This window comes from Edaphosphingomonas haloaromaticamans (assembly GCF_001853345.1).
Lineage (GTDB): Bacteria > Pseudomonadota > Alphaproteobacteria > Sphingomonadales > Sphingomonadaceae > Sphingomonas_E > Sphingomonas_E fennica.
This window is the reverse complement of sequence record NZ_MIPT01000001.1, coordinates 3530944-3644776: the sequence shown is the minus strand read 5'-3', so window position 1 is coordinate 3644776 and position 113833 is coordinate 3530944. Positions and strand designations below refer to the sequence as shown.

At 68.3% G+C, this 113833-nt stretch carries 108 protein-coding genes (2 of these 108 running past the window's edge); 70 read left to right on the top strand and 38 right to left on the bottom strand.

The window, feature by feature from the left end; all coding sequences use genetic code 11:
* Both BHE75_RS16890 and BHE75_RS16885 read left to right on the top strand, forming a co-directional pair.
* On the top strand, positions 1–1941 hold the 3' portion of the coding sequence (locus tag BHE75_RS16890) for a TonB-dependent receptor (RefSeq protein ID WP_070934554.1). The gene continues 921 nt to the left of window position 1, outside the view; the window shows 1941 of its 2862 coding nt (coding positions 922–2862); its start codon lies off the left edge, out of view; its stop codon occupies positions 1939–1941.
* Positions 1942–2057: 116 nt separating this feature from the next.
* Positions 2058–4094, top strand: coding sequence for an MGH1-like glycoside hydrolase domain-containing protein (locus BHE75_RS16885; RefSeq protein WP_070934553.1), 2037 nt, complete (start codon positions 2058–2060; stop codon positions 4092–4094).
* Positions 4095–4115: 21 nt separating this feature from the next.
* Here the strand turns inward: BHE75_RS16885 and BHE75_RS16880 are convergent, their stop codons facing one another.
* A complete protein-coding gene (locus BHE75_RS16880; RefSeq protein ID WP_254684477.1) occupies positions 4116–6860 on the bottom strand; it encodes a TonB-dependent receptor domain-containing protein in 2745 nt (914 codons plus the stop codon).
* 430 nt (positions 6861–7290) lie between these two features.
* Between BHE75_RS16880 and BHE75_RS16870 the strand changes: the two genes are divergently transcribed.
* Entirely contained in the window at positions 7291–9612 is a 2322-nt protein-coding gene (locus BHE75_RS16870) for a TonB-dependent receptor (protein WP_070934550.1), read from the top strand.
* Positions 9613–9690: 78 nt separating this feature from the next.
* Here BHE75_RS16870 and BHE75_RS16865 read toward each other — a convergent pair whose 3' ends face one another.
* Complete coding sequence (locus tag BHE75_RS16865; protein WP_438830628.1) at positions 9691–10638, bottom strand: sensor histidine kinase; 948 nt, start codon at positions 10636–10638, stop codon at positions 9691–9693.
* Positions 10639–11032: 394 nt separating this feature from the next.
* Complete coding sequence (locus BHE75_RS16860; RefSeq protein WP_015458022.1) at positions 11033–11707, bottom strand: response regulator transcription factor; 675 nt, start codon at positions 11705–11707, stop codon at positions 11033–11035.
* A gap of 152 nt (positions 11708–11859) precedes the next feature.
* Here BHE75_RS16860 and BHE75_RS16855 point away from each other — a divergent pair, with 152 nt between their 5' ends.
* On the top strand, positions 11860–12432 hold the full coding sequence (locus BHE75_RS16855; protein WP_070936021.1) for a DNA-3-methyladenine glycosylase I: 573 nt from the start codon (positions 11860–11862) through the stop codon (positions 12430–12432).
* Positions 12433–12460: 28 nt separating this feature from the next.
* Here BHE75_RS16855 and BHE75_RS25240 read toward each other — a convergent pair whose 3' ends face one another.
* From BHE75_RS25240 to otsB, 4 genes are all read right to left on the bottom strand, one after another.
* Entirely contained in the window at positions 12461–12586 is a 126-nt protein-coding gene (locus BHE75_RS25240; RefSeq protein ID WP_269078702.1) for a hypothetical protein, read from the bottom strand.
* Between the two features lie 128 nt (positions 12587–12714).
* Positions 12715–14121, bottom strand: coding sequence for an alpha,alpha-trehalose-phosphate synthase (UDP-forming) (locus BHE75_RS16845; protein ID WP_015458019.1), 1407 nt, complete (start codon positions 14119–14121; stop codon positions 12715–12717).
* On the bottom strand, positions 14118–15914 hold the full coding sequence (locus tag BHE75_RS16840) for a glycoside hydrolase family 15 protein (protein WP_070934548.1): 1797 nt from the start codon (positions 15912–15914) through the stop codon (positions 14118–14120). Before BHE75_RS16840 ends, BHE75_RS16845 begins: the two co-directional genes overlap by 4 nt.
* Positions 15911–16684: a trehalose-phosphatase gene (gene otsB / locus BHE75_RS16835; RefSeq protein WP_070934547.1), complete on the bottom strand. Its 774-nt coding sequence runs from the start codon at positions 16682–16684 to the stop codon at positions 15911–15913. Before otsB ends, BHE75_RS16840 begins: the two co-directional genes overlap by 4 nt.
* 321 nt (positions 16685–17005) lie before the next feature.
* Between otsB and BHE75_RS16830 the strand changes: the two genes are divergently transcribed.
* From BHE75_RS16830 to BHE75_RS16810, 5 genes are all read left to right on the top strand, one after another.
* Positions 17006–18868: a methyl-accepting chemotaxis protein gene (locus BHE75_RS16830; protein WP_070934546.1), complete on the top strand. Its 1863-nt coding sequence runs from the start codon at positions 17006–17008 to the stop codon at positions 18866–18868.
* Positions 18869–18909: 41 nt separating this feature from the next.
* Positions 18910–20301, top strand: a complete 1392-nt coding sequence (locus BHE75_RS16825) for a DcaP family trimeric outer membrane transporter (protein WP_084653269.1) — start codon at positions 18910–18912, stop codon at positions 20299–20301.
* Positions 20302–20330: 29 nt separating this feature from the next.
* Positions 20331–20948: a peptidylprolyl isomerase gene (locus tag BHE75_RS16820; RefSeq protein ID WP_070934545.1), complete on the top strand. Its 618-nt coding sequence runs from the start codon at positions 20331–20333 to the stop codon at positions 20946–20948.
* Between the two features lie 8 nt (positions 20949–20956).
* On the top strand, positions 20957–21235 hold the full coding sequence (locus tag BHE75_RS16815; RefSeq protein ID WP_070934544.1) for an acylphosphatase: 279 nt from the start codon (positions 20957–20959) through the stop codon (positions 21233–21235).
* Positions 21236–21337: 102 nt separating this feature from the next.
* Positions 21338–21529 carry a hypothetical protein gene (locus BHE75_RS16810; protein WP_015458012.1) on the top strand — a complete coding sequence of 64 codons (192 nt, stop codon included), beginning with the start codon at positions 21338–21340 and terminating at the stop codon, positions 21527–21529.
* Positions 21530–21569: 40 nt separating this feature from the next.
* Here the strand turns inward: BHE75_RS16810 and BHE75_RS16805 are convergent, their stop codons facing one another.
* Positions 21570–22187 (bottom strand): TetR/AcrR family transcriptional regulator, encoded by a 618-nt coding sequence (locus BHE75_RS16805; RefSeq protein ID WP_015458011.1) that lies wholly within the window; start codon positions 22185–22187, stop codon positions 21570–21572.
* Between the two features lie 104 nt (positions 22188–22291).
* On the opposite strand from BHE75_RS16805, the gene BHE75_RS16800 reads away from it, so the two are divergent.
* Both BHE75_RS16800 and BHE75_RS23465 read left to right on the top strand, forming a co-directional pair.
* Positions 22292–23104 carry an SDR family oxidoreductase gene (locus BHE75_RS16800; RefSeq protein WP_070934543.1) on the top strand — a complete coding sequence of 271 codons (813 nt, stop codon included), beginning with the start codon at positions 22292–22294 and terminating at the stop codon, positions 23102–23104.
* Between the two features lie 105 nt (positions 23105–23209).
* Entirely contained in the window at positions 23210–23884 is a 675-nt protein-coding gene (locus tag BHE75_RS23465; RefSeq protein WP_139181752.1) for a YidH family protein, read from the top strand.
* A 222-nt stretch (positions 23885–24106) separates the two neighbouring features.
* On the opposite strand, the gene BHE75_RS16790 is transcribed toward BHE75_RS23465, so the two are convergent.
* Positions 24107–26476: a TonB-dependent receptor gene (locus BHE75_RS16790; protein ID WP_015458008.1), complete on the bottom strand. Its 2370-nt coding sequence runs from the start codon at positions 26474–26476 to the stop codon at positions 24107–24109.
* 426 nt (positions 26477–26902) lie between these two features.
* Here BHE75_RS16790 and purU point away from each other — a divergent pair, with 426 nt between their 5' ends.
* The 9 genes from purU (at position 26903) to BHE75_RS16745 (ending at position 40402) form a co-directional block, all read left to right on the top strand.
* Positions 26903–27760: a formyltetrahydrofolate deformylase gene (gene purU / locus BHE75_RS16785; protein ID WP_070934542.1), complete on the top strand. Its 858-nt coding sequence runs from the start codon at positions 26903–26905 to the stop codon at positions 27758–27760.
* A 181-nt stretch (positions 27761–27941) separates the two neighbouring features.
* The gene (locus BHE75_RS16780; RefSeq protein WP_438830595.1) at positions 27942–29459 is read left to right on the top strand and encodes a methyl-accepting chemotaxis protein; all 1518 of its coding nucleotides are present in this window, start codon (positions 27942–27944) and stop codon (positions 29457–29459) included.
* Between the two features lie 21 nt (positions 29460–29480).
* Positions 29481–29930, top strand: coding sequence for a chemotaxis protein CheW (locus BHE75_RS16775; RefSeq protein WP_438830594.1), 450 nt, complete (start codon positions 29481–29483; stop codon positions 29928–29930).
* A gap of 168 nt (positions 29931–30098) precedes the next feature.
* Entirely contained in the window at positions 30099–31025 is a 927-nt protein-coding gene (locus BHE75_RS16770) for a 3-keto-5-aminohexanoate cleavage protein (RefSeq protein WP_015458004.1), read from the top strand.
* Positions 31012–31902, top strand: a complete 891-nt coding sequence (locus tag BHE75_RS16765; RefSeq protein ID WP_070934539.1) for an HpcH/HpaI aldolase/citrate lyase family protein — start codon at positions 31012–31014, stop codon at positions 31900–31902. Before BHE75_RS16770 ends, BHE75_RS16765 begins: the two co-directional genes overlap by 14 nt.
* Positions 31899–33173: an acetyl-CoA hydrolase/transferase family protein gene (locus BHE75_RS16760; RefSeq protein WP_070934538.1), complete on the top strand. Its 1275-nt coding sequence runs from the start codon at positions 31899–31901 to the stop codon at positions 33171–33173. The genes BHE75_RS16765 and BHE75_RS16760 overlap by 4 nt, the downstream gene beginning before the upstream one ends.
* On the top strand, positions 33173–33940 hold the full coding sequence (locus BHE75_RS16755) for an enoyl-CoA hydratase-related protein (RefSeq protein ID WP_070934537.1): 768 nt from the start codon (positions 33173–33175) through the stop codon (positions 33938–33940). The genes BHE75_RS16760 and BHE75_RS16755 overlap by 1 nt, the downstream gene beginning before the upstream one ends.
* Positions 33941–34100: 160 nt before the next feature.
* On the top strand, positions 34101–36197 hold the full coding sequence (locus BHE75_RS16750) for a BamA/TamA family outer membrane protein (protein WP_084653263.1): 2097 nt from the start codon (positions 34101–34103) through the stop codon (positions 36195–36197).
* Entirely contained in the window at positions 36197–40402 is a 4206-nt protein-coding gene (locus BHE75_RS16745; RefSeq protein ID WP_084653261.1) for a translocation/assembly module TamB domain-containing protein, read from the top strand. Before BHE75_RS16750 ends, BHE75_RS16745 begins: the two co-directional genes overlap by 1 nt.
* A 10-nt stretch (positions 40403–40412) precedes the next feature.
* On the opposite strand, the gene guaD is transcribed toward BHE75_RS16745, so the two are convergent.
* Positions 40413–41744 carry a guanine deaminase gene (guaD, locus tag BHE75_RS16740; protein WP_070934535.1) on the bottom strand — a complete coding sequence of 444 codons (1332 nt, stop codon included), beginning with the start codon at positions 41742–41744 and terminating at the stop codon, positions 40413–40415.
* Between the two features lie 76 nt (positions 41745–41820).
* Between guaD and BHE75_RS16735 the strand changes: the two genes are divergently transcribed.
* Positions 41821–43122 carry a glycosyltransferase family 4 protein gene (locus tag BHE75_RS16735; RefSeq protein WP_070934534.1) on the top strand — a complete coding sequence of 434 codons (1302 nt, stop codon included), beginning with the start codon at positions 41821–41823 and terminating at the stop codon, positions 43120–43122.
* Complete coding sequence (locus BHE75_RS16730) at positions 43115–43756, top strand: DedA family protein (protein WP_070934533.1); 642 nt, start codon at positions 43115–43117, stop codon at positions 43754–43756. Before BHE75_RS16735 ends, BHE75_RS16730 begins: the two co-directional genes overlap by 8 nt.
* 27 nt (positions 43757–43783) lie before the next feature.
* Here the strand turns inward: BHE75_RS16730 and BHE75_RS16725 are convergent, their stop codons facing one another.
* A complete protein-coding gene (locus BHE75_RS16725; RefSeq protein ID WP_015457995.1) occupies positions 43784–44647 on the bottom strand; it encodes a LysR family transcriptional regulator in 864 nt (287 codons plus the stop codon).
* 93 nt (positions 44648–44740) lie between these two features.
* On the opposite strand from BHE75_RS16725, the gene BHE75_RS16720 reads away from it, so the two are divergent.
* Positions 44741–45889, top strand: a complete 1149-nt coding sequence (locus tag BHE75_RS16720; protein WP_254684475.1) for an acyl-CoA dehydrogenase family protein — start codon at positions 44741–44743, stop codon at positions 45887–45889.
* A 133-nt stretch (positions 45890–46022) separates the two neighbouring features.
* Positions 46023–47624: a carboxyl transferase domain-containing protein gene (locus BHE75_RS16715; RefSeq protein ID WP_070934531.1), complete on the top strand. Its 1602-nt coding sequence runs from the start codon at positions 46023–46025 to the stop codon at positions 47622–47624.
* 44 nt (positions 47625–47668) lie between these two features.
* Here the strand turns inward: BHE75_RS16715 and BHE75_RS16710 are convergent, their stop codons facing one another.
* Positions 47669–47998: a GIY-YIG nuclease family protein gene (locus BHE75_RS16710; RefSeq protein WP_070934530.1), complete on the bottom strand. Its 330-nt coding sequence runs from the start codon at positions 47996–47998 to the stop codon at positions 47669–47671.
* Positions 47999–48069: 71 nt separating this feature from the next.
* Here BHE75_RS16710 and BHE75_RS16705 point away from each other — a divergent pair, with 71 nt between their 5' ends.
* Both BHE75_RS16705 and BHE75_RS16700 read left to right on the top strand, forming a co-directional pair.
* Entirely contained in the window at positions 48070–49977 is a 1908-nt protein-coding gene (locus BHE75_RS16705) for an acetyl/propionyl/methylcrotonyl-CoA carboxylase subunit alpha (RefSeq protein ID WP_070934529.1), read from the top strand.
* Positions 49978–50060: 83 nt separating this feature from the next.
* On the top strand, positions 50061–50519 hold the full coding sequence (locus tag BHE75_RS16700; RefSeq protein ID WP_015457990.1) for a MaoC family dehydratase: 459 nt from the start codon (positions 50061–50063) through the stop codon (positions 50517–50519).
* A gap of 30 nt (positions 50520–50549) precedes the next feature.
* Here BHE75_RS16700 and lldD read toward each other — a convergent pair whose 3' ends face one another.
* The 4 genes from lldD to BHE75_RS25375 form a co-directional block, all read right to left on the bottom strand.
* A complete protein-coding gene (gene lldD, locus BHE75_RS16695; RefSeq protein WP_070934528.1) occupies positions 50550–51689 on the bottom strand; it encodes an FMN-dependent L-lactate dehydrogenase LldD in 1140 nt (379 codons plus the stop codon).
* Between the two features lie 72 nt (positions 51690–51761).
* Positions 51762–52316 carry a protein-L-isoaspartate(D-aspartate) O-methyltransferase gene (locus BHE75_RS16690; RefSeq protein ID WP_254684474.1) on the bottom strand — a complete coding sequence of 185 codons (555 nt, stop codon included), beginning with the start codon at positions 52314–52316 and terminating at the stop codon, positions 51762–51764.
* Between the two features lie 133 nt (positions 52317–52449).
* Positions 52450–54003, bottom strand: coding sequence for a sensor histidine kinase (locus tag BHE75_RS16685; RefSeq protein ID WP_070934527.1), 1554 nt, complete (start codon positions 54001–54003; stop codon positions 52450–52452).
* A 68-nt stretch (positions 54004–54071) separates the two neighbouring features.
* Positions 54072–54251, bottom strand: coding sequence for a NepR family anti-sigma factor (locus BHE75_RS25375; RefSeq protein ID WP_041864825.1), 180 nt, complete (start codon positions 54249–54251; stop codon positions 54072–54074).
* 285 nt (positions 54252–54536) lie between these two features.
* Between BHE75_RS25375 and BHE75_RS16675 the strand changes: the two genes are divergently transcribed.
* The 3 genes from BHE75_RS16675 to BHE75_RS16670 all read left to right on the top strand — a co-directional run bounded on the left by BHE75_RS16675 (position 54537) and on the right by BHE75_RS16670 (position 56259).
* Complete coding sequence (locus BHE75_RS16675; protein ID WP_015457986.1) at positions 54537–55334, top strand: response regulator; 798 nt, start codon at positions 54537–54539, stop codon at positions 55332–55334.
* A 100-nt stretch (positions 55335–55434) separates the two neighbouring features.
* Positions 55435–55572 carry a hypothetical protein gene (locus BHE75_RS24565; RefSeq protein WP_015457985.1) on the top strand — a complete coding sequence of 46 codons (138 nt, stop codon included), beginning with the start codon at positions 55435–55437 and terminating at the stop codon, positions 55570–55572.
* 54 nt (positions 55573–55626) lie between these two features.
* Entirely contained in the window at positions 55627–56259 is a 633-nt protein-coding gene (locus BHE75_RS16670; RefSeq protein ID WP_015457984.1) for a sigma-70 family RNA polymerase sigma factor, read from the top strand.
* A gap of 45 nt (positions 56260–56304) precedes the next feature.
* On the opposite strand, the gene BHE75_RS24560 is transcribed toward BHE75_RS16670, so the two are convergent.
* Entirely contained in the window at positions 56305–56442 is a 138-nt protein-coding gene (locus tag BHE75_RS24560) for a hypothetical protein (protein WP_191225214.1), read from the bottom strand.
* Positions 56443–56579: 137 nt separating this feature from the next.
* Here BHE75_RS24560 and BHE75_RS16665 point away from each other — a divergent pair, with 137 nt between their 5' ends.
* The 6 genes from BHE75_RS16665 to xth all read left to right on the top strand — a co-directional run bounded on the left by BHE75_RS16665 (position 56580) and on the right by xth (position 63053).
* A complete protein-coding gene (locus BHE75_RS16665; protein WP_139181751.1) occupies positions 56580–59255 on the top strand; it encodes a bifunctional [glutamine synthetase] adenylyltransferase/[glutamine synthetase]-adenylyl-L-tyrosine phosphorylase in 2676 nt (891 codons plus the stop codon).
* A gap of 33 nt (positions 59256–59288) precedes the next feature.
* A complete protein-coding gene (locus tag BHE75_RS16660) occupies positions 59289–59753 on the top strand; it encodes a peroxiredoxin (RefSeq protein WP_070934526.1) in 465 nt (154 codons plus the stop codon).
* Positions 59750–60628, top strand: coding sequence for a ferritin-like domain-containing protein (locus tag BHE75_RS16655; RefSeq protein WP_070934525.1), 879 nt, complete (start codon positions 59750–59752; stop codon positions 60626–60628). Before BHE75_RS16660 ends, BHE75_RS16655 begins: the two co-directional genes overlap by 4 nt.
* Positions 60629–60682: 54 nt before the next feature.
* On the top strand, positions 60683–61825 hold the full coding sequence (locus BHE75_RS16650) for a M23 family metallopeptidase (RefSeq protein WP_015457980.1): 1143 nt from the start codon (positions 60683–60685) through the stop codon (positions 61823–61825).
* Between the two features lie 75 nt (positions 61826–61900).
* Positions 61901–62236: an iron-sulfur cluster insertion protein ErpA gene (gene erpA / locus BHE75_RS16645; RefSeq protein ID WP_015457979.1), complete on the top strand. Its 336-nt coding sequence runs from the start codon at positions 61901–61903 to the stop codon at positions 62234–62236.
* 40 nt (positions 62237–62276) lie between these two features.
* On the top strand, positions 62277–63053 hold the full coding sequence (gene xth, locus BHE75_RS16640; RefSeq protein WP_070934524.1) for an exodeoxyribonuclease III: 777 nt from the start codon (positions 62277–62279) through the stop codon (positions 63051–63053).
* A 9-nt stretch (positions 63054–63062) separates the two neighbouring features.
* Here xth and BHE75_RS16635 read toward each other — a convergent pair whose 3' ends face one another.
* From BHE75_RS16635 to BHE75_RS16625, 3 genes are read right to left on the bottom strand one after another with little or no spacing between them, the layout of a single operon-like run.
* Positions 63063–63665, bottom strand: coding sequence for a peptidylprolyl isomerase (locus BHE75_RS16635; protein WP_015457977.1), 603 nt, complete (start codon positions 63663–63665; stop codon positions 63063–63065).
* Positions 63666–63676: 11 nt separating this feature from the next.
* Complete coding sequence (locus BHE75_RS16630; protein WP_191225212.1) at positions 63677–64837, bottom strand: N-acetyltransferase; 1161 nt, start codon at positions 64835–64837, stop codon at positions 63677–63679.
* Positions 64834–65622 (bottom strand): sterol desaturase family protein, encoded by a 789-nt coding sequence (locus tag BHE75_RS16625; protein WP_070934523.1) that lies wholly within the window; start codon positions 65620–65622, stop codon positions 64834–64836. Before BHE75_RS16625 ends, BHE75_RS16630 begins: the two co-directional genes overlap by 4 nt.
* A 162-nt stretch (positions 65623–65784) precedes the next feature.
* Between BHE75_RS16625 and BHE75_RS16620 the strand changes: the two genes are divergently transcribed.
* A complete protein-coding gene (locus BHE75_RS16620) occupies positions 65785–66909 on the top strand; it encodes a glycosyltransferase family 2 protein (protein WP_070934522.1) in 1125 nt (374 codons plus the stop codon).
* Positions 66910–66947: 38 nt separating this feature from the next.
* Here BHE75_RS16620 and lptG read toward each other — a convergent pair whose 3' ends face one another.
* Complete coding sequence (gene lptG, locus BHE75_RS16615) at positions 66948–68051, bottom strand: LPS export ABC transporter permease LptG (protein ID WP_070934521.1); 1104 nt, start codon at positions 68049–68051, stop codon at positions 66948–66950.
* A complete protein-coding gene (lptF, locus tag BHE75_RS16610; protein ID WP_015457972.1) occupies positions 68048–69256 on the bottom strand; it encodes an LPS export ABC transporter permease LptF in 1209 nt (402 codons plus the stop codon). Before lptF ends, lptG begins: the two co-directional genes overlap by 4 nt.
* 123 nt (positions 69257–69379) lie before the next feature.
* Here lptF and BHE75_RS16605 point away from each other — a divergent pair, with 123 nt between their 5' ends.
* The 8 genes from BHE75_RS16605 (at position 69380) to hslU (ending at position 75887) form a co-directional block, all read left to right on the top strand.
* Positions 69380–69910: a DUF2141 domain-containing protein gene (locus tag BHE75_RS16605; RefSeq protein WP_015457971.1), complete on the top strand. Its 531-nt coding sequence runs from the start codon at positions 69380–69382 to the stop codon at positions 69908–69910.
* A 2-nt stretch (positions 69911–69912) separates the two neighbouring features.
* Positions 69913–70878 (top strand): diacylglycerol/lipid kinase family protein, encoded by a 966-nt coding sequence (locus BHE75_RS16600; RefSeq protein WP_015457970.1) that lies wholly within the window; start codon positions 69913–69915, stop codon positions 70876–70878.
* 23 nt (positions 70879–70901) lie between these two features.
* Positions 70902–71804 carry a hypothetical protein gene (locus BHE75_RS16595; RefSeq protein ID WP_070934520.1) on the top strand — a complete coding sequence of 301 codons (903 nt, stop codon included), beginning with the start codon at positions 70902–70904 and terminating at the stop codon, positions 71802–71804.
* Between the two features lie 57 nt (positions 71805–71861).
* Entirely contained in the window at positions 71862–72269 is a 408-nt protein-coding gene (locus tag BHE75_RS16590) for a holin family protein (RefSeq protein WP_070934519.1), read from the top strand.
* Positions 72270–72380: 111 nt separating this feature from the next.
* Positions 72381–72716 (top strand): DMT family protein, encoded by a 336-nt coding sequence (locus tag BHE75_RS16585; protein WP_015457967.1) that lies wholly within the window; start codon positions 72381–72383, stop codon positions 72714–72716.
* A gap of 116 nt (positions 72717–72832) precedes the next feature.
* On the top strand, positions 72833–73387 hold the full coding sequence (gene hslV, locus BHE75_RS16580; RefSeq protein WP_070934518.1) for an ATP-dependent protease subunit HslV: 555 nt from the start codon (positions 72833–72835) through the stop codon (positions 73385–73387).
* A complete protein-coding gene (locus tag BHE75_RS16575) occupies positions 73362–74519 on the top strand; it encodes an FAD-dependent oxidoreductase (RefSeq protein WP_254684473.1) in 1158 nt (385 codons plus the stop codon). The genes hslV and BHE75_RS16575 overlap by 26 nt, the downstream gene beginning before the upstream one ends.
* A 69-nt stretch (positions 74520–74588) precedes the next feature.
* Complete coding sequence (gene hslU / locus BHE75_RS16570; RefSeq protein WP_070934516.1) at positions 74589–75887, top strand: ATP-dependent protease ATPase subunit HslU; 1299 nt, start codon at positions 74589–74591, stop codon at positions 75885–75887.
* 34 nt (positions 75888–75921) lie between these two features.
* Here hslU and radC read toward each other — a convergent pair whose 3' ends face one another.
* Positions 75922–76626 (bottom strand): RadC family protein, encoded by a 705-nt coding sequence (radC, locus tag BHE75_RS16565; RefSeq protein ID WP_070934515.1) that lies wholly within the window; start codon positions 76624–76626, stop codon positions 75922–75924.
* Between the two features lie 110 nt (positions 76627–76736).
* On the opposite strand from radC, the gene BHE75_RS16560 reads away from it, so the two are divergent.
* The 9 genes from BHE75_RS16560 (at position 76737) to uvrC (ending at position 85149) form a co-directional block, all read left to right on the top strand.
* On the top strand, positions 76737–79730 hold the full coding sequence (locus BHE75_RS16560) for a YdbH domain-containing protein (protein WP_070934514.1): 2994 nt from the start codon (positions 76737–76739) through the stop codon (positions 79728–79730).
* Between the two features lie 47 nt (positions 79731–79777).
* On the top strand, positions 79778–79966 hold the full coding sequence (locus BHE75_RS16555; RefSeq protein ID WP_041865194.1) for a YnbE family lipoprotein: 189 nt from the start codon (positions 79778–79780) through the stop codon (positions 79964–79966).
* Positions 79963–80355 (top strand): YdbL family protein, encoded by a 393-nt coding sequence (locus BHE75_RS16550; RefSeq protein ID WP_015457960.1) that lies wholly within the window; start codon positions 79963–79965, stop codon positions 80353–80355. The genes BHE75_RS16555 and BHE75_RS16550 overlap by 4 nt, the downstream gene beginning before the upstream one ends.
* 129 nt (positions 80356–80484) lie before the next feature.
* On the top strand, positions 80485–80805 hold the full coding sequence (locus tag BHE75_RS16545; RefSeq protein WP_070936008.1) for an AtpZ/AtpI family protein: 321 nt from the start codon (positions 80485–80487) through the stop codon (positions 80803–80805).
* A 32-nt stretch (positions 80806–80837) separates the two neighbouring features.
* Positions 80838–81626, top strand: a complete 789-nt coding sequence (locus BHE75_RS16540; protein ID WP_015457958.1) for a F0F1 ATP synthase subunit A — start codon at positions 80838–80840, stop codon at positions 81624–81626.
* A 43-nt stretch (positions 81627–81669) separates the two neighbouring features.
* A complete protein-coding gene (locus BHE75_RS16535) occupies positions 81670–81897 on the top strand; it encodes a F0F1 ATP synthase subunit C (RefSeq protein ID WP_015457957.1) in 228 nt (75 codons plus the stop codon).
* A 60-nt stretch (positions 81898–81957) separates the two neighbouring features.
* Positions 81958–82452 (top strand): F0F1 ATP synthase subunit B family protein, encoded by a 495-nt coding sequence (locus BHE75_RS16530; RefSeq protein ID WP_015457956.1) that lies wholly within the window; start codon positions 81958–81960, stop codon positions 82450–82452.
* A complete protein-coding gene (locus BHE75_RS16525) occupies positions 82445–83077 on the top strand; it encodes a F0F1 ATP synthase subunit B family protein (protein WP_070934513.1) in 633 nt (210 codons plus the stop codon). Before BHE75_RS16530 ends, BHE75_RS16525 begins: the two co-directional genes overlap by 8 nt.
* A 146-nt stretch (positions 83078–83223) precedes the next feature.
* A complete protein-coding gene (gene uvrC / locus BHE75_RS16520) occupies positions 83224–85149 on the top strand; it encodes an excinuclease ABC subunit UvrC (protein ID WP_070934512.1) in 1926 nt (641 codons plus the stop codon).
* Between the two features lie 43 nt (positions 85150–85192).
* Here the strand turns inward: uvrC and BHE75_RS16515 are convergent, their stop codons facing one another.
* Positions 85193–86173, bottom strand: a complete 981-nt coding sequence (locus BHE75_RS16515; protein ID WP_070934511.1) for a flagellar motor protein MotB — start codon at positions 86171–86173, stop codon at positions 85193–85195.
* A gap of 3 nt (positions 86174–86176) precedes the next feature.
* Positions 86177–87040, bottom strand: coding sequence for a flagellar motor stator protein MotA (gene motA / locus BHE75_RS16510; protein WP_070934510.1), 864 nt, complete (start codon positions 87038–87040; stop codon positions 86177–86179).
* Between the two features lie 448 nt (positions 87041–87488).
* Between motA and BHE75_RS16505 the strand changes: the two genes are divergently transcribed.
* Positions 87489–87893 carry a DUF6766 family protein gene (locus tag BHE75_RS16505; protein WP_015457951.1) on the top strand — a complete coding sequence of 135 codons (405 nt, stop codon included), beginning with the start codon at positions 87489–87491 and terminating at the stop codon, positions 87891–87893.
* 104 nt (positions 87894–87997) lie between these two features.
* A complete protein-coding gene (locus BHE75_RS16500; protein WP_070934509.1) occupies positions 87998–90322 on the top strand; it encodes an arylsulfatase in 2325 nt (774 codons plus the stop codon).
* Positions 90323–90373: 51 nt separating this feature from the next.
* Here the strand turns inward: BHE75_RS16500 and BHE75_RS16495 are convergent, their stop codons facing one another.
* The 11 genes from BHE75_RS16495 to flgB all read right to left on the bottom strand — a co-directional run bounded on the left by BHE75_RS16495 (position 90374) and on the right by flgB (position 99104).
* Positions 90374–91222: a flagellin gene (locus BHE75_RS16495; protein WP_070934508.1), complete on the bottom strand. Its 849-nt coding sequence runs from the start codon at positions 91220–91222 to the stop codon at positions 90374–90376.
* A 13-nt stretch (positions 91223–91235) separates the two neighbouring features.
* Complete coding sequence (gene flgK, locus BHE75_RS16490) at positions 91236–92585, bottom strand: flagellar hook-associated protein FlgK (protein WP_070934507.1); 1350 nt, start codon at positions 92583–92585, stop codon at positions 91236–91238.
* On the bottom strand, positions 92582–92926 hold the full coding sequence (locus tag BHE75_RS16485; protein ID WP_015457947.1) for a rod-binding protein: 345 nt from the start codon (positions 92924–92926) through the stop codon (positions 92582–92584). Before BHE75_RS16485 ends, flgK begins: the two co-directional genes overlap by 4 nt.
* Entirely contained in the window at positions 92923–94020 is a 1098-nt protein-coding gene (locus BHE75_RS16480) for a flagellar basal body P-ring protein FlgI (RefSeq protein WP_070934506.1), read from the bottom strand. The genes BHE75_RS16485 and BHE75_RS16480 overlap by 4 nt, the downstream gene beginning before the upstream one ends.
* A gap of 10 nt (positions 94021–94030) precedes the next feature.
* Positions 94031–94702 (bottom strand): flagellar basal body L-ring protein FlgH, encoded by a 672-nt coding sequence (locus tag BHE75_RS16475; protein ID WP_191225211.1) that lies wholly within the window; start codon positions 94700–94702, stop codon positions 94031–94033.
* Between the two features lie 4 nt (positions 94703–94706).
* A complete protein-coding gene (gene flgG / locus BHE75_RS16470) occupies positions 94707–95495 on the bottom strand; it encodes a flagellar basal-body rod protein FlgG (protein WP_070934504.1) in 789 nt (262 codons plus the stop codon).
* A 27-nt stretch (positions 95496–95522) separates the two neighbouring features.
* A complete protein-coding gene (locus BHE75_RS16465) occupies positions 95523–96284 on the bottom strand; it encodes a flagellar basal body rod protein FlgF (protein ID WP_015457943.1) in 762 nt (253 codons plus the stop codon).
* 32 nt (positions 96285–96316) lie between these two features.
* Positions 96317–97624 carry a flagellar hook protein FlgE gene (locus BHE75_RS16460; protein WP_015457942.1) on the bottom strand — a complete coding sequence of 436 codons (1308 nt, stop codon included), beginning with the start codon at positions 97622–97624 and terminating at the stop codon, positions 96317–96319.
* A 36-nt stretch (positions 97625–97660) separates the two neighbouring features.
* Positions 97661–98332: a flagellar hook assembly protein FlgD gene (locus BHE75_RS16455; RefSeq protein WP_070934503.1), complete on the bottom strand. Its 672-nt coding sequence runs from the start codon at positions 98330–98332 to the stop codon at positions 97661–97663.
* Positions 98329–98733, bottom strand: coding sequence for a flagellar basal body rod protein FlgC (gene flgC / locus BHE75_RS16450; protein WP_413818428.1), 405 nt, complete (start codon positions 98731–98733; stop codon positions 98329–98331). The genes BHE75_RS16455 and flgC overlap by 4 nt, the downstream gene beginning before the upstream one ends.
* 2 nt (positions 98734–98735) lie before the next feature.
* Positions 98736–99104: a flagellar basal body rod protein FlgB gene (flgB, locus tag BHE75_RS16445; protein ID WP_070934502.1), complete on the bottom strand. Its 369-nt coding sequence runs from the start codon at positions 99102–99104 to the stop codon at positions 98736–98738.
* 254 nt (positions 99105–99358) lie between these two features.
* Between flgB and BHE75_RS16440 the strand changes: the two genes are divergently transcribed.
* The 7 genes from BHE75_RS16440 to BHE75_RS16410 all read left to right on the top strand — a co-directional run bounded on the left by BHE75_RS16440 (position 99359) and on the right by BHE75_RS16410 (position 104902).
* The gene (locus BHE75_RS16440) at positions 99359–100024 is read left to right on the top strand and encodes a MotA/TolQ/ExbB proton channel family protein (protein ID WP_084653530.1); all 666 of its coding nucleotides are present in this window, start codon (positions 99359–99361) and stop codon (positions 100022–100024) included.
* A complete protein-coding gene (locus BHE75_RS16435) occupies positions 100021–100506 on the top strand; it encodes a flagellar motor protein MotB (protein ID WP_070934500.1) in 486 nt (161 codons plus the stop codon). The genes BHE75_RS16440 and BHE75_RS16435 overlap by 4 nt, the downstream gene beginning before the upstream one ends.
* A 48-nt stretch (positions 100507–100554) precedes the next feature.
* On the top strand, positions 100555–101085 hold the full coding sequence (locus BHE75_RS16430) for a flagella basal body P-ring formation protein FlgA (protein ID WP_254684472.1): 531 nt from the start codon (positions 100555–100557) through the stop codon (positions 101083–101085).
* Between the two features lie 67 nt (positions 101086–101152).
* Positions 101153–101434 (top strand): flagellar biosynthesis anti-sigma factor FlgM, encoded by a 282-nt coding sequence (gene flgM / locus BHE75_RS16425; protein ID WP_015457935.1) that lies wholly within the window; start codon positions 101153–101155, stop codon positions 101432–101434.
* Positions 101435–101439: 5 nt separating this feature from the next.
* Complete coding sequence (locus tag BHE75_RS16420) at positions 101440–101757, top strand: hypothetical protein (RefSeq protein WP_070934499.1); 318 nt, start codon at positions 101440–101442, stop codon at positions 101755–101757.
* Positions 101758–102004: 247 nt separating this feature from the next.
* Positions 102005–104128 carry a flagellar biosynthesis protein FlhA gene (flhA, locus tag BHE75_RS16415; protein ID WP_070934498.1) on the top strand — a complete coding sequence of 708 codons (2124 nt, stop codon included), beginning with the start codon at positions 102005–102007 and terminating at the stop codon, positions 104126–104128.
* Positions 104129–104173: 45 nt separating this feature from the next.
* Positions 104174–104902 (top strand): FliA/WhiG family RNA polymerase sigma factor, encoded by a 729-nt coding sequence (locus BHE75_RS16410; RefSeq protein ID WP_015457932.1) that lies wholly within the window; start codon positions 104174–104176, stop codon positions 104900–104902.
* Here BHE75_RS16410 and BHE75_RS16405 read toward each other — a convergent pair.
* Positions 104850–105497, bottom strand: coding sequence for a hypothetical protein (locus BHE75_RS16405; RefSeq protein WP_139181750.1), 648 nt, complete (start codon positions 105495–105497; stop codon positions 104850–104852). The two genes, BHE75_RS16410 and BHE75_RS16405, sit on opposite strands and share 53 nt — an antisense overlap.
* Before the next feature lie 103 nt (positions 105498–105600).
* Positions 105601–106419 carry a flagellin gene (locus BHE75_RS16400; RefSeq protein ID WP_015457930.1) on the bottom strand — a complete coding sequence of 273 codons (819 nt, stop codon included), beginning with the start codon at positions 106417–106419 and terminating at the stop codon, positions 105601–105603.
* 313 nt (positions 106420–106732) lie between these two features.
* On the opposite strand from BHE75_RS16400, the gene BHE75_RS16395 reads away from it, so the two are divergent.
* The 8 genes in view from BHE75_RS16395 to BHE75_RS16360 are tightly spaced (at most 11 nt apart) and all read left to right on the top strand, a layout consistent with a single transcriptional unit that may run on beyond the window.
* On the top strand, positions 106733–107989 hold the full coding sequence (locus BHE75_RS16395; protein WP_041864820.1) for a sigma-54 interaction domain-containing protein: 1257 nt from the start codon (positions 106733–106735) through the stop codon (positions 107987–107989).
* A gap of 11 nt (positions 107990–108000) precedes the next feature.
* On the top strand, positions 108001–108360 hold the full coding sequence (locus tag BHE75_RS16390) for a flagellar hook-basal body complex protein FliE (RefSeq protein WP_070934496.1): 360 nt from the start codon (positions 108001–108003) through the stop codon (positions 108358–108360).
* 3 nt (positions 108361–108363) lie between these two features.
* A complete protein-coding gene (gene fliF / locus BHE75_RS16385) occupies positions 108364–110115 on the top strand; it encodes a flagellar basal-body MS-ring/collar protein FliF (protein ID WP_070934495.1) in 1752 nt (583 codons plus the stop codon).
* Complete coding sequence (gene fliG / locus BHE75_RS16380) at positions 110108–111142, top strand: flagellar motor switch protein FliG (protein WP_015457926.1); 1035 nt, start codon at positions 110108–110110, stop codon at positions 111140–111142. The genes fliF and fliG overlap by 8 nt, the downstream gene beginning before the upstream one ends.
* The gene (locus tag BHE75_RS16375; RefSeq protein ID WP_041864819.1) at positions 111135–111782 is read left to right on the top strand and encodes a hypothetical protein; all 648 of its coding nucleotides are present in this window, start codon (positions 111135–111137) and stop codon (positions 111780–111782) included. The genes fliG and BHE75_RS16375 overlap by 8 nt, the downstream gene beginning before the upstream one ends.
* Before the next feature lie 5 nt (positions 111783–111787).
* Positions 111788–113110 carry a FliI/YscN family ATPase gene (locus BHE75_RS16370; protein WP_236626894.1) on the top strand — a complete coding sequence of 441 codons (1323 nt, stop codon included), beginning with the start codon at positions 111788–111790 and terminating at the stop codon, positions 113108–113110.
* A complete protein-coding gene (locus BHE75_RS16365) occupies positions 113107–113535 on the top strand; it encodes a flagellar export protein FliJ (protein WP_070934494.1) in 429 nt (142 codons plus the stop codon). Before BHE75_RS16370 ends, BHE75_RS16365 begins: the two co-directional genes overlap by 4 nt.
* A protein-coding gene (locus BHE75_RS16360; protein ID WP_139181749.1) for a flagellar hook-length control protein FliK crosses the window boundary here: on the top strand, positions 113532–113833 show its 5' portion. Its footprint extends 1279 nt past the window's final position; the window shows 302 of its 1581 coding nt (coding positions 1–302); the start codon lies at positions 113532–113534; its stop codon lies off the right edge, out of view. Before BHE75_RS16365 ends, BHE75_RS16360 begins: the two co-directional genes overlap by 4 nt.

Below are 113833 nucleotides of genomic sequence, written 5' to 3'. Positions count from 1 at the left end.
ACGCCCTATGTCCTGTCGCGCGACGCGGTCTTCAGCTCGGATCTCTACGGCAAGCGCGAACGCCCGTCGGTCAACGCCGCCGTGCAGTGGGCGCCGAACAGCAGCTCCGTCTACACCGCCGAGGTCTTCTATTCCGGTTTCCGGGGCAACACCTTCAACTCGCTGCAGTTCAGCTTCGTCGACTGGTGGGGCAATCCGGGCGCGGTCGAGCTTTATGACGGCACCAACATCGTCAAGGCGCGCACCGTGGACGATGTCTACGGCTTCAACAGCGGCGATTATGCCACCAACAAGACCGACAGCTTCGTCTATGCCCTGAACGGCCAGTGGGATCTTGGCGATCGCGGCAAGATCATCGGTGACGTCGCCTACCAGACGAGCACCAACAAGACCTCGTTCATCGCGATGCGCACCGATCGCGTGGCGCAGCAGATCACGGCGGATTTCAACGCCGGCGGCGGCGTCCCCTCCTATCACTTCGACGACGATTCCCTGCTGACCGATCCCAGCGTGTGGAACGTCGCCCAGCTTTACGACAATGCCGACAAGAACAAGGGCAGCGCCGTCACGCTGACTCTCGACGGCTATTACACCTGGGACGAAGGCTTCCTGCGCCGGGTCAAGGCGGGCGTGCGCTATGACGACCGCAAGGCTTCCAGCTTCACCCGCACGCAGGACGCGAACAATCTGGGCGCGCCGCTTTCGTCGCTGGGCGAGGACGCGCAGTTCACCAATTCCGGCTTCTTCGACGGCCGCGCCGACGTGCCGACCAGCTGGACGCTGGCCAACGGCTACTGGCTGCACAGCAATGCGGATTATGTGCGCGGTCTCTACGGCCTGCCGACCAGCGGCCAGCTCTCGCTCGATCGCGTCTTCGACATCGATGAAACGACGATGTCGGCCTATGTGATGGCGGACGGCGAAGTCTCGATCCTCGGCCGCCCGCTCCAGCTGGAAGGCGGCGTCCGCTTCGTCGCGGTGAGCACCAAGTCCAACTTCTTCAACCGCCTGGCGGACGGCGAGCTGACCCGTGCCGGCAATTCGGCCGAGAAGTTCCTGCCGAGCTTCACCGCGCGCTACGAGATCACGCCCAGGCTGCGCCTGCGCTTCAACTATGGCGAAACGCTGCGGCGTCCGAACTTCACCGATATCAACCCGAACTATTCGCTCACCGGCGATCTCACCAATGTCGGCTATGGCAGCGGCACGGCCGGCACAGCGAACCTGAAGCCCACGCATTCGAAGAATTACGACCTCGCGCTCGAATGGTATTTCGAACGCAACAGCGCGATCTACGTCACCGGCTTCCGGCGCGAGATCAACGGCCTGGTCGTGCCGCTGACGGTGATGGAGCATATCCCGGACAACGATATCGTTGCCGGCGCGACCGACAATTTCGCGATCACCCGGCCGGTCAATGCTTCGGATGGCGTGCTGAAGGGCGTGGAAGTGGGGCTTACCTACTATCCGAACTATCTGCCCGGCATCCTCGACGGCCTCGGCTTCCAGGGCAGCCTGACGGTTCTCGATTCGAACCAGACGATCCCGGAAACGGATTCCGCCGGCAACATCACGGGCGAAACCCAGTCGCAATTCTTCAACGTGTCGAAGCTGTCGTACAACACGACGCTGGCTTACGATAAGGGGCCGTTCAACGCCCGCTTGTCCTACATCTGGCGCAAGGGCTTCCTGCACAACAACGAGGCGCGGCTCTTCGCCAACCCGATCGGCATCTGGTACAAGCCGGAATCGAGCCTCGACCTGCAGCTCACCTGGAACGTCACCGACAATATCGGCGTGACCTTCGATGCGGTGAACCTGCTCAAGTCGAAGCAGCAGAGTTACTACAAATACGGCAATGCCGGGGATTCCGAGAAGTATAATCTCGGCACCCTGCTGCTGGCGCGCACCTTCGCGCTGGGTGCCCGCTTCAGCTTCTGACCTCTGTTCCCCTGGGATGCGGCCTCTCCTTGCCGCATCCCGCATATGGCGGCCGTTCCGGGATCCCTCTCCTACGTCCCCGGGGCGGCCGCCGAATTTTCGAGCGAGGATGGCGGATGCGCGCATGGCTCCGGATGCTGCTGGCGGGCGCGGCGCTCGCTGCGACGGCGGCGGCCGCGCCCCCCGGCCCGGCGATGGATACGCACGCCATCGCGGTGCAGCGCTTCGGCAATGATGCGCCCTGGTATGAAGGCCGCATTCCCTTCTTCGAATCCGCCGATCCGCAGATCGATGCGGTCTATTATTATCGCTGGTCGCTGTTCCGCGCCCACCAGCGCGACCTCGGCGCCGAAGGCTATATCTCCACCGAATTCCTCGACGATGTCGATTGGCAGCGCCATCCCTTCGCCAGCCTCAACGACGCCACCGGCTTCCACCTGGCGGAAGGGCGCTGGCTGAACGATCGCCGCTATGCCGGCGATTATGTGGATTTCATGTATCGCGGCGGCAACGACCGCCACTTCACCGATCATATGGCGGATTCGGTCTATGGCCGCTTCCTGGTCGATGGCGATCGCGAGGCCGCGCTGCGCCATCTGGCGGTGATGCGCCACATCTATCGCCTGTGGGACGAGAAGTTCGATTTCGCGAAGGGCCTCTATTTCGTCGAGCCGCTGCTGGACGCGACCGAATATACCGTCTCCTCGATCGATGCGTCGGGCGGGGAGGACGGGTTTCGCGGCGGCGATTCCTTCCGGCCCTCGGTCAACGTCTATATGTTCGCCAATGCCCGTGCGCTGGCGAGGCTCTCCGAAATGGCCGGCGACGAGGCGATGGCCGGCGAGTTCCGGGAGCGGGCGGACGCGCTTCGGGCGCGGGTGCTCGATGCGCTGTGGAGCCCCGATCTCGCCCATTTCGTCGATCGCTACCAGGTCGATAACGATCATGTGAAATATTGGTCGCCGATCCGCAATCGCGAGCTGGTCGGCTATCTGCCCTGGATGTTCGATCTGCCGCCGGACGAGGCCCGCTATGCGGCGGCCTGGCGCCATCTGCTCGATCCCGCATCGCTGGCGGGCAAGGCGGGCATGCGCACCGTCGAGGCGTCCTACCCATATTATATGCGCCAGTATCGCTATCTGGGCAGCGCGCCGGAATGCCAGTGGAACGGCCCGGTCTGGCCTTATCAGACCACCCAGGTGCTGACGGGCATGGCCAACCTGCTGGATCATTATCGCGATCACGGCCCGGTCACGCGCGGCGACTATATGCGCCTGCTGCGCCAATATACCGCGCTTCACTATCAGGGCGCCGGGAAGGACCGCCGCCTCGATCTGGAGGAGGATTATCATCCCGAGACCGGCCGGCCGATCGTCGGGCTCGATCGCAGCCACCATTATTTCCATTCGGGCTATGTCGATCTGATCCTCACCGGCCTCGTCGGCATCCGCCCGCGCGCGGACGATATGCTGGAGCTGAACCCGCTGCTGCCGGACGCGGGCGATGCCCAGGCCCTCCCCTGGTTCCGCGTGCAGGACGTGCCCTATCACGGCCATCGCATCGCGGTGACCTGGGATCAGGACGGCAGCCATTATGGCCGTGGTCCGGGGCTGGCGCTGGAGGTCGATGGCCGGGAGGTCGCCCGGCGCGCCACGATCGGTCGCCTCGCCGTGCCGGTGCCCCGCGCGCCGGCCCCGTCCTATGCGCGTCCGGTCAACCGCGCCGTCCAGCTCGTCCGGGGCAATTTCCCCAGGGGCGAGGCATCGAGCAACACCGATCCCGAAAATGTCCATGACGCGATCGACGGGCGGCTGTGGTTCTTTCCGGAACTGCCCAACGGCTGGTCGTCCGCGCCTGCGGGGGGCGAGCAATGGTATGCCGTCGATCTCGGCAGGCCGATGCGCCTGTCGCGGGCCGAGCTCGCCTTCTTCGCCGATGGCAAGGGCTTCGACGTGCCCGAGCGTTATCGCATCCAGGCCTGGACCGGGCAGGGCTGGCGCGATCTCGCCGCGCCCGCCGGCCGGCCGGTCGCCAACGGCGTGACCCATGTCCGCTGGCCCGCCGCCGCCGTCAGCAAGGTCCGCCTCCTGATGCGCCAGCGGCCGGGCCGGGCCGTCAGGCTCGTGGAGCTGAAGCTCTACGAACCTGATTGAGGCGCCCGCGCGGCCGAGCGGTCAGGGGCGCGGCCCGGACGGCCGGGGCGGGAAGAACAGCTTGCGGAAGCTGATGCGGATCGAACGGCCCAGCGGATCGAGATAGTCCGGCTGGTAGCTGACCGGCGTGATGCCGACCGCGTCGCGCACGCGCATCCGTTCGTTGAACAGGTTCGTCACCGAAAGGGTGATCCGCGAGCCGCGCAAGAAGGGGACGGCGGACACCAGCTTCGCCTGCTGGCCCAGATCCGCGAAGAAGCGGAGGTTGATCGTCGTCAGGCTGGAAAAGTGCAGCGAATCCGATCCGTCGGGCCCGCCATTCACGTCCGTGCCGCTGCGCCACGCGGCGGAAAGGCGCGCGCCCAGCCCGTTATGGGTCAGACCGGCCTGCGCCTCCACTTCATGCCTGGGCTGGCCGCCGGTCGATCCGATCGCGTCGCCGTCCAGCAGGTCCAGCATCGGCCCGTCGGGGCGGACGAGGATTTCCTCGCGCAGGTGGACGGTGTGATAGACGGCGAACTGCATCCGCGTGCCGCGCCCGCCGGGGCCGCGGCCGAAACCGCCGCCGCCCGGTCCGAAGCCGGCACCGCGCGGCCGATCCGCGTCGCTCCCCGCCGGGCGCTCGGCGGGCGGCCCGTCACCCGCATCGCGCGCCAGCTCCCGCAGCATCGGCCGGTTGCCGGCGCCCGCCGGTGGGGAGGAAAGCTGCTTCGAGAAATTGATCCCCCAGCGCAGCTCCTCACTGTTCTGGCGGGTGAAGTTGATCGGCCGGCTGTCGACGCTGACGAGCTGGCCGCTGGCATCGCGCACGAAGCGATCGGGGAAGGCGGCCTCGATCGCGGCGGTGGGCGTCGGGAAGGCCGCCACCGCATCGCGCACGCGGCTGTTCACATAATCGGCGCTCAGCGTCAGGTCGTTGCCGGTAAAGGGGCGGATGGTCGCCCCCAGCTTGAACACGCGCCGGTCGTCGGCCTGGAGCGTGGGGTTGCCGCCGCTGATCCGGGTGACGTCCACCGTCTCGCCGCGCACATAATCGAATATCCGGACGCCGCTGGTCGCGATGGTGGGGTTGCCGAGCTGCTGCATGGTCGGCGCATTCTCGTCCTCCGTCACCGATGCGATCAGGCGGATGGCGGGGATCGGCGTCCAGTTGAGACCGTAGCCCAGCGTGGTCAGCCCGCCGAAGTCGGAAAGACGGTCATAGGCCAGGTTCACATTGGCCGAAAGCTCGCCCAGCGGGCCGATGAAGCCGCGCTTCCGGCTGGCCAGCGGCAGGTCCAGGCTGATCTGGCCGCTAGCGATGTCGCGCGAAAGATCGCTGTCCGTCATCATGCCGGCGCGGGTGGAATGGGCGTCGAGGTCGTTGAACTCGCCGCCCAGCTTCACCGTGGCGGAGACCGGCCCGGCCGGCAGCCGCGCCAGCGTGCCGTTGGCGACGAGCTGGATATTGCCCACGCCCTCCACCGAACGCGCGCGGTCGATCAGCGGGCCGCCCATCAGGGCCGCAGGGATCGGCGCGAAGGGGTTGAGCGTGGGATCGAGCGCGTCGATCCCAGCCTGGAAATCGGCGATGTCCACGCCGTTGCGGGTGCGGGTCCTGATCTCGGTGCGGTCGTAATTGCCGGTGGCATTCCATTGCCAGCCCTTGGCCGCGCCGCTCAGCGTGAAGCCGAGATGCCCGGTCACCGTCTTGCTCTGCTGGGTGCGCGGATCGATCTCGTCGAGATAGCGGTAGAGCCGCGTCTCGCCGGCGAAGGGGGAGAAGGGGCTTTCGCCGGGCAGCCGGATCGATGCGGTGGCGAGGCCCTGGGCGCTGTCGCTCTCATCGTAGGATAAGGTGCCGTTCACCGTCGCCGATACGTCGCCGAAGATGGTGCGGTTCAGCACGGCGTTCATCGATACGCTGTCGGTCTGCGGCAGCAGCGTGCGGTAGCGCCCCGTATCGGTCGTGTTGATCGGCCGGTTGAAGGCGGTAAGCGGCTGCGCGCCTTGCGCCGCGGCGGCAGGCACGCCGGCCGCCGTCACGGGCTGGCCGGCAAGCGCGCTCAGCGCGGGATCGATCTCGTCGCCATAGACGGGTGCGGTGATGTTGCCGGTCACGTCATAGGGGCGACGCGGCGTATCGGCGACGATATCGCGCTCATCCTCGTAGAGCGCGGAGCTGCGCTGATATTTGAGCGCAAGGTTGAAGCGGCCTTCCTTGTTGATCCGGAGCAGGCTGCTCTCGGCGCTGGCGCTGCTCTGCCCGCCTTCGGTCGGCGCGGCGCCGGTCAGTTCGGCGGTGGTCGTGCGGAAGCGCGGGCGCAGCACGATGTTCACCACCTTCTGGTCGGCGCGATAGCCATATTTGAGCGCCACTTCCTCCGGCAATATCTCCGCGCGCAGGATCGCCTCGGTCGGAATGTCGCGGATCTCGGCGAAGCTCGATATCCGCTTGCCGTTCAGCAGCACCACCGGCCGGCCGCCCCGGCCGCTCGTCGTCTGCGGGCCGAGCTCGGCGATGAGGTCGGTGATCGAGCTTACCCCATAGGTGCGGATGTCCGCCGGGCTCAGCACCAGCTCGGGCGCGATGTCGCCGATCACGCTACCCGGCGGGCGCTGGCCGGTGACGACGATATCCTCGTCCCCCGCCATCTCGGCATCGGGGGCGGGGCCATGCCTGTCCGGTTCGGCCGGCGCCCTTTCCTGGGCGGCGGCCAGTGCTGGCAGGAGGGCGATACCGGAAAGCAAAAGCGGCAGGCGGACCATGACAATCCCGTGTTTCATCTGTTTCGCCCGCCCTATTCGGGCCGATCGAACATTTTATGTCGGCGGTGAAATATGCGCGGATTTCCGCGCTCGGCGGGCGGCGGCGGCTCTGTCGCGCCCCGCGCCCCGCGGAAGGATACCGCCGGCAATGCGCGCGGGCGCGGACCGGCGCTGCCATGTTCTTTCTCCGTTAAGAGGCAGGCGATATCGGAAGAATCGAAATTGATCGGAAAATTATCTTTTCTATATGTCGGGAAATATACTTTCTATCTTTCCGATATGACGTGAGATAAGGTCGGAATGACGGATGGGTCCCAAGAATAAATCCAAAATGTAACGAAAATGTATATATAATTACAGTTAGGTTATTGCACCTGTAACATAACTGCCTTCATAAATATTCTATTGCCGCCCCCGGTCCTGATTTTGATTCTCTTCGGGGGAAAGCATGCAAAATGATATCTGTCTGACGCGCTCGGTTGCGCGCGCCCTGCTGGCCGGCACCGCCTTCATGGCGCTGGCCGTGCCCGCTCTCGCTGCGGAAGTCGCGCCGGCGGAAGCCGCCGCCCCGGAAAGCGCCAGCCCCGAAAGCGGCGGCCTTAGCGAGATCGTCGTGACCGCGACCAAGCGGGAAACCAATCTCCAGAAAACGCCGATCTCCATCTCGGTCATGGACAGCAAGGCGCTGACCGAGCGTCACGCCCAGAGCCTGCTCGATCTCGGTGACGGTGCCATTCCGGGCCTGCGCGTCGCCACCTTCGAGGCGCGCCAGTCCGCGCTCACCATCGGCATTCGCGGCATCGTTCCGCTCGACGCCAACCAGCCCGCGCGCGAGCAGGGCGTGGGCGTCTATATCGACGGCGTCTATCTCGGCCGCCAGCAGGGCCTGAACGCGGCGCTGATGGATATCGAGCGGATCGAGGTGCTGAAGGGCCCGCAGGGCACGCTGTTCGGCCGCAACACCGAAGGCGGCGCGCTCAGCATCGTCACCAAGGGGCCGTCCGGCGAGTTCGGTTTCCGCGGCACTGCCGGCATCGGCAATTACGGCGCCTATAATGCGGACGCCCATCTCGACCTGCCGGAATTCCACAATTTCAGCCTGAAGGTGGACGGCGTCGTCCAGTATCGCGACCCCACGGTCAAGAACCCGCTGCCCGGCCAGACCGGCTGGAACTATTATGACCGCCGCGGCGTGAAGGCCACGCTGCGCTGGCAGCCCTCCACCGATTTCACCGCCGATTACAGCTACGACAACGGCTATGACGCCAACTCGCCTTTCTACAGCCAGCTCGTCAACTACAACCCGTTGAACAAGCCGGCCGGGGCGATCGCGCCGCTGCCGCCGATCGTGGTGGTGGGCGACAAGCGCATGGACGTGGCCGATATCGGCGTGCCGCAGCAGCCGAGCGTGGACAAGACCTTCGGCCACACGCTGCACCTCAACTGGAAGGTCGCGCCCGAGGTGGAGCTGCGGTCGATCACCGCCTATCGCGAAGTTTCGGTGGAGCAGTGGGACAATAGCGGCGGCGCGCATCGCGTGCCCGTCTATGCGCCCAACGGCAATTTCAGCCGCTACAGCCTCGCCGGCCTCTGGCAGCACCAGTTCAGCCAGGAATTTCAGGCGGTCGGCAGCACCGGCAACCTCGATTATGTCGCCGGCCTCTATTATTTCAACGAGAAGGCGAGCGACGACGCCTCGACGCCCAGCTCCAACCAGTGGAATGCCGACGGCACCGGCTACACCATCCTCGATCCGACGCCGACGATCCGGGGCCATCGCTCGATCGACCGCGCCAGCACCGCCTGGTCGAAGAGCTATGCCGCCTACGGCCAGCTCACCTACACGCCGGACCTGATGGGCGGCATCACCCACCTCACGGTCGGCGGCCGCTACACCCATGACAACAAGCATGGCGAGCTGACGACGGTGAACAACGCGCCCACCGACTTCACCTTCCGGGAGAAGAACGACCGCTTCGATCCCATGGTGACGCTGGCGGTGGATGCGACGCAGGACATCAACCTCTATGCGAAGTTCGCCACCGGCTATCGCGCCGGCGGCGCCAGCTCGCGCTCGCTCACCTACCGGTCCTTCGGGCCGGAAAAGGTGAAGTCCTATGAAATCGGCGCCAAGACCGAGCTGTTCGATCACATGCTGCGCCTGAACCTTGCCGGCTACATCATGGATCGCACCGGCAGCCAGATCGATTTCAGCCTCGTGACGCCGCAGCCCAACGGATCGACGCGCAACACGCTGGAAACCATCAATGCGCCGGGCACCACCAAGATCCGCGGCGTCGAGGCGGAAGCGACGCTGAGCCCGATGCAGGGGCTGACGCTGAACGCGGCCTATGCCTACACCTATACCAAGATCCCGCCGACGCTGAATCCGTTCAGCGGCGTGGTGCAGCCGGTGTTCATCGTCTTCACCCCGCGCAACACGGCCAGCGGCGCGGTGGATTATTCGGTGCCGGTCGGCGGCGTGACGGCCAGGCTGCACCTGGACGCCAATTATGCGCAGGCGACCCAGACGTTCGATCAGTTTGCGATGAAGGCGGACTCCTCCTTCATCGTCAACGGCCGGCTGTCGCTCGCCGATATCAGCCTCGCCAACGACAGCAGCAAGCTCACCGTCTCGGTCTGGTCGCGCAACCTGTTCAACGAGGCGCACATCTACCGCCGCGATCCTTCCAACCAGGCGACGCTGGGCGATTACGCCAACTATAACGAGCCGCGCACCTACGGGCTGGAGGCCAGCATCCGCTTCTGATCGAAGCCGGGCCTGACCGGATATCAGGCCCCGCCGTCCCCCTCGCGGGACGGCGGGGCCTTTTTCCTTTCCATTGCCTCAGTCCGCCCGGACGGCCAGCACCGCCCGCAGGCCGGGGCCGGCATCCTCCAGCGCGAGGCGCCCGCGATGCAGCCGGGCGATCGCCTCCACCAGCGACAGGCCCAGGCCGTGGCCCGAACGGTTGCGCGCCTTGTCCAGCCGGCCGAAGCGGCGCAGCGCATCGGCGCGGCGCTCGGCCGGGATGCCGGGGCCGTCATCCTCGACGATCAGCGTCGCCTCGTCCCCCGATCGCGCGGCGCGGACGCGAATGGTCGATCCCGGGGGCGTGTGGCGCACCCCGTTCTCGATCAGGTTGATGATCGCCTGGCTCAGCAGCCGGCGGTCGCCATGGATGGGGATGGTGGGGCAGGGGCCGATCTCCAGCCGGTGCCCCTCGGCTTCGGCCACCGGCGCCATCATCTCGCCGATCTCCGTCGCCAGCGCGCCGAGGTCCAGCGCGACGAAGGCGGCGCGGCGGTCGCCGCCCTCGATCTCGGCGATGCGCAGGATGGCGGCGAACATTTCCAGCAGCGCGTCGCTCTGGGCGATCGCCTGGTCCAGCCCCTCCCGCATCGCCGNCGTATCGGCCTCGCGCCGCAACCGCGCGAGCTGGCCGCGCAGCCGGCCGAGCGGTGTTCGGAGATCGTGGGCGATATCGTTGGAAACATTGGCGATGCCGTCCATCAGGGCGGCGATGCGGTCGAGCATCCGGTTGAAGGCCCTGGCCTGCTGGTCGAACTCGCTGCGCGATCCGTCGACCGGCACCCGCTGGCGCATATTGCCGTCGATGATCGCATCCACCGTCTGGCGCATCNCGCGGATGCGCCGGCTTATCAGCGTCCCGAAAAGCACGATGCCGCCGAAGACGATGAGGATGATCGATCCGAAGCCGAGCACGTAAATGCGGACGCGCGCGGAATTATAGTTCTGGATCGGCTCGGTCTCGGCCAGCGTCGTCAGGATCATGCCGTTGCCGATGTCGCGGGTGAAGGCGCGGCCATGGGTCAGGCCGGGAATATGATCCGCCGCGCTCAGCGTCGAATAGCCGGGCGGCGGCACGCGGGCGAGCCGGACGTTGCCCGCGATGAAATGGCCCTTGGGGCCGGTCAGCAGGAAGCCCACGTCGCCCTTGTCCCGGCGCTGGGAAAAGAGCGTGATGAGCGCGCGCACCCGCGCCGGATCGGCCGGATGGTCGCTGCCGGAAACCTCCATATTCTCGCCGGCGATCCGCTGGTCCACCAGCCGGGTGATGGTCCGCTGGGTGACGAGCAGGGTGCCCACGCCCGTCAGGATCGTCGCGACGAGGAAGACGATCAGGAACAGCGCCGACAGGGATCGCAGCGAATGCGGGCGCATGCGCTCAGGCGCGCAGCATGTAGCCGATGCCCCGCACCGTCACGATCGGATCGTCGCAGCCGGCCTCCATCAGCTTCAGCCGGAGGCGGCGGATATACATGTCGGCGATGTTGGACTTGGGCTCGAAATCATAATCCCATACCCGTTCGTAGAGCATCGCCCGGGTCAGCACGCGATCGGCGTTGCGCACCAGTTCGGCCAGAAGCTGGAATTCCACCTTGGGCAGCACCACCGGCGCGCCCTTGTACCAGGCCCGGTGGCGCAGCGGGCTGACGGTGATGTCGCCGGCGCTGATCGTGTCGTTTTCCGGCATGTTCCATTGCCGGCCGCGGCTGACGGCCATCAGCCGGGCGTTGAGCTCCGCCGCGTCGACCGGCTTCACCACATAATCGTCCGCGCCCTGTTCCAGCCCCTCGACCTTGTCGGCGGACTTGCCGAGCGCCGTCAGCATGATGACGGGAAGCGTCATGCCCTCGGCCCGCATCCGGTTGAGCACGGAAAGGCCGTCCAGCTCGGGCAGCATGCGATCGAGGATGACGGCGTCGAACTTCCGGTCCACCAGCGCCTGCAGCGCGAGGCGGCCGTCGCCCACGATCTGCGCCTGATGCCCGCATTCCCGCAATTCGGCGGCCAGGTCCTTCGCCAGGATGGCATCGTCTTCAACCAGCAGAACGTCCAAAACCGCCTCCAATGGTCCGCCGGCGCCGCGCGCCGGAAGGGATGCGCATAGGCATAGCATATGAACGCATGATGGCCGATCATGCCGATGGACGGGTGCCGCGCGCTTCGCCATTCTCCCCGGCGCAGGCAGAAGGAAAGGCAGCCCCCTTCATGACATCGCATCCGCCGCACCGCTGTGGCTGGGCCGAAGGCGATCCGCTGATGCGGGCCTATCATGACGGCGAATGGGGCGTGCCCGAGCGCGACGGCCGCGCGCTCTGGGAAAAGCTGATGCTGGACGGCTTCCAGGCCGGCCTCGCCTGGATCACCGTGCTGCGCAAGCGCGACGCCTTCCGCCGGGCCTTCGCCGGCTTCGATCCCGCCACGGTCGCCCGTTTCGGCGAGGCGGACGTCCAGCGCCTGCTGGCCGATCCCGGCATCATCCGTTCCCGCGCGAAGATCGAGGCGACGATCGGCGCCGCCCGCCTCTATTGCGACATGGCCGATCGGGGCGAGGATTTCGCCGCTTATTGCTGGTCCTTCACCGAAGGCCGCGTGCTCATGGGCGACGGCGTGAACTTTCCCGCCACTACCCCGCTATCGGAACGGATATCGAAGGATCTGAAGCGCCGGGGCTTCAAGTTCGTCGGCCCCACGATCGTCTATGCCTGGATGCAGGCGGTGGGCATCGTCAACGATCACGCGGCCGCCTGCTTCCGCCGCGATCAGGTCGGGGCGCCGTAATCCGGCAGGGCGGGCAGGCGCCGGCCCCTCACCATTCCCGGCGGCGCAGGAAGATCGCGGCGATCGCCGTGCCCAGCGCCCAGGTCGCCAGCACCAGCGGGAAGGTCAGGATATATTTCAGCAGATAGAGCCGATCGATATCCCGTTCCGTCAACGCATCCTCCCTGTTCGGCGCGGCCGGCATGATAGCCGGTTCGGCGGCCGGGGTTAAGCCCGTGCGGCGATCGAGCCTTGCCGAGGCGCGAGGCGTCGGCATCTCGGCGCCCCGATATTATGCCGCTATCATGCCGCCGCGCGGTCGGCCGGGGCCTCGGGGTCGGGGGCGGCGAGGAGGGCGGTGAAGCGGCGCTGCCACCACAGCACGTCCTCCTGCTCCACGCCGTCCATCAGCGCGCGCCAGCGGCGGATGCGTTCGGCGCGCGGCATGGCGAGCGCGCGGGCGATGGCATCGGCGACGTCCTCGGCGCTGTGCGGGTTGACGAGCAGCGCCTCGCCCATCTGCTCGGCCGCGCCGGCGAAGCGGGAAAGGATCAGCACGCCGGGGTCCTCCGGGTCCTGCGCGGCCACATATTCCTTGGCGACCAGGTTCATCCCGTCGCGCAGCGGCGTCACCAGCCCGATGCGGGCGGCGCGATAGATGCCGGCCAGCTCGTCGCGGGGATAGCCCTTGTTGACGTAGCGGATCGGCACCCATTCCACGTCGGCATATTCGCCGTTGATCCGGCCCGAAAGCCCGTCCAGCGCCGCGCGTATCTCGCGATAGCTCTGCACGTCCTCGCGCGAGGGCGGGGCGATCTGGAGGAGGAACACCCGCCCCAGCGCCTCGGGATGCGATGCCAGGAAGCGTTCGTAGCCGAGGAAGCGTTCCTGCAGCCCCTTGGAATAATCCAGCCGGTCGACGCCGATGATCATCTCCCGCCCGTTGGCGCTGATCCGCATCCGCTGGAAGGCGTTGAGCGCGTTGGGCTGGTTGGCGCTGTCGCGGAAGGCCTGGGTGTCGATGCCGATCGGGCAGGCGACGGCGCGGATGCTGCGTCCGTTGAGCGTGATGATGTCGTCCGCGCCGATCACGGCGCCCGGCAGCTCGGCGCTGACATAATCGAGGAAGGAATCCAGCCAGTCGCGCGTGTGGAATCCGATCACGTCATAGGCGAACATCGCCTCCACCAGCTCGCGATGGTTGGGAAGCGCCAGCAGGAGCTGCATCGGCGGCCAGGGAATGTGGAGGAAGAAGCCGATCCGGTTGGTCACGCCGCGTGCGCGCAGCTCCGCGCCCAGCGGGATCAGGTGGTAATCATGCACCCACAATATGTCGTCCGGCTCGATCAGCGGCTGCACCGTCTCGGCGAAGCGCGCGTTCACCCGTTCATAGCCCTCGGCAAAGCCGCGCTCGAACTCCGCCACGTCGATGCGATAATGGAAGAGCGGCCACAGCGTGCGGTTGGCGAAGCCGTTATAATATTCCTCCACGTCCTGCGGCTCCAGATCGACGGTGGCGGTGGCGACGCCGTCGTGCCGCTGGAAGTTGATATGGCCGGTGAAATGATCGGTCTCCCCGCCCGACCAGCCGAACCAGATGCCGTTGCTTTCCCGCAGCGCGGCCGAAAGCGCGACCGCCAGCCCGCCCTGGTTGCCCGCGCCGTCGGCGGCCGGCTGCACCCGGTTGGAAATGACGATCAGGCGGCTCATCGCACGGAACTCCACGGCTTGCTCAGCAGGACCGCGCAGTTGATCAGGCCCACGAGCGAATAGGTCTGCGGGTAATTGCCCCAGAGTTCGCCCGTCACCGGATCGATATCCTCCGAAAGCAGCCCCGCCCCCGTGCGGCGGCCGAGCATTTCCTCGAACAGCGCACGGGCATCGGCGATCCGGCCCGTGGCGTTCAGCGCCTCGATCAGCCAGAATGTGCAGACGTTGAAGGCGGTTTCGGGCAGGCCGAAATCGTCTTCGGTGGCATAACGCAACATATGGCTGCCACGCCGCAGTCCTTCTTCCACCGAAACGAGTGTGCCGTGGAAGCGCGGATCGGCAGGCTGAAGGAATCGCAGGTCGAGCAGTTGGATCAGGCTGGCGTCCAGGTCGTCGCCGTCGAAGGTGGCGGATATCCGGCCCGTCCCCTCGCGCCAGGCGGATCGTTCGATCTTCTCGCGGATCGCATCCGCCCGCGCCTGCCAGAAGGCGCGCCGGTCCTCCAGCCCCAGCGCCTCGGCGGCATTGGCCAGCCGGTCGCACGCCGCCCAGCACATCGCGGCGGAATAGGTGTGGACATGCGCGCGCGTGCGCAATTCCCACAGGCCCGCATCGGGCTTGTCGTGCATCGCCCAGGCCCGCTCGCCGATCGGCTCCAGCGCGGTGAAATCCTCCAGCCCCGCCACGCGGTAGAGCCGCTGGTCGAAGAAGGCCTGCACGTTGGAAAGCACGATCTGGCCATAGGCGTCGTGCTGGATCTGCTCATATGCCTGGTTGCCCACGCGCACCGGCCCCATGCCGCGATATCCGTCCAGCGCGGGCGCCTCGCGCTCGGGCAGCAGCGCCTCGCCGCCGACGCCGTAGAGCGGCTGGACATGGCCGCCCCTCGCATTGTCGACGATGTTGCGCAGATATTCGAGATAGCCTTCCAGCACGTCGAGCGCGCCCAGCCGGTTGAGCGCCTGCACGGTATAATAAGCGTCGCGTATCCAGCAGTAGCGATAGTCCCAGTTGCGGCCGGAATCGGCATGTTCGGGGATGGAGGTGGTGAGCGCGGCGACGATCGCGCCGGTCTCCTCATGCTGGCAGAGCTTGAGCGCGATCGCCGCGCGGATCACCGCTTCCTGCCATTCCACCGGCGTCGCCAGCCCGCGCACCCAGCGCCGCCAGGATGCGATGGTCAGGTCCAGCATCTGCTCGGTGGCGTGGCGCACGTCGTCCGAAAAGCTTTCGTCCGGGCCGAAGAAGAAATGCAGCGGCCGTTCGACGCGGAACAGCCGCTCATCCTCGATCCAGCCGATCGGCGCGTCGGTGGTCAGCCGCTGCACGCTTTCCGCCAGGATGTAGCGGATATGGTTGGAACCGCGCGTGCGCGCCGCCGCATGGGCGCCCCAGTCGCGCGCCGGGCGCAGCCGCACGCGGATGCGCGGGCTGCCCGATATCGGCCGGACGATGCGGACGAACGCCACCGGCCGATACATGCGGCCGTTGCGGGTGAAGCGCGGGCAGAAGTCCGTCACCTCCACCACATTGCCGCGCCCGTCATCGTGCCGCGTCACCAGCACGGGCGTGTTGCGGATATAATGCTGGGTCGTCTCCGCGCAGTCCTCCAGGTCGATCTCCCAGAAGCCGGGCGCGCCCTCGGCCGCCGGCGGGTTCGCATCCAGCAGCGAACAGAATAGGGGATCGCCGTCCACGCGTGGCACGCACGCCCAGACGAAACGGCCGCGCCGGTCCACCAGCGAGGATACCTGGCAATTGCCGATCGGCCACAGGTCCAGCGTCGCGGTCATGCGTGCTCCCCCGCCAGCCAGGCGCGCACGGCGGCGCTGTCGGCCAGCCCATAGCGGGCCGCGCTCTCGCGGGGCGCGCCCACCAGCACGCCGCAGCCGCCAAGCTCGGTGGCGGCGATGAAGCCCGGCTCGTCGGTCAGGTCGTCGCCGATGAACACGGGCCGCGTGCCCGCCATCGGCGGCCGCCCCATCAGCCCGCGCACGGCCACGCCCTTGTCGCTGCCCGGCACGCGCAGCTCGATCATCATATGGCCCGGCTGCACGGCCAGCCCCGTCTCGGCGCCGATCCGCCGGGCGAGGCTGCGGGCCGCCGCCTCCGCCGCGGGCGCCAGCCGGTAATGCAGCGCCGCGCCGAAGCTCTTGCTTTCCACCATCACGCCGGGATGCGCCTCGGCAAAGGCGCGCAGCTCGGTCTCGGCCGCGTCCAGCGTCTCGGGCCGCACCGGATGGGCGCTGATCCCGTTCCAGCGATGCTCGGTGCCGTGGCTGCCGGAAAGCGCGATCAGCTGCGCCACCGGCCCCAGCATGGCATCGAGCTGGGCGATCGATCGCCCGCTCACCACCGCGATGCCGCCTTCCGGCCGGTCGTGCAGCCGCATCAGCAGCGCGCGCAGCCGCTCGTCGGCGATCACCTCGTCCGGCCGGTCGATCAGGTCGACCAGGGTGCCGTCGAAATCGATGAACAGGCTGGCGCCCTCCAGCAGGCCGGCGGGCGGCTCGGGCAGGCGCGGTGGCTGGGGCAGGGGGCCGCGGTCCACGGCTGGATTCATCGATAACCTCTTGTCTTGTCAGGCGTGCCGGGACGCGGCGGACGCGGGGCACCCTGCAGGGACGCGGGAAGGCCGCTTCGGGTTCCCGTGGGGGGATGGCGGCCGGCAAGGTTAGCCGCTTTGGGGCCGTGGCGTAACCCTTGTGCCTGCATATAGGTTCGGATCGGACTTTTATTTGATGTTTTGTAACGTTCTACTTCACCGTCAAAGTCACGGTGACGTAGCGTCAACCTCTGCGGCAAATACGTATAGAAGATCGCGTCGCCGCCGATCCCCCTTTGCCTCCTCCTATAATGCACCATGCGAATTTTGGAGGTTTCAATGCACCGCTTGAAGATCGGCGGGCGCCTCAACCTTGTCAGCCTGGCGGCGTTGACCGGCCTGGTCGTGGTTCTGGCGCTCTCCCTGTTACGGCTCGATACCGTGATGCGCGACGATATCGCGGATCGCACCCGGAAGACGGTGGAAACCGCCCACAGCGTGCTCGTCCACTATCAGAAGCTGGAAAGCGCCGGCGCGATGCCGCGCGCCGATGCGCAGGCCGCCGCCCTGGCCGCGATCCGGGCGATGCGTTACGGCAAGGACGAATATTTCTGGGTCAACGACATGCAGCCGCGCATGGTGATGCACCCGATGAATCCCGCCCTCGAAGGCAAGGATGTCGGCAACAACACCGATGCGGACGGCATCTACATGTTCCGCGAAATGGTGAAGGTGGTTCAGGCCGGGGGCGAAGGCTTCGTCAACTATAGCTGGGACAAGCCCGGCGCCAACGGCGCCCAGCCCAAGATATCCTATGTGAAGGGGTTCGCCCCCTGGGGCTGGATGATCGGATCGGGCGTCTATGTGGACGAGATCCGCGCCGCCGTGATGAAGGCGGCCTATGTGCTGGGCCTCGCCGTGCTCGCCGTGATCCTCGCGGTCGGCAGCCTCAACTGGTTCCTCAGCCGTTCGATCTCGCGCCCCGTGGTGGCGCTCACCCAGCGGATGCGCACGCTGGCGGAAGGCGATACCGGCTCCGCCATTCCCGGTCTCGATCGCCGGGATGAAGTGGGCGAGATGGCGGCCGCGCTCGGCGTGTTCCGCGACGCCGCCGTCGCCAAGGCCGCGGCGGAGGCCGAAAAGGCGCAGGCTGATGCGGAGCAGCAGTTCGTCGTCACCGTTGTCTCGGATCGGCTGGCCAGCCTGTCCGACGGCGATCTCACGGCCGCGATCAGCGAGGAATTCCCGCCGGCCTATGCCGCGCTCAAGGGCAATTACAACACGGCGGTTGGCAATCTGCGCGACATGATGACGGCGCTGGCCAACTCGGCCGATGCGATCCGCACCGGATCGGGCGAGATCGCCCAGGCCTCGGAAGATCTCGCGCGCCGCACCGAAGCGAACGCCGCCAGCCTGGAGGAAACCTCCGCCGCGCTCAGCCAGATGGAGGAAAGGCTGCGCTCCACCGCCGCCGCCGCCGTCCACACCGCCGGCCAGGCGAACGAGGCGATCGCCATCGTCGGCTCCGGCCGCGCGACGGCGGACGAGGCTGTCGGCGCCATGGGCCGCGTGTCGGAAAGCGCGCAGGGCATCGACAGCGTGATCGAGGGGCTGGACAAGATCGCCTTCCAGACCCGCGTTCTCGCCATGAACGCGGCGGTCGAGGCCGGCCGCGCGGGCGAGGCGGGGCGCGGCTTCGCGGTCGTCGCCGATCTCGTCAGCGCGCTCGCCATGCGTTCGGAGGAGGAGGCCAAGCGCGCTCGCGAGCAGCTTACCGCCACCCAGTCCGATATCGTCATGGCCGTGGATGCCGTGCAGAAGGTGGACGGCGCGCTCGCCAATATCAGCGGCAGCGTGGAGGAAGTGCACAAGCTGGTCGCGACGATGGCGTCGGACAACCAGGCCCAGTCCGCCACGATCAGCGAGATCACCACGGCCGTCGGCGCCATGGACCAGTCCACCCAGCAGAATGCCGCGATGGTGGAGGAGACCTCGGCCGCCGCGCGCAATCTCGCGGGCGAGGTCGAGGCGCTGTCCGAACGCTCCTCGCGCTTCCGCACGGGCGCGCCGGTCGCGGCCCGTCCGCGGCTTGCCGCCTCGGCATCGGTGGCCCCGCCCCGCGCCGCGCCGCGCCCGCTGCCGATGGCGCAGGGATCGGCCGCCGTGGACGTGTTCGCCGATCAGGACTGGTCCAGCTTCTGATCCGACGCCACGGGCGCCGCGACTTTTCCGGGAGAGGTTTGATGATGACGAAGTGGCTCCGGCGGGCGATGCTCGCCGGAACCGCCCTGGCGGGCTGCGCCTCCGCGCCCGCCATGGCCCAGCCCGCCGATCGCGAAGCGGCGCTGGAACGCCGGCTGGGCGAGCTGGAGGCCGCGCTGGCCGATCTGCGCGGGCAATTGTCCGCGCTGCGGGCCGGCAATGCGGCGCCGCAGGCTTCGGCGGCGGCGGCTCCCGTGGCGATCGCCACCGCCGGGGCCGCTCCTCCGGCCGCGCCGCCGGCCCCCGCTCCGGCCGCCCCGCGCGACGGGTTCAGCGTCGCCGGCACCACCGTGAAGATCGGCGGCTTCGTGAAGGCGGTCGCCGCCTTCAGCCGCTATGATGACGGGGCGATGCCGGCGGGCTCCACCGGGCGGGATTTCTACGTGCCCGGCACCACGCCGGTCGGCGGCCGCGCCGATCGCTCGTTCGAAGCGAATGCCAAGCAGACGAGGCTCGCGATCAGCACCGCCACGCCGCTGCGCGATCATGAGCTGAAGGGCCTGGTCGAGGTCGATTTCCAGGTTTCGCCCGGCACCGGCAACCAGCGGATCACCAACGCCTATAATCCGGGCCTGCGCCGCGCCTTCTTCACCTTCGACGATGCGCTGATCGGGCAGGAATGGAGCAACTTCCAATATGTCTCGGCCCTGCCGGAGACCACCGATTTCCTCGGCCCCAGCGAAGGCACCGTGTTCGTCCGGCAGGCCCAGTTCCGCTACGCCTTCCGGCTGGCCAGGGGGCTGACTCTGGCGATCGCGGCGGAAAATCCCGCCACCACCGTGCTCGCGGCCGGCGGCAGTTCCGCAATGGTGGAATATGATCAGGATCGCGTGCCCGATCTCACGGCGCGCCTGAACCTCGCTGCGGGGCCGGCGGAGCTGTCGCTCGCGGGGCTTGCCCGCCAGCTCACCGCCGATGGTGCCGGCGGCGTCGATCATGCCTTCGCCTGGGGCGTCTCCGCCGCCGGCAAGATCGGCTTCGGCCCCGCCCGCCGCCACGATATCCGCTTCATGCTCAGCCACGGGCAGGGCATCGGCCGCTATGTCGGCCTCAACCTCGCGCCCGATGCGATATTGGGGGCGGCGGGGCTCGACACTGTCGGCGTCACCGCCGGTTTCGCGGCGCTGCGCATCGGCTGGACGGAACGGCTCCGCTCGACCGTCTCGGGCAGCTTCCAGTCGGCGGATTATCCGCACCTCGCCATCGCTGCCGACGCCAATGACAGCGCGTGGAGCGCGGCGGCCAACCTGTTCTATTCGCCGGTGAAGCAGTTCGACATCGGTGTCGAATATCGGCGCGGGGAACGGCGCCTGGTCTCGGGCGCCACCGGCCAGCTCGATCGTATCGAGGTCGCCGGCAAGTACAGCTTCTGATGGAAGGCGAGGGCGATTAGGCTCGGGCCATGCACCGCCGATTCGTCCTCGCCGCCCTCGGCCTCGCCGCCGCCTTTCCCGCTCTCGCGCAGGAAGCCGCTGCCCCGCTGGAACCCGCGCCGGCGCTCGCCCATGTCCGCCTGCAGACCAGCGAGGGGGATATCCTGCTGGCGCTGGAAAAGGATCGCGCGCCCGTCACCACCGCCAATTTCCTCCGCTATGTCGACCAGAAAAGGCTGGACGGCACCAGCTTCTACCGCGCCACCAGGGTCGCGCCCGGCTTCGGCCTGATCCAGGGCGGCGCACGCAACGATCCCAGGCGCGCGCTGCCGCCGATCGCGCATGAGCCGACGAGCAAGACCGGCCTCACCCACGCGGACGGCACGATATCCATGGCGCGCGCCGCGCCGGGCAGCGCGACCGGCGATTTCTTCATCACCGTCGGCGCGATGCCGACGATGGATGCGGACCCGTCGCAACCCGGCGACAATCTGGGCTTCGCCGCCTTCGGCCGTGTCGAACAGGGGATGGACGTCGTCCACCGCATCCTCGACGCGCCGGTTTCGCCCACCGAGGGCGAAGGCGCGATGCGCGGGCAGATGCTGGCGTCCCCGGTGAAGATCATCACCGCGCGCCGGGTGGATTGAGCCGGGCGATGGCCGTCAGCCGCCACCTTGCCATCCACGGCCGGGTCCAGGGCGTATTCTATCGCGGCTGGGCGGTGGAAACGGCGCGGGCGCTGGGCCTTTCCGGCTGGGTGCGCAACCGCCGCGACGGCAGCGTCGAAGCGGTGGTGACGGGCGATGCGGCGGCCGTCGCGGATTTCGTGGCCCGCTGCCACGGCGGCCCGCCCGCCGCCCGAGTCGATCGGGTGGACGTTACGGAAACCGCCCCCGCCACCGTCGCCGGTTTCGAACAACGGCCTACGGAATAAGCCTTTTCCCGCACGCCTCATCACTTCGGCGCATCCGTCTTCCATTCGGGAGGATCATGGCTAGGATGAGGTATCGGGAGGGGGCCACGAAGGAGGCCTTCGATGTTCGGAATGACCGCCAGTTTCTGCGAAAGGCGCGCGCTGGAGGAATTGCGCGCGGCGGAAGAGGCCACCTGCCTCGAAGCCGCAGCCTCGCACCGCCAGCTCGCCCGGGAATTCGCCGCCAGGGCACGGGCCTTGCGCGCGGAGGCGGAAGCCGCGCGGCATATCCAGATCGACGCGGTTGCCGGCTGATCGACATCGCGGCCGGCGGTCGCGAACGCGCCCCGCCGGATCAATCGCGCGGCGCGATCCCGTTCAGAATGATGCCGGTGATGTCGTCGATCAGATTTTCGTCCGCCGAAACGGACGACATCAGCATCCGCGATAGCACCGCGCCGATCGTCACGTCGAAAAAGGCGTCCGGGTCCACGTCGGCGCGCACCATGCCCTTCGCCTTGCCCTCGTTCACGATGCGCCGCATGTCCGCGCGGGCGGCGGTTTCGATCGGAAGCTGCAACTCGCGGCGCAGCGCCGGGTCGCGCTGGATGGCGGCGAACAGCCCCAGGCTGGCGGCGCTGATATCGGGCAGGCAGTATCGGCGATAGGATTGCTCGATCAGCGCGCGCACCTCGCCGGCCATGCCCTCCTCTTCGGTCACGTCCACGAAATGCACCTCGTCGCCGCCATCCTCGTTGGCGATGCTGCTCAGCAGGTGCGCCTTGGTCGGCCAGCGGCGATAGATGGTGGCCCGCGTCACCCCCGTGACCTGGGCGATGGCGTCGAAGGTCAGCGCGTCGATGCCCCCTTCGCGCAGCAGCCGGCGGCCGGCGGCGATGATCGTCGCGTCGGTCTCCGGCTTGCGCGGGCGGCCGCGGCCCCGGCTGGGGGCGGGCGGTGGAGATGCGGTCATCGATGGTCCTTGGGCGTCATGGCCATAAATCTATGCATCCTGCATCCTAATTGGTCACGCCATGAATTGCCGGGCAGGGTGGCTTTCGCCTAACAATCCGGGTCATGGCAACCGCTTCTTCCATCTCATCTTCCCTTTCCCGATCCACCCCGCGCCGCGTGGCGCTCGTCACCGGCGCCGGCCGGCGCATCGGCCGGGCGATCGCGCTCAGGCTGGCGGCCGCCGGCTGGGATGTCGCGATCCATTGCGGCCATGGCGTGGAGGAGGCGGTGGCGGTCGCCGCCGAGGTCGCCGATCGCGGCGCGCGCGCGGCGGTGCTGCCGGCCGAGCTGGCGGACGAGGCCGCCGTTTCCGGGCTGGTCGATCGGTCGGTCGAAGCGCTCGGGCCGCTGGCGCTGCTCGTCAACAATGCCTCCACCTTCGAACAGGATAGCTTCGGCGCGCTCGATCCGGCCCTGTGGGATACGCATTTCGCGGTGAACCTGCGCGCGCCGGTGGTGCTGGCGCAGGCCTTTGCCGCGCAGGTGAAGGCCGCCGACGTGCGGGGCGCCGCCATCGTCAACCTGCTCGACCAGCGCGTGCTCCGCCCCAATCCGACCTTCTTTTCCTATGGGCTCACCAAATCGGCGCTGTGGACGGCGACGCAGATGATGGCGCAGGCGCTGGCGCCGGCGATCCGGGTGAACGCCGTGGCGCCCGGTCCGGTGCTCGCTTCCTGCCATCAGGATGCCGATCTCTTCGCGCGCGAGGCGGCGGGCACCCTGCTCGAACGGCCCAGCCCGCCGGACGATATCGCCGATGCCGTGCTCTACCTGGCCGGCGCGGCTTCGGTCACAGGGCAGGTGATCGCGGTCGATTCCGGCCAGCATCTCGGCTGGCGCACGCCCGATGTGGTGGCGGTGGAACGGCCGGGCTGAACCGTCCGCGACGGGGATAATCCGGTGGCAAATCAGGGTTGCGCCTGATTGGCCGCCGCCGCTGCGTGCCTTATCGCCGGGCGATCCGCCGGGCTGGAGGCGCCGATGATATCCCTTTCCGAACTGCTCGGCGGATGCCCCGAAAAGCGGCGCTACGATCCCCCGGCGGATAAGCCGCTGGATCAGACCCACGGCGCCGTCCCGCCTTATGATTTCCCGCCGGAGCTTGCCCGCGCGCTGGCCGGCAAGTCGGAGGAGGAGGTTTCCTCCCTCCTCTCCAAATTCCGCACCGGCCTTTCGGAACACCGCACCCGCCTGTCCGAGCATCGCACGGACCTTTCGGAGCATCGGACCGACCTTTCCGATTACCGGACCGAATTGTCCCACGCGCGGACGGAGATGTCCGAACATCGCACCAAATTGTCCAATGATCGCTCCCACCTCTCCAACGAGCGCACGCACCTCTCTTATGTGCGCACCGCCGTTTCGCTGATGAGCTTCGGCATCACCATCAATCGCTTCGCCGTGTTCCTGGCGGAAGGGAAGGGCTATGACGATCGCATCGCCACCCGGCGGATGTGGAGCACCGAGCAGTTCGGCCTCGGCATGGTCGTCGTCGGCATCATATTGCTGATCTGGTCGCTGTTCCGCTATCGCGCGATTCACGCCCAGCTCCTGTCGCAGGAATTTCGTCCCCCCGCCGTTTCGGTGTTGCTGCTCACCCTGGCGATCATCGCGCTCGGGGCGGTCTCCTCGGTGATCCTGATAACCGTGAAGTGAAGCCTCGGGCGCGGGGGGCGCCCGCCTGCCTCCCTCCGGCGTCCGCCGGATCGGCGGGGGAGGGTGGCAGGCGGGCACCGCGGAATACGCTCCCCCTTCAGGCGCGTCCCGCGGTCCGGGCATTTCCCGTCCGGGCGATGCCGCCGGCCGGGAAATTCCGAAGGTCGGGCGTCCGGGGCATGATCCGCTCGGGCGGAAAATGCCCCGGCGCCGTTCCGTCGATCAGAACTTCAGCGACAGATCGATGCCATAGGTGCGGCCGCGATCGGGGATCGTCACCTGGGTGATGGCTTCGGGGCCGAAGGGCGCGCGGTTGACGTTGAAGACATTCTTCACCCAGCCCGAAATGCCGATCTCGGTGCCCCTGATCGGCAGCGAGGCGATGCCGGCGCGGGCATCGGCCAGGATATATTTCTTCACGTAGGAAAGCCGGTCGAGCTCCGGGATCCCGGACGAGAATTCCGTTATCACCGCGCCCGAACGATAGCGGGAATCCAGCGCGACGTAGAAATTGCCGCCGTTCGCCATTTCCGGGAAGTCATATTGGCCGCCCAGCCGCGCGGTCCATTTCGGCGTGTAGGTCGGGCGGATCTCGTCGCTCCGGTCGATGCCGTTCTGGATATATTCCTTATATTTGAAATTGGTGTAGCCGAAATTGGCGTTCAGCGTCAGGCCGTCCAGCGGCACCGCCTCGAACTCGCCTTCCACGCCCCAGATCCGGGCCTTGCCGGCATTGCGGAACGCCTGCACGCCATTTTCGAAGGATTGGACCTGCATGTCCTTATAATCGGAATAGAAGGCGGCCAGGTTGGCGCGCAGGCGGTTGCCGAACAGCTGCGATTTCACGCCCGCTTCGTAGCTGATCAGCTTTTCCGGGTCGTAGGGGATGGCGCCCAGGATGCCGCCGGCGACATAGCCGGTCGCGACCTTGGCATAGGTGGTGACGTCGTCGGTCGGCCGATAGGTGGCGATCGCGGTATAGTTGAACCGCTTGTAGCTGGTCTTGTAGGTCTGGCCCGCCGCCAGCCCGCCGCCCTGCGCGGAGGAAACGCTGATCAGGTCGGTCGAACGATCGTCGATCGTGTAGCGGCCGCCGAAGGCGAGGTCGAACTGGTCGGTGGCGTGCCAGGTGAGCTGGGCATAGCCGGCCATGGAGTCGTTGACCGCGCGGGTCTCCGTCACGCCGTTGCCGAAGATCGCGTCGAACGGCGTCGCCGTCACCACGCCGTTCGCCACCGGCAGCATCACGCCCAGCACATCGGTGGACGGCGAATTTTCGTGGAAATAGAACAGGCCGGACGTCAGGTCGAACCGGTCCCAGTTGAACAGGAACTGGGTTTCCTGGGTGAACTGCTTCTGCTTCGTCTCGCGCGCGGTCAGCAGCGCGAAGAAGCTGTCGTTCGGGCCGGGCTGATTGGCGTCGTCGAATATGCCGGGGATATCGTTCTGCAGCAGCGCACCAAGCTGCGCGCCGCTGAAGCGCAGGCCGCCGCTCGACGACAGGTCGTAGGTATTCGGCTTCTGGTGGAACTTGCGATAGGCGGTGATGCTCTTCACCGTCAGCACGTCGCTCACGTCCCAGGTCGCGGTCAGGTTATGGCCCTGGGTGATCACATGCTCGCTGCTGGTGGCGTTGGCCACCGCGTCGAGCTGCTTCTTGCCCGCGTTGACGATGCCGCCGGTCAGGGGCTGGAAGCCCACCACCACGCCGGCCAGCACGCCCGCGCCGCCGGCCGGCGAGCCGAGATACTGCACCGCGCGCCCGCTCGTCCGGGAATCGGTGTAATCGAAATGATAATCGATCTTCAGGTCGTCCGAAGCATCCACGCGCGCCGCGAGCTGGAAGGCGTCGACATTCTTGCCGCCCAGCCGCTTGGCATATTTCAGCGTGCCGAAATCCGGGCGGATCTGGCTGAAGTCCAGCGTCTTGCCGGCGATCAGATTGTCGGTATCGCCCTCCATCTCGTCATGCAGATAGGCGAGCTTCACGCTCAGCGGGCCGAGCGCGGGCAGGTCGACCACGGTGCGCGATCGCATGGCGTTGTAATTGCCGTAGGAAAGCTGCTGGCGCACGCCGAACTCGCCGGTCGGGTTGGCGCTGATCAGGCTCACCGCGCCGCCGGTGGAGTTGCGGCCGAACAGCGTGCCCTGCGGGCCGCGCAGCACTTCCACGCGCTGCAGATCGGCGAGGTCGAAGATCGCGCCCACCGAACGGCCGATATAGACGCCGTCCAGATACACGCCCACCTTGGGATCGACCGCGTTGTTCGATGCGCCCGATGCGATGCCGCGGATCTGGAACAGCGGGATGGATTGCTGGCCCTGGCTCGTCACCTGCAGGTTGGGGGCATAGCCGCTCAGCGCCGCGACGTTGACGACACGGGCATTGTCCAGTGCTTCGGAACTGAGCGCGGTCACCGCCACCGGCACCTTCTGCAGATTTTCCTCGCGGCGCTGCGCGGTGACGACGATGTCCTCGAGCCCGCCGCCGCTGCCGTCGGCGGCGGCGTCCTGCGCCATGGCGGGGATGATGGCGGCCGCGTTCGCGGCCATGGCCAGCGCCGATGCGGCGGCCAGATAGGCAATCCTCATTCTCTTCCTCTCCTGAAGTCCCGAAAAGCGGTGTTGTCCGGTCGGGGCCGGCATTCTTGTTTCGCGATTGGGTCTGTTTCCGGCGGGGTGCCGGGCGGCCTAGCGCATAGGCGCTCCACCACGGGCGCCGGATTCGCGGCGAATGCGCAAAAGCACCACTAAAGTGGAAATGCGATTCATTTTGCGAATCCTCTCGCTACCCGAACCATGCAGATGGTCATTTTTATTTTCGGACCTCGTGTATCGTAATTCATCCGGCCAAGGCGAGAGGCTGATCCCGCATTTGCCATGCATGGTCCTTCATTCGTCAGAATGTCGCTAAATCATAAATCGGCCGGGGCCGCCATCGCGCCCGGATCGCCGGTCCGCCCGGATGCGCAACATCCGCTGGATAAGCGGCCGCGCCTTTGCCATTAGGGCGCGGCCATGACGGACAGCTTCCTGCTCACCCTTTCCTGCCGCAACCAGCCCGGCATCGTCGCCCGCGTCTCCACCGCGCTCCACGCCCATGGCGGCGACATCCGCGAGGCGAACCAGTTCGACGACGCCGCCACCGACCGCTTCTTCATGCGCGTGGTCTTCACCCTGCCGCCCACCCGCGACGTGGCGGCGCTGGAACGCGACTTCGCCGTGATCGCCGATGCGCTGGGCATGGAATGGCGGCTGCGCGCCCGCAACGATCGCCAGCGCGTGCTGCTGCTCGTCTCCAAATTCGATCACTGCCTGGTCGATCTGCTCTATCGCTGGCGGATCGGCGAGCTGCCGATGGACGTGGTCGGCATCGTCTCCAACCATCCGCGCGAAACCTTCCGCACCTCCGATCTCGAAGGCATCCCCTTCCACCATCTGCCCGTCACCGCCGCCACCAAGGCGGAGCAGGAGGCCCGGATCAAGGCGGTCGTGACCGAGACCCGCGCCGACCTGGTCGTGCTGGCGCGCTACATGCAGATATTGTCGGACGATCTCGCCGCCTGGCTTTCCGGCCGCTGCATCAACATCCACCACAGCTTCCTGCCGGGCTTCAAGGGCGCCAAGCCCTATCACCAGGCCCATGCCCGCGGCGTGAAGCTGATCGGCGCGACCGCGCACTACGTCACCGCCGATCTCGACGAAGGGCCGATCATCGAGCAGGACGTGGAGCGGGTGAGCCATGCCGACATGCCTGAGGACCTCGTCCGCAAGGGCCGCGATATCGAGCGCCGCGTGCTCGCCCGCGCGGTCGCTTTCCATATCGAGGGGCGGGCGATCCTGAACGGCGCCACCACCGTCGTCTTCCGGGACTGACCAGCGCAAAATTCCGCCGCCGCCGCCGGTTTGGCGGAAATTCCGTACTATAAGTCAAGCATGCGCCTTGCGCGATGTTAACCGGTTTGCGTGTCTTCTTGCTTGTGTAGCGTTTCGTGCGTTTCGCGATGGAGGAGAGCCGATGCAGCCGGATCAGACGAACCACGGAATTGAGAGTCGCGTGAACTTCTTCGATCTAGATCAGGCCAATTACGATGCCTTCCCCGCGATCGCCCGCGCCGTGGAGAAGGCGGCGCCGGCCGCGCTCGACCGCTTCTACAGGAAGGTGCAGGAAACGCCCGAGGCGGCGGCCTTCTTCTCGTCGACGGCGATGATGAACCACGCGAAGGCGAAGCAGCTCGATCACTGGCGCGGCATGTTCGCCCGCCGCCTCGATGGGGATTATTTCGCCAAGGCGGAGAAGATCGGCCACATCCACGCCCGCATCGGGCTGGAGCCGACCTGGTATATCGGCGGCTATGCGCTGGTGCTGGAACAGATGATCGGCAGCCTGCTCACCGGCTCGCCGCTCAGCCGGCTCGGCGGGCGGCAGATGTCGCGGGTGATCGGCACGCTGGTGAAATGCGCGATGATCGACATGGATATCGCGCTCTCCGCATATTTCCGCGCCGCCGATGCCGATCGGATGGCCGTGATCGGCCAGGTCGGCGAGGCGATGGACCGGCTGGCGCAGGGCGATTTCAGCGTTGAGCTCACCGGCCTGCCCGAAAGCTTCGCCAAGCTGGTGGAGGATTTCAACTCGATGCGGGAACGGATGCGCGACACGCTGCTCCAGGTTTCCGAAACCGCCGACGGCATCAACACCGGCGCCACCGAAATCAGCCAGGCCGCCAGCGATCTTTCCCGCCGGACCGAGCAGCAGGCCGCCTCGCTTGAGGAGACGGCCGCCGCGATGGACCGGATCACCGCATCGGTGCGCGAAACCGCCGAGGGCGCCGGCCATGTCTATACGTCGGTGGGCGAGGCGCAGACCGACGCGACCGAAGGCGGCCGCGTCGTCCGCGAGGCGATCGAGGCGATGGACGGGATCGAGCGGTCCGCGCAGGAAATCGCCCAGATCATCGGCGTGATCGACGGCATCGCCTTCCAGACCAACCTGCTCGCGCTCAATGCGGGCGTGGAGGCGGCGCGCGCGGGTGATGCCGGCAAGGGCTTCGCCGTCGTGGCGAACGAGGTCCGCGCGCTCGCCCAGCGATCGGCCGATGCCGCCAAGGACATCAAGGGCCTGATCGACAGCAGCTCCAAGCAGGTCGAATCCGGGGTCCATCTCGTCGGCCAGACTGGCCAGGCGCTGGAACGGATCGTCACCAAGGTGGCGGAGATCGCCGCGCTCGCCAGCGAAATCTCGGCCTCGGCCGAAACCCAGGCGGCCAACATGCTGCAGGTGAACAACGCCGTCGCGGACATGGACAAGATGACCCAGCAGAATGCCGCGATGGTGGAGCAGACCACCGCCGCCGCGCACAGCCTGGAAAGCGAGGCGGAGGAGCTGACCAAGCTCGTCCACCGCTTCCGCCTCGGCCAGGAAAAGCGGCAGCGGCAGCCCGCCCGGCCCGTGGCTTCGCCCGTTGCCGGAACGGAGGCGCAGGGGTCCCGCGCCCGGCCGCGCCGGCGCGTCGTCGGCAACCTTGCCGTCGCCGCCGATCCGGCGGCGCAGGGCGACTGGTCCGATTTCTGACGCGCGGGCAAGGAGGATATGATGCGCCAGCTCATCACCTTCCGCATCGGCGCGCAGAGCCTTGCCGTCGACATCATGGCCACGCGGGAAATCCGTGCCTGGTCGCCCACCACGCCGCTGCCGCATGCCGCCGGCTTCGTGCGCGGCGTGCTCGATCTGCGGGGCATCGTGCTGCCGGTGATCGATCTTTCGGCCCGGCTGGGCTGGGGGGATTGCGATCCCACGCCGCGCCATGTGGTGATGGTGATGCAGATCGGCGATCGGCCCTACGGCCTGATCGTCGATGCCGTCAGCGATATCGCCACCATCGACAGCGCCGACGTGCAGGCCCCGCCGGAACTTGGCCGCGATGGTGATCATGATCTGGTGAAGGGAATCGTCACCATCGAGGGCGAGATGGTGATGATCCTCGATCTCGATCGGCTGGCGGGCGATTGCCCGCTGCCGGAGGAAACCCCGCTCGCCGCCTGAGCCCGGCCCGCGCGGAGCCGGTCGGGAAACGCGCCCTCGGCGCCTGTCCGGGGCCATGATCCGGCAAAGCCGGATGCCCGGACAGGCGAGGGCTGGACTTCATGATGAATCGCGTTCATTTTCCGAGCCCGGAACCGGGGATCAACCCGGCCGGGCTTGGAGGATGCGATGGCCGCGAAGATTATCATCACCTGTGCGGTCACGGGATCGATCCACACGCCTTCCATGTCGCCGCATCTGCCGGTGACGCCCGCCGAGATCGCCGATGCGGCGCTGGCGGCGGCGGAGGCCGGGGCCGCGATCGTCCACCTCCACGCCCGCAATCCCGAAGATGGCCGCCCCGACCAGAGCCCCGAGGCGTTCGAGCCGTTCCTGCGCGTCATCAAGCAGCGTTCGGACGTGGTGGTGAACCTCACCACCGGCGGATCGCCCTTCATGCCGATCGACGAGCGCATCCGCCCGGCCACGGTGTGGCGGCCGGAAGTCGCCTCGCTCAACATGGGATCGATGAACTTCGGCCTGTTCCCGATGCTGAGGCGCTACAAGGAGTTCAAGCATGACTGGGAACCCCAGATGCTGGAAAACAGCCGCGATCTGGTGTTCCGCAACTCCTTCAAGGATATCGAATATGCGCTGCGCACCCTGAACGAGACGGGCGCGCGCTACGAATTCGAATGTTACGACACCAGCCACCTCTACAACCTCCATTATTTCTTCACCGAAGGGCTGGTTAAGGCGCCGCTCTTCATCCAGACCTGCTTCGGCCTGCTCGGCGGCATCGGATCGCATCCCGATGACGTGATGCACATGAAGCGCACGGCGGACCGGCTGTTCGGCGACAATTATCGCTGGTCGGTGCTGGGCGCCGGGCGCAGCCAGATGCCGATCGCGGCGATGGCGGCGGCGATGGGCGGCAATGTCCGCGTCGGGCTGGAGGATAATCTGTGGGGCGGCCCCGGCCGCCTGGCGCAATCCAATGCCGAACAGGTGCTTACCGTCAGAAAAATTCTCGAAGGGCTTGGCCTGGAGATCGCGACCCCCGATGAAGCACGGCAGATTCTGGCTTTGAAGGGTGGAGACAATGTCGGCTTTTGATCGGGCGGCCGCGGCGCGGTCCTGGCTTTTCGCGCCGGGGGACAGCGAAAGGAAGATGGCCAAGGCCCTCGACGGCGCGGCCGATATCGTGCTGATCGACCTTGAGGATGCCGTGGCCGAGCCGGCGAAGCCCGCCGCGCGGGAAAATGTCGCCGCCTTCCTCCGCGCCAATCAGGACCAGCGCGATCGGCTGTGGGTGCGGATCAATCCGCTGCAGACCCCGCATGCGCTGGCCGATCTCGCCGCGATCATGCCCGCGCGGCCGGGCGGGCTGATGCTGCCCAAGCCGCGCGGCCGCGCGGACGTGGAGAGGCTGGACCATTATCTGAGCGCGCTGGAGGTGGCGGCCGGCACCGCGCCCGGCAGCACCGCCGTCATCATCGTCGCCACCGAAACGCCGCAGGGCATGCTGGCGACCGGCAGCTATGAAGGCGTGCCCCGGCTGGCGGCGATGACCTGGGGGGCGGAGGACATCGCCACCGCGATCGGCGCGATCGCCAATCGCGAGCCGGACGGCGGCTATGCCTTCCCCTATCAGCTCGCCCGCACGCTCTGCCTGGTCGGCGCGGCGGCCGCCGGCGTGCCCGCGATCGAGACGATCCACGGCGATTTCCGCGACGAGGCCGGGCTGGAGGCGCTGGCCAACGATGTGCGCCGGGCGGGCTTTCGCGGCATGCTGGCGATCCATCCCGCGCAGGTGGACATCATCAACCGCGCCTTCNCCCCCAGCGAGGCGGAGGTGGCGGCCGCGCGCGAGATCGTCGATCTCTTCGCCGCCAATCCCGGCCTCGGCACCATCGGCCACAAGGGCGAGATGCTCGATCTGCCGCNCCTCAACCGGGCAAGGGCCGTGCTCGCGCGGATCGGGGCGGCATGACGGAGACGCTGCGGGCCGATGCCCTGGATCTGGCCCGCATCCTCCGGCCGGGGGATCATATCGTCTGGGGGCAGGCCTGCGGTGAGCCCACCACGCTGGTCGAGGCGCTGATCGCCCAGCGGGCGGGGCTGGGCGGCGTTTCGGCCTTCGCGGGCACCAGCTTTTCCGGCCTGCTGACGCCTGACATCGCCGATCATGTCGCGATATCCAGCATGGGCGCGATCGGGGCGCTGCGCACGCTGGCCAGGGCGGGCGTGCTGGGGATCGTGCCCTGCCATGTCGGCCAGATCGCCGCGCTGATCGAGGGCGGCGTCATCGGCTGCGACGTCGCCTTCGTGCAGGTGAGCCCCGCCGATGCCGACGGCAATCACAGCTATGGCCTCATCAACGATTATGTGCAGGCCGCCGTCGCCCGGGCGCGGGTGGTGGTGGCCGAGGTCAACGATCAGGTGCCCTTCACCGCCTGCGATGCGCTGCTGCCGCGCGACCGGATCGATTATCTGGTCGAGGTGTCGCGCCCGCCGGTCGAGGTGAAGCCCGCGCCGATCGGCGCGGAGGATCTCGCCATCGCCACCCATGCCGCCGCCTATATCGGCGACGGATCGGTGATCCAGATCGGCATCGGCGCGGTGCCCGACGCCATCACCCGCCTGATCGGCGACCGGCGGGACCTGGGCGTCCATTCCGGCATGATCGGCGACGGGCTGGTCGACCTGGTCGAGGCCGGCGTCGTCACCAACGCGCTGAAGCCGTTCGAAACCGGCATATCCGTCACCGGCGCGCTGATCGGCACGCGGCGCCTCTACGATTTCGCCGATCGCAATCCGGCGGTGGGCCTGCGCTCCTCCGCGCTCACCCATGCCGATGCGGTGCTGACGGCCATTCCCCGGCTCGTCACGATCAACTCGGCGGTCGAGGTGGACCTGACCGGCCAGGTCAATGCCGAGCAGACCGGCGCTTCCTATATCGGCGGCACGGGCGGGCAGGTGGATTATGTCCGCGCCGGCGCCCGATCGCCGGGCGGCCGATCGATCATCGCGCTGCCGGCCACGGCGGCGGGCGGCAAGGCGAGCCGGATCGTGCCGACGCTGTCCGGCCCCGTCACCACCGCGCGCAGCGAGGCGGACGTGATCGTCACCGAATATGGCGCGGCCGAATTGAAGGGCAGGACGCTCGCCGAACGCGCCCGCCGGCTCGTCGCCATCGCGCACCCCGATTTCCGGGAGGAACTGGACCGCGCCGCGTTCGAGATAGCGAGAAGGGGATATTGATGGGCGATGCGGTGCTGTTCGATGCGCGGGACGATGGCATCGCCGTCATCACCATCAACCGGCCCGATGCGCGCAACGCGCTGGGCCGCGAGGTGCGCGAAGGGCTGTTCGCCGCCTGGGACCGGTTCGAGGGCGATCCGGCGCTGCGCGTCGCGATCCTGACGGCGGCGGGCGACAAGGCCTTCTGCGCCGGCGGCGACCTCAAGGAGATGGCCGACCTCAGGCTCACCGTCCCGCCGCGCGGCATGTTCCCCGTGCCCGGCGACAATATCGAGGTGACGAAGCCGACGATCGCGGCGGTGAACGGCGTCGCCTTCGCCGGCGGCTGGCTGCTGGCGCAGGCGTGCGACCTCTGCGTCGCCAGCACCGCCGCCCGTTTCGCCATCACCGAGGCGAAGGTGGGCCGGGGATCGCCCTGGGCCGCGCCGCTGATCCACATGATCCCGCAGCGGATCATGATGGAGATCATCCTCACCGGCAGGCCGATCACCGCCGCCCGCGCCTATGAGATCGGGCTGGTCAACCGGCTGGCCGAGCCGGAGGATCTGATGGCCGAGGCGCTCGCGCTCGCCGCCGAGATCGTCGAGAACGCCCCCCTGTCCGTGCTGGCGGGCAAGGAAACCGTGGGCCTCGCCACCGAGATGGGCCGCACCGCCGCGCTGCGCGCCGCGCGCCACGCCTGGGAACGCGCCTATCGCAGCGCCGATGCGCAGGAAGGGCCGCGCGCCTTCGCCGAAAAGCGCAAGCCGCAATGGCGGGGGGAATGAGGCCGGATCTGCCCTGAGGCGGCTTGCCGGCGCTGCCCGGCGGCCGGGCGGGGGGGCTGGGCTGGCGGGGAACTCCTGCTATGTGGCGACGTTTTCGACCAAAAGGTCTAAAGGGGTCCGCGTGTCAGGGGGGAAGTCAGGCAAGCCGTCGAACCATGCCGTGCCGTCGCCGCGCATCCTCGCGCGGGGCAGCGTCGCCGCCTGCCTGTTCGCTCTAGCCCTGTTCGCTCTAGCCCTGTCCGCGCCGGCATGGGCCGCGCCGCCCGCGCCCCCGCAGGCGATCGATCCCGCCGCCGATCCCGATTTCGAAGCGGCGCTGCCCCCGCTCGACAGCATCCAGGCCCCGCAGGCGGAGGAAATTCCGGCCGGGACCCCGCCGGCCGCCACGGCGCCCGCGCCCGCGCCCGCGACACCCGCGCCCGCCGCCGCCGATGATGCCGATCTCGCCGCCCCGCTGCCGCCGCTGTCCGGTTTCGATCCCACCCCCGATGCCGGCAATGCCCGCGTCCCTTCCGAGGCCGCGCCCCGCATCCGTTACCGCCTCGCGGTGGAAGGGCTGAAGCCGATCGGGCTGGAGGATGATTTCCGCAGCCTTTCCGCACTCGCCAATGACAGCAAGGATGTCGCCAACAGCGCCCAGGTCGCCGCGCGCGCCAATGTCGATGTCGGGCTTGCCGAGCGGCTGCTGCGTTCGGAAGGTTATTATGACGGCGTCGCCTCCTCCTCGATCGTCCCGGCGGCGGACAAGGCGGGCGAGCTTCTGGTGACGATCAGCGCCACGCCCGGCCCGCGCTACAGCTTCGGCGCCATCGCCGTCACCGGCGCGGATGCCGAGCCCACCGCCATCGCGCGCGAGGCGCTGCGCCTGCGCACGGGCGATCCGATCCGATCGATCGTGGTGGAAGGCCGCGAGGCGCAGGTGGTGCTGGCGCTGCCCCAGCACGGCTATCCCTTCGCCAAGGTGGGCCAGCGGGACATATTGCTCGACGATGCCACCCATAGCGGCGATTACACCCTGCCGCTCGAAGCCGGGCCGCGCTCCGTGTTCGGCGGGTTCCGCACCAAGGGGCAGGATATCTTCGATATCGAGCATCTGTCCGTCTTCCCGCGCTTCAAGCCCGGCCAGCTCTACGATTCCCGGCTGGCGGACGACATGCGCCAGGCGCTCGTCGCCACCAGCATCTTCTCCACCGTCGCGGTCCAGCCGGTGGCGACGGGGGAGAAGGCGCCCGACGGCAGCGAGATCGTCGATCTGGAAGTCACCCAGCGCAAGGGGCCGTGGCGGGTGCTGGCGGGATCGGCCGGCTACGGCACCGGCCAGGGCATCAAGGCGGAGGCGAGCTGGACCCACCGCAACCTCTTCCCGCCCGAAGGATCGCTCACCGTCACCGCGATCGGCGGCACGCAGGAACAGGGCGCCAGCGTCGCCTTCCGCCGCGCCAATGCCGGCCAGCGCGATCGCACCTTCCAGATCGCCGGGGGCTTCCGCCGGTCCGATTTCGATGCCTACAACGCCAACACCGTGAACGTCGGCATCAACTGGTCCCGCCAGAGCACGCCGCTCTGGCAGAAGCGCTGGTCGTGGTCCTACGGCGCGGAGATCATCGGCACCAACGAAAAGGGGGCCGCGCTCACCCCCGATGGCGATCGGCCGCGCCGCAACTATCTGATCGGCGCGCTCCCCATGCAGGTGCAATATGATCGGTCGGATGATCTGCTGAACCCCAGCAAGGGATACAGGCTGCTGGTCCGCGCCAGCCCCGAATCCTCGCTCCAGGGCAAGCTGCGCGGCTATGCCCGGCTGTCCGGGCAGGCGACTGGCTATTGGCCGGCCACGGATTCGCTGGTCGTCGCCGGCCGGGCGATGGTGAGCTCGATCGTCGGCGCCTCGCTGGAAGGGATCGCGCCGTCGCGGCGCATCTATGTGGGCGGCGGCGGATCGGTGCGCGGCTTCGGCTATCAGCAGCTCGGGCCGAAGGATGCGCAGGACAATCCGACCGGCGGCCTCTCCTCCACCGAATTCGCGCTGGAGGCGCGCTATCGCTTCGGCAATTTCGGCATCGTGCCGTTCGTCGATGCCGGCCGGCTGGGCCAGGATTCCACGCCCGGCCTGTCGCACATGCGCTACGGCGCCGGCATAGGCGGCCGTTATTACACCAATTTCGGGCCGCTGCGCGTGGATCTCGCGACGCCGATCGACCGCCGGCCGGGTGAGTCCCGGTTCACGCTCTATATCTCGATCGGGCAGGCTTTCTGATGGATATGGACGATCAGCCCGCCCGCGCCCCCGCGCCCGTAACGCCGCCGCGCTGGCGCCGGATCGCGCGCTGGGCGGCGATCGGCCTCGGCGGGCTGCTGCTGCTCGGCGCCGCCATCCTACTCGGGCTCGATACCGGGCCGGGCCGGCGCTTCCTGGCGGACAGGATCGGCGGCTACACCACCGAATCCGGCCTCAGCGTCCGGGTGACGTCCATCGACGGATCGCTCTACGGCCGCATGGTGCTGCGCGGGCTCCAGGTGCGCGATACGCAGGGCACCTTCCTCTCCGCGCCCGCGCTCGCGGTGGACTGGCGGCCCTTCGCCTATCTCCATTCGCGGATCGATCTCCGGTCGGTGGCGGCGGAGGAGATCACGCTCCGCCGGCTGCCGGTGCTGAAGCCGGTGCCGTCCGATCCCAACGCCCCGATCATTCCCGATATCGATCTGGCGCTGGGCCGGCTGGCGGTCGATCGCTTCATCATCGAACCGCCCGTCACCGGCCGCCGCCACATCGTCCGCATCGCGGGCCGCGCCGCCATCGCCGATCGCCGCGCCCAGATATTCGCCGATGCCGCCGCCGTCGCCGCGCCCGGCGTCGCCGGGGGGGACAGGCTGCACCTCGCCCTGGATGCGGTGCCCGACGCGAACCGCCTCCAGATCGATGCGAAGCTGGATGCGCCCGCCGGCGGCCTCGTGGACAGCTTCGCCGGCCTCGGCAAGCCGCTGGCCTTCACGCTGGCCGGCAAGGGCGACTGGAAGGCGTGGGACGGCCGGGCCACCGGCATGCTGGCCGGCCAGCCGCTCGCCGATCTCGCGCTCACCGCGCGCGACGGCATCTTCCGCCTGCTCGGCGATGCGCGGCCGGCGCCGCTGCTTTCCGGGCAGATGGCGCAACTGGTGCAGCCGGCGGTGCAGGTGGATGTATCGGCCGCGCTGGACCAGCGCCGTGCCGATCTGCGGGCGCGCCTGGCCTCGCCGGCCTTCACCGCCGGCGCGCAGGGCCGCGTCGATCTCGGGAATAACCGCTTCGGCGATCTCCGCGTGGATGCGAAGCTGCTGCGCCCCGGCGCGATCGCGGAAAATCTTGCCGGCCGGGATGTCGCGCTCACCGCCACGCTCGACGGGCCGTTCGCCACGCCGGGCATCGCCTACCGGCTGTCGGCCGCCTCGCTCGCCTTCGGCACCACGGGGGTGGAGGCTCTGGTGGCCGAAGGCAAGGCGGTGGTCGATGCCAGGCGCATCCTCATCCCCGTCCACGCCACCGCGCGCCGCGTCACCGGCCTCAACGCGGCGGCGGGCGGGCTCGTCACCAATTTGCGGCTGGACGGCGATCTCGCCTACAGCGAAGGCCGGCTGCTTTCGGATAATCTGCGGCTGCGCTCCGATCGCATCGATGCCACCGCGCTGATCCTCGCCGATCCGGCGAAGGGCACCTATACCGGCGCGATCAAGGGCCGGGTGAACGATTATGACGTGACCGGGCTCGGCCGCATCAACCTCGCCACCGATGCGAAGCTGGTGACGGCGCCGGGCGGCGGCTTCGGCATCAAGGGGCATGTCACGCTCCTCACCCGCAAGATCACCAATGATGCGCTGGCCGGCCAACTCGGCGGCAATGCCGTGGTCACCGCCGATATCGGCTATGATCCGAAGCTGGGCGCGACGATCGCCAATCTCCGCATGACGGCGCCCGATTTCCGCATATTGGGCGGGGAGGGCGGCTATGATCCCGCCAATGGCGCGATCCGCTTCCGCGCCGATGCCTGGTCCCGCAGCTACGGCCCCGCCAGCGTCCGCGCGACGGGCACGGTGGAACGGCCGGTGGTGACGCTGAACGCGGCCCGGCCGGGCGTGGGCATCGGCCTGGCCGATCTGGAAGCGGTGCTGACCGGATCGGCGGCGGGCTATGCCGTCAAGGCGAAGGGCGGCTCCGATTACGGTCCCTTCACCGCCGATCTCCTGATCCGCAGCGGGCAGGGGCCGCTGGCGATCGATATCCGCCAGCTTCTGGTGGCGGGCATCGGCGTGCAGGGGGCGATCACGCAGACGGCCGCCGGTCCCTTCGCCGGCAGGCTCGCGATCGCCGGCTCGGGCCTCAACGGCCAGGCCGTGCTGGCGGCTGCCGGCGCCAACCAGAAGGCCGATCTCGATCTCACCGCCAATGGCGCGCGCCTGCCGGGCACGCCGCCGATCACCATCGGATCGGGCCTGATCCGGGGCACGCTGGTGATGCTGCCCAAGGGGCCGTCGATCAACGGGTCGGCCGCGTTGGTCGATGTCCGGCAGGGCAGCCTGCTGGTCCGTTCGGCGCGGGCGCGGATCAATTATCAGGATGGGCGCGGGCAGCTCGGCCTCACCGCCTCCGGCTCCAGCGGCGTGCCTTTCGACGTGGCGGCGCAGGCCGCCTTCACGCCGGATCGCATCCTCGCCAATGCGAAGGGATCGGCCAACGGCATCGCCTTCCGGCTGGCGAACCCCGCCGTGGTGACGAAGGAAGGCGCGGATTATGTGCTCCAGCCCGCCACGGTCGTCCTGCCGCAGGGGCAGGTGCGCGTGGATGGGCGTTACGGCGCCAGCACGCGCGGGCATATCGTGCTGGATGGCGTCGATCTCGCCATCGCGCAGGCTTTCGCGCCCACGCTCGGCCTCGGCGGCAAGGCCAGCGGCACCATCGATGTGGCGATGCGCGGCGATGCCCTGCCCGAAGCGCGCGCGCGGATCGACATTGCCGGCTTCACCCGCAGCGGCGCGCTGGTCGTTTCCGATCCGGTCGATATCGCGATGCTCGGCACGCTGGGCGATGCCGGCGGCGATGTGCGCGCGCTGATCCGGCGGGGGGCCGGCACCGTCGGCCGCCTGCAGGCGAAGCTGGGGCCGGTGGCGCCCGGCGCGGACTGGGCCTCGCGGCTGATGGCGGCGCCGCTTTCCGGCGGGGTCCGCTATAACGGCCCGGCCGAGGTGCTGTGGACCTTGACCGGGATCAGCGGGCAGACGCTTTCGGGGCCGATCGCGATCGGCGCCGATTTCGCCGGCCGGGTCGATCAGCCCCAGTTGACGGGCGTGATCCGCGCGAACCAGCTCCGTTACGAGAATGATGCGTTCGGCACCACCATCAGCGGCATCGCGATCGACGGGCGCTTCAACCAGTCCCGCTTCCAGCTCGCCAGCCTCACCGGCAAGGCGGGCAGCGGGACGATCAAGGCTTCCGGTTTCGTCGGCTTCGATGCGGCCGGCGGCTATCCCATCGATCTCAACGCCACGCTGGATCATGCCCAGCTCGCCAAGTCGGATGCTTTGGGCGCCAGCGTCTCGGGCACGCTGGCCGTCACCAATTCGCAGGCGGCGGGCGGGCTGATCAAGGGCGATCTCAACCTGCACGAGGCGCGCTACCAGATCGTGCGGGACGACAGCGCCCAGATATCCGACCTCACCGGCGTCCGCCGCAAGGGCGCCCCGCCGCCGGTGGCGCAGGAAGGGCCGGCGCCCAGCAACTGGAAGCTCGATATCCGCTTGCGGGCCGACAACCAGCTTTTCGTATCGGGCATGGGGCTGGAATCCGAATGGCGCACCAGCATGCGGATCGGCGGCACCACCGGCCAGCCCTCGGTGATCGGCCGGCTGCAGGTGGTGCGCGGCACCTACAGCTTCGCCGGGCGCGAGCTGCAGCTGGACGATGCCAGCACGATCCGGTTCAACGGCCCGCTGCTGGAACCCGATCTGGATATCACCGCCAGCACGACGATCGACGACGTCGCGGCGATCATCAAGATCGGCGGCAACGCGCAGCATCCGCAATTCACCTTCACCTCCACCCCCGCGCTGCCGCAGGATGAGGTGCTGTCGCGGCTGCTGTTCGGCACCTCGCTCGATTCGCTCACGCCGATCCAGGGCGTGCAGCTTGCCGCCGCGCTCAATTCGCTGCGCGGCGGCGGGGGCGGCCTCAACCCCGTCGGCAAGCTGCGCGGGGCCACCGGGCTCGATCGCCTGCGCCTGCTGGGCGCCGACGACAGCACCGGGCGCGGCACATCGATCGCGGCGGGCAAATATATTTCCAACAACATCTATGTGGAGGTGGTGACCGACGCGAAGGGCTTCACCCAGACCCAGCTCACCATTGCTCTCACCCGCGCTCTCAGCATCCTGAGCCAGGCCGGCGGCGTCACCGGGCCGGCGGTGACGGTGCGCTACTCCAAGCAATATTGAAGGCGGATCGTCACGCCCCGTCGCGGGCATGGGCGATCCGGCCGGCCACATAGGTCGCCCGCACCGCCCGGTCGTCGCCCAGCGTCATCAGCACGAACAATATCTCCTCGATCGAACGCGCGCGTTCGGTGCGGAAGGCGAGCAGCGGCGTCGCCCTGGGATCGAGCACCACCAGATCGGCCTCATGGCCCGCCCGGATCGTCCCGATCCGATCGTCCAGCCCCAGCGCGCGGGCACCGCCGAGCGTCGCCAGGAACAGCGCGCGGACGGCATCGAGCGCGAAGCCGTTCAGCTGCGCCACCTTATAGGCCTCACCCGCCGTCGCCAGCAGGGAGAAGCTGGTCCCCGCGCCGATATCGCTCCCCAGGCCGACATGCACCGGCCGCGCCGGGTCCTTGGCGGCATCGATGCGGAACAGCCCGCTGCCCAGGAACAGGTTGGACGTCGGGCAATGGGCGATGGCGGCGGCGCGTTCGTGGCAGCAGCCGAACTCCGCCTCGGTCAGGTGCACGCCATGGGCCAGCATCGTCCGGCGGCCCACCAGGCCATAATGGTCGTAGATGTCGAGATAGCCGGCCCGTTCGGGGAAAAGCCGCCGCACCCAATCGATCTCGCCCATATTCTCGGAGATATGGGTGTGGACGAAGGCGTCGGGATGCGCGCGCCACAGGGCGCCGGCCGCTTCCAGCTGCGCCGGCGTGCTCGTCGCCGCGAAGCGCGGGGTGATGGCGTAGAGCAATCGATCGCGCCCGTGCCAGCGCTCCAGCAGGGCCAGCGAGTCATCATAGGCCGATTGCGCGGTATCGAGCAGTGCTGCGGGCGCGTTGCGATCCATCATCACCTTGCCGGCGATCAGCCGCATGTTCCGCCGCCCGGCCTCCTCGAACAGCGCATCGACCGATTGGGGATAGACGGCGGCGAACACCAGCGCGCTGGTGGTGCCGTTGCGCAGCAGCTCGTCGCAGAAGATACCGGCCACCGTCGCCGCATAAGCGGGATCGGCGAAGGCCTGTTCGGCGACGAAGGTATATTCGTTCAGCCAGTCCAGCAGCTGCCGGCCGAAGGCGCCGATGATCCCGGTCTGCACATAATGGACGTGGGTGTCGATGAAGCCGGGGCAGATCAGCCCGTCGGGATAATGGTGGATCGCCGCATCCGCCGGAATCCCGTCCCGCAGCGCGTCATAGGGGCCGGCCGCCTCGATCAGGCCGTCGCGGCAGATCACCACCCCGTCGGGCTCGTGCACGAAGGCGCTCGCCGGATCGGTCAGGAACGGATCGTCGACCAGATAGACCATCGGGCCGCGCAGCACGGTGGCGGGGTTGGATCGCGGGCTCGTCATGCCATGCCTTTCCGATGGTTTGGCTCTTTTCGCATCGCCGATGGAATAAACCGCCGGGGCAAGCCGTAAACCAGATATGGTATCGCTTTCCCCTTCCCGTCATCTCCCCGCAACGTCCATCCTCCCCGGCTTCCAGGACAATGAGGCGCCTGCCGCCCCCTCGCGGCGCCGGCTTCGGGTTGCGCTGTTTTCGGGCAATTATGATTGCGTGCGCGATGGTGCCAACCAGGCGCTGAACCGGCTGGTCGCCTTTCTGCTCGATCGGGCGGGGGCGGAGGTCCGCATCTATTCCCCCACCGCGCCGACGCCGGCCTTCAAGTCGGTGGGGAAGGTGGTCCCGGTCAGGTCGATCGGCATTCCGGGGCGGCCGGAATATCGGGTCGCGCTGGGCCTGCCGCGCGCCATCCGGCGCGATCTGGCGGCTTTCGCGCCCGATATCGTCCATCTTTCCGCGCCCGATCTGCTGGGCCGCCAGGCGCAGAAGCATGCCCGCGCGCTCGGCATCCCCGTGGTGGCGAGCCTCCACACCCGGTTCGAGACCTATCTCGATTATTACGGCCTCCGCTTCCTGCGCGGGCCGGTGGAACGCTATCTCGATCGCTTCTACCGCGATTGCGATCGCGTCCTCGCGCCGACCGAGCCGATCGCCGCCATGCTCCGCGAGGTGTGCGGGGACGAAAAGGTCGCGATCTGGGGGCGCGGCGTCGATCGCGGCCGTTTCCATCCCGGCCTGCGCGACGAAGCCTTCCGCACCCGCCTCGGCTATGAGGCGGGCGATGTCGTGCCGCTCTTCTTCGGCCGGCTGGTGCGGGAAAAGGGGCTCGATATCTTTGCGGAGAGCATCGCCGCCGTCCGGGCGCGGGGCCACGCCGTCCGCCCGATGATCGTCGGCAACGGGCCGGGGCGGGCCTGGCTGGCGGAAAGGCTGCCCAACGCCAATTTCCTCGGGCATCTCGAAGGGGCGGCGCTGGGCCGGGCGGTTGCCAGCGCCGATATCCTCGTCAACCCCAGCGTCACCGAAGCCTTCGGCAACGTCAATCTGGAAGCGATGGCGTCCGGCCTCGCGGTGATATCGGCCGATGTGCCCAGCGCATCCGCCCTGATCGCGCATGGCCGCACCGGCCTGCTCGTGCCCCAGGGGGATGCCGGGGCCTTCGCGGATGCGATGACCGATCTGGTCCGCCGTCCGCTGCTGCGCGAGGCGCTTGGCCATGCCGCCGCCAATGCAGCCGACGGGTATCATTGGGATGACATACTTTCGTCCGTCGTCCATGTGTATGAACAGTGCGTGCCGCACCCGCGCGGCGCCGGCAGGGCCGCGGCGATGATGCGCGGCGGCCGTTCCGCCAGGCTTGAGGTCGCGACCGCCGATGGATGAAGCCCTTGCCCGCCTGATCGCGCTGATTTCGGAAAATGCGGCGATCGCGGGGCCGGTGATCGGCCTGTTCGCCTTCGCCGAATCGCTGGTGCTGATCGGCATGTTCGTGCCGGCGATCGCGCTGATGATCGCGGTGGGCGGGCTGATCGGCAGCGGCGTGCTCGATCCGGCGCCGGTGCTGTTCTGGGCGATCCTCGGATCGGTGGCGGGGGACTGGATATCCTATGCGCTGGGCCGGCGGATCGGTCCGCGCGTCTATCATCGCTGGCCGTTGAAGGGCCATCGCACCGCCGTCGCGCGGGCGCGGCTGTTCTTCCGCCGCTACGGCTTCGTCTCGGTCTTCCTCGGCCGCTTCCTCGGGCCGGTGCGGGCCACGGTGCCGCTGGTGGCGGGCGTGATGCAGATGGACGGCCGCGCCTTCCAGGTCGCCAACATCACCTCGGCCGTCGTGTGGGTGCCGGCGCTGCTGGCGCCCGGCTATTGGGCCGGCAGCCTGGGATCGCTTGGGCTGATCAGCATGGAAATGCTGATGGGCCTGGGCGTCGCGCTGATCGTCTTGCCGCTGGTGGGCGGGTGGCTGGTCAGCCGGATCATGCTGGGCCGCCGCCGCGCCGGCCGCGCGCGGCGCTGCTGATCGCGGGCGGGGCCGGCGACCGGGGGATCACGCCGCCGCCGCGCGCCGCACCGCGGCCAGCGTCGCGGTCCGCCCCAGATCGGCCGGATCGGCATGGGTGGCGAACAGCAGGCCGATGCGGCGGACATGATCGAACCCCGCCAGCGGCACGCGCACCACGCCGGGCGCGGCATGGCGATCCGGCATCACCGTCACCCCCATGCCCGCCGCGACAAGCGCCAGCGCGCGATCGTCGTTGGTGGTCCGCGCCGCGAAGAAGGGCCGCACGCCGCGCGTGGTGAAATGGTGGCTGGTCTCGGCCAGCACTTCGCAATGGCGGCGCACGATCATGACGTTATCGGCCAGCGCCTCGGCGGCGATCACCTCCTCCCCCGCCAGCCGATGCGAGGCCGGCAGCGCGAGGCCATAGCCTTCCTGCCACAGCGCCTCGCGGGCATAGCGGTCATTGTCCGGCCGCAGGATCGTCAACGCCGCGTCGATGCGGCCCCGCGCCAGCCTGTCGAGCAGGTCGCGCTCGCGCCCCTCGACCAGTTCCACCTGCTCGTCGGCATCGCCGGGCACGCTGGCGAATTGCGCGACCAGCGCCGTCGATATCGTCGCCAGCACACCGAGCCGCACCGTCCGCCGCCCGCGCTGGCCGGCCACGGCCGCCTCGGCCAGGTTGAACTCCGCCTCGATCCGCCGGGCATGGACGGCGAAATGCGCGCCCGCCGGCGTCAGTTCCACCCGCCGGTTGGTGCGGTGGAACAAGGGGCGCCCCAGCATGCGTTCCAGCTTGGCGATGCCCACCGAAAGCGTCGGCTGGGAAACATTGCATTGTTCGGCGGCGCGGCTGAAATTGCCATGATCGATCACGGCGAGGAAATAGCGCAGCAGATATCGGTCTATCATAGATACTGTCTATGATATGGCCCGCGCGATTTCAATTTTGTCGCAGGTTCGATGGCCTGTAGATGCACCGGCGATATCGAGGAGGAGAGGGCCTTGGCCGAGAATCTGGATTTCGCGCTGGGCGAGACGGCCGATGCCATCCGCGAGACGACCGCGCGTTTCGCCGCCGATCGCATCGCGCCGCTGGCGGTGAGGATCGACGCGGAGGACTGGTTTCCCCGCGATCTCTGGCCCGAAATGGGCGCGCTGGGCCTGCACGGCATCACGGTGGAGGAAGCCGACGGCGGCCTTGGCCTCGGCTATCTGGAGCATGTCGTGGCGCAGGAGGAGGTGGCCCGCGCCTCGGCCTCGATCGGCCTCAGCTACGGCGCACACTCCAACCTCTGCGTCAACCAGATCCGCCGCTGGGCGACGCCCGATCAGAAGGCGCGGTTCCTGCCCAAGCTCATCTCTGGCGAACATGTCGGCTCGCTCGCCATGTCGGAAGCGGGCGCCGGTTCCGATGTCGTGTCGATGAAGCTGAAGGCGGAAAGGAAGGGCGATCGCTACGTGCTGAACGGCACGAAGTTCTGGATCACCAACGCCACCTATGCCGACACGCTCGTCGTCTATGCCCGGACGGGCGAGGGATCGCGCGGCATCACCACCTTCCTCATCGAAAAGGGCATGCCCGGCTTCTCGATCGGGCAGAAGATCGACAAGGTCGGCATGCGCGGCAGCCCCACGGCGGAGCTGGTGTTCGACGATTGCGAGGTGCCGGAGGAAAATGTGATGGGGCCGGTCGGCGGCGGCGTCGGCGTGCTGATGTCCGGCCTCGATTACGAACGCACTGTGCTGGCCGGCATCCAGCTCGGCATCATGCAGGCCTGCCTTGATGTGGTGCTGCCCTATGTGCGCGACCGCCGCCAGTTCGGCCAGCCGATCGGCGCCTTCCAGCTGATGCAGGCCAAGGTGGCGGACATGTATGTCGCGCTCAATTCGGCCCGCGCCTATGTCTATGCCGTGGCGCGCGCCTGCGATGCCGGCAAGACGACGCGGTTCGATGCGGCGGGCGCCATCCTGCTGGCCTCGGAAAATGCGGTGAAGGTCGCGCTGGAGGCGGTGCAGGCGCTGGGCGGCGCCGGCTATACGAGGGACTGGCCGGTCGAACGCTTCATGCGCGACGCCAAGCTGCTCGATATCGGCGCCGGCACCAACGAGATCCGCCGCATGCTGATCGGCCGGGAGCTGATCGGGGGATGACGATCCTTCCCTGTCGCCTGACAAATTCCCCCCGTCACCCTGAACTTGTTTCAGGGTCCATTGACGCAACATCGGCAATCGCAAGGGAGCGCGAATGGATGCTGAAACAAGTTCAGCATGACGAGGCGGCGGCATGACCGCGCCCGTCCTCACCTCCGCCGTCGATACGGCTTCCGAAGCCTTCCGTGCCAATGCCGCGCACAACCGCGCGCTGGTGGAGGAGCTGGGCGCGCGCGTCGCCGCCGCCGCGCTGGGCGGGCCGGAAGCCTCGCGTCAGCGCCATGTGGCGCGGGGCAAGCTGCTGCCGCGCGATCGGGTGGAACGGCTGCTCGATCCCGATTCCCCCTTTCTGGAGATCGGCCAGCTCGCCGCCTGCGACATGTATAAGGGCGAGGCCCCCGGCGCGGGCGTGATCGCCGGCATCGGCCGGGTTTCCGGCCGGCAGGTGATGATCGTCGCCAATGACGCGACGGTGAAGGGCGGCGCCTATTTCCCGATGACGGTGAAGAAGCATCTGCGCGCGCAGGAGATTGCCGAGCAGAACCGCCTGCCCTGCGTCTATCTGGTGGATTCGGGCGGCGCCAACCTGCCGCACCAGGCGGATGTCTTCCCCGATCGCGATCATTTCGGCCGCATCTTCTTCAACCAGGCGCAGATGTCCGCCAAGGGCATTCCCCAGATCGCCTGCGTGATGGGAAGCTGCACCGCCGGCGGCGCCTATGTGCCGGCGATGTCGGACGAGACGATCATCGTCCGCAACCAGGGCACCATCTTCCTCGCCGGCCCGCCGCTGGTGAAGGCCGCCACCGGGGAGATCATCTCCGCCGAGGAGCTGGGCGGGGCGGAGACGCACGGCCGCAAATCCGGCGTGGTCGATCATGTCGCCGAGAATGACGAGCACGCGCTCACCATCGTCCGCGATATCGTCTCGACGCTCAACACCGTGCCCGCGATCGACGTGGACATCGCCGATCCGCGTCCGCCCAGGTTCGCGGCGGACGAGCTTTACGGCATCATCCCGCCGGACGTGCGCGCGCCCTATGACGTGCACGAGGTGATCGCCCGCATCGTCGACGGATCGGAATTCCACGAATTCAAGGCGCTCTACGGCACCACGCTGGTCTGCGGCTTCGCGCGGATCTGGGGCATGCCGGTGGCGATCCTCGCCAATAACGGCGTCCTGTTCTCGGAAAGCGCGATGAAGGGCGCCCATTTCATCGAGCTTGCCTGCCAGCGCCGCGTGCCCCTGCTGTTCCTCCAGAACATCTCGGGCTTCATGGTCGGCGGCAAATATGAAGCCGGCGGCATCGCCAAGGACGGCGCCAAGCTGGTGACGGCGGTGGCGACGGCCACCGTGCCCAAGATCACCGTGCTGATCGGCGGCAGCTTCGGCGCGGGCAATTACGGCATGTGCGGCCGGGCCTATTCCCCGCGCTTCCTGTTCACCTGGCCCAACAGCCGGATCAGCGTGATGGGCGGAGAACAGGCGGCCAGCGTCCTCGCCACCGTCCACCGCGATGCCGATAGCTGGACGCCGGAGCAGACCGAGGCCTTCAAGGCGCCGATCCGCCAGCGTTACGAGGACGAAGGCAATCCCTACCACGCCACGGCGCGGCTGTGGGACGATGACGTGATCGACCCCGCCCAGACCCGCGACGTGCTGGGCCTCGCCTTCGCCGCCACCCTCAACGCCCCGATCCCCGAACGCCCGGCGTTCGGCGTGTTCCGGATGTGATGGCCGGGACGATGCCAAACTTGAATCGTCACCCTGAACTCGTTTCAGGGTCCATCGTGCGGCATATGCCGTCCTGCCGGTTCAAATCCCAAGCCAATCGCCAGATCGATCCAATTGGGATTATCGGATTCGATCAGGTTGATCTTCCATTCGCGATGCCAGCGTTTGAGCTGCTTTTCGCGCGCTGTGGCGGATTGCATATCCTCGAACATCTCAAGCCGGACCAGCCGATGCACGCCGTAGCGAGAGGTGAAGCCCGGTATCGTGCCGGTGCGATGCTGATGCAGCCGCACAGGCAGGTTCGACGTTACGCCGATGTAGAGTGTTCCGTACCGGTCGCTGGCAAGGATGTAGACGCAGGGCTGGCGGCTCATTCTGCCCTGGATAGCATGAAACAACTGGAGAGATGGATGCTGAAACAAGTTCAGCATGACGGGGTGGGTTTGTGCTGACCTCCCTCCTCATCGCCAATCGGGGCGAGATCGCCTGCCGGATCATCCGCACCGCGCGCCGGCTCGGCATCCGCACCGTCGCCGTCTATTCCGATGCCGATGCGGATGCGCTGCACGTCCGCCATGCTGACGAGGCCGTGCATATCGGCCCGTCGCCGGCGCGCGAATCCTATCTGGTGGGGGATCGCATCATCGCCGCCGCCAGGGCCAGCGGCGCCGAGGCGATCCATCCCGGCTACGGCTTCCTTTCGGAAAATGCCGGCTTCGCGCAGGCGGTGATCGACGCGGGGCTGATCTGGGTCGGCCCCGATCCCGCCAGCATCACCGCCATGGGGCTGAAGGATGCCGCCAAGAAGCTGATGCAAGATGCCGGCGTGCCGACCACGCCCGGCTACCTGGGCGACGACCAGTCCGACGCGCGCCTCCAGGCGGAAGCGGATGCCATCGGCTATCCGGTGCTGATCAAGGCGGTGGCCGGCGGCGGCGGCAAGGGCATGCGGCGCGTGGACGGCGCTGCCGATTTCGCCGATGCGCTGCTGTCCTGCCGGCGGGAGGCGGCGGCCTCCTTCGGCGACGATCGCGTGCTGATCGAAAAATATATCCTGTCGCCCCGCCATATCGAGGTGCAGGTGTTCGGCGATCGCCAGGGCAATGTCGTCCACCTGTTCGAGCGCGATTGCTCGCTCCAGCGCCGGCACCAGAAGGTGATCGAGGAGGCGCCCGCGCCGGGCATGGACGCGGAAACCCGCGAGGCGATCTGCGCCGCCGCCGTCCGCGCGGCGAAGGCGGTGGATTATGTCGGCGCCGGCACGATCGAGTTCATCGCCGATGCCTCGGCGGGCCTGCGCGCCGATCGCATCTGGTTCATGGAGATGAACACGCGGCTGCAGGTCGAGCATCCGGTGACGGAGGAGATTACCGGCGTCGATCTGGTCGAATGGCAGCTCCGCGTCGCTTCCGGGGAGCCGCTGCCGATGCGGCAGGAGGATCTGGCGATCAACGGCCATGCGGTCGAGGTCCGGCTCTATGCCGAAGATCCGATCAGGGGCTTCCTGCCCTCGGTGGGCGTGCTGGAGCTGCTGGACCTGCCCGGCGCCCCCATCCGCGTCGAAACGGGCGTGGCGGAAGGGGACGGCATCTCCTCCTTCTACGATCCGATGATCGCCAAGCTGATCGCCCACGCGCCCGATCGCGCGGCGGCGATCGGACGGCTGGCCGATGGCGTGGAATGGACGCGGCTATGGCCCGTCGCGTCGAACGCGGGCTTCCTGTTCCGGGCGCTGCGCCATCCCGCCTTCCTGGCCGGGGATGTCACCACCGCCTTCATCGCCGATCATCAGGATGCGCTGCTGCCGTCCCCGGTGCCCGATGCGGGCGGGTGGAAGCTGGCCGCGCTCGGCCTGATCGGGGATTATGAGGACGGGCTCGGTGCCCTCCTGGACGGGCCGGCGCCGTGGACCGCGATCGAGGGCTTCCGGCTCAACCAGCCGCGCCGTTCGGCCATCGCCCTGTCCTGCGGCGGCGAGACCCGGGTGATCGACGTCTGGCAGGGGGGCGAGGTCGGCGGCGCCAGCCAGCGCGTCGGCGACGATCTCGTGCTGGTGGAAGGCGGGCAGACCTACGGCTTCCGCCTCGCCCGCTTCGATGGCACGGGCGGCGGCGGGGCATCGGACGGCGCGATCCTTTCGCCCATGCCGGGCCGGATCGTCTCGGTCGACGTCGCGGAAGGGCAGGCCGTCGCCAAGGGGCAGAAGCTGCTGGTGCTGGAAGCGATGAAGATGGAACAGGCGCTGATCGCCCCGTTCGACGGCATCGTCGCCGATCTGAAGGCGGTTGCCGGCGCGCAGGTGGCCGAAGGCATCACGCTCGCCCGCGTCGAAAAGGATGCGAAGGCGGAATGATCCGCCCGCTTTAACCTGTTTGACGGAAGTTGCCGGCATGATCCGGCCGGAATCGACGCGCAAGAACAATATAGGGGATGATTGTGGCAGGTCGTTGGTATGAAGAATGGAAGGTGGGCGATCGTATCGTCCACGATATCCGCCGCACGGTGACGGAGACGGACAATCTCCTTTTCTCCACCATGACGCACAATCCGCAGCCGATGCACATCGATGTGGAAGCGGCCAAGGCCAGCGAGTTCGGCCAGATCATCGTCAACGGCACCTTCACCTTCGCGCTGATGGTAGGGCTTTCGGTCGCGGAAACGACGCTCGGCACGCTGATCGCCAATCTCGGCTACGACAAGCTCGCCATGCCCAAGCCCGTGTTCATCGGCGATACGATGCGCGCCGAAACCGAGGTGGCGGAGCTGAAGGATTCCCGGTCCCGCCCCGATGCCGGCATCGTCACCTTCCGGCACGAGCTGTGGAACCAGCGGGACGAGGTCGTCTGCCGCTGCCTGCGCATGGCACTGGTGAAGCGGAAGCCCGTCGCGGCCTGAACGATGGCGCGGCGGCCGGGCGCCGCCGGCTCAGGCCAGGATGCCGCGATCGATCGCGCCGATGCTGGTGACGCCGGTCAGCGCCATCGCCACGCGCATCTCCGCCTCGATCAGTTGCAGCATGTGGGCGACGCCGGCCTGTCCGCCGCCGCCCAGCGCATAGGCCCAGGCGCGGCCCAGCATCACCCCCTTGGCCCCCAGGGCCAGCATGCGGACCACGTCCAGCCCGGAACGCACGCCGCCATCGGCCAGCACGGTCAGTCTGTCGCCCACGGCATCGGCGATCGGCGGCAGGGCGCGCGCGGTGGAAAGCACGCCATCGAGCTGGCGCCCGCCATGGTTGGAAACGACGATGCCGTCCGCGCCCGCGGCCGCGGCGGCGCGGGCGTCCTCCGGGTCCAATATTCCCTTCAGCACCAGGGGGCCGTCCCAATTCTCCCGCACGAAATCCAGGTCAGCCCAGGTGACGCGCGGGTCGAAATTGCTGCCGACCCAGCCGAAGAAATCGTCGATCCCCGATTTGCGGCCAAGCACCGGCGCGACGTTGCCAAGCTGGTGCGGCCTGCCCAGCAGCCCGACGTCCCACGCCCAGCGCGGCCGCATCGCCGCCTGGGCATAACGGCGCGCCGCCGACAGCCAGCCGGAATTGCCGGCAAGGCCCGACCGGTAATCGCGATACCGGGTGCCCGCGACGGGCATGTCCAGCGTGAACACCAGCACGGGGCATTCCGCCTCGCGCGCCTGCTGCAGGAGATCGCGCATGAAGCCGCGATCGCGGATCATGTAGAGCTGGAACCAGATCGGCGCGGGGGCTGCCCTGGCGACCTCGCCGATCGAGCAGACCGACACGGTGGAAAGGGTGAAGGGGATATCGGCCTTCGCCGCCGCGCGCGCGGCCTGGGTTTCGCCGCGCCGGGCATACATGCCGGAAAGCCCCACCGGCCCCAGCATCACCGGCATGGCGATCTGCCGGCCGAACATCTCGGTCCGCAGATCGATGCCGGAAACGTCGTTCATCACCCGCTGGCGCAAGGCTATCGCCTCGAGATCGGCGATATTCCGGTGCAGCGTCACCTCGGCATAGCTGCCGCCATCGATATATTCGAACAGGAAGCGCGGCAGCCGCGCCCTGGCGATGGCCCGATAATCGAGCGCCGATGCCGCCTTCATCCATGATCTCCCGGTGATGCGCCAGATTAGGAAGCGGCGTCCGGGCAGGCAAGCCGCGATGACCGGGCGGATTCAGCCGTCGGCGGCGATCAGCGGCACGAACCGCACGTCGCCGAGGTCGGCTTCCGCCAGCCCGCCATCCTCCCGGCGCGTCAGCCGGATCAGCCGCTGCTGGCTGGCCGGCCCAAGCGGCAGCACCAGCCGCCCGCGCGCCGCAAGCTGGTCCGGCAGCTCGGGGGGCAGGGCGGCGGCGGCGGCCGGCACCAGAATCGCGTCATAGGGCGCGTGCGCCCGCCATCCGCGCGCGCCGTCGGCGGCGATGATCGTCACATTGTCGATGCCCAGCGCCCGCATGCGTTCGCCCGCCGCCCGGGCCAAAGCGGGAAGCCGTTCCACCGCATGGACGGTGCGGGCGATGCGCCCCATCACGGCGGCGGCATAGCCCGATCCGGCGCCGATCTCGAGCACATGGTCCTCCGGGCCGATCGCCGCCGCCTCGATCATCAGCGCGACGATATAGGGCTGGGAGATGGTCTGCCCCTCGCCGATTGCCAGCGGCTGATCGCTATAGGCCAGCGCGCGCCGCCTCCGGCACGAAAAGTTCGCGCGGCACCTGCAGCATCGCATCGATTACACGCGGATCGCTGATCCCCCTGGCAATGATCTGGTTGTCCACCATGGCCCTTCGCGGGCCTGATGTGTCGTTCATGTTATGGCTCTCCCGTCCCAGCGCAACGCAGCCGGGCGGGACAAGTTGCGTTCAGTCGCGGCGATCCGCGACGATCGGAATTTCGATCGCCAGCCGCCCGTCCGTTCCGCGCCGCAATGGCGCGCGCAACTGGCGGGCCAGCCCTTCGGTGACGCGCTCGAACCGGCTGATCGCCGGATGCTTGCGGCATTTTTCGTTGGCAAGTCCGGGGGCTATCAGCTCCACCAGCGCGCGATCGGGCCGATCCGTCGGGCCGAGGCGGATGACGAGGCCGCCCGCCGGATCGCAGCTCATCGCCATTTCGGCCACCTCGGTGATCAGGAAGGATACCGGCACGGCCACGTCCTGTGATGCCGCCGCCGGCATGATCTCCAGCCGGACCGGCATCGCCGCCGCCTCGCCCGTCGCCGTGCCACGCAGGTTCGATGCAAGCTCGCCGACGAGGGCGCGCAGGTCGACGCCGCGATTTTCCTCCAGCTCCGCATAATGATGGCGATGCACCACCGCCAGCGCATCCACCCGGCGCTGGATCGATGCATAGGCGTCGCTCGCTTCCTCGCCGCGCGCGCCGCGCGCGTGGAGGTTGATGAGGCTGGAGACGACCTGGAGGTTGTTCTTCACCCGATGGTGCACCTCGCGGGTGAGGCGGGTCTGGCGCGCCAGACCCTCCGCCAGATCCGCCTCATGCTGCAACTGGCGGGCGGTGGCATCGGAAAAGGCCTGGGCGAGGCTGCGTATCTCCTGCGAGGGCGTCGTCATGGCGGGCGCGCGCAGCGGGCCTTCCGCGCTCGAATAATTGCTCACCGCCTGCTGCAGGCGGGCCAGCGGGCGCAGCACCAGCCGGTCCATCACCAGCCAGCCGATCAGCCCCGCCGCGATCCACATCAGCACGGGCAGCAGCACCATCAGCAGCTCGATCGCCCGCATCGGCGCGACATTGGCGCGAAGCTCCAGGGCAAGCTGCCCGCCCGCCACGGGGGAGGCGACCTTCAGCGTCTGGTCCAGCGCGCCGAGATTGCCCTGGCTGGCCAGGTTGAGGCTGGCATCGCCCTGCCACAGCAGCAGGGTGATGGCATTGGCGCTGGCGGCGGGCGCCGCGATCCTGGCCAGCGTCTCGCGCGGCACCTCGGCGGCCATCAGCCAGTGATTCTGGGCGATGGTGATGCGCATCGCGTTTATGCCCTGGGCCAGCAGCGCCTCGGCGCCGATGCCGGGGGCGGGCGGGGTGATGCTGGCGCTGGCGAAGCCGGTGGTCGCGCAGATGCGCCTGCCGGCCAGATCGAACAGGCCGAAGCGGACGCCCGCCGGCTGGCTGGCGGCCAGCGTGTCGAGCGATCGGCGGCAGGCGGCGGGCGGCGGCGCCGCGTCGCCGATCTGCACGGCCATGGCGGACATGTCGCGCGCGATGGCGGCGGTCGCGGAATCCAGGCGGCGGGTGCTGTCGGCGGCCATCACCCGGATGGCGGCCTCCCGCGCGAAACGGTTGCTGTTGGCGGATTCGAGGGAGGCGAGCAGCGCGATCAGGCCGAGCGGCAGCAAGGCCATCGACAAGATCAGCAGCATCTTGAAACCCGTCGACAGCCGCGCGAAGCGGTTGCCGATCACGGCGTCGAACCTCGTGAAGGGAAAGGGGAAAGGGCAGTTCGGCTAGGCACGATCGGGAAGGGGTCCAGTCAGTTGAGCTTGCCCAGCAGATCCAGCATGTCGCCCGGCACCTGTTCGCTCAGCGCTTCGTCCCATACCGACCGGAGAGCCTGGCCTATATGGGAATCATTGCCTCGACGCGGTTTCGCCGGTGCCTGACCTGTCTGGTCGGATTCGACCGGTCTCTCCTTTTTTCCGTTCGCCGCCAAACTGTTTCGTCCCCGATCCGAATGCGCCAAGCGGCCCGCGACGGCCGTTCGTCATTGGCGTCCGGGCCGCGCTGCCATCCCCCATGGGGCCGCTCTGCGTGACCGGAATAAAATGCCGACTTGGCGATGGAAACAAAAAACTCCGCCGATTGTTCCGGTTGTTGATGGTGATCGGCAAAATCGCGGAGGGGAAGGCCGGCGGCCCGCGCTTGCATCCTCCGCGGGCCGGTCGCACAACGGGCGCCGAAAGTGCGGCGTCGCGCAGATAGACCCAAAGGGGAACGCATGTCACTCGGCCAGGAACTCGCGCCACATCTTCCTTTCCTTCGCCGCTATGCGCGGGCGTTGACGGGAAGCCAGCAGCACGGCGATGCCTATGTCCGGGCGTGCCTCGAGGCCATCGTCGCGGCACCGGGCGATTTCCCGCGCGATGTCGATGCGCGGCTGGGGCTTTACGGCATGTTCCAGCGCATCTGGTCCTCCACCAACGACAATGACGAGCCGGAAGCCGCCCCGCCCGAGGGCGATCGCGAAGGGATCGCGCGGGCGCGGCTGTCGCGGATCACGCCGCTGTCGCGGCAGGCGCTGCTGCTGACGGCGATGGAAGGCTTCACCAGCGAGGATGTCGCCTATCTGATCGGCGTCACGCCGGAGGATGTGAACCGGCTCGTTTCGGAGGCGCTGGAGGAGATCGAGCGCCAGACCCAGGCCGAGGTGCTGATCATCGAGGACGAACCGATCATCGCCATGGATCTGGAAACCATCGTCCGCGATCTCGGCCATGACGTGACGGGCGTGGCGGTGACGCGGGACGAGGCCGTCGCCCAGGCGCTGGCGCACCGCCCCGGCCTGGTGCTGGCGGACATCCAGCTCGCCGACGACAGCTCCGGCATCGACGCGGTCAAGGATATCCTGGCGCGCTTCTCCGTGCCGGTGATCTTCATCACCGCCTTCCCCGAACGGCTGCTCACCGGCGAGCGCCCGGAACCCACCTTCCTCATCACCAAGCCCTTCCAGCGATCCACCGTGAAGGCGGCGATCGCGCAGGCCCTGTTCTTCGACGAAAGCACGGTGCCGGCCTGAGACGAGCGCGGTCGCGAACCGTTGTCTTTCCGAACCGAATGGAACCCGCCCACAAGCCCCGCGTTGGAATCCAACGGACAACAGCCTGTGAGAGAAGAAAATGGCAGAGGATCGGGTCCATCTTTCGAAAACCGAGGCGCGGGCCGGCGTCACGCCGCACGTGGTGCGTTATGTGCTGGCCATTTCGCTGCTTCTGGTCGTCATCGCCTTTGCCTTCACCCTCGGCATCTTCGGCTGAGCGCGCCTTTTCGCGCGCCGCCGCGCCGCGCCCCTATTTCAACGGGAATCCCGAATGACAGATGAAGACCGCCCGACGGGCGAGGACGGGGCTCCCCCGCCGGCGCCGCTTTCGGACGAGGCGTTCAAGACCGAGCTCGCCAGCGTCATCCCCCATCTGCGCGCCTTCGGCCGTTCGCTTTCGGGCAATCGCGATCTGGCGGACGATCTCGTCCAGGAAACGCTGATGAAGGCCTGGGCGGCGCGCCAGCGCTTCCAGGCCGGCACCAACATGCGCGCCTGGACCTTCATCATCCTGCGCAACCTCTTCCTCTCCCAGATGCGGCGCGCGCGCTTCAAGGGCGAGTGGGACGAGCTGACGGCCGCCCGCGTGCTGGCCGCGCCCGCCAGCCAGGATCGCCATGTCGAGCTGGGCGACATGCAGCGTGCGCTGCTCCACTTGCCGCAGCCGCAGCGCGAGGCGCTGATCCTCGTCGGCGCCGGCGGCTTCGCTTATGAGGAAGCGGCCGAAATCTGCGGATGCGCGGTCGGCACGATCAAGAGCCGGGTCGCGCGCGGGCGCGTCGCGCTCGAACATCTGCTGAACGAGGGGAAGCTGCCGTCGCGGCGCAGCTATGAAGGCCATCCCAACCAGACGGCGCTGCAGTCGATCATGGACGAGGTCGACGATCTCAGTCGCGGGCGCTGAGCCCGCCCGCAGGCGCCGCCCGGCCGGGCCGCGCCATCCGCCTCCTCAATCCAATTGCCGGATAAGCTGCCGCCACTCGACGGGAATCTCGGCCATTTCAGGGCGATAGGCCTGGCGCAGCGCGTCGCCTACCCCTTGGCCGGCCCGTGGCGGCGCAGTCAATTCCACCACGGCCTGATGCATTGGTCCCGTTCCATCCTTTGTGTCGCGTGAAAGATCCATGACGATAGAACGCATCGTGCGGCCCTCGGTTGCGGCTCGTTTGCCACTGTCTCTCAAAACTTGATCGTTCGGCCGCGCGGCTTATGCAGGCTGGCATGATGTCCGCTCCGTCCGTGGCGATCGATCGCGCCTTCGCCCATGCGCCCTTCCTGCGCCGCGCGGCCGAACGATGGCCCGGCATCGCCGCCCTGATCGCCGCCGGCGACGTGGCGGGCGCGCTCGCCGCCGCCCGGCAGGCGGGGGAAGGGGAGGAGGATGTCGGCCGCGCTCTCCGGCGCCAGCGGCAGGCGCTGGCGCTGGCGGTGGGGCTTGCCGATCTCGCGGGGCTGATGCCGTTCGAGGAGGTCGTCGGCACGCTTTCCGATTTCGCGGACCATGCGCTCGACCGCGCGATCGCGGCGGCGATCGCCGAGCGTACGCCGGGCGAGGAGCCCCGGGGCTTCGCCGTGCTGGGGCTGGGCAAGCATGGCAGCCGGGAACTCAATTATTCCTCCGACATCGATCCGATCCTGATCTTCGACCCGCAAACCCTGCCCCAGCGGGAACGGGACGAGCCGATCGAGGCGGCCGTGCGGATCGGCAAGCGCGTGGTTGAGCTGCTCCAGGCGCGCGACGATGCCGGCTACGTCTTCCGCGTCGATCTGCGGCTGCGCCCGTCGCCCGAAGCCACGCCGATCGTGCTGCCGGTGGAGGCGGCGATATCCTATTATGAATCGAGCGCGCTGCCCTGGGAACGCGCCGCCTTCATCCGCGCCCGCGCCGCCGCCGGGGATAAGGCGCTGGGCGAGGAATTTCTCGCGGCCATCCGCCCGTTCGTGTGGCGCCGCGCGCTCGATTATGGCGCGCTTCGGGAGATTCGCGCGCTTTCCCGCCGCATTCGCGATCATCATTCGCAGGGGCAGAGCTTCGGCCCCGGCTTCGATCTGAAGCGCGGGCGCGGCGGCATCCGCGAGATCGAATTCTTCGCGCAGATCCACCAGCTCATCCATGGCGGGCGGGAACCGGCGCTGCGCGCGCCGGCCACGCTCGATGCGCTGGCGGCGCTGGCGGCGGCCGGCCGGATCGACGGGGGCGAGGCGGCAGTGCTGGCCGATGCCTATCGGCTGGAACGCACGATCGAGCATCGCCTGCAGATGGTGGAGGACCAGCAGACCCACAGCCTGCCGCGCCAGCCCGAGGCGCTGGACAATGTGGCGCGCCTCCACGGCGTGGAGGATGGCGGCGCATTGCTCGCGCTGCTCCGCCCGCATGTCGAGGCGGTGGGCCGCATCTATGATTCGCTGGACGAAGGTCGCCCGGAAGGGCTGTCGCACGATGCCGATCTGATCGAGGCGGCGCTTTCCGCCGCCGGCTTCCCCGATGCGCCCGCCGCCCGCGCGCGCATCGAATCCTGGCGATCGGGCGGGCCGCGTCCGCTGCGTTCGCCCGCCGCGCGCGAGGCGCTGGAAGCGGTGCTGCCGGGGCTGGTCCGGGCGTTAGGCCAGGCGCCCGATCCCAATGTCGCGCTCAACCGCTTCGACGATATCGTTTCCCGCCTGCCCAGCGCGATCAACCTCTTCCGCCTGCTGGAAGCGCGCCCGGCGCTGGCGAAGATGGTGGCCGACGTGCTGGTCCACGCGCCCACCCTGGCCGAGGCGCTCGGCCGGCGGCCGACATTGCTGGATGGCCTGATCGATGCCAGCGCCTTCGATCCGCCGGCATCGGTTGCCGATCTCGTCCGCGAAATCGGGCAGGCGGAGCCCGGCGACGATTATCAGATGCTGCTCGATCGCGCGCGCCAGCGCGTCGGCGAAAAGCGGTTCGCGCTCGGCGTGCAACTGATCGAGCGGGCCAGCGACCCGCTGGACGTCAGCCACGGCTATGCGCGGGTCGCGGAAGCCGCACTGGTCGCGCTGGTCGATGCGACGGTGGCGGAGTTCGAGGCCGCGCACGGCCGCGTGCCCGGTGGCGGCCTTGCCATCCTTGCCCTTGGCCGGCTGGGTGGGGCGGCGCTCACCCACGCGTCCGATCTCGATCTGATCTATCTTTTCGATGGCGATCACATCGCCGAATCCGACGGCGCAAAGCCGCTCGGCGCCACCCAATATTATAACCGGCTGGCCCAGCGGGTGACGGCGGCGCTCAGCGTGCCCACCGCATCCGGCCCGCTTTACGAGGTGGATACCCGGCTGCGGCCGTCCGGTGCGCAGGGGCTGCTGGCGGTCTCGGTCGATAGCTTCGCCCAATATCAGCGCGACAGCGCCTGGACGTGGGAGCATATGGCGCTCACCCGCGCCCGCCCCGTCTACGGCCGGCCCGACGTGCGCGCCGCCATTGCCGGGATCATCGCCGATACGCTGGGCGCGCCGCGCGACGCGGGCCAGCTTATCGCCGACGCGGTCAAGATGCGGGGCGAAATGGCGCGTCACAAGCCGCCATCGGGGCCTTTCGACGTGAAGCTCATCGAAGGCGGGCTGGTCGATTGCGAATTCGCCGTCCATGTCCAGCAGCTCCGCCACCGCACCGGCTTCGACCCCCGCCTGGGTGAGGCGATCCGCATGCTGGTGGACGATGGGCTCCTCTCGTCCGATCTGGCCGTCGCCCATGCCCTGCTGGCCCGCATGCTCGTCACCTTCAGGCTGGTTTCGCCGCGCGGGGGGGAGCCCTTGCCGGTGTCCCGCCCGCTGGTGGCGGAAGCCTGCGGCCAGCCCAATTGGGATGCGCTCGTGATCGCCTATGATGCCGCGCGCGCGGTCGTGCGGGACGAATGGGCCAGGGTTTCGGCCGGCGCGTGACGCGCGCGGCGTTCAATCGAAAGGAACGGGATTATGCTGGATCAGGGCGACAAGGCGCCGGACGTGACCTTGCAGATGGCGGATGGCAGCACCCGCACGCTCGCCGATTTCCAGGGGCGGCCGCTGGTGCTCTATTTCTACCCCAAGGATGATACCAGCGGCTGCACCGCGGAGGCCCAGTCCTTCACCGATCTGGCGGCGGAATTCGCCGCGGCCGGCGCGGCCGTGGTCGGCGTTTCCAAGGATTCGGCCGCCAGGCACCAGAAGTTCATCGCTAAATATGATCTCAAGGTCGATCTGGCGACCGACGCGGACGACAGCGTCTGCGCGGCGTTCGGCACCTGGGTGGAAAAATCCATGTATGGCCGCAAATATATGGGGATCGAGCGCGCGACCTTCCTGATCGGCGCCGACGGCCGGATCGTCCGCGTCTGGCGCAAGGTGAAGGTGCCGGGGCATGCGGCGGAGGTGCTGAAGGCGGTTCAGGCGCCGGCATGACCGCGACGGTCGCCGAAGCCGTCCGGCTGGTCCTGTTGACGGCCGATCCGCGCGCCAAGGTGAAGGCGGCCCACGCCGCCGCGCGCGACTGGCGGCTCGGCCGGCTCGCCCACGCCTTCCCGGTCGCCATGCCCGATCGTCCGGCGCGGGGCGACCGGCCGGAACTGCTGCCGCCTTCGCGCATGCCCAAGCGCGGCCGTGCGGGCAGCCTGCGCGCCCGCATCGCCATGCTGCACGCGCTCGCCCATATCGAACATGGCGCGATCGATCTCGCCGCCGACATAATCGGCCGCTTCGGCGCGGCTTTCCCCCGCGCTTTCGTGGATGATTGGATGCGGGTTCTGGCGGAGGAGGCGATGCACTTCGCCATCGTCGCCCGGCGTCTCCATGCGCTCGGCGCGGCCTATGGCGATCTGCCCGCCCATGACGGCCTTTGGGAAGCGGCGGAGGCGACGGCGGGCGATCCGCTGGCCCGGCTCGCGGTGGTGCCGATGGTGCTGGAAGCGCGCGGGCTCGATGTCACGCCGGCGATGATCGATCGCTTCGCGGTCTCTGGCGACGCCGCCTCCGCCCGCGTCCTCCGCCGCATTTTCGATGACGAGATCGGCCATGTGGCCACGGGCGTGCGCTGGTTCGAATCCTGCTGCCGGGCGCAACGATTCGACCCTCCCGCGCAATGGCGGAAGCTGGTCGACACATATTTTCGCGGCGCGTTGAAACCTCCGTTCAACGACTCGGCGCGTGAGTCAGCCGGCTTAACCCGGGATTTCTACGCCGCCCTTGCCGAACGGGATTCGGTTTTCCACAAAGCGCCATCACCATCGCGGGATGAGCGCCCGGCGTTGGAAGCACCAGTAACTTTGCTCTCTCAGTAACCAGCTCCTCGGGTCGTACCTCCGGAGAGTTCAAACCCACACCGGGGGATTTGAATGTCGTTTGCCGTGCATCCGCTGAACGCGGGTCTGATAGGAAGGTTCCGGGGGGCGCTGCGCCCGCGCGATCTCTTCCTTCACGACGGATCGAACCTCCGGCGCATCCGGCTCTGCACCCGTCGCCAGCTTGCGATCCTTGCCGCGGCCGTGGCGCTCGTCGGCTGGGCCGCCGTCGCCACCATCCACGCCTTCACCGCCACGCCCGCCGTCCAGGTCGCGGCGATGGAGCGTAAGGTCGCGCGGATGCAGGCCGAATATGCCGCGATGAAGCGCGATGCGATGGCGCAGGCCGCGCGTATCGAACAGCGCCAGGCCTTCCTGTCGGCGCTCGTCGAGGGCACGGCCGATGCGAAGACGCTGGCGTCGATGGTGCCCGGCGATCTCCCCGATGCGCCGCTCAGCCCGCTGACCGCGCCTTATGCCAAGGTCGCGATGCAGCAGGAAACGCTGGCCGATAAGGCCCAGGCGCTCGCCGAGGGCCGCTATCGCAACGCCACGGCGGCGCTCCGCAAGCTCGGCGTCGATGCCCGCCGCTTCCAGCGCAATGCCCAGCTCGGCATGGGCGGCCCCTATGAACCGGTGACCAAGGCAAGCGTCGCCGAAAGCGCCGATCCCCAGTTCCGCCAGCTCTTCCTTTCGTGGAAGAAGATGGACCAGCTGGAGCGGGAGGTGATCTCGGTCCCGTCCGCCCGTCCGCTTGCGGACAAGAATATCTCCTTCACCAGCGGCTTCGGCGTCCGCTCCGATCCCTTCCGCGGCAGCGCCGCGATGCACGCCGGTATCGACCTCGCCGGCCCGATCGGCACGCCGGTCTACGCCACCGCCGATGGCATGGTGAGCCGCGCCCAGTGGGCCAGCGGCTACGGCAATCTGGTCGAGCTGAACCATGGCAAGGGCATCCAGACCCGCTATGGCCACCTTTCGAAGATCCTCGTGCAGCCGGGCCAGGCGGTGAAGCGCGGCGATCTGATCGCCAAGATGGGCTCCACCGGCCGTTCCACCGGCAGTCACCTGCATTATGAGGTGCGGCTCGACGGCCGCGCCGTGAACCCGATCCCCTTCCTCCAGTCCACCGATTATCTGCTCGCCGTGCAGACGCGCGCGAACAAGCAGGTCGCGCTGGGTGGCCCGGAAAGCTGAGATCCCGAAAATGGGAGAGGAGGAGGGCCGTCGGCAGGAGTTGCCGGCGGCCCTTTTCGTTCCTATCTGCTTCCCATGAGCGAGAATCCCGCCGTTGACATGACGCCCGCCGCCGCCGCCCGCGTTGCCGCGATCGCCGCGCGTCAGGGCAAGCCTGCCATCCTCCGCCTGGCCGTGGACGGCGGCGGCTGCGCCGGCTTCCAATATCGCTTCGGCCTCGCCGATACGGTTGCGGAGGACGACATGGTGGCGGAACGCGACGGCGCCACCCTGGTGGTCGATCCGATCAGCCTCGATCTGCTGGCCGGCAGCGCGGTCGATTATGTCGAATCGCTGGGCGGCGCGGCTTTCCAGGTCACCAATCCCAACGCAGCCTCGGGCTGCGGCTGCGGCACCAGCTTTTCGATCTGATCCGTTTCCAGCGGCGGCCGGCTCCTCTAAGGTCGCGCGCATGAAGATCGCGACGTTCAACATCAACGGCATCAAGGCGCGCCTGCCGCGCCTCCTCGAATGGCTGGAGGAAACCCGGCCCGACATCGCCTGCCTGCAGGAACTCAAGACGTCGGACGAGACCTTTCCCGAGGCGGATATCCGCGCCGCCGGCTATGGCGCGATCTGGCACGGGCAGAAGGGGTTCAACGGCGTTGCCATCCTCGCGCGCGGCGCCGATCCGGTCGAGCGCCAGCGCGGCCTGCCCGACGATCCCGATCCCTCGCACAGCCGCTATCTGGAGGCGGAGGTGGATGGCGTCGTCGTCGCCTCCATCTACCTGCCCAACGGCAATCCCGTTCCCGGCCCGAAGTTCGATTACAAGCTGGCCTGGATGGAGCAGCTTCGCCGCCACGCGGCCGGGCTGTTCGCCAGCGAGCGCCCGGTGGTGCTGGCTGGCGACTATAATGTCATCCCGACCGACCTGAAGGACGACGTCTTCTCGGCGACGGCGATGGCGAGCGACGCGCTCGCCCAGCCGGAAAGCCGGGCCGCGCTGCGCGCGATCCTGGCGCAGGGCTGGACGGATGCGATCCGCGCCATCCAGCCCACGGGCCAGGTCTATACCTTCTGGGATTATCAGGCCGGCGCCTGGCCGCGTGACGCTGGCTTCCGCATCGATCACCTCCTGCTCAGCCCCGTCGCCGCCGATCGGCTGGCCGATGCCGGCGTGGACAAGGAATATCGCGGGCGGGAGAAAGCCAGCGATCACGCGCCCACCTGGGTGGTGCTGCGCTGAGGCGGCGGCTTATCGCACCCGGCGGGCGGTGATGATCCTGGGCGGATCGATGATCGACTGGCCCTTGGTGGTTTCGGTATAGCCGCCCGGATAGGTCGGCTTGGCCAATATCTTGCGGACCACGTTCATCCCGCTCACCACATGGCCGAAGGCGGCATAGCCGACATAGCCGGGCTTGGCGTCCAGCGTGGGCGCGGGGCCGATGGTGATGAAGAATTCGCCCATGGCGGTGCCCGGCGCGTTGCGCGCCATCGAAAGCGTGCCGTCGACATGGCGGAGCCCGGTCTGGGATGTCGGCTCGTGCGCGATGGGGATGAAGGCGCGGGTCATCCGCCGGTTGATGCCTCCCTGGATCAGGCCGTTGCCCGATCCGTTCTTCGCCCGCGCCGCGCGGTAGAAGCTGGTGTCGTCGAACCGCTTCGAATCGACATAGCGGAGGAAGTTGGCGGCGGTGATCGGCGCCTTCTTCGTCTCCACCGCCACCGTGATCGGCCCTTCGCTCGTGTCCAGCCGCACCAGCACCTGGCCGGGCGCCGGGGCCGCCGCCGGGCTGGTTGCGGCGACGGCGAGCGAGAACAGGCAGGCGAGGCGGCGTGCGAACCGGAAGGGCATTGTTCGGGTCGCTACAGCGCCTTCTCGTAGATGCGGTAGATCTTGTTCACCCGGCTCTCGATCGTCTCGGCGATCGATTTCATCCCCTGATTGTCCTCGAGGATCCAGCCGATCTCGCCGCGCGTCGCGCCATAATGGGCCACGGCATCGCGGCGGATATATTCGATCATCATGAAGGCGAGCTGGCTCGCCAGCCGCGTCGCCTGCAGCCGCTTCACCACGCCCATCAGCGGCACGCGCATGGTGCGCACCTGCGGGCGCCGCAGCCGCCAGAGCAGCTTCGCCCAGCCGAAGGGGAACAGCCGGCCGTCGAGGTCGCGGGTCAGCTCGTTTAGGTCGGGCAGCGTCATCATGAAGGCGACGGGTTCGCCCTCCACCTCGGCCACGCGGATCAGGTCCTCGAACACGATCGGCTTCAGCTTCTTGCCCGCATAAGCGATCTCGGCGTCGGTCAGCGGCACGAAGCCCCAATTGTCCGACCACGCATCGTTCAGGATGCCCAGCAGCAGCGCGGCTTCCTCGTCGAAACGGGATTTGTCCACCTTGCGGATGTTGATCCGGGCGTTGCGCTCGCCGGATGCGACGATGCGCTGCACCAGCGGCGGAAATTCGCGGGAAATGTCCAGTTCGTAGGTGGCAAGATCGCGCGCGCCGGCATAGCCCGCCGCCTCGATCCACGCCTGATAGGCCGGCAGATGGTGGCCCATCATCACCGTCGGGCTATGGTCGTGGCCCTCGACCAGCAGGCCCGGCTCGTCCCAGATCGAAAGGCTGAACGGCCCCATCGCGCGGGTCATGCCCTTGGCGCGCAGCCAATCCTCGGCCGCCGCGATCAGCGCCGCTGCCGCCTCGGCATCCTCCGCCTCGAACATGCCCCAATGGCCCACGCCGGGGCCGCCGCCCTGGATGGCGGGCATTTCCAGCACCAGCCGGTCGATCTGCGCCGAAATCCGGCCGACCACCCGGCCGTTGCGGCGCGCGAGCAGGAAGGCGGCCTCGGCATGGCCGAACCAGGGGTTCTTCTTCGGATTGATGAGGCCGTGCACCTCATCCTTCAGCGGCGGCACCCAATGCGGATCGGCCGCATAAAGCTTCCACGGAAGATCGACGAACGCCCGGCGGTCGGCGGCGCCGGCCACCGGGCTGATGACTATGCCTGGCACCGGGATCAATCGCGCTGGCGCTTGCGGGGATGGCCGGTCGCGACCCCGCCCGAAAGCCGGGCGACGTGCGGATATTCCTCGGCCACCTCGGTGGTGTAGCCCAGGTTGAACACGGTCGAGCTCTTCTTCCGCTCGCCGGCCTTCTCGTAGAAGGTGCCGAACAGGCGATCCCAGAAATAGTTGGTGATGCCGTAATTGCCGTTTTCGTTGTGGAAATGGTGCTGCATGTGCCGTTGCTTGATCGCGGCCACCCACTTGTTGCGCGGCTTGTAGGCAAGGTGCTGGATGCAGTGGAAGAATTCATACACGCAGGTGGTGATCAGGCCGGTGGCGAGCGCCGCCGCGCCGCCGCCGAAGCCGCCGATGGCATAGCCGATCGGCACGGTCGCCACGGCGATCGTCGGCAGGGTGGTGTGGAGGCCGCCGAACAGCACCTCCAGATGGTTCGGGTCCTGATGATGATCATAATGGATGCGCTTCCAGGTCGGTGCCAGCAACCTGGATTTCCACATCCACTTGCTGTGCAGCACCCAGCGGTGCAGGCAATACCAGACGAAGGGATAGACCAGCGTGGCGATCACGATCGCCGCCAGCGTCTGCGCCAGCCCGGCCGGCCGCCAGAACCAGGCGCCGATCGCCGCGACGGCGAGGCCGAGATAGGCGATGATCGCCGGATATTGGAAATAGGCGACGACAAGCTCGCGCAGCGTCATCCTGTCCAGATGGTGCGAACGGTTCCAGAAACCGCCCTGGATCGATTCCGTGCTCTTCACCGCGACCTTGTCCTTAATCAACCTGTCATGAGCGGGTAATGTAAACCCGGATAGGTTTTTTCCATGAAATCGCAATGCGGCACTTTCAGGGCGACAATCGGAAGATTGCGATCTAGATCGCCCGCCGGCGCCGCTCGGCCCCTGGGGGACGGATAGGGCGTGTGCGGCGCCTTGGGGGTGGGAATGCAAGATGATGTCGACGTGCGGCCGGCTGACGGCGGCACGATGGCTGTGCCTGTCGTCGCGGAATCGGCCTCGATCTGGCTCAGCCTGCTGGTGCCTGTCTATAATGTCGAGCCGTATCTGCTTGAATGCATTGGCTCCGTGCTGGACCAGATCGGAGATGGCGGCGTGGAGGTCGTCCTGCTGGACGATGCCTCGACCGATGGCTCCCCGATGCGGTGCGAGCAGCTTCGCGCGATTCGCCCCGATATCGTCCGGCTGCTGGCCCACCCGCTCAACCGGGGGGTGAGCGCGGCCCGCAACCAGCTTCTGGACGAAGCGCGGGGCGATTATGTCTGGTTCCTCGATTCGGACGACATATTGCTTCCCGGCGCGATCGCGGGCCTCGAGGCGATCGTCGCGGCGCACCGGCCGGACATGGTGCTGTGCGATTATCGGGCCGGCAGCGGCGGCGTGGAGGACGGTGCGGCAATGGCGAGCTTCGACGGCGTCGCCGGCCGCCTGGAAACGGACTGCGAGGCGCTGGTCCAGGGCATATTCAGCGCGCGGCGCCTGCATCTCTGGTCCAAGATCTGCCGGCGCGAGCTGTGGGACGGAATCCGCTTCCCGGTCGGTGCCTGCTTCGAGGATGTCGCCACGGTCCCATGGGTCGTGCTGCGCACGCGCAGCCATTATTATGCCGCCGAGCCGTGGGTCTTCTATCGCCGCCGGCCGGGCAGCATCATGGCGCGCATCGCCCGCACGCGCGGCGCCTTCGATACCCGCCGGCACGACGATCTCGCGCTGGCCCTGCGCGGCTTCGGGGAAGCGCTGGNGGCGGCGCTGCCGCATGCCGGCGTGGAAACCCGCCTTGCCGTGTCCCGCTTCTGCGCGCGCGAATATGTGAAGATCGGCAAGCGCCTGCTGGGTGCCCGCTGGCGATCCGGCTGGGGATATCTGCGCGGTGAGCTGCGGCGCTACCGCCGGCTGGCCGAGGCGGATTCGCCGATCGGCTTCGACGGCGTCGCCCGCCACTATCTGCGCCGGGGCAAGCCCGTTCGCTGGGCCGCCTTGGCGCTGATGCTGCTGTTGACCCGCAGCCCCGCCTGGGTGCGGCTGTCCCGCCGCCGATCGGTGCCGGGCTGAAGCCCGGCGCCTTGCTCCCCGGCTCCTGTCCCCCGGCCTTATTCCTCGGTGCGGATCAGCACGGTCTCGCCGATCAGCAGGAACAGGATCGGCGGCCCCCAGGCGGCGAGCAGGGGGGGGTAGGCGCCGATATTGCCCATGGCGAGGCCGAAATTGTCGGCGACGAAATAGGTGAAGCCCAGCGCCATGCCGATCACGGCGCGGATGAACAGCCGGCCCGATCGCGCGAGGCCGAAGGCCGCGACGCCCGCCAGCAGCGGCATCAATACCGATGATATCGGCCCGGATATCTTGTGCCACAGCCCGGCTTCCAGCGCCTCGGTCGGCCGCCCGGCGGCCTGCAGGTCGGCGATGGCGGTGCGCAGGTCCAGGAAATTGCGCTCGTCGGCATTGACGTTGGACAGGGTGAAGCGATCGGGCGCCACGCCGCGCGCCACGGTGAGGGAGGGCAGGTCCGATGCGACGCCGCGCGTCACGTCGAACCGGCGGACCTTCTCCAGCAGCCAGCCGCCGCGATCGTAGCGGCCGCTTTCCGCGCTGATGATCGTTTCCAGCGTGCCGCCGATCCGATCATAGACGGTCACGTTGGCCAGCTTCACGCCCGCGCCCCGGCCGCTCGCCTGGTCGGCGTGGATCAGGTCGTCCCCGGCCCGCACCCATACGTTGCTGACGATGCCCCGGTCCTTCGGGATGGGGCCATATTCGGCGGCCTCCCAGGCGTTCAGCGTGCCGGTGGCCCGCGCGACGATGCGTTCGTTGAAGGCGAAGGAGAGGGCGGCGATGCCGATGCTCGCCACGATCAGCGGCGTCAGGATCTGGTGGGCGGAAACGCCCGCCGATTTCATCGCGATGATCTCGCTGTTCTGGTTCAGCGTCACGAAGGTGATCAGCGCGCCCAGCAGCACCGCGAAGGGGAGGAAGCGGGCGATGAGCTGCGGCATGCGCAGCGACACATATTGCCACAGCTCCGCCTGGCCGTTGCCCGGATAAGCGAGGATGTTGCCCGATTCGCCCAGCAGGTCGAGCGTCTGGAGGATCAGCACCAGCGCCGCCAGCACGCCGAAGCTCGTCAGCACGAACTTCTTGCCCATATACCAGGTCAGCGTGGGCGAGGCGAAGAAACGGCCGAGCAGCGCCTTCATGCCGGGGCTCCCATCCGCCGGCCGAAGGGCAGCCAGCGCCTGAGCGCCTTGCCGGCCTTCGCCGCCCAGCGTTCGAGCGCGCCGATCGGCTGCCCGCCGGGCACGTTGGCGATGGTGTGATACATCCAGAAGGTGAGCGCCGCGAAGAGGACGAAGGGCACCCACAGCGATATCAGCGGGTCCACCCGGCCCAGCGCGCCCAGCGCCTCGCCATATTCGTTGATCTTGTGCTGCGTCACCAGCATCACGATCGAAAGGAACACGCCCAGCGAGGAACTGGACCGCTTGGGCGGCACCGCCAGCGCGACCGCCAGCAGCGGCAGCAGGAACATCGTCGCCACCTCGACCAGGCGGAAATGGAAATTGGCGCGCAGCTCGTTGCGGATCTGCGCGGGCGTCTTGGGATTGCGGGCGATCTTCACCAGTTCCGGGATCGTCATTTCGAGGTCGCGGCCGCCGCGCTGGCGGAACGCCTCCATCTTGGGCAGGTCGATCGGCAGGTCGTGGCTCACGAAGCTCAGCACGCGCGGCGTGCGGAAATTGGGCGCGTCGTGGACGAGGGTGCCGTTGGCCAGCCGCAGGATGATCACGTCGGGATCGTCGGTGGCCATGAAGGTGCCGCGCTCCGCCGTGACGGCGACGGACTTGCCGTCCCGCGCCTCGGTCATCACGAAGATGCCGGAAAGGTCGCGCCCGCCCTCGCGGCTTTCCTCCACGCGCAGGGTCATCCGGCTGCCGAGCCGGGTGAATTCGCCCACCTTGATCGATGCGCCCAGCGCACCGGATCGCAGCTCGAACCGCAGCCCTTCATAGGCATAGCGCGAATAAGGCTGGACGAAGCCGACGATGAACAGGTTGAGCGCGGCCAGCGCGATCGCGAACATGTAGGGCACGCGCAGCAGCCGGCCATAGCCGATGCCGAGCGCGCGCAGCACGTCCAGCTCGGAGGAAAGCGCCAGCCTGCGGAAGGCCATCAGGATGCCCAGCATCAGCCCGATCGGAATGCCGAGCGAGAGATATTCGGGCAGCATGTTGGCGAGCATCTTCCACACGACGCTCACCGGCCCGCCCTCGCTTGCCACGAAGTCGAACAATCGCAGCATCTTGTCGAGGACGAGCAGCATGGCCGCCACCACCAGCGTGCCCAGCAGGGGCACGGCGATCAGGCGGGCCAGATAACGGTCGATGAGGCTCGCAATTCTCAAAATATGGTCGCCTCGTCACCATGTTCTGGCCGCAATCGCAGCCGATTGTGAAAAGCGTCGGGGGCATGCGTATCCCGCCGGGCGCGTTGCAGCCCGGCTATAGCTTCCGGGAGAAGAGAGGTCATGCTGAAACTGTCGAGCTTCGCAACCATTCCGGCGCTGGCGCTTGTCGTCTCGGCGACAATGGGCGCGGGCGCGGCACGGGCGGCGGCGCTCGGCCCCGATGCGGCGGCCTGCGCGGCGGGCGCCACGGGGGCGGCCGTCCTCGTCAAGGTCGATGGATTCAAGTCGCGCACGGGCAATCTTCGCGTTCAGGTTTATGGCGGCAATGAGGCGGAATTCCTCGCCAAGGGCAAGAAGCTGAAGCGCGTCGACCTGCCGGTTTCCGCGTCCGGGCCGATGGAGGTCTGCGTCGCGCTGCCGCAGCCGGGCAATTATGCGGTCGCGGTGCGCCACGATGTCGACGGCAACGGCAAGTCGAGCCGGAACGACGGCGGCGGCTTTTCCCGCAATCCCGGCCTGTCGATCGTCTCGCTCAAGCCGAAATATGAGGATGTGGTGATCAGCGTGGGCGCCCGGCCGCAGCCGGTGCCGGTCGTGCTCAATTATTTCCAGGGGTTGTCGATCAAGCCGATCAAGTCGGCCGCGAGGTAAGAATGGCCGTTGTCGCTCTGCTCTCCAATCCGCGTTCCACGGGCAACCGGGCGATCCTGCCGCGCATCCGCAGCTTCTGCGCGCAGCATAGCGAGATTTTCCATTACGAGGTCGAATCGATCGATCAGATCGGGGCGGCGCTGCGCACCATCGCGCGGGTGAAGCCGCAGGTGCTGGTGATCAACGGCGGCGACGGCACCGTCCAGGCGGCGCTGACCGAGCTGCATCTCGGCGGCCATTTCGGCGCCTCGCCGCCGCCGGTGGCGGTGCTGCCCAACGGCAAGACCAACCTGATCGCGCTCGATCTGGGCGCCAGCGGCGATCCGATCGTGGCGCTGGAACGGGTGCTGGATATCGTGCGCGGCGGCGATCTTTCCGATCATATCGTCCCGCGCGAGCTGATCGCGCTTTCCGACGGCGGCGTCCGCCCGGTGCTGGGCATGTTCCTGGGCGGCGCGGGGCTTGCCGATTCGATCCTGTTCTGCCGCAACAAGATCTATCCGCTCGGCCTGCCCAACGGCTTCAGCCATGTGCTGACGGCCCTGGCCGTGTTCCTGTCGCTGATCTTCGGCATCCGTGCCGCCTTCCTGCCGCCGCGCCCGGCGGAGGTCAGCGTCTCGCTGATCCGGCAGGGGGAAATCCACGGCCGCTTCGCGCTGCTGATCGTCACCACGCTGCACAAGTTGCTGCTGGGCAGCAAGACGGGCGGCCTCGGCACGTCCGGCCTGCAGCTGATGATGGTGGAACAGCGCCCGCTCTCGCTGCTGCGGGCGATGGTCGCGGCCGCCTTCGGCCGGCTCGGCAAGGATCGGCTGGCCGGCGTTCACCTGCAGCGCGGGGATGAGATCCGCATCGAGGGCGAACGTTCCAGCGTGATTCTGGACGGCGAGCTGTTCCAGGCGGAGAAGGGCCGGCCGATCGTGCTGACGCCCACCCCGCCCATGCCCTTCCTGCGCCTCGCGGCCTGACGGGCATCGTCGGGCGAAAGACGGTGGAATCACTGGAAACGCTGGTGGCGGCCGAGCTTGGCCAGCCGGTTGATCCGCGTGCGGCGGCGCTGGCGGCGGCCATCGCCGCGCGCCATGGCGATGCCGCGCGCGCCGTGCTCTTCTACGGCTCCTGCCTGCGCGAGACCCGGCTCGACGGGCTGATGCTCGATTTCTACCTGATCGTCTCCGATTATCGCGCGGCCTATGGCAGGCGGTGGCTGGCGACGGCCAACCGGCTGGTGCCGCCCAACGTCTTCCCGTTCGAGGCGGATGGCCTGGCCGCCAAATATGCGGTGCTGGACGAGGCGGATTTCGCCCGGCTCTGCTCGGTCCATGCGGATAACGTCTCGGTCTGGGCGCGCTTCGCCCAGCCGGCTCGGCTCGTCTGGGCGGCGGACGATGCCGCCCGCGCCCGCGCCGTCGCCGCGGTGGCGCAGGCCGCGCCGACGCTGCTGGCGCTGGCCGCGCCCACGCTGGACCGGGTGCCCGCCGACCCGCTCGATCTCTGGCGGCAGGGCTTCACCCTTACCTATGGCGCGGAGCTTCGCGCCGAACGCGGCAGCCGCCCCGGCTCGATCGTCGATGCCGATCCCGATCGCTACCGCCGCTTCCTCGGGCCGGCGCTCGCCGAGGCCGGGGTGAATGCCGGCGCGGGCACATCGCCCCAGATCCGCGCCATGGCACTCTCCCGCTGGCGCAAGCTCCAGCGGCGGGGCAAGCGCCTCACCCTCATCCGCCTCGCCAAGGCCAGCCTCACCTTCGCGGGCGGCATCGATTATCTCGCCTGGAAGATCAATCGCCACGCCGGCACCGCCATCACCATCAAGCCCTGGCAGCGCCGTTTCCCGATATTGGGGGCGATGGTGCTGCTGCCCCGGCTGATGCGCAAGGGCGCGGTGCGCTGACGCTGTCCTACAGGTAACCATATAGGTTATCGTTCGCCTCCCTGAAGGAGGTGTCCCATGTCCCTTATCGAAGGCATATTCGGCCCCGTGGCCAAGCTGATCGACAAGATCATTCCCGATCCCGAGGCGCGGGATCGGGCCAAGCTGGAACTCATCAAGCTGGAAGGCGGTCAGGAACTGGAAGCGGTGAAGGCCCAGCTTTCGGCGATCGTGGCCGAGGCGCAGTCCGCCGATCCATGGACCAGCCGGGCGCGGCCCAGCTTCCTCTACGTGATGTATGCGCTGCTGCTATGGTCGATCCCGATGGGCATCATCTCGGCGGCGCAGCCGGCGCTCGGCTCCGCGATCGCCAAGGCGATGAACGCCTATCTGGCCGGCCTGCCGGAACCACTCTATGCCCTCTTCGGCACCGGCTATCTCGGCTACACGGTCGCCCGCGAATGGGGCAAGGCCAAGAAGGCCTGAGTCCCGGCCCGAGGCCGGCAGGAAAATCTGGAGCCCGATGCGATTCGATCCTATCGCGTCGGGTTCCCGATCCGCCCCATCGGCGGCGGGGCGACCGGAGCCTGCCCCCGCATGACGACCCTCGGCCTTCTCATCCTCTCCAACCTGTTCATGACGATCGCCTGGTACGGGCATCTGAAATTCCCCGATGCCCGGCTGTGGGTGGTGATCCTCGCCTCCTGGGGCATCGCGCTGATCGAATATTGCCTGGCGGTGCCGGCGAACCGGATAGGTTATGCGAGCGGCCTCAGCGGCGGCCAGCTCAAGATCATGCAGGAATGCGTCACCCTCACCATCTTCGCCCTGTTCGCCATCTTCGTGCTCAAGGAGCCGCTGAGCTGGCGCTATCTCGGCGCGGGCGCCTGCGTCGCCGGGGCGGCCGCCTTCATGTTCGTCGGGCGGAGCTGAAAGGGCGTGATGGCAATCCTCAACTTCCTCAACTTCGTCGGGTTCGCGCGGGACGATGCGTTGCCATCCGCCGGCCCCGCGCCCATATCGGCGGCGACCAAGATCATGGGATTGGCATGAGCGAAGACAAGATTGGCTGGCACGGCACGACGATCCTTTCGGTGCGGCGCGGCGGCAAGGTGGTGGTGGCCGGCGACGGCCAGGTCTCCATGGGCAATACGGTGATGAAGCCCAATGCCCGCAAGGTGCGGCGGCTGCACGACGGTTCGGTGATCGGCGGCTTTGCCGGCGCCACCGCCGACGCCTTCACCCTGTTCGAACGGCTGGAACGCAAGCTGGAGCAGCATCACGGCCAGCTGATGCGCGCCGCGGTGGAGCTGGCCAAGGATTGGCGGACGGACAAATATCTCCGCAACCTCGAAGCGATGATGATCGTCGCGGACAAGGATGTGACGCTGATCCTCACCGGCAATGGCGACGTGCTGGAGCCGGTGGGCGGCGTCGCCGCGATCGGATCGGGCGGCAATTTCGCGCTCGCCGCCGCCCGCGCGCTGGTGGATTATGAGCCCGATGCCGAGGCGATCTGCCGCAAGGCGATGGGCATCGCGGCGGAAGTGTGCGTCTTCACCAACGATCAGCTCACGGTTGAAACGCTTGATAGCGCAAGCTGATAGCCGGATCGCTCCGGCGCGGCGGCAGGTGCTGGCGGCTGGAACCGCCGGCCTTGCCGCGCTGGCGCTGCCGGGATGCGCCACCCTGCCGGCGGCCCGCCCCCATCGGGCGGCGCAGCGCGGCTGTTTGCCCAGGGTGAATGTCGCCCCCGATCGGGTGATCCGCACCGTGGCCGGGCTGCGGCCCTATCGGCCATCGGGCTTCGTGGTCCGGGCGGAGGCGCTGGGCGCCAAGCGGCTCGTCCATAATTACGGCCATGGCGGCGGCGGCATCACGCTCAGCTGGGGCAGCTCCCGCCTCGCCGTCGATCTGGCCCTGCCGGGCCAGCAGGGCGGGGTGGCGGTGATCGGCGCGGGCGTGATGGGCCTCACCACCGCCCGGCTGGTGCAGGAAGCGGGCTTCCCCGTCACGATCTACACCGCCAAGCTGCCGCCGGAGACGACCTCGAACATTGCCGGCGGCCAGTGGTTTCCCTCCTCCGTCGTGGATGGGGACCGGCTGACGCCGGCTTTCTCCGCCCAGCTCGTCGCGGCCGCGCGCTACGCCTACCGGCGTTATCAGATACTGGCCGGCGAGGAATATGGCGTCCGCTGGATGCGCAACTATTCGATGTCGAACCGGCTGCTTACGCCCGGTCCGATCGATACGCTGCTGATGGACCTGTTCCCGGAGGCGAAGGAGGTCGCGGCCGGCGATCATCCCTTCCCCTATCCCAATGTCCGTCAGTTCGACGGCATGATCGTCGATCCCGGCCGCTTCCTGCGCGCGCTGGAACGGGATATCCGCATCGCCGGCGGCCGCATCGTCATCCGGCCCTTCCACAGCGTCGACGAGATCGCCGCGCTGCCCGAGGCCACCGTCATCAACTGCACCGGCCTCGGCAGCCGCGCGCTGTTCGGCGATGCGGAGCTGGAGCCGGTGCGCGGGCAGCTCGCCGTCCTGCTGCCGCAGCCGGAGGTGGATTATGCCCTGTCCGCGCCGGGCGGCCTCTACATGTTCTCCCGCGCCGACGGCGTGATCCTCGGCGGCACGCACGAACATGGCGTGGAGCTTGCCGAGCCGGAACCCGAAACGATCGCCCGTATCGTCGAGGGGCACCGCAAGCTCTTCGCCGGCTTCCGCTGCGGTTGATCCGGGACGACACCGCACCGATATCGCCCGCCAGTCCCCCCAAGTTTCCAATACCAGGCAGAGAATTAGATGAACGACGCCCTCACCCCCAAGGCCATCGTATCCGCGCTGGATGCGCACATCGTCGGCCAGCAGGACGCCAAGCGCGCTGTCGCGGTGGCGCTGCGCAACCGCTGGCGCCGCCAGCGCCTGCCGGAGGGCCTGCGCGAGGAGGTGACGCCCAAGAACATCCTGATGATCGGGCCGACGGGCTGCGGCAAGACGGAGATCAGCCGCCGCCTCGCCCGGCTGGCCGATGCGCCGTTCGTCAAGGTGGAGGCCACCAAGTTCACCGAGGTCGGCTATGTCGGCCGCGATGTCGAGCAGATCGCCCGCGATCTCGTCGAGGAAGCGGTGCGGCTGGAGAAGGAGCGCCGCCGCAACGCCGTGAAGGACAAGGCCGAGGAAGCGGCGCTCGCCCGCCTGCTCGACGCGCTGGTCGGCAAGGATGCCAGCGAGGCGACCCGCACGGCCTTCCGCCAGCGGTTCGAGGACGGCCATCTCGACGATAAGGAGATCGAGATCGATCTCGAGGATTCGGGTTCGCCCTCCTTCGAGATTCCCGGCATGGGCGGCCAGGTCGGCATGATCAACCTGACCGAGATGATGGGCAAGCTCGGCGGCGGCCGCACCCGGCGCCGCAAGCTCCCCGTTCGCGCCGCCTGGGCCAAGCTGGTCGAGGAGGAAGCCGACAAGCGGCTCGATCAGGATGAGGTGAGCCGCATCGCGCTCGCCGATGCCGAGGCGAACGGCATCGTCTTCCTGGACGAGATCGACAAGATCGCGGTGAGCGACGTGCGCGGCGGATCGGTGAGCCGCGAAGGCGTGCAGCGCGATCTGCTGCCGCTGATCGAAGGCACCACCGTCGCCACCAAATATGGGCCGATGAAGACGGATCACATCCTGTTCATCGCCTCGGGCGCCTTCCATGTCGCCAAGCCCAGCGATCTGCTGCCGGAACTGCAGGGCCGCCTGCCGATCCGGGTGGAGCTGAAGGCGCTGACGGAGGCCGATTTCGTCCGCATCCTTTCCGCCACCCAGGCGAGCCTGACGGAGCAGTATCGCGCGCTGATCGGCACCGAGGGCGTGGAGGTGCAGTTCACCGACGATGGCATCGCCGCCATCGCCCGCATCGCCGCCGAGGTGAATGCCGAGGTCGAGAATATCGGCGCGCGGCGGCTTTCCACCGTCATGGAAAAGCTGCTGGAGGAAGTGAGCTTCGACGCGGAGGACCGCAAGGGCACCACCATCGTCGTCGACGCCGCTTATGTGGAAAAGCAGCTCGCCGCGATCGCGCGCAACACCGATCTCAGCAAGTTCGTGCTGTAACGGACGTGCAAGCGGGCCGGGCGGGCGAGGGGGGCTAGATCAGCCCCATCGCCCGCAGGCTGGTATGGCCTTCGCCGGCGATGATCACATGATCGTGGATGGCGATGCCCAGCGGCTTGGCGGCGGTGGCGAGGTCGCGGGTCAGCGCGATGTCCTGCCGGCTTGGCGTCGGATCGCCGGAAGGATGGTTGTGCACGAGGATCAGCGCCGCCGATCCCAGGTCGATCGCCCGGCGGATGATCTCGCGGACATAGACGGCCGCCTGGTCCACCGATCCTTCCGACGTCAGCTCGTCGCGGATCAGCATGTTCTTGCTGTTGAGGTGCAGCACGCGGACCCGCTCGATCGTGCGGTGGGCCATGTCGGCGCGCAGATAATCGAGCAGCGCCTGCCAGCTCGCCAGCACGGACTGGCCCATCACCCGCGATCGTAGCAGCCTCAGGGCCGCCGCCTCGGCGATCTTGATCGCTGCAATCGATCCCTCGCTCAGGCCGCCCTGCCGGGCCAGCGCCTGCGGATCGGCGCCCAGCAGGCCGCCGATGCCGCCGAATTCCGCCAGCAGCCGGCGGGCCATCGGCTTCGTGTCCCGGCGGGGAATGGCGAGCGCCAGCAGATATTCGACAAGCTCATGATCCTGCAGCGCTTCCGGCCCCTGCTCGGCCAGCCGTGCGCGCAGCCGGCTGCGGTGGCCGCTGGCATCGGTGGCGGGATCGGCATCGCTCATGGCGGGTTTGTGCATGGGTTGTCCCGGTTGCGCAACAATCCCGGCGGGTCGATCCATCGGCTGATCGCGTCGGAGCCGCGAAATCATCTCGCGCGCCGGGGCGATCACGCGCTAGACGAGGTGGAATGGCAGGCGAAACCCCCTCGATGCGGAAGCGGTTGGCGTGGCTGGCGCTTTTGCCGGGCCTGCTGCTCCTTCTGCTGCTGGCGCTGTGGCTCGCGCGCAAGCCGATCGCCGCCCATTTCGTGGATCGCGCCCTCGCCGATCGCGGCGTGGCCGCGCGCTATCGCATCACCGGGGTGGGGCCATTCGTCCAGCGGATCGAAAATCTGTCGCTGGGCGATGCCGCCGCGCCCGATCTCGTCGCGGACTGGGCGGAGATACGGATCGGCTGGGGGTTGGACGGCCCCTATCTGGCCGGCGTCACCGCAAGCGGCGTGCGGCTGCGCGGCCGCATCGTCGACGGGGCGTTGCGCCTCGGCGCGGTGGACAAGCTGTTACCGCCGCCGTCGGGCAAGCCCTTCGCGCTGCCGGACATGGATGCGGACCTGCGCGACGCGCGCATGGCGCTCGAAACGCCTGCCGGTCGCGTCGGCCTCGTCCTCGATGGCAAGGGGCGGCTGAACCGCGATTTTCGCGGCCGGCTGATGGTGCATGTGCCGCGCTTCGCGGCGGGCGGATGCCAGGGGGCGGGGCTGCTGGCACCAGTCGATATCGTGACGGGCGAGGCGGATATCCGCTTGCGGGGGCCGATCGATCTCGGCGGCCTGCGCTGCGGCGAGGCGGTGCGGCTGGACCAACTTTCCGGCCGGGCGGACCTGGTGCTCGGCACCGCCCTGGATAGCCTGCGCGGCCCGGTGTCGCTGCTGGCGGAAAAGGGCGAGCTTGCGGGATTGGCGGCCAAGCAGTGGCGCTTCGCCGGCCGGATGGAGGCCGATATCGGCGCGGCCAGCGGCCGGATCAGCGGCGATATCGGTTTCGTGGAGGCTGCGGCGCCGGCTGGGTGGCGGGACGCCCTTGCGACGGCGCCCACCGGCCTGGACGGCAGCCCTGTCGGGCCGTTGGCCCCGCCGCNCGCGGAGGCGCTGGCGCGTGCCGCGGGCAATTTCGGGGGCAAGGGCCGGGTGGCGGTGCGTTACGGCAAGGCCATCGACCTGAACATCGCCGACATCGCCATCGCAAGCGCCTCCGGCGCAAGGCTCGCTCTGGCCGATGGCAAGGGGTTCGGCTGGTCGTCCGACAAGGGCGTTTTCCTCGACGGTGCATTGCAGCTTGCCGGCGGCGGCCTGCCGGCGGTGGCGGGCCGGATGACGCTGGCCGGCGATGCGGGGCAGGGGCGTTTCACCGTCGCTCCCTATGCGGCCCGTGACGCCCGGCTGGCGCTGGCGCCCGTCCTGATCGCGGCCGGGCCGAACGGTTATCGCCTGCGCACGGCCGCCACGCTCGACGGGCCACTCGGCGACGGGCGTGTCCGGGGGCTTTCCCTGCCGCTGGATATCCGGCTGGCGATGAACGGCGCCTGGTCGGTCAACCCGGCCTGCGCCCCGCTGGCCTTCGAATCGCTCGCCGTCGCCGGGCNCGCGCTTGCGCCGGCCAGCCTGCCGCTCTGCCCCAAGGGCGACGCCCTGGTCGCGAGCACGCGCAACGGCGTGGCGGGCGGCGGCGCGATACGCGGCCTCCGCCTCTCCGGGCGAATGAGCGGATCGCCGCTGACGATGGCCAGCCGGTCCTTCGGCTTCGATATCGGCACGCCGGGCTTCACCGCCGATGCCGTCGCCGTCCGCCTCGGGCAGGGCGATGCCGTAAGCCGGTTGGACATAGCGCGTCTTGCCGGCCGGACCGATCCCGGCGGTCTCGGCGGCACCTTCACAGGGGCCGCCGGCAAGATCGCGGCGGTGCCGCTGCTGCTGTCCGAAGGGGCGGGCCGCTGGCGCCTCGCCAATGCCGATCTGGCGATCGACGGAGCAATCGCGGTGGCCGATGAAGCGGCGGAACCCCGCTTCAATCCGCTGCGATCGGATGACGTGCGGCTGACGCTGATCGACGGCACGGTCCGCGCCACCGGCCAGCTTCGCGAACCGGCGACCAATGTGGCGGTCGCATCGGTGGCGATCGATCACGATCTCGGCCGCTCCAGCGGTGAGGCTGTGCTCGACGTCGCCGGCATCACCTTCGGCCCGGCGCTGCAACCCGAACAATTGACGCGGCTCACCCTCGGCGTCGTCGCCAATGTCGCGGGCAGCGTCAGCGGCCGGGGGCATATCGGCTGGACGGAGGCCGGCGTCGCCAGCACCGGCACCTTCCGCACGGATTCGCTCGATCTCGCCGCCGCCTTCGGCCCGGTGAAGGGATTGAGCGGCGAAATCCATTTCTCCGACCTGCTCGGCCTGGAAACGCCGCCGGGGCAGGAAGTGCGGCTGGCGGAGGTGAATCCGGGGGTCGCGGTAGAGGCGGGCGTCGTCCGCTATCGGCTTCTCGCCGGGCAGCTGGTGCAGATCGAAGGCGGACGCTGGCCCTTTTCCGGGGGCGAGCTGTTCCTTGAGCCCACGACGCTGGATTTCGCCCGGCCGGTGGAACGGCGCATGACCTTCCGGGTCGAGGGGCTCGATGCCGCCCAGTTCATCCAGCGCTTCGATTTCGACAATATCGCCGGCACGGGGATTTTCGACGGCACCCTGCCGATGGTGTTCGACGATGCCGGCGGGCGCATCGAGAATGGCAGGCTGCTGGTGCGCCGTGGCGGCGGCACGCTCGCTTATGTGGGCGAGCTCAGCAACGAGGATCTCGGCACCTACGGGAAGATGGCCTTCGATGCGCTGAAATCGATTCGCTACGATAATCTGGCGATCGCGCTCAACGGCAATCTGGACGGCGAGATCGTCAGCGAGATCCTGTTCACCGGCATCAACGAGCAGCCGCTGGGGGGCGAGCGGCTGGAGGGGATGGCCAAGGAACTGACCGGGCTGCCCTTCAAGTTCAACATCACGGTGCGGGCGCCGTTTCGCGGTCTCGTCAGCACCGCCAGCAATTTCGTCGATCCCACGGGCCTGATTCGCAACCAGGGGAAAGGCGATTCGAATCCGCCCGTTCAGGCGCAGGAAAGCGAGGATAAGCGATGAGCTTCGTGATAGAGGCCGATGATTGCGAACGGAAAACGGGATTGCCGATGAGGGGGATGCGCTTGATTTTCTGCGGCGGGGCGGTTCTGCTCGCCGGTGGGTGCATCCAGGTGAAGGCGCCCGAAAAGCCGATTGAGATCAATCTCAACGTGAACGTGAAGCAGGAGGTGGTGGTGCGTCTCCAGAAGGATGCGCAGGAATTCATCACCGAAAATCCGGAGTTGTTCCCGCAATGACACGCAAGACCAAGCTTTCGTTCATCGCCATGGCCGCCGCCGCGGCGCTGGGCATGGCCGGATATGCCTGGGCGCAGGCGGGCGACGCCGCGCTGACCGCCGCGATCGCCGCCGGCCAGGTGGGCGAGCAGTCCGACGGCTATCTGGGCGTCGCCAAGCCGGTGGGCGCGGATGTCCGCGCGGCCGTCGAATCGCTCAATATCAAGCGGCGTGCGGCCTATACCGATCAGGCGGCCAAGCATGGCGTGGCGCTGCGCGAATGGGCGGCGACCGTGGGCTGCCAGACGCTGCGTGGCCGGGTGAAGCCGGGGCAGGCCTATCTGCTGCCGGACGGCGTGTGGCGGGTGAAGGATTCGAGCCCGATCGCGCTGCCGGCCAATTGCGGCTGAAGGGACGGAGAAGGAGGGCGGGCCACCCCTGCGGTTGACTTGAGTGCCCCCCCTACCTAAAGGGGCCTCGCCTTGGCGGGATCGCTCGTCGGCATGGCTGTCGCGCGCTCCGATAAGGAGAGGGATGGCATGGCGAAGGACGAACCCGGGCAGGAAACGCCCAGCACCGAAGATGCCCGGCTGACATCGCTCCATGAGCGGTTGAAGGTCGCGGCGGATGCGGAAAGGGTCAGAACCGGAACCAAGCAGGCGAAGCCCGGACGGGGATATTCCCAGGGAAATCGCGTGCTGGCGGAGCTGATCGCTGGTCCTGCCGTGGGTGCTCTGGTCGGTTGGGTATTGGACCGCTGGCTGGGCACGGCGCCCTGGCTCCTGCTGGTGATGCTGTTCCTTGGAATAGCGGTCGCCTTCAGGAATATCTTTCGAATCTCCAACGAGCGCCCGGAGTGATTCGGGCGCTCGGCGCATAAGCGGGGGCCAAGGTGGCGGCAGAAGGCGGCAAGATCGATCCGATGCACCAGTTCCTGATCGAACCTCTGTTCGGTCGGACCTGGGAGATTGCGGGCTACAACATCGCCTTCACCAATTCGGCGCTGTTCATGGTGGTCACGCTGGCCTGCATCTGGCTGTTCATGCTGGGTGGCATGAAGCGCGAGCTGGTGCCCGGCCGCTGGCAGGCGGCGGTGGAAGGCTGCACCGGCTTCATCGCCAACATGATGCACGCGAATATCGGGCCGAAGGGCAAGGCCTTCACGCCCTATGTCTTCTCGCTCTTCATGTTCATCCTGGTCGCGAACCTCGTCGGCATGCTGCCGCTGGGCATCGTGCCCGGCCTCCACGCCTTCACCGTGACCAGCCATCTCACCGTCACGGGCGTGCTGGCGATCATCACCTTCGCGATCGTGCTGATCGTCGGCTTCGGCAAGCACGGGCTGCACTTCTTCTCGCTGTTCGTGCCGCAGGGCACGCCGATGCTGATGGTGCCGCTGCTGTTCGTGATCGAGCTTTTCTCCTTCCTGGTGCGCCCCTTCTCGCTCGGCCTGCGACTGTTCGTCGCGATGACGGCGGGCCACATCCTGCTCAAGGTGCTGGCGGGCTTCGTCATCAGCGGCGCCAATGCCGGCATCGGCACCGCGCTGATCGTCTCGATCCCCAGCTTCGTCCTGATGATCGGCATCACCCTGCTCGAACTGCTGGTGTGCGCCATCCAGGCTTATGTCTTTGCACTGCTCGCCTCGCTCTACCTGAACGACGCGATCAACCTGCACTGAGTTTTCACGTAACCTATCAACGATTTCGACAAGGGAGTTTATCATGGACGCAGAAGCCGCGAAGCTGCTCGGTGCCGGTCTGGCCGCCATTGGCGTTGGCATGGCCGCGCTCGGCGTGGGCAACGTCTTCGCTTCGTTCCTCGAAAGCGCGCTGCGCAACCCGGCCGCGGCCGACAGCCAGCAGGGCCGCCTGTTCATCGGCTTCGCCGCCGCCGAACTTCTGGGCCTGCTCGCGTTCGTCGTCGCGGTGATCCTGGTTTTCGTCGCGTAACAGAACTGATCTCGGGGCCGGCCCCGGCCGGCTCCGTCCTATTTTCGAGCGGGATTTTCCATGCCCCAGATCGCCCAGATCGTTGAGACCTACGCGTCCCAGATCTTCTGGCTGCTCGTCACGTTCGGCCTGATCTATTTCGTGATCGGCAGGGCCATGCTGCCCCGGATCCAGGCGACGGTGGAATCCCGTGACGGCAAGATCGCCGACGATATCGCCGCCGCCCACAAGGCGCATGCCGAGGCGGACGAGACCGAGGCCGCCTATCGCGCCCGCATCGATGCGGCCCGCGCCGCAGCGCAGAAGGCGACGCAAGAAGCCAAGGCCGAAGCCGCCCGCGACGCGGAGGTCCGCGTCAAGGCGGCCGATGCCGAGCTGGCAGCGAAGATCGCCGAGGCGGACGCCCGCATCGCCGCCGCCCAGGCGGAGGCGCTGGCCGGGATCGCCGAGGTCGCGGCCGAGGCCGCGCAGGATATCGTCTCCAAGGTTTCGGGCGCGACGGTAAGCCGCGACGAAGCCGCCGGCGCGGTGGCAGCCGCTCTGGCCAATGGCTGAGGAGGCCCAGACCATGGCGCTTGACGCCAATACCGCGATCGCCGCCGAGGACATCGCCCATCATATCGAGGGCAATGACTATGTGGCCACCACGGAAGCCCATGGCGGCGCGGCCGAGCATGTCGAGCCGACCGCGCTGGGCATGAACGCCACCGCGTGGGTCGCCCTCGCGATGATCGCCGTGATCGTGCTGATGATCGCGAAGAAGGTGCCGGCGCTGATCGGCAACGCGCTCGACAAGAAGATCGCGTCGATCCGCATCCAGCTGGACGAGGCATCCAGGCTTCGCGCCGAGGCGGAAGCGCTGAAGGCCGAATATCAGCGCAAGGCTGCCGAAGCCGCGACCGAGGCGGAAGCGATGATCGCCCATGCGCGCGAGGAAGCCGAAGGTATCGTCGCCAAGGCGAAGGACGATGCCTCTGCGCTGATCGAGCGGCGCGGCAAGATGGCGGAGGACAAGATCGCCGCCGCCGAGCGCACCGCGATCGCCGAGGTCCGCACCAAGGCCGCCGCCGCCGCGACCGCTGCGGCCGCCAGCCTGATCGCCAAGGGCCATGATGCCACGGCCGACAGGGCGCTGGTGGACAAGACCATCTCCGGCCTGGGATCGGCCCGGCTGAACTGACGGCGCGAGCGGCCCCGCCGCACGATCGCCATTGCGATGAACGCCATCCCGGCCCGGCCGGGATGGCGTTTCGCTTTTTGGGTCCGGGAACCGGATCGGCATCGGCCGGGCTGGCATAGCGGGCGGGGCCGGCCTAAATCGGCAGCGTGAACGATACGCCGACCCCCGATAGATTCAACGAAGAGAAATCCGTCTACACCGTGCGCGGATCGGACAAGCCCGATCTGGAAGCCGGTGTCGCCGCGATCCGCAATGTGCTGAAGACGCTGCCGGTGCGGCCCGGCGTCTATCGCATGCAGGATGCGCGCGGCGACGTGCTCTATGTCGGCAAGGCGCGGGCGCTAAAGAATCGCGTCGCCAACTATACCCAGGTCGCGCGCCTGCCGAAGCGGCTGCAGCGGATGGTGGCGCAGACCCGGTCGATGACGATCGTCACCACCAATACCGAGGCGGAGGCACTGCTGCTCGAGGCGCAGCTCATCAAGCGCTACCGCCCGCCCTACAACGTCCTGCTGCGCGACGACAAAAGCTTCCCCTTCATCCTGCTGCGCGAGGACCACGCCTTTCCGCGCATCCAGAAGCATCGCGGCGCGCGCCGGGCCAAGGGGCAATATTACGGGCCCTTCGCCAGCGCCGGTTCGGTGACGCGGACGCTGAACGCGCTGCAGAAGCTGTTCCTGCTCAGGAGCTGCACCGACAGCTTCTTCGCCAATCGCGATCGGCCGTGCCTGCTCTACCAGATCAAGCGCTGCTCGGCGCCCTGCGTCGACCGTATCTCGGCCGATGCCTATGGCGAGCTGGTCGAGGATGCCAAGGCGTTCCTGGCCGGCAAGTCGACCGAGGTGCAGAAGAAGCTCGGCGCGGCGATGACGGCGGCGGCCGAGGCCATGGATTTCGAGCTGGCGGCCGTATTCCGCGATCGGCTGCGCGCGCTCACCTTCATCCAGTCCGCCCAGGCGATCAATGCGGAGGGCGTGGGCGACGCCGATGTCTTCGCGCTCTGCGCCAAGCAGGGGCTGATCGGCATCCAGGCCTTCTTCATCCGGGGCGGGCAGAATTGGGGCCATCGCAGCTTCTTCCCCGCGCACACGGCCGAGGTGCCTGAGGAGGAGGTGCTCGAAAGCTTCCTGATGCAATTTTACGAGGAGGTGCCGCCCGCCCGCCTCGTGCTGATCGATCGCCCGCTGGCGGATGAGGCCGGGCTGGTCGAGGAGGCGCTGTCCGAACGCGCCGGCCGCAAGGTGGTGCTGAAGGTTCCGCAGCGGGGCGAGCAGCGCAAGCTGATGGAGCAGGCCCGCCGCAATGCCGAGGAGGCGATCGACCGCCGGCTGGCCGAATCCACCACCCAGGGCCGCATCTTCCAGGAGATCGCCGACCTGTTCGAGCTGGATGGCCCGCCGGGCCGCATCGAGGTGTATGACAACAGCCACATCATGGGCACCAACATGGTGGGCGCGATGATCGTCGCGGGGCCGGAGGGTTTCCGCAAGAACCAGTATCGCAAGTTCAACATCAAGCGCGCGGAGACCACGGCCGGCGACGACTTCGCGATGATGCGCGAGGTGCTGGAACGCCGCTTCGCCCGGCTGGAGAAGGAAGACCCGGACCGCACCTCCGGCGAATGGCCCGATCTGCTGCTGATCGACGGCGGCAAGGGCCAGGTTTCCGCCGTGTGCCGGGTGCTGCAGGAAGCGGGTGTGGAGGATGTGCCGGTGGTCGGCATATCGAAGGGGCCGGACCGCAACGCCGGGCGGGAGCATTTCCATCTGCCGGACGGGCGGGAATCGATGCTGCCGCTCAATTCGCCGACATTATTCTACCTCCAGCGCATCCGCGACGAGGCGCATCGCTTCGCGATCGGGGCGCATCGGGCGAAGCGGGCCAAGGCATTCACCGCCAGCCCGCTGGACGAGGTGCCCGGCATCGGCCCGGCGCGGAAGAAGGCGCTGCTGATGCATTTCGGCACCGCCAAGGCTGTGCGCGGCGCGGCGCTGGAGGATCTGGAACGGGCGCCTGGGGTGTCGAAGGCGATGGCGCGGGCGATCTACGACTTCTATCACCCGCGCGGCTGAGAGACCGGTTTACGCGGCATCTGCGGGATGGTCCGCCGCCCGATCAGGGCGTGCTGCGGCGGAGCGGGGTTTCTTCGGCCTGGGCCAGCTCCACCGTGCGGCCGGCATCGATGGGCTGCGCGTCGTCGAGCGGGGGCTGCTCCACGCCGCCCGCGCTCCATGCCAGCGTGATCGACATGCGGCGGTTGCGCGGATCATAGAGGTTGGAAGGCACATAGGGCTCGCGCGAGGCGACGCCCTCGATCCGGGCGAAGCGATCGCCGGGCAGACCTGACAGCCCCAGCGCCTGCCGGGTCGCCTCGGCCCGCGCGGTGGAGAGCGTCCAGTTGTTGACGCTGCGGCCGGCGGCGTAGGGCAGGGCATCGGTGTGGCCCCGCACGATGACGTCGTTGGGCACGCCCTGGATGGCGTGGGCGACCTCGCCCACCAGCTCCCGCGCATCGGGGAGCAGCTTGTCCGTCCCCAGCGCGAACATCGCGAAATCGGCCTCGTCCACCAGATCGATGCGCAGGCCTTCGCGCGTTTCGACCATGCGGATGTTCTTGCGCAGCCGCGCCAGCCGGGGATCGGCCTTCATCCGCGCCTCGAGCTGCTTGGCCAGCGCCGCGAAACGGGCGCGATCGCGCGAGCGGACGGCCGCCGCGCCTTCCTTGGCGCCGCCGGTCATGTCCTTGGGGATGGTGAGGCCCCGACTGCCCGTCTGCGTCGCGGCATGGGGGTAATTGTCCTTCGCGACGATCGAATCGCCGCCGAAGGGGCCGTTGGAGCCGGCGCTCTTCTGCCGCATCTCTACCAGCGTGGGCGAGAAATAGTCGGCGATGCCCTTGCGCTGCTTCTCCGTGGTCGCGCCCAGAATCCAGAGGAGGAGGAAGAAGGCCATCATCGCCGTCACGAAATCGGCATAGGCCACCTTCCAGGCGCCGCCATGATGGCCGCCATGGCCGCCTTCGACGATCTTCTTGACGATGATGACGGGGCGGGGCTCGGGCTCGTTCCGGCCGCGCTTGGGGGCTGCGCTCGCCATGGATCAGCGCCCGCGCATGCCGTCGAACACGTCGGCGAAGGCCGGCTGGTTCGAATGGCTGATGCTGGAACGGGCGGCCTCGATCACCAGCGGCAGCGGGTGGCCGTGCAGCGAGGCGATGATGATCTGCTTCACCACATGATAGATGGCGGCATCGCTTTCGATCACCTGCCGGCAGCGGCTGGCGAAGGGGCCGACGATGCCATAGGCCAGCAGCACGCCCAGAAAGGTGCCGACCAGCGCCGATCCGATCATGCCGCCCAGGATCGCCGGCGGCTTGTCGATCGATCCCATCGTCTTCACCACGCCCAGCACGGCGGCGACGATGCCGAGGGCGGGCAGCGCATCGGCGAGGTTCTGGAGCATGTCCGCCGGTCGGATATCGTCATGGTGATGCGTCTTCAGCGCATTATCCATCACCTCCTCCACGGCGTGCGGATCGAGCGTGCCGGAGGAGACGACGACGAGGCGCAGCGTATCGGTGATGAGGTGGATGAGCGTGTCGTCCTTCATCAGCTTGGGATATTCCTGGAACAGGGCGGAGGATTTCGGATCCTCGATATGCGGCTCCAGCGCGACGGGGCCGTCGGTGCGCAGCATCTTCATCAGCCGCGAGACGAGGAAGATCGTGTCGAGATAATCCTGCCGGTTGTAGCGCGCGCCCTTGAACACCTTGGCCAGCCCGCCGCCGAGCTGCTTCAGCTCCTTCATCGAATTGCCGGCGATGACGGCGCCGATCGCGGCGCCGCCGATGATGAGCATTTCGTGCGGGATCGCATGCAGCACGGGGGCCAGATCGCCGCCGGTGAAGGCGAAACCCCCGAAAACCATCGCCAGCAGAACCACGAGACCGATCGCCGCGAACATGAATCCCCCTTCGAAGCCCGAGCTGGCAGGCGGGATTCCAACGAAATCACCGGCCTTCGATGAGGGTTAACGGCCGGCTTTGGCGGTCTTTATGCTTAAAGGTCCGTTAGGTGGAAAATTATTGCGGGCGGCGGCGGAAAGATGCGGGCGGGCCGGACCTCGCATCGCCGGGCGTCGATACGGCCGCCGCCTCGGTCCTTTCCGGTCACCCTGACCGGCTGTCTGCTACCGCGATAGGGATCGTAGAGCGGCCTCGCGCTCGGGTTCCGTATTCCTCTCCCCTCCTTTTTTAGGGCGTCAACAGGCCATAAGTCTCGCGTGGCAGCATCCATCCAGGCACGTTCGTCCCAATCATCCCGGCCCGGATATGCGCCTGTTGGCGCAGATGATGAACCCGCCCTCAACCGGCCGGCGTTGAACAGCCTCACGGCAAGCCGGGAGAGAGGATATGAAACGTTATGCCTATGGCTGGATCACGGCCGCGTTTTTCCTGATTTCGATCGCAGGCCATTGGATTTTCGGCTGGTTTGCCTTTGTCGATGAGGCGAGGGCGCATCATCAGTCCCCCGAGATGTCGTCCTATCTCTTCGAAATGGCGCGGGACACGTTCGAAAACTGGCAGTCCGAATTCCTCCAGCTGATCTGGCAGGTCGTGGGCCTCGCTTATTTCCTCTACATCGGATCGCCCGCATCCAAGGAGAATGACGATCGGCTGGAGGCCAAGGTCGACGAACTGCTGCGATATGCCGGCGGGCGGGACGCGGACGGGCTGATCGAGGAGATCGACCGGCGCTATCTGCGGACCGGGGGCCACGCCAAGCCGCATGCCCATGGCGACCTGGGCCATGAATAGCCGCCGCACGCTCCTTGGATATCCGGTCGCTCTATCCGGGTTTGCACCGATGGCTGGACGGTTTGGGAAGGCTTAGCCTCGATCCGGAATCGAGGAGGTGTGCCATGCCGCGTCCGTTCCAGGGAAAGATCGAGCTAGACGTCCGCAATTCCACGGCCGATTGGGATGCCTTTCTGGCGCAGAAGGCACCCGAGGGCGCGCCCAACGTGCTGGTCATCCTCTATGACGATACCGGCCAGGCCGCATGGTCGCCTTATGGCGGCGGGATCAGCATGCCGACGATGGACAGGCTGGCGAAGAACGGGCTGACCTATACGCAATGGCACACGACGGCGGTGTGCTCGCCGACGCGGTCCTGCTTCCTCACCGGGCGCAACCACCACGCCAACGGCTTCGGCACCATTTCCGAGGCGGCGACCGGCTTTCCCGGCTATAACGGCCATATCCCGCTGGAGAACGGCACCATCGCGCATATCCTGCGCAACGCCGGCTACAGCACCTTCTGGATCGGCAAGAACCACAATGTGCCGGTCGATGCCTTCAGCATCGGCGCCAGCAAGAAGGCATGGCCGCTGGGCCTTGGTTATGATCGCTTCTATGGCTTCATCGGCGGCGAGACCAACCAATGGTATCCCGAACTGATCGAGGACAATCATTTCGTCGACCAGCCCTACCAGCCCGAAGAGGGCTATCACTTCTCGAAGGACATTGCCGACAAGGCCATCACCTTCATCCGCGATACCCGGCAATCCGATCCCGAAAAGCCCTGGTACATGTGGTATTGCCCCGGCGCGAACCACGCCCCGCACCATGCGCCGCAGGAATATATCGACAAATATAAGGGCAGGTTCGACGACGGATACGAGGCCTATCGCGAATGGGTGCTGGCCCGGATGATCGAACGCGGCATCCTGCCCGAAGGCACGGAGCTGACGCCGATCAATCCGCTGCCCGAAGGCGTGCTTCCCGAAGCCGACAGCGTGCGCCCCTGGGACACGCTGACCGCCGACGAAAAGAGGCTCTTCAGCCGCATGGCGGAAGTCTATGCCGCCTTGTCCGAATATACCGACGTCCAGATCGGCCGGCTGATCGACTATCTCGAGGAATCGGGCCAGCTCGACAACACGCTGATCTTCTACTGCGCGGACAACGGTGCCTCGGGCGAGGGATCGCCCAACGGATCGGTCAACGAAAACCGCTTCTTCAACGGCTATCCGGACGATCTGGAAAGCAACATGGCGATGATCGACAAGCTCGGATCGCCGGACACCTATAATCATTATCCGACGGGCTGGGCGGTGGCCTTCTCGACGCCCTACCGGATGTTCAAGCGTTACGCCTCCTACAGCGGCGGCACCTGCGATCCGCTGGTGATCCACTGGCCCAAGGGGATCAGGGCTAAGGGCGAGGTGCGCCACCAATATCATCACTGCACGGATATCGTGCCCACCATCCTCGAATGCTGCGGCGTGCCGATGCCCGATGAGATCGACGGGGTGAAGCAGGCGCCGCTGGCGGGCGTATCGATGAAATACAGCTTCGACGATGCCGGGGCGCCGACCACCAAGGAAACCCAATATTACGAGATGTGCGGCACACGCGGCATCTGGCACAAGGGCTGGAAAGCCGCGGCCCAGCATGGCCCGCTGCCATCCGACCAGGGCAATTTCGACAAGGATGTCTGGCAGCTCTTCCACACGGAGGAGGATCGCGCGGAGGCGCATGATCTTGCCGCCGGGAATCCGGGGAAGCTCAAGGAACTGCAGGATCTCTGGCTGGAGGAGGCGAGGAAAAACAACGTCCTGCCGCTGATCGACCTCGGCGTGGTGGGGATGCACGCGGCGGAGTTCCATGCTGCCCCGCTCAAGAGCGGGCGCTACGTCTATTATCCGAACACGACCGAGGTGCCCGAGGCATCGGCGGCCCGCACGCTGGGGGCCTCGTTCAAGGCGCTGGCCGAAGTGGAATTTACCGGCGAGACGGAGGGCATAATCTTCGCGCAGGGTTCGCGCTTTGGCGGCTATTCGCTGTTCGTGAAGGGCGGCAAGCTCATCTTCGCCTATAATTTCCTGGGCATCCCGCCGGAGCAGCGGCTGAGCTGTGACGCGCCCGCGCTTGGCAAGCACATCGTTGGCGTCGAGTTCGAGAAGACGGGCCATGGCGACTATGCCGAGGCGCTGGGCAAGATGACGCTATATGTCGACGACAATGCCGCCGCGGCGGGCGATTTCCGCACCCAGTCCGGCCGTTATGCGCTGTGCGGGGAGGGCCTGGCGATCGGCCGCGATGCCGGCGATGCGGTCAGCAGCGAATATGGCTCCGGCTTCGCCTTTTCCGGCGGCAGGATCGAAAAGGTCGTGTTCGATGTCGCCGACGACCATTATCTGGATGTCGAGCAGGCGCTCGCCGCGGCGATGGCGCGCGATTGATCGAGGCGCACTGGCGCTGCCGATGGCTCGACCTCGCCGATCGGACCTCGATCAGCCCAGCAGGTCGAACAGGGTCTGCCGGTTGATGCGGGCGAAGGCGGCCTGGGCGGCCTCCAGCGACAATTGCTTGGCCTGGAGCTTCGCCACCGTTTCGGTGACGTCGGTATCCTCCAGCTTGCTGCGCTCCTCCGCCAGCACGAGGCCCGAATTGGCGAAGCGTTCGCGCGCGGTATCGAGGCGGGCGGCGCGGACGCCCTGATCGGCGCGGGCGGCGGTGACGGTTTCGGTGGCGCCGATGACATCGGCCATCGCCGCGTTGCGCAACGCGGCGTCCGGCTGCTCGATCGCGTTCGCCGCATCGCTGACGATGGCGGCCAGATCCTTGGCGCCGCCGCTGGCGGTGGCGACGTTGGTGAACAGCCCGTCCTGCGAGACGGAGGGCGCGATGAACAGGCCGGGGCCGATCGGCACGGCGAGCGAATCGCCGGCGGGGAAGAGCGGCTGGCCGCGCGAATCCCTGGTTTGCGAAAGCTCGGCGATCTCGGCGGCGATGGAGCGCAGCTCGATCGCCATCGCCTTCCTGTCTTCGTCGCTATAGGTGCCGCTGTTGGCGGCGGTCATCAGCTCCCGCGCGCGATCGAGCGCGTTGGCGACGCTGCCCAGCGTGGTATCGGCGCGGGTGGCGAGCGCGGAGGCGGCATCGACATTCTTCGCCCACACCCCCTCGTTCGCCTGGGCGCGGCGGATGTCGGCGACTCGGGCGGAAGCGGCGGGATCGTCCGACGCGCGCTGCAGCCTGGTCTCGTTCGACAGATCGGCCTGCGCGCGCGCGATCTGGGCGGCAAGCTTCTGCTGGCGCGAGATTTCTGCCGAAAGGTGATAGCGGGTGTTGTTGATCATCGTGCCGGTCGCCTCAGAACAAATCCAGAATGGCTTGTAGCGTTTCGCGGGCGACCTGAATTATCCGCGCGGAACCATTATAGGCTTGCTGGAAGCGGATCAACTCCGCTGCTTCGCGATCGAGATCGATTCCCGTCACCTCCGCCCGTGCGATCAGCGCCGCATCCCTGCGTGTAGCAGTGACATCGGCCTGGGTGAGCGCCTGTGCGGTGGCCTGGGCATGGCCGGCGACGAGGGCCGCCATGCGATCCTCCGCCCCGCCGCTCCGCAGCGACTGGAGGGCGATGAGGTTGCCGTTGGGCGTGCCATCGGCCGACGCGGCGGCGACGGCCGCGGGATCGGTGGTGGCGATGGCGAGCGAGGCCGCGCCGGTGGCGCCGATGGCGAGCAGCGGCTGGCCGGGATTGCCGGCGGCATCGCGGCCGGCGGCCGACCAGCCATTGACCGTGGCGGCGAAATCCGTGGCGATCGCATCCAGGCTGGCGCGGCGATCGGCGACGGTGGCGGCGACGTCGATCAGCCCGCCGATCGCGCCGCCGGCCAGCGGGACGGACTGGGTGCCGTCCCCCACCGAGGCGAAGAGGGTGAGCGTGCCGTTTGCCGCCTGGGCCACCGCGATGGGATTGGCCATGACGCCGGAAAGCAGCTTGGCCGCTTTGTTGCCGGCGAGCGTGAGGGTGGCGGTGCCGTCCGCCCCATAGCTGGCATCGATATCCAGCCGGCCGGAGATGTCGTCCACCAGCCGGTCGCGTTCGTCGAGCAGGCTCGCCTGCGCGGCGGTGCCGGGTTCGGAACGCATGAGCGCGAGGTTGACCTTGGCCAGCGCCGCGAGGCTGCCGTTCACCGCGTCGACATGGGCCTGCGCTTCCTTGGCGACGCCGGTGGCGGTGGTGGCCAGCCCGCCGGCGGCGGTGCGGAAGGCGCCGGCGGCGGCGTCGAGCGCCGACAGTAGCGCCTGGCGGGGCATGGGGTTGGCGGGATCGGAAGCGAGCGCATCGGCGGCGTTGAAGAAGGCGGTTAGCCGCGCGCCGATGCCGGCATCGCCATCATCCAGCGCGTTTTCCGCCGTCTGCAGCCAGCGGGCGCGGGCCTCCGCGCTGCCGGCCTCGGCGCTGGCGGCGCGGGCCTCCTGATCGCGGAACTGGTCATAGGCCCGGGTGATCGCGGTGATCTGCGTGCCGGAAAAGACCATGTTGCCGCGATAGACGGGCGTCATCGGCAGGGCGGTGAGCTGTTCGCGCTGGGCGGTCGAGCGTCGGGTGAAGCCGGGCGTCTCCGCATTGGCGACATTGTCGCTGATCGCGGAAAGGGCCGTCTTGTAGGCCGATATGCCCGAGGCACCGATGCTGAGAAGATCGCTCATTTGCCAGTCTCTACGGCGGGGCCGGGCGAATCTTTAGGAAGCGTTGATGCCGGGGCCTTGGGCTGGAACTGGGCGATCAGCATGTCGGCGATGCCGATCGCGCCCTTTTCCGCCATCGCATCGGCGGTGCGCGCGTCGGCCATGTCGCGGAACTGATCGCCGGCGGAGGAGCCCAATATGTCGTCGCCCAGGCTCGCCTGCCGCATCGCGCCGATCATCTGGCGGAGGAACACGGCCTCGAACTGGCGGGCGGCGGCCTTGAGCGCGGCCTGATCGGCCTGCTTGCCGCCAAGGCCGATGGCGGGGCTGAGCGGCAGGCCGGAGGAGAGGGGCGTCGTCATAGCACGATCAGCTCCGCCTTCATCGCGCCGGCCTGCTTCAGCGCTTCGAGGATGGCGACGAGATCGGCGGGCGAGGCGCCGATGGCGTTCACCGACTTCACGATATCGGCCAGGCTGGCGCCGGGGCGGAAATCGAACATCGGCCGGCGTTCTTCCTCCACGGCGATGGTGCTGGAGGGTTCGATTTCGGTCCGCCCGCGCGAGAAGGGGGCCGGCTGGATGACGCGCGGGTCCTCGTCCACCCGCACGGTGAGCTTGCCGTGGCTGACGGCGGCCGGCGCGATGCGGACCGCGCCGTTGATGACGACGGTGCCGGTGCGGGCGTTGACGATGACGCGGGCGGGCGCATCCGCCGGATCGACGGGCAGGTTTTCGATCTGGCCCATCAAGGCGGTGCGCGCCTCGGCCCCGGCGGCGGCGCTGATCTCGATCGTGACGGCATCGACCGCGCGGGCGCGGCCGGGGCCGAGCGCGCCGTTCACCGCATTGGCGACCCGGCCGGCGGTGGTGAGATCGGCCTCTGCGAGGTTGAAGGTGAGGTAGGGGGCGCTGGCAAAGCCCGCGTCGACCGCGCGCTCCACCGTGGCCCCACCCGGAATGCGGCCCGAAGTCGGGATATTGACGGTGAGCTTCGATCCGTCCGCCGCATCGATGCCGAGGCCGCCGACGGCGAGATTGCCCTGCGCCATCGCATAGACCTGCCCGTCCGCGCCCGCGAGCGGGGCCATCAGCAGCGTGCCGCCGCGCAGCGACTTGGCCTTGCCCAGCGCGGACACGGTGATGTCCAGCCGCTGGCCGGGCTTGGCGAAGGCGGGCAGCTCCGCCGTGATCATGACGGCGGCGGCGTTCTTGAGCTGCGGGTTGATGCCGGCCGGCAGGTTCAGGCCGAAGCGGGAGGCCACGCCCTTCATCGCCTGCGTCGCATATTCCAGGCTGTCGTCGCCCGTGCCGGCGAGGCCGACGACGATTCCGTAGCCGGTGAGCTGGTTGGGGCGGACGCCCTGGAAGGTGCCGAGATCCTTGATCCGCTCCGCTTGCGCGGGCGCGGCGGCGAGGATCAGGGCCGTAAGGGCTGCGAGGACGAGGCGGAGCATCCGGTGATCCTCAGAAAGGGCTGACGATGGAGAAGAAGTGGCTGAGCCAGCCCGGCTTGCTGGCACGCGCGACATCGCCCTTGCCGGCATAGGCGATGCGGGCATCGGCGACGCGGGTGGAAAGCACGCGATTGTCCACGCTGATGTCCGCGGCGCGGACGAGGCCGGAGATGCGGATCGTCTCGTCCCCGCGATTGAGCGTCAGCAGCTTTTCCCCGCGCACCAAATAAGTGCCGTTGGGATAGACCGCCGCGATCGTCACGCTGATCTCCCCCGAAAGCGCGTTGGACTGGGTGGCGGCGCCCTTGCCGTCGAAGCTGGCGCCGCCGCTTGCCGCCACGTCCGACGGCTTGAAGAAGGAGAGCGGGCCGGTGGACGGCGGCGTGAGGCCGATATCGCCCGAGCGATCGGTGCTGGACGCGGCGCTCTTGCTCGCCTGGGTGCGTTCGACCAGCACGATCGTCAGCACGTCGCCCACCATCGCGGCGCGCTGGCCGCTGGTGAGGGGGGCATAACCGTTCGCCGCCTGGAAGATCGCGCCATTGGCGGGCGGCGGCGGCGGGGGCGGGGCATAGACCGGTGCGTAATCCGCCTTGGGCTGCTTGCGGCCGAACAGCCCGGCCGATGCCGGCTGGGCGACGAGCGCGGCGGCGGCGAGGCCGAGGAGGATGCGCCGGGCCATCGGATCAGAACTGCTGGTTGACATATTGCAGCATCTCGTCCGTCGCCTTGATCATCTTGGAATTGACCTCGTAGGCGCGCTGGGTCTCGATCATGTCGACGAGTTCCTCGACGACGTTGACGTTGGAGGCTTCGAGCGACCCCTGGCGGATCGAGCCGCGCCCATCGAGGCCGGCGGTGCCGACCTGCGGCGCGCCCGACGCGGGGGTTTCGGCCATCAGATTGTTGCCGAGCGATTCCAGCCCCGCCGGATTGGTGAAGCGGGCGAGCTCGATCCGGCCCAGCTCCTGAAGATCCGATTGGCCGGGCAGCTGCGCCGATATGGTGCCGTCGGCGCCGATGGTGATCGACTGGGTGCCTTCGGGCACCTGCACCTGCGGGATCAGCGGCATGCCATCGTCGGTGACGATCGTGCCTTCGCCGGAAAGCTTGAAGTCGCCCGCGCGGGTGTAGGCGGTGCGGCCGTCCGGCATCTCCACCTGGAAGAAGCCCGCGCCCTCGATCGCCATGTCCAGCGCGTCGCCCGTCGTCTGCAGCGTGCCCTGCGTGTCGATCTTGGCAGTGCCCTTCACCTGCACGCCCGATCCCAGCGACAGGCCGGTGGCATATTTATTGTCCTGCGAGGACGGCGCGCCCGGCGCGGTGATCGCCTGATAGGCCAGCGTTTCGAAGCTGGCGCGATCGCGCTTGAAACCGGCGGTGTTCACGTTCGCGNGGTTGTTCGCGATCACGCGCATCCTGAGGTTCTGCGCGTCCAGCCCGGTGCGGGCGACATGGAGGGCGGCGTTGGTCATGAGCGGCTATCCTTTCGGCCCCTCGCCTCAATCGGGCAGGCGCATGAGATCCGCCCCGGAATTGTCGAGTTCCTTGGCGGTGGTGACGAGCTTGATCTGCATTTCCCAGGCGCGGCTGGCGTCGATCATGTCGACCAGCGCCTGGGTGGCGTTGACGTTGGAGCCTTCGAGGCTGCCGGCGGTGACGCGCGCTTCGGGATCGGATGGCAGCGCGCCGCCGCCTTCCACCCGGAACAGGCCGTCCAGCCCCTTGGCGATGCGCGATCCCGTGGGGCTCACCAGCTTCAGCCGGTCGAGCTGCTGCATCGGCTGGATCGGATCGGCGCCCTGCGCGCGATACCAGATCACGCCTTGCGCATCGATCCTGATGTCGTCGGCCGGCGGCATGGTGATCGGCCCGGTCTCCCCAAGCACGGGCGCGCCATCGCCGGTGACGAGCAGCCCGCCCGGAGAGATCGCGAGATCGCCCCGGCGGGTATAGGATTCCTCGCCATCCTGCGCCTGGACGGCGAGCAGCGCATCGCCGTCCAGCGCGATATCGAGGTTGCGCCCCGTTTCGGTGACGGCGCCGCCGCGCATATCGGCGGAGACGACCTCCTCCGACGCGGCGGCGCGGGTTTCGAGGCCGCCGTTGCGGCCGCCGGCCGCCTGGATCCACAGCGGCCGGACCGATGCCATCTCGGCGCGGAAGCCGGTGGTGTTGGCATTGGCCAGGTTGTTCGCGGTCGTCGCCTGGCGCGCCATCGCGCCACGCATCGCCGAGAGCGAGCTGTAGATCAGACGGTCCATGGCGGCGCGCCTCTTTCCCCTTCAGCCGGTTATCAGTTGCGCATGTTGATGATCGCCTGGGTCATCGTGTTCGCGGTTTCGATGGCCTTGGCGTTCGCCTGGAAATTGCGCTGCGCGGAAATGAGCGCGACCAGTTCCTCGGTGATGTCGACGTTGGAGCGTTCGAGCGCGCCCGACTGGATCGTGCCGAAGCTGTCCGCCGATGCGGTGCCGACGATCGGATCGCCGGATTCGCCCGAGACCGTCCATTTCGCGTCGCCGATCTGGCGCAGGCCCGCCGGGTTGGCGAAGGTGGCGAGGATCAGCTTGCCGAGCGGCTGGGTTTCGCCGTTCGAGAAGCTGGCGGTGACGAGCCCGTCCGGCCCGACCGTGACGCCATCGAGCTGGCCGGCGGCGAAGCCGTCCTGGCTGACCGAGGAGATGGTGAAGGGCGCCTGCGCCTGCTTGGTGGTGAGGCCGAAATCGATGCTCATCGAAAGCGGCGCGATGGCGCCGACCGGCTGGGCATCGGCATATTGCACCTGGTTGAGCGGCGTCTGGATCTGCCCGGCATCGTTGAAGGTGAGGGTGAGCGGCACGGGCGGCGTCGGGTTGTTGGGATCGGAGCTGATTTCCTGATCGCCGACGAACAGCCGCGCTTCCCATTGGCTGTTGGGATCGGCCGAGGTGGGCAGCGTCTTGCGGACGAAATAGAGCGTCGCGGGCAGGGCGTTGCCGACGGCGTCGTAAACCGTGGTCGCCGTGCTCTGATTGTAGCTGTTCGGATCGAAGCGGCTGAACTCATAGGGCGTATCCGCGCTGTAGGAGACGCGGTTGGCCGGCAGATCGGCGCTGACCGGCAGCGTGACGGCCATCTTGAGCAGGCTGGTGGCCTTGGGCTGGCCGGAGGTGAGCGGAAGCTGGAGGTTGCGCGTCGCGTCCAGGCTGGTGGCCGTCACCGATCCCCGGCTGTCCACCGGCAGCACCTGCAGATAGGCGCCCGAGCTGTCCGTCACGAACCGGTCGCTATCCACCGAGAAGGTGCCGTTGCGGGTGAAGGCGACCTGGCCGCCGGTGATGCCCGATCGGGTGACGAAGAAGCCCTGGCCGGAAATGGCGAGGTCCAGCTCGCGATCCGAGGTTTCGAAGCCGCCCTGGGTGAACTGCTGGGTGATGGCGCGCAGCCGCGTGCCCTGGCCCGCCATGGCGGAGGACTGGAGCGGGGCGGCCGAGATGATGTCGCCGAATTCGGCCTTGCTCTTCTTGAAGCCGGTGGAGCCGACATTGGCGACGTTGTTCGAAACGACCGAAAGATCGGTCTGCGCCGCCTTGAGGCCGGAAAGCGAGGTGTAGAAGGACATGCGAGCTATCTCCGTTCTGGAATCTGGAAGACGGGATCAGGCGATGCGCAGCGCCTCTCCGGGCTTGACGATGCCGAGCGGGGTGATGAGCTGCGCTGCCCCGCCGGCGGCGGGCGACTGGACGCCGTTGATCATCGTCCAGCTTGAAATGACGGGTTTCATCGGGCCGCTGGCGCCGTAGGCCGTCACCATCACCTTGAGCGGGCCGGTGCTGACGGCATTGCCCTCCGCATCCTTGCCGTCCCAGCTATAGCCGACCGATCCGGCCTTTTCCGCGCCGAGATTTTGGGAATGGACGACGGCGCCGGTGGGATCGACCAGGTCGATCTGCACGTTGGTGGCATCCTCCGGCAGCTCCGCCTCGAACGCATAGCTGCCGTCGGCGAGCGGGGTGGCGGTGGCCGAGGAGACGAGCGCTGCCCGCCCGATCCAGCCGGCGACGTTGCCGACCCGCGCGGTGGCGAGGTCGGACGCCATCGCCTTCAGGCTCTGGTTCATCTCCGCGATGCCGGACACCTGCGAGAATTGCGCCATCTGGGCGACCATCTGGGTGTTGTCCATCGGGTTGAACGGGTCCTGCGCCTTCAGCTGCGCCGTCATCAGCGTAAGGAAGCTCGACTGGTCGAGCGTGCCGTTCGGCGCCGAGCCGTTGGGGTTCGACTTGCTGCCCAGCGAGTCGAGATAGGATTGTCCGGTGATCGAGGTCATTTGCCGAGCCTCAGCGTATCGAGGGTGAGGGTCTTGGCCGTCTGCAAGACCTGGACGTTGTTCTGGTAGGCGCGGGCGGTTTCCAGCATGTCGACCATCTCGGCCGCGCTATCGACATTGGCTTCCCACACGTCGCCGTTCGCATCCGCCAGCGGATGATCGGGCGAATGCTTCTTCACCGCCTCGCTGGTGGAGGTGAGGATGGAGCCTACCTTGACGGTCGCGACGCCGGGCCGGTCGGTGACGGGCATGAACACGGGCCGGAGCGCCTTGAAGGCGCCTTCCTTGCTGCCCGAGACCGAACCCGCATTGGCGAGGTTGGAGGCCGTGGTGTTGAGGCGCATCATCTGCGCGGACATCGCCCGGCCGGCGATGTCGAATACCGAGAGCGGGTCCGCCATCGTCATTCGCCCTTGATCGCCGTCATCAGCGTGTTGATGCGGCCGTTGAGGAAGGAGAGGGTGGTGCGATACTGGACCGCATTCTCCGCGAAGATCGTCTGCTCGGTGGAAAGCTCCACCGTGTTGCCGTCCTGCGAGGGCTGGAGCGGCACGCGATAGCCCATGGCGCCGGCGGCCGCGGCATCGGCGCGCGTGCCGGCCTGCGCCATGTCCAGCGCCTTGGTGAAATCGAGGTCGCGGGCCTTGTATCCGGGGGTCGATGCATTCGCGATGTTGGACGCGAGCAGCGCCAGCCGCTGGCTTCTGAGCGCCAGCGCGTCGCCGTGGACCCCGAACAGGCTTTCGCCGGATTTTCCGCCTGAGCCGACCATCACGAAATTTTTCCTCTAAAATGAACCGGAGGGCGGCCGTTACCGAGCATGTCGGCACGATGCCTTCCTGGCGGGCCGACAAGCAGCAAGGGCCGTGCCAGACGGGGGAAAGCCCCTGTTTCCGCGGTTCCATGCGACAAGGCGGCACGCGACCGGCAATTTTTTGCCGGGGGCGGCAATTTTTTGCCGGTCGGCCGGCAAGCCTGCGGGAATCCCAGGCGCGGCCGGGCGGATGGAACCGGTGGCCCATGGCAATGCTCGAACAGATCGGCCGCTTCCTCGACCCGCTTTCCCTGCTGATCGTGCTGGGCGGCGCGCTGGCGATCGCGTTCGCGCGATCGGGGCTGGCCGATGGCGGGCGCGCCTTCGCCGCGCTGCGCCCGCTGCTGCGCGGCGATGTGGAGAAGGATGCCACGGCCGCGATGCGGGTGGCGAACCAGGTGGCGGCGGTGGCGGATGCGCGCGGCATCGCCTGCGCCGATCGGGTGGAGACGGCCGGACCTTTCCTGCGGCGCGCGGTGCTCCATCTCGCCAATGCCGCCACGGCCGAGGAGTTCGCCCTGTGGGCGGAGGCCGAGATTGCCGGCCGCCGCCGCCGCCATGCCGCCGCCGCCGCCTTCTGGAACGCGCTGGCCGATGCCGCGCCCGCCATGGGCATGATCGGCACCATCGCCGGGCTGATCGGCATGTTCGCGCAGATGGACGACGCGGCGAAGATCGGCCCGCCGATGGCGCTGGCGCTGCTGACCACGTTGTACGGCATCATCCTGGCCAATGTGATCGCCGGGCCGATCGCCGCGCGGCTGGAGCGGCTTTCGGATGGCGAGATCGCCTGGCAGGAGCGCGTGCTCGATCGCTTGGACATGCTGGCGCGGGCGGAGCTGGTGCCGGTGCGGCCGGTGCTGAGGGCGGTTTCATGAAGGCCGCGCGCGCGCCGCGCTGGGCGGTGAGCTTCGCCGATCTGTGCCTGTTGTTGCTTGGCTTCTTCATCCTCCTCCAGGCCCAGAATGGCCGGACGGATGGGCTGGCGGCCGGGCTGCGATCGGCCTTCGGTACGGCCGCCGCGGCGGGGGAGGTGGCGCGCGATCTGCGCTTCGCGGCCGCCGGCCTGTTCGAGCGCGACGAGGCGGTGCTGACGGCGGCCGCCGCCGAGCGGCTGCGCGTGATCGGCACCGAGGCGCGGACCAAAGGCCGCCGGGTGCGGATCGTGAGCGAGGGGCAGGGCGGGGGCAATGCCCGGCTCGACCGGTGGGAGCTGGCGGCGGCGCGGACGGCGGCGATTGCGCGCGGAATCCGGGCCGGCGGGCTGGACGAGCAGGCGATCGCGATCGCTATTCCGGCCATATCCGGCCCGGCCCCGGCGGGGCAGGCCATCACGGTGCGGATCGAGGGCGCACGGTGATTGGCGCGTTTCTTGCTGTTTATCGGTGAAATGAAAGGATTTCAGCCGATGCGACGCATGTTCCCCATCCCCGCCATCCTGATCGCGGCTCTTCCGGCCGTGGCGATGGCGCAGGCCGGACCGTTCCAGGATCTCGCCGCGCTGGAACGGCGGCTGGCGATCGCGCTGGGCGCCGATATCGGCCAGCCGGGCGGCCCGGTGGCCCCCATCGACCGGCGGATGAAGCTGGCTGCCTGTCCGGCGCCGGTGGCGATCGAGCCTCCCTTCGCGGGCGCGGTGGTGCTGCGCTGCGCGGAGGTTGGCTGGCGGGTGCGGGTGCCGTTGCTGGCGGGCGGCGCGCAGATGCAGCAGGCCGCGATGGCATCCGCCCCGCGACCGGCCAGGGCCGATCCGGTGATCCGGCGAGGCGACCCCGTGGAGATACGCGCAGGCCAGCCGGGCTTCAGCGTTTCCAGCCAGATGATCGCCGATCAGGATGGCGCGCCGGGGGACCGAATCCGCGTGCGCGCGGACGCGAAATCCCGGCCGATCATCGTCGAGGTCGTCGATATCGGTCTTGTGCGCGTGCTGGGCATTTAAAGAATTTTCCGGCGTGCCGTTAAAAGCGGATATTGGACCGTAGAATGTGCACCCGAGGGATGGAAAGATGATCGACGGCATCGGACCAAAAGCGACGGGAAGGATCGAAACCGGCCGGGTTTCCGGCGCGAAGGGCGATAAGGTGGCCGCCGTTCCGGCAACGGCTCCCACCGAGGAAGCCGCCGCTGCCGCGACCAATCCGGCAAGCGCGCTGGCGGCCGCCGGCGCCCCCATCGATCATGCCCGCGTGCAGGAAATCCGCGCGGCCATCGCCAACGGCGCCTATGCGCTGGAGGTGAAGGCGATCGCCGCACGGATGATCGCGCTCGATCTGCCCCCGCGCGGCTGACCCGGATGAGCATCGCTCTGGTCGATCGCCTTGCCGAAGCCGGTTGCGCGCTGGCGGTGGCGCTTGACCGCAACGACATCGCCACGATCGAGGCGGCCGCCGCCGGTTTCCGGGCGGCCACCGCCGCCGTCGGCGGGGCGGGCGGCTGGCGCGACACGCCCGAGCTCAAGGCCCGCATCCGGGATGCGCTGGCGGACGTCGAGGCCGCGCGCCTGCGCTGCGCTTATTATGGCGACGCCGCCCGCCGCCGGCTCGAAAAACTGGCCACTATCGGCGCCAATGTCGCCGCGCCCATCGCCTACGGCCGGCAGGGCCGGATCTGAGCGGCAAGAGGCCGGTCGCCGATAATCCTCCTCTTGGGGTGGGTAGGCGGGGAGCGCGCGCGGCTAGCCTCGCCTAACGCAGCGGTTCACATGATATCGACCTCCGGGCGTGGCCGAGGTGATCCTTGCAAGAGCCGCCGGGTGCCTCGGCGGAGCCCGCCCCCAGCCGCTTTTTTCAGTGGAAGTCATCCGCCCCAAATTGGCACGGCTTTTGCTTAAATTCACCCGCACATAAGCGGGAAGAAGCATGGCCACCAACGCTTTGAACAAGACGATCTGGGCGAATGCGGGCAAGGGCGCGATCCTGCCCTTCGCCACGCTGATGCTGGTGGGGCTGATGATCGTGCCGGTGCCGTCGCTGGTGCTGGACGTGGGCTTCATCACCAACATCATGATCAGCCTGGCCGTGCTGATGGTGGCGCTGAACGCGGCCAAGCCGCTCGATTTCTCCTCCTTCCCCACCGTGCTGCTCTTCGCCACGCTGCTGCGCCTGTCGCTGAACGTCGCCTCCACCCGCGTGGTGCTGGTGGACGGGCATGAAGGCCCCGACGCCGCCGGCCATGTGATCGAGGCGTTCGGCCATTTCCTGATCGGCGGCGACTGGGCCGTCGGCATCTTCGTGTTCGCGATCCTGATGATCATCAACCTGGTGGTGATCACCAAGGGCGCGGGCCGCGTGTCCGAAGTCTCCGCCCGCTTCACCCTGGATGCGCTGCCCGGCAAGCAGATGGCGATCGACGCCGATCTGAACGCCGGGCTGCTGACGCCGGACGAGGCCAAGGCCCGCCGCGTCGAGGTGGCGACCGAGGCCGATTTCTACGGATCGATGGACGGCGCCTCCAAGTTCGTGAAGGGCGATGCCGTTGCCGGCGTGCTGATCCTCGTCATCAACATATTGGGCGGCCTGATCCTGGGCGTGATGAGCCACGGCCTGTCGATGGCGGAGGCGGCGCAGACCTATGTGATGCTGGCGATCGGCGATGCGCTGGTGGCGCAGATCCCCGCGCTGCTGCTGTCGATCGCGGCGGCGGCCATCGTCACGCGGGTGTCGTCGCCCTTCGATCTTTCCGGCCAGATCACCAGCCAGTTCGGATCGGCCCGCGCCTGGACGCCGGTCGCGGCCATCCTGTTCTTGCTGGGCGTGATGCCGGGCATGCCGCATGTCGTGATCCTTTCCGCCGCCGCCGCGGCGGGCGCGGTGGCGTGGCAGCTCCGCAAGGCCCCGGCGCGGGAAGCCGCGCGCCGTGCCGAGGAGGAAGCGGTGGCCGCCGCCGCTGCCGAGCCGCTGCCGTCCACGATCGGCTGGGACGAGGTTTCCGACGGTGCCGCCCTGGGGCTGGAGATCGGCTACGGCCTGATCGCGATGGTGGACGAGCGCAAGGGCGCGCCGCTGATGGCGCGGATCACCGGCATCCGCCGTCAGCTCAGCCGCGAGCTGGGCTTCGTGGTGCCGATGGTGCGGGTGCGCGACAATCTTTCGCTGGAGCCCAACGCCTACCGCATCACCGTGGCCGGCGTCATCATGGGCGAGGACCAGTGCTGGCCCGAGGACCTGCTGGCGCTGGACAGCGGCGCGCTGGAAAGCCGGGTGGAGGGCCGCGAGGTCCGCGATCCGAGCTTCGGGCTGGAGGCGGTGTGGATTCCGCCGGCCAAGCGCACCGAGGCGGTGGTCGCCGGCTATACCGTGGTCGATCCGGCCACCGTGATCGCGACCCACCTCAACCAGATCATCGCCAATGCCGCCGCCGACCTGTTCGGCATGGACGAGGCGCAGAAGCTGCTAGACGCGCTGAAGGAGGTGGCGCCGCAACTCGCCCAGGGCCTGACGCCCCAGCCGCTTACGCTGGCGCAGGTGGCCGGCCTCTGCCGGGGCCTGCTGGCCGAGGGCGTGCCGCTCAAGGATTTCCGCCGCATCGCCGAGGCGATGGTGGAGGCCGCGCGCGAGGAGGCGGACCCGGCGCAGATGCTGGAGGCGGTGCGCCGCCGCATCGGGCCGATCATCGTGCAGACGCTGGTGCCGATGCGCATGCCGCTGCCGGTGGTGACGCTGGACGGCGGGCTGGAGGCGCTGCTCGCCCAGGCGGTGCGCGCCGGGCCTAACGCCACCCATCCCTTCGAGCCCGGCCTCGCCAACCGGGTGGTGACGGCGGTGGGCGAGGCGGCCCAGCCGCTGATGGCGGAGGCCCGCCAGTTCGCCATCGTCACCTCGCCGCTGGCGCGCCGGCCGCTGGCGCGCCTTCTGAAACCGCATCTGGCCGAGGTGCCGGTGCTGTCCTTCCTCGAAATTCCCGACGGCAAGGCCGTGGAGGTCGTTGCCGTGGTCGGCGGCGGCAACCCCGCCGTTCCGGCCGAGCGCGAGCTGGTGCGCTGATGCGCGCCGGCTCGTCCCCGCGAAATCACCTGAAGGGTTGAAACCATGGCCTTCGCCAACGCCGCCATCAGCCAGACCTACCAGCGCCGCCCCGCGCGGGCGCGCCCCGGCGATCTGGCGCGGGAACATATGCCGCTGGTGCGCCGCATCGCCTGGCACGTTCATGGCCGGGTGTCGAACGCCATCGACATCGAGGATCTGGTGCAGATCGGCATGGTCGCGCTGGTCGAGGCGGCCAACAATTTCGAGGATCGCGGTTTCGCTTTTTCCACTTATGCCACGACGCGCATCCGCGGGGCGATGATCGATCATCTGCGCCGCCACGCCAATATCTGCCGTTCGGCGATGAGCCGCAGGCGGGAGATCGCCCGCGTGCGCGCCCGGCTGGAGCAGGCGCTGGGCCGGCCCGCGACCGATGCCGAGATGGCCGATGCCATGGGGCTGAGCGCCGCCGACTATCGCGAGGCGGCGGACAGCACGGCGGCGGTGCGGCAGGAATCGCTGGATGAGGTCTATTCCGACCAGTCGATGTGGTTCGCCGACATCGAGGAGCGCGTGGACCAGACGCTGGAGCGGGATGAGCTGCGCGACCTGCTGGCCGGCCATATCGCCGAGCTGCCCGAGCGCGAGGCGCTGGTGCTGCAGCTTTATTTCGTCGAGGAGATGAACCTGGACGAGATCGGGCTGACGCTGGGCGTGGGCGCGGCGCGCGTCTGCCAGATCAAGAAGGCCGCGCTCGATCGGCTGCGGGCAAGGCTGGCCGACCACCGTTGATCCGCCGGTCGATCCGGTCGACCTTCTCGGCGATGCTGTTGATCCGGTTGGCCAGCTCCGCCTGGGCATCGCGGATCGCATCCACCCATGCGGCATTGCTGCCCAGCGCCTGATAACGCACCAGATCGCGGCGGAAATCGTCCAGCGCGGCGCGCATCTGCGCCGCCGTGGCGGGTGCGCCGGCTTCGTCGGCCGGCATGTCCGCGGCGGTGGGGGGCAATGCCGGATGAAGCGGCGCCGTCCGTTCGGCAATGGGGAGAGGGGTGGTGGAAAGCCCGTCCACCGCGCGTTCCAGCGCGGCGATGCGCTGCCCCGCCTCGGCGGCATTGCGGCTGGCGATGACGAGGCCGATCGTGGCGACGAGGCTGGCGAAGGTGGCGAGCGCCGCGATGCCGTAGGGCAGGGCGGCCTTCAGCCCGGCAAGCCGGCGGCGGCCGGCCGGTGCCGGGCCGGCGGCTTCCGGGGTTGCGGGTTCCGGCCCGGTCGCCGGCGCATTGGCGACGATATCTGCATCGGCGGCATCGGCATTGATCGGGGCGGTGAATTCCACCGCCGTCGCCGGATCGAACGCCTTGCCATCGGTCCTCTTGTTCATGCCCGTTTCCGTCCCGACCATGGGTGGCTGAAAATAGGGAAGGGCCCCGGCGCGTGGGGTGTGCGCCGGAGCCCCGTTTCCTCCTCCCGGAAGTCCCTTTCGCTTAGCGCAGCAGGGTCAGCACGTTCTGGCTGCTCTGGTTGGCCTGGGCGAGCATCGCGGTGGAAGCCTGGGCCAGCACCTGCGCCTTGGCGAGGTTGGTCGTTTCCGCCGAGAAATCCGCATCCTCGATCCGCGAGCGCGCATCGGAAAGGTTGGTGAGGTTCGCGGTCAGGTTGTTGACGGTCGATTGCAGGCGGCTCTGCGAGGCGCCGAGCGTGGCGCGCGTGGTCGCCACCGTCGAGATGGCGGAGGTGAGCGTCGCCAGATCGGTATCCTGAAGATCGCTGACGTCGATGCTGGTGGCGTCGCTCAGGTCGAGTTCGGCGAAGTCGAGCGTCACCGTGTCGCCGGCATTGGCGCCGACCTGGATGTCGACCTTGCCGTCCGCATCCGCGCCGGCCGAACCGTCGAACAGCTTGACGCCGTTGAAGTCGGTCTTGGTGAGGATGTCGCTGATCTGGCTCTGCAGTTCCTTCACTTCGGCCTGCAGGTTGCCCTTGTCGCTGTCCGAATAGGTGCCGCTCGACGCCTGCACCGCCAGCTCGCGGATGCGCTGCAGCATGTTGCTCACTTCGTCCAGCGCGCCTTCGGCGGTCTGCGCCATGGAGATGCCGTCGTTCGCGTTGCGGACCGCCTGGGTCATGCCGCGAATCTGCGAGGTCATGGTCGAAGCGATGGCAAGGCCGGCGGCGTCGTCCTTGGCGCTGTTGATGCGCTTGCCGGTCGACAGGCGCTCCATCGCCGTCTGCAGGGAGCTGTTGGCGACGCGCGATCCGTTCTGAGCCCGGAGAGCGCTGATATTGGTGTTGATGACGGTCACGGTCGTTCCTTTCCCGCTCGATAAGTCAGGCTGTCCGGTCTCGTCCGTGCCAGCCACGATCGGGGTAACGGTGGGGTTTCGGGGAGCTTTAGGGGCGGCGCCCGCAAATTTTTTTCGGGGGCTCGGCCCGTTTTCCTTCGGGGGCTCGGCCCGTTTTCCAAGGAAACGTCCTACGCGCGTGCGCGGGCCTGCGTAGAGGCGCGGACGGGCCGACAAAGCCATTTAATAAAATTAAGACGATCGTAACCAACCCGGCAATATTTTCCTACCTCGAGGCGCCACCGGATCGGTGGCCGGCACGGTGGGGGCTGTGATGCGGATGATCGGATTGAGCGAAGGGGCGGCGGACGCCAACCCCACGCTCGCGGGGTGGCTGAGGGGGATCGGCTTCGACGCCGCGATCGTCCCCGCCACCGATCCGCGCGAACGCGGCGAGATCCGCATCCTCGACATTTCCGAAACCGCCGCCGCCACCCATCGCGACCTGATCGTGGAATTCGCGGACGGCGCGCCTTTCTATCACCCGGCGGCGGACGGCCTGCCGGCGCGGCTGCGCTTCGGCTTCGCCGACATGGCGTTCGGCAACGCGCTGATCGCCGAGCTGGTCCGTCCCGCCGCCCGGCCCGCCTGCGGCGAGCCGGAAAGCGCGAAGTTCCTGGCGCTCGCCACCAAGGTCGCGCGATCGGATGCGACGGTGCTGGTGCTGGGCGAGACCGGCACCGGCAAGGAAGGCGTCGCCCGCTATATCCATGCGATCAGCCCACGCGCGGACAAGCCGTTCGTCGCGGTCAATTGCGCGGCGTTGCCCGAAACCATGCTGGAAGCCATGCTGTTCGGCCACCAGAAGGGCAGCTTCACCGGCGCCGGCGCGGCGAGCGAGGGCCTGTTCCGCGCGGCGGACGGCGGCACGCTGATGCTGGACGAGGTGGCGGAACTGCCGCTCGCCCTCCAGGCCAAGCTGCTGCGCGCGCTGCAGGAGCGCGAGGTGCTGCCGGTGGGCGCCACCCGCAGCGTGACGGTGGACGTGCGAATCGTCGCCGCCGCCAACCGCGATCTGGCCGCCGAGGTGGCGGCGGGCCGGTTCCGCGCCGATCTTTACTGGCGGCTCAACGTGATGCCGCTCAACCTGAAGCCGCTGGGCGAACGCCGGCAGGATATCCGCGCGATCGCGGCGGCGCTGCTGGTGCGGCACATGCCGGCGGGCGAGGCCTTCGCCTGGCCCACGGCCGCCGCGCTCGACCGGCTGATGGCGCATGGCTGGCCCGGCAATGTGCGGGAGCTGGAGAACGTCCTCCAGCGCGCGCTGCTGCTGCGGGACGGCGATCGGATCGATGCCGGCGACCTGAGCATCGAGGCGATGGCCCCGGTGATGGCGCCCGCCGCGATGCCCGAGGCGCCGGAAGTCCGGCCGCAACGCAGGTTCGCCGATATCGCCCGCGCGCTCCAGGCGCGCGCGATCGAGGAGGCGCTGGCGGCGACCGGCGGCCACCGCCTGCGCGCGGCCGAACGGCTGGGGATCAGCGAGCGCACGCTGCGCTACCGCCTCGCCGACATGCGCGCGGCGGCCTGAGGGGCTAGGCGATGACCAGGATAGACAGCTCCAGCCTGCTCCAGATGCGGAGCGCCATCCTCCAGCAGAATGCCGCGCTCCAGAAGGCGGCGCAGAAGCCGGCCGAACAGGCCCCGATCGCGGGGCCCGGGGCTGCCGGGCCGCAGGCGCCGGCCAACTTCACCAAGGCGTTCGGCGACGCGCTTTCCGCCGTCAACGAGCTGCAGGCGAAAGCGGGCGCCGCCTCCGAAGCCTACGAACGCGGCGAGACGACCGATATCGCCGCGGTGATGCTTCAGCGTGAACAGGCCAACCTTGGTTTCCAGGCCACCCTTCAGGTCCGCAACAAGCTCCTTGCCGCATACAAGGACATCATGAGCATGCCGGTATAAGCCATGGCAGACATAGCAGTTTCCAACGATGCCGCGCCGGGACGCGCGCTCGCCATCCCCGCCACCGGGCGCCCGCCCATGGGGCCCATGCTCGATCGGCTGAAGGGCATGATGGAGCAGCCGGCCGTGCAGCGCAGCCTGCCGATGATCGGCCTGGTCGCGATGCTGGGCCTCGCCGCGCTTGCCTGGATGGCCTTTTCGCAGGCGCCGCAGCGCGATCTGTTCCGCGGCCTCGCCGATGGCGACAAGGCGGCGGTGGCCGATGCGCTGAAATCGGCGGGCGTGGATTATCATATCGATCGCGATACCGGCACGCTCACCGTTTCGGACGGGGATTTCTACCGCGCCCGGATGCTGCTGGCGCAGGCCGGCCTGCCCAAGAGCGCGCCGGACGGCGACGCGATGATCAGCGCGCTGCCGATGGGCGCCAGCCGGGCGGTGGAGGGGGAGCGGCTGCGCGGTGCGCGCGAGCTGGATCTGGCCCGCACCATCGAGCAGATCGACGCCGTGGCCGCCGCCCGCGTGCACCTGGCCGTCGAGCAGCCGAGCGTGTTCCTGCGTGAGAGCCGGCAGACGGCGGCGTCGGTGATGCTCCAGCTCCAGCCCGGCCGGTCGCTGGGCGATGCGCAGGTGAAGGCGATCGCCCATCTCGTCGCTTCCTCGGTGCCGGGGCTGAGCGCGGAGGGCGTGTCGATCGTCGACCAGTCCGGCAAGCTGCTGTCCGGCGGGGGCGGCGACGCCGCGACCGACGCGAGCGAGCGCCAGATCGACATCCAGGCGAAGATGGAAAGCCGCTATCGCGAGGCGCTGGACAAGCTGCTGATCCCGATCGTCGGCCCCGGCAACTATACCGCCGAGGTGCATGCCGACCTGGATTTCGCCGAGGTGCAGGCCACGCGCGAAAGCTATCCCAAGGATCTCGCCACCGTCCGCGCCGAACAGGGCGGATGGACCAAGGAAGGCGGGCCGGACGGCCCCGACGCGGTGGGCGGCGTTCCCGGCGCCATCGCCAACACGCCCCCACCGGCGAGCCAGGTGGCCGCCCAGCCGAACGGCGCCATGACGCCGTCGGTGCCCGGCGCACCCAACACTGGCGCCACGGCCGCCCAGAGCCGCACGACCGAGAATTACAACCGCACCTTCGAGCTTGGCCGCGAGGTTTCGGTGACGCGCAATCCGGTGGGCACGGTGCGCCGGCTTTCCGTGGCCGTCGCGCTGCGCGACGTGAACGGCAAGGCCCGGCCCCGTGCCGAGCTGGTGCAGATCGAGGATCTGGTGAAGGGCGCCGTCGGCTTCGATCAGCAGCGCGGCGACACCATCGCCGTCAACAGCCGCAAGTTCGCCGATACCGATGTGGAGGCGGTGGGCGCCAAATGGTGGGATGCGCCCTGGGTGGGGCTGGCCGCGCGCAACCTTTCCGCGCTGATGATCGCCGCCCTGCTGGTGTTCGGCATCGCCCGCCCGCTGCTGAAGCGCCGCATCGCCGCCGCCGCGCAGCGCGCCAAGGAGGAAGCGGCTGCCCGCGAGGCGCAGCGCGCGCTGGTGGGGCGCGAGATCGCCGCCACCATCGCCGATGAAAGCCGCATCGACCCCAATCGTACCGTGACGCTGGACATGATCGAGGCGACGCCGGGCTATGCCGAGCGCGCCGAGCTGATCCGCGGCTTCGTGCGGCAGGACCCCGCCCGCGCCGCGCTGGTGGTGCGTGACCTGATCCGCGCCGACAACCCTTCGGGAGATGCCCGCAATGGCTGAAGTCGAAACGCTGACCCGCGAGGCGGGCGAGCGCATGCCCGCCGGCTGCGAGGCCGCCGCCATCCTGCTGATGCTGCTTTCCGAGGAGGAGGCCGCCGACGTGCTGGCCCGGCTGGAGCCGGACGAGGTGCAGATGCTGGGCGGCGCGATGTTCGGCGTGGCCGATGTCAGCGAGGGGCAGGTGAACGGCGTGCTCGACCTGTTCGTCCGCCGCGCCCGCGCCCGCACCACCATCGGCTTCGGCGCGGACCGGCATATCCGGGGGATGATGGAGCGCGCGCTGGGCAGCGACCGCGCCGACAACATCATGGCCCGGATCACCCCGCCGACCCGCACCAATACGCTGGACGCGTTGAAGTGGATGGACCCGCGCACCATCGCCGCGCTGATCGAGAACGAGCATCCGCAGATCGCGGCGCTGGTGCTGGCGCATCTCGACCCGCCGATCGCCGCCGATGTGCTGCAGCTGGTGGACGAGGAGGCGCAGACCGACCTCATCTACCGCATCGCCAAGCTGGGGCCGGTGACGTCGGAGGCGCTGGAGGATCTGGAGCGCGTGCTGCTCCGCCAGCTCGGCCACACCATGCGCGGCGGCGCCACGTCGCGGCGCGGCGGGACGAGCGAGGCGGCGAAGATCGTCAACAATACCCGCACCACCGCCGAGCAGCGCATCATCCGCTCGCTCAACAAGCTGGATCGCACGCTGGCCCGCACGATCGAGGACGAGATGTTCGTGTTCGACAATCTCGGCGCGCTCGATGAGAAGAATATGGGCACGCTGCTGCGCGCGGTGGACAATTCCATCCTGGTCGTGGCGCTGAAGGGCGCGGAGGAGAAGCTGCGCGCCAAGATGCTGGGCTGTATGTCCAGCCGCGCCGCCCAGTCGATCATGGACGAGATGATCGAGCGCGGCCCGATGCGGCTGACGGAGGTGCAGGACGCGCAGAAGGAGATGCTGGCCATCGCCCGCCAGCTTGCCGACGCCGGCACCATCAACCTCGGCGGCAAGGACGGCGACTATGTCTGACATGTGGAGCGCCGCCACCGGCATCGCCGCCGCCCGGCTGGGCACCGTCACCCGCGATCCCGCGCTGGCCGTGTTCACGCCGTGGGCGGCGGTCGCCACGCCCACGCCCTTCGTGGCGGACCGGATGGTCTGCCCCTCCAACGACGCGGAGCCGGAACCCGCGATCGATACGGCCGCGCTGGAGGCGGATGCCTTCGCCCAGGGCTTTGCCGAGGGGCGGCGGACGGCGGAGATCGAGATTGCCGAGGATCGCGCCGCGCTGATCCGGCTGGCCGAAAGCCTGCAGGCGCTGCGGCCCGAGCCGCATCACGAGCTGGGCCTGCTGCTGGCCGAGACGGTGGAGCGGCTGGTGCGGCAGATCGTGGGCGAGGTGGCGATCGACAGCGCCGCCGTGCTGGCGCGCGCCAATGCCGCCGCCGCGCTGATCGCCGAGGAATCGCGCCCCGCGCGGATGCGGCTCTGCCCCGAGGACCATGCCCGCCTGGCCGATGCCGATCTGCCGGTGGAGCTGATCGCCGATGCCACGCTGGCGCCGGGCACGGTGCTGGTGGAAACCGGCGAGGGCTGGATCGAGGACGGGCCGGAGGCGGGGCTGGAGAAGCTCAGCGCCGCGCTCGACAAGATGGGCGTGCCGCGATGACGGGGATGCTCGCGGGCCGCGCGGCGGCGCTGCTCGATACCATCGATATCGCGCAAGGCGGGCCGCGCCGGATCGGCCGGCTGGCCGCCTATGACGGACTGATGCTGGAGGCGACCGGATTCCACCAGCCGATCGGATCGGGCGCGCGCGTGATCGATGCGGAAGGCAATGCCTGCCGGGCCGAGGTGGTGGGCTTTCGCGGCAACCGCACGCTGATGATGGCATTGGACAGCGATGCCCCGCACATCACCGGCGCGCGCGTGGAGCCGGACAGCCGGGGCGGATCGGTGGCGGTGGGCGCGGAGCTGCTGGGCCGCGTGGTCGATGCGCTGGGCGAGCCGCTGGACGGGCTGGGGCCGATCGCAGCCGCCCATCGCTGGCCGCTGGCCGGGCGTCCGGGCAATCCGCTCAACCGCGCGCGCGTGACCGAGCCGTTCGACATGGGCGTGCGCGCGATCAACGCGCTGCTTACCGCCGGCGTCGGCCAGCGCATCGCCATCGCCGCCGGATCGGGCGTCGGCAAATCGGTGCTGATGGGCCAGATGATCGCCGGCGCCGAATGCGACGTGATCGTGGTGGGGCTGGTGGGCGAGCGCAGCCGCGAGGTTTCCGATTTCCTCGCCACCAAGCTATCCGGCGCCGTGCGGCAGAAGAGCGTGGTGGTGGCGGTGCCGGCGGATCATCCGCCGCTCCTGCGCCTGCGCGCGGCGATGCGGGCGACCGCGATCGCGGAATTCTTCCGCGAGGCGGGCCTGCGCGTGCTGCTGCTGATCGACAGCCTGACGCGCGTGGCCCATGCCCAGCGCGAGATCGGCCTTTCGCTGGGCGAGCCGCCGACGATGAAGGGTTATCCGCCCTCCGCGCTCGGCCTCATCCCCCGCCTCATCGAACGTGCCGGCGCCGACGCCCGCACCGGCGGATCGATCACGGCCATCTATACCGTGCTGGCCGATGGCGACGATACCGACGATCCGGTCGTCGATACCGCGCGCGCCATCGTCGACGGGCACATCATCCTTTCCCGCAGCCTGGCCGAGCAGGGCGTGTTCCCCGCCATCGACGTGGGCAAATCGCTGAGCCGGGTGATGCCCGACGTGGTCGAGCCGGATCATCTCCGCGCCGCCGCCAATCTCCGCCGGCTGTGGGCGGCCTATGAGGAGAATCGCGACCTGATCCTGATGGGCGCCTATCGCGAGGGCAGCGATCCGCGCATCGACGAGGCGGTGATGCGGCAGGCGGATATCCGCGCCTTCATCTCCCAAGGCCAGAAGGAACGGGTGGACGGCGGCGAGTCCGTCGCCCGGCTGATCGCGGAGTTCGGGGCATGAAGGCGATGGTGCGGCGGCGCGAGCGGATCGTCCGCGCGCGGACCATCCAGCAGCTTGCGGCCGAAGCTAGGCTGGCGCAGGCCGAGGGGCGGCTCGCCTCGCTTACCGACAGCGCGGACCGGCTCGGCCAGTTGCGCGACAGCCTGGGCCTCGGGCCGGGCGGGTTCAGCGCGGCGGTGCTCGCCAATGCGGGCGAGATGGCGATGCGGCTGGACAATGCCCGCGCGGGGCTGGCCGACGCGATCGTCGGCGCCCGCGCCACCGTGGAGACGTGCACCGCCCAGCGGCTCGAGGCGCGCATCCGCAGCGAAAGCGCGCAGCGGCTGGCGGATAAGGCGGCGGTGGCGCTGGAAGCCTGGCGGGAAAAGCGGCAGGCGGTCGCCTCGCGGCCCCGGTCGCGCCTGGGTGAAGGAGGCGTCGCATGATCGGCGCGGCGATGCCGGTGGCGGCGCAGCCGGCCGCGATTGCGGGGGGGCGGCCCGGGGGGACCGCGCCTTCCGACATGTTCGACGCGCTGATCGCGAGCGTGGGGGCGATCACCCCCGGCGCCGTCACCGCCGCGCCCGTGGGGGGCGCGATGCCGGTGGCGCCTGCCGGGGGTGATATGGCCCCGCCGGGCGAGGATGCGGACGCCGCCCTGCTGGAGGCGTTGCCGATGCTGGCGCCGGGCCGTGGCGGTCCTGCGGTGGCCGTGATCGGTGGCAAGCCGGTTCTCCCGCCGAC

Coding starts and splice junctions, on each gene's coding strand:
- BHE75_RS16545 (WP_070936008.1), top strand. CDS start 80,485: ATGGCGAAGGACGAACCCGGGCAGGAAACGCCCAGCACCGAAGATGCC.
- flgM (WP_015457935.1), top strand. CDS start 101,153: ATGATCGACGGCATCGGACCAAAAGCGACGGGAAGGATCGAAACCGGC.
- BHE75_RS16690 (WP_254684474.1), bottom strand. CDS start 52,316: ATGCGATGCTGCAGGTGCCGCGCGAACTTTTCGTGCCGGAGGCGGCGC.
- BHE75_RS24565 (WP_015457985.1), top strand. CDS start 55,435: ATGGCAGAGGATCGGGTCCATCTTTCGAAAACCGAGGCGCGGGCCGGC.
- BHE75_RS16725 (WP_015457995.1), bottom strand. CDS start 44,647: ATGATAGACCGATATCTGCTGCGCTATTTCCTCGCCGTGATCGATCAT.
- BHE75_RS16365 (WP_070934494.1), top strand. CDS start 113,107: ATGAAGGCGATGGTGCGGCGGCGCGAGCGGATCGTCCGCGCGCGGACC.
- BHE75_RS16805 (WP_015458011.1), bottom strand. CDS start 22,187: ATGACCGCATCTCCACCGCCCGCCCCCAGCCGGGGCCGCGGCCGCCCG.
- BHE75_RS16820 (WP_070934545.1), top strand. CDS start 20,331: ATGCACCGCCGATTCGTCCTCGCCGCCCTCGGCCTCGCCGCCGCCTTT.
- BHE75_RS16550 (WP_015457960.1), top strand. CDS start 79,963: ATGACACGCAAGACCAAGCTTTCGTTCATCGCCATGGCCGCCGCCGCG.
- BHE75_RS16555 (WP_041865194.1), top strand. CDS start 79,778: ATGAGGGGGATGCGCTTGATTTTCTGCGGCGGGGCGGTTCTGCTCGCC.
- BHE75_RS16590 (WP_070934519.1), top strand. CDS start 71,862: ATGTCCCTTATCGAAGGCATATTCGGCCCCGTGGCCAAGCTGATCGAC.
- BHE75_RS16770 (WP_015458004.1), top strand. CDS start 30,099: ATGGCCGCGAAGATTATCATCACCTGTGCGGTCACGGGATCGATCCAC.
- BHE75_RS16475 (WP_191225211.1), bottom strand. CDS start 94,702: ATGGCCCGGCGCATCCTCCTCGGCCTCGCCGCCGCCGCGCTCGTCGCC.
- BHE75_RS16480 (WP_070934506.1), bottom strand. CDS start 94,020: ATGCTCCGCCTCGTCCTCGCAGCCCTTACGGCCCTGATCCTCGCCGCC.
- BHE75_RS16530 (WP_015457956.1), top strand. CDS start 81,958: ATGCCCCAGATCGCCCAGATCGTTGAGACCTACGCGTCCCAGATCTTC.
- lldD (WP_070934528.1), bottom strand. CDS start 51,689: ATGAAGGCGGCATCGGCGCTCGATTATCGGGCCATCGCCAGGGCGCGG.
- BHE75_RS16855 (WP_070936021.1), top strand. CDS start 11,860: ATGACATCGCATCCGCCGCACCGCTGTGGCTGGGCCGAAGGCGATCCG.
- BHE75_RS16605 (WP_015457971.1), top strand. CDS start 69,380: ATGCTGAAACTGTCGAGCTTCGCAACCATTCCGGCGCTGGCGCTTGTC.
- erpA (WP_015457979.1), top strand. CDS start 61,901: ATGAGCGAGAATCCCGCCGTTGACATGACGCCCGCCGCCGCCGCCCGC.
- BHE75_RS16760 (WP_070934538.1), top strand. CDS start 31,899: ATGACGGAGACGCTGCGGGCCGATGCCCTGGATCTGGCCCGCATCCTC.
- BHE75_RS16465 (WP_015457943.1), bottom strand. CDS start 96,284: ATGGACCGTCTGATCTACAGCTCGCTCTCGGCGATGCGTGGCGCGATG.
- flgB (WP_070934502.1), bottom strand. CDS start 99,104: ATGGTCGGCTCAGGCGGAAAATCCGGCGAAAGCCTGTTCGGGGTCCAC.
- BHE75_RS16815 (WP_070934544.1), top strand. CDS start 20,957: ATGGCCGTCAGCCGCCACCTTGCCATCCACGGCCGGGTCCAGGGCGTA.
- BHE75_RS16535 (WP_015457957.1), top strand. CDS start 81,670: ATGGACGCAGAAGCCGCGAAGCTGCTCGGTGCCGGTCTGGCCGCCATT.
- BHE75_RS16880 (WP_254684477.1), bottom strand. CDS start 6,860: ATGAAACACGGGATTGTCATGGTCCGCCTGCCGCTTTTGCTTTCCGGT.
- BHE75_RS16670 (WP_015457984.1), top strand. CDS start 55,627: ATGACAGATGAAGACCGCCCGACGGGCGAGGACGGGGCTCCCCCGCCG.
- BHE75_RS16790 (WP_015458008.1), bottom strand. CDS start 26,476: ATGAGGATTGCCTATCTGGCCGCCGCATCGGCGCTGGCCATGGCCGCG.
- BHE75_RS16675 (WP_015457986.1), top strand. CDS start 54,537: ATGTCACTCGGCCAGGAACTCGCGCCACATCTTCCTTTCCTTCGCCGC.
- fliF (WP_070934495.1), top strand. CDS start 108,364: ATGGCAGACATAGCAGTTTCCAACGATGCCGCGCCGGGACGCGCGCTC.
- BHE75_RS16405 (WP_139181750.1), bottom strand. CDS start 105,497: ATGAACAAGAGGACCGATGGCAAGGCGTTCGATCCGGCGACGGCGGTG.
- BHE75_RS16715 (WP_070934531.1), top strand. CDS start 46,023: ATGACCGCGCCCGTCCTCACCTCCGCCGTCGATACGGCTTCCGAAGCC.
- BHE75_RS16440 (WP_084653530.1), top strand. CDS start 99,359: ATGCTCGAACAGATCGGCCGCTTCCTCGACCCGCTTTCCCTGCTGATC.
- flhA (WP_070934498.1), top strand. CDS start 102,005: ATGGCCACCAACGCTTTGAACAAGACGATCTGGGCGAATGCGGGCAAG.
- BHE75_RS16635 (WP_015457977.1), bottom strand. CDS start 63,665: ATGCCCTTCCGGTTCGCACGCCGCCTCGCCTGCCTGTTCTCGCTCGCC.
- hslV (WP_070934518.1), top strand. CDS start 72,833: ATGAGCGAAGACAAGATTGGCTGGCACGGCACGACGATCCTTTCGGTG.
- BHE75_RS16500 (WP_070934509.1), top strand. CDS start 87,998: ATGCCGCGTCCGTTCCAGGGAAAGATCGAGCTAGACGTCCGCAATTCC.
- BHE75_RS16800 (WP_070934543.1), top strand. CDS start 22,292: ATGGCAACCGCTTCTTCCATCTCATCTTCCCTTTCCCGATCCACCCCG.
- flgC (WP_413818428.1), bottom strand. CDS start 98,733: ATGGCGGACCCGCTCTCGGTATTCGACATCGCCGGCCGGGCGATGTCC.
- BHE75_RS16600 (WP_015457970.1), top strand. CDS start 69,913: ATGGCCGTTGTCGCTCTGCTCTCCAATCCGCGTTCCACGGGCAACCGG.
- BHE75_RS16870 (WP_070934550.1), top strand. CDS start 7,291: ATGCAAAATGATATCTGTCTGACGCGCTCGGTTGCGCGCGCCCTGCTG.
- BHE75_RS16665 (WP_139181751.1), top strand. CDS start 56,580: ATGTCCGCTCCGTCCGTGGCGATCGATCGCGCCTTCGCCCATGCGCCC.
- BHE75_RS16660 (WP_070934526.1), top strand. CDS start 59,289: ATGCTGGATCAGGGCGACAAGGCGCCGGACGTGACCTTGCAGATGGCG.
- BHE75_RS16830 (WP_070934546.1), top strand. CDS start 17,006: ATGCACCGCTTGAAGATCGGCGGGCGCCTCAACCTTGTCAGCCTGGCG.
- BHE75_RS16435 (WP_070934500.1), top strand. CDS start 100,021: ATGAAGGCCGCGCGCGCGCCGCGCTGGGCGGTGAGCTTCGCCGATCTG.
- BHE75_RS16735 (WP_070934534.1), top strand. CDS start 41,821: ATGGTATCGCTTTCCCCTTCCCGTCATCTCCCCGCAACGTCCATCCTC.
- BHE75_RS16585 (WP_015457967.1), top strand. CDS start 72,381: ATGACGACCCTCGGCCTTCTCATCCTCTCCAACCTGTTCATGACGATC.
- BHE75_RS16810 (WP_015458012.1), top strand. CDS start 21,338: ATGTTCGGAATGACCGCCAGTTTCTGCGAAAGGCGCGCGCTGGAGGAA.
- BHE75_RS16495 (WP_070934508.1), bottom strand. CDS start 91,222: ATGATCAACAACACCCGCTATCACCTTTCGGCAGAAATCTCGCGCCAG.
- BHE75_RS16505 (WP_015457951.1), top strand. CDS start 87,489: ATGAAACGTTATGCCTATGGCTGGATCACGGCCGCGTTTTTCCTGATT.
- BHE75_RS16775 (WP_438830594.1), top strand. CDS start 29,481: ATGCGCCAGCTCATCACCTTCCGCATCGGCGCGCAGAGCCTTGCCGTC.
- BHE75_RS16825 (WP_084653269.1), top strand. CDS start 18,910: ATGATGACGAAGTGGCTCCGGCGGGCGATGCTCGCCGGAACCGCCCTG.
- BHE75_RS16460 (WP_015457942.1), bottom strand. CDS start 97,624: ATGTCCTTCTACACCTCGCTTTCCGGCCTCAAGGCGGCGCAGACCGAT.
- BHE75_RS16515 (WP_070934511.1), bottom strand. CDS start 86,173: ATGGCGAGCGCAGCCCCCAAGCGCGGCCGGAACGAGCCCGAGCCCCGC.
- purU (WP_070934542.1), top strand. CDS start 26,903: ATGACGGACAGCTTCCTGCTCACCCTTTCCTGCCGCAACCAGCCCGGC.
- BHE75_RS16485 (WP_015457947.1), bottom strand. CDS start 92,926: ATGACGACGCCCCTCTCCTCCGGCCTGCCGCTCAGCCCCGCCATCGGC.
- flgK (WP_070934507.1), bottom strand. CDS start 92,585: ATGAGCGATCTTCTCAGCATCGGTGCCTCGGGCATATCGGCCTACAAG.
- BHE75_RS16650 (WP_015457980.1), top strand. CDS start 60,683: ATGTCGTTTGCCGTGCATCCGCTGAACGCGGGTCTGATAGGAAGGTTC.
- BHE75_RS16840 (WP_070934548.1), bottom strand. CDS start 15,914: ATGACCGCGACGCTGGACCTGTGGCCGATCGGCAATTGCCAGGTATCC.
- motA (WP_070934510.1), bottom strand. CDS start 87,040: ATGTTCGCGGCGATCGGTCTCGTGGTTCTGCTGGCGATGGTTTTCGGG.
- BHE75_RS16370 (WP_236626894.1), top strand. CDS start 111,788: ATGCTCGCGGGCCGCGCGGCGGCGCTGCTCGATACCATCGATATCGCG.
- hslU (WP_070934516.1), top strand. CDS start 74,589: ATGAACGACGCCCTCACCCCCAAGGCCATCGTATCCGCGCTGGATGCG.
- BHE75_RS16395 (WP_041864820.1), top strand. CDS start 106,733: ATGCGGATGATCGGATTGAGCGAAGGGGCGGCGGACGCCAACCCCACG.
- BHE75_RS16885 (WP_070934553.1), top strand. CDS start 2,058: ATGCGCGCATGGCTCCGGATGCTGCTGGCGGGCGCGGCGCTCGCTGCG.
- BHE75_RS16525 (WP_070934513.1), top strand. CDS start 82,445: ATGGCTGAGGAGGCCCAGACCATGGCGCTTGACGCCAATACCGCGATC.
- BHE75_RS16755 (WP_070934537.1), top strand. CDS start 33,173: ATGGGCGATGCGGTGCTGTTCGATGCGCGGGACGATGGCATCGCCGTC.
- BHE75_RS16390 (WP_070934496.1), top strand. CDS start 108,001: ATGACCAGGATAGACAGCTCCAGCCTGCTCCAGATGCGGAGCGCCATC.
- BHE75_RS16710 (WP_070934530.1), bottom strand. CDS start 47,998: ATGAGCCGCCAGCCCTGCGTCTACATCCTTGCCAGCGACCGGTACGGA.
- guaD (WP_070934535.1), bottom strand. CDS start 41,744: ATGACGAGCCCGCGATCCAACCCCGCCACCGTGCTGCGCGGCCCGATG.
- fliG (WP_015457926.1), top strand. CDS start 110,108: ATGGCTGAAGTCGAAACGCTGACCCGCGAGGCGGGCGAGCGCATGCCC.
- xth (WP_070934524.1), top strand. CDS start 62,277: ATGAAGATCGCGACGTTCAACATCAACGGCATCAAGGCGCGCCTGCCG.
- BHE75_RS16655 (WP_070934525.1), top strand. CDS start 59,750: ATGACCGCGACGGTCGCCGAAGCCGTCCGGCTGGTCCTGTTGACGGCC.
- radC (WP_070934515.1), bottom strand. CDS start 76,626: ATGCACAAACCCGCCATGAGCGATGCCGATCCCGCCACCGATGCCAGC.
- BHE75_RS23465 (WP_139181752.1), top strand. CDS start 23,210: ATGATATCCCTTTCCGAACTGCTCGGCGGATGCCCCGAAAAGCGGCGC.
- BHE75_RS16410 (WP_015457932.1), top strand. CDS start 104,174: ATGGCCTTCGCCAACGCCGCCATCAGCCAGACCTACCAGCGCCGCCCC.
- BHE75_RS16730 (WP_070934533.1), top strand. CDS start 43,115: ATGGATGAAGCCCTTGCCCGCCTGATCGCGCTGATTTCGGAAAATGCG.
- BHE75_RS16845 (WP_015458019.1), bottom strand. CDS start 14,121: ATGAGCCGCCTGATCGTCATTTCCAACCGGGTGCAGCCGGCCGCCGAC.
- BHE75_RS16375 (WP_041864819.1), top strand. CDS start 111,135: ATGTCTGACATGTGGAGCGCCGCCACCGGCATCGCCGCCGCCCGGCTG.
- BHE75_RS16455 (WP_070934503.1), bottom strand. CDS start 98,332: ATGACCTCGATCACCGGACAATCCTATCTCGACTCGCTGGGCAGCAAG.
- BHE75_RS16745 (WP_084653261.1), top strand. CDS start 36,197: ATGGATATGGACGATCAGCCCGCCCGCGCCCCCGCGCCCGTAACGCCG.
- lptG (WP_070934521.1), bottom strand. CDS start 68,051: ATGAAGGCGCTGCTCGGCCGTTTCTTCGCCTCGCCCACGCTGACCTGG.
- otsB (WP_070934547.1), bottom strand. CDS start 16,684: ATGAATCCAGCCGTGGACCGCGGCCCCCTGCCCCAGCCACCGCGCCTG.
- BHE75_RS16430 (WP_254684472.1), top strand. CDS start 100,555: ATGCGACGCATGTTCCCCATCCCCGCCATCCTGATCGCGGCTCTTCCG.
- BHE75_RS24560 (WP_191225214.1), bottom strand. CDS start 56,442: ATGCATCAGGCCGTGGTGGAATTGACTGCGCCGCCACGGGCCGGCCAA.
- BHE75_RS16420 (WP_070934499.1), top strand. CDS start 101,440: ATGAGCATCGCTCTGGTCGATCGCCTTGCCGAAGCCGGTTGCGCGCTG.